Source organism: Sphingomonas sp. S-NIH.Pt3_0716, assembly GCF_003950715.1.
Taxonomy (GTDB): domain Bacteria; phylum Pseudomonadota; class Alphaproteobacteria; order Sphingomonadales; family Sphingomonadaceae; genus Sphingobium; species Sphingobium yanoikuyae_A.
The window spans coordinates 1-111,482 of record NZ_QLJK01000016.1 but is presented as its reverse complement, the minus strand read 5'-3'; the positions used below and the strand labels follow the sequence as shown (position 1 = coordinate 111,482).

Sequence of the window (111,482 nt, the reverse complement as noted above, 5' to 3'; positions counted from 1 at the left end):
GCAGGCGGGCGAGCGGCATCAGCGGCTGCCAATCCCCCTGTTCGCGACCCCGCACGATGCGGAATTGCAGCGGACCGAAGGCGGGGCCGAGCGCCGCCGGATCAAGGGTCGCCACCATCACCTGCGGACTTTGCAGTTGCACGCCGGAACCGGCCGTCAGCCGGACGCTGGCGCCGCCATCCTGCGTCGCCACCTCGATCGCATCAGTCATGGCCAATTTGGTGCCGTCCTGCGCCTGCACGGAAAAGACCAGGCGGCCATTATTGGGCAGCACGTCCGATCCGCCCAGTGTCACCGGCAGACCCGTTGCCGCGGCCGGCGTGACGCTCTTGTTGAGCAGGGTCACACGGGGACGCGCGGGGGCAATCGTGACCGGAACGGATACGGTCCGCCCATCCTCCAGTTGCACGCGGGCGCTGGCGCCTTCGGCCGGCACAGTCCCATCGCCCGCGGCCGTCAGACGCAGCCGATCGACCGAACCGTCGCGGGTCAGGCCATCGGGTTTCCAGCTACGCCCGCCAAGGTCGACGCTCGCCACCTGATCGAGCCGTTGCCCCGTCATTTCACCCCAGGCATCGCCCTGATGCACGGTCAATCCGTCCAGCTTGCTCGCCGGGGCATAAGCGCGCAGCGCCACGGAGAAAGGCTTGGCGACGCCCTGATATTTGACATCGACAGTGACAGGTCCGGCGCGCCGATCGGCCAGCGGCAGGGTCAGGTCCAGCGCGTCGTGGCCCTGCACCTTCCAGCCGATCGCCTGGGGCGCCGCATTGCCCTGGCGCAGGGTGACACTTTCAACGCAAGAAGGCGCACCGCCCGTCAAAGTCAGGCCATTGTCGCGGCCGACCACCAGCGTCGGCGCCTCGCCCTTCACCTGCCAGGCCGCATCATCGGGCCGCTGCAGGATGTAATCGGGGCCTTCGAACCGGTCGAACCCCCATTGACCATAGACATGAGCCTCGATCGATCCCCTGAAGTCAGCCGGCCAGGGACCATCGGCGCGGATCACATAGCCGCCCCGGTCGGCCCGCGCTTCCAGCGGATATTCGATCGTCTGGCCCGACGCCGCCTTCAACTGCACCGTCATGCCGCGCGCATAGCTGGTCGAATAGATGAGCGGCGCGCCCTCGACCGGCAGCACCGTGCCGGGCAATGCCGCGCAGATCGGTGCCTGTGCCCCGCTGCGCAGGCGCGGCGGGCTGTCCGCCTCGATCGAGGGCATGCCGACCACCATCACCGACTTTGGCTTGGCGAAGGACGGTGCCTTGTTCAGCATCAGCCCGATATTGTCGTCGCGGCGCAGGCTAACGGTCGGCAGATATTCGAAGCTGGGGCTGCTGAAGGCCCCGAACATCCGGGCCAGATCGCGCACCACGCCAATATAGGGGCTGTAATAGCCATAGCCCGCCTCACGCGTGGACGCGAGTTGCAGGGCAAGGTCGGTCGGCGTGCCGCTCAGCGTCTCGGCAATCGAACTGCTGTGAACATCGGCGAGGACCAGCTGATCCTTATTCTCCAGCAGGCAGGCCGCCTGAAGCTCGATCACCTTGGACAGGCAATCCTCGTTGAGCTTCATCGACAGGCTGCGGGCCAGCGCCGGGGCGACGCTGCGCAGGAATTCGGGATGGCTGTTTTCCTGTGTCCGGATCGCCGTCATGAAGGCATCCAGCCGCGAGCGATCAAGCGACGCCTGATTGAGTTCCTGCGTTGCCCGCACGAACTCGCCCGGCTTGCCGCGCACCGCGTCACTAACCGTACCCTCGCCACCGCCGGTCTCGGGCACCAGGAACAGCACCATCTGTCGCGCGCCGTCCGGCACGGTCAGGGCGAGGCGGCGATCCTTGTCCTTCTTCTTCCATGTCTCCGCGCTGTCGATCCAGTCCTTGGGCGGCGGGTTGGTCGCGCCCCGCAGGAAGGCCGACATCAGCACGAAATTGGCACCCTGTTCCTTGGGCAGGTTCGGCTCGATCAGCAGCTTGTCGCCGGCCCGCAGGCTCGGCACCTGGCTGATCGGCAAGCTGGTCGTGCCGCGGGTCACGCTGACCTTGAGGTCTGGCCCGGTCAGCTCGAACGGCGCAGGCTCGGCCGCAAGGCCCGGCGTCAGCAATGCAGCCCCCAGTGCCGTTCCGATCAACAGGCCGATCGGCTGGCGCAGGCGCGCGGTCGGGATCGGGGCGGAAGGCTGGGGCATGTCTCTCTATCCGGCTATCTATGTTTTTCGGCGACCATTGCGCCTGTCCCACAGGAATTCGGCAATTCCAAGGCGGCAGCAAATGCGGGCCATGCCACCCCCTCGCTGAACCTGCGACAACGGGCTAAGAGGGGCAAATCGCACGCAATCAGGCAGGGCCATGCAGACCGGAACGCTCAAGCTCAAGATCCAGATCCTTTGCGGGGACGAGATCGCCATGGGACCGGGCAAGGCCGATCTGCTCGATGCGATCGCGCTGCACGGCTCCATATCGGCGGCCGGGCGGGCGCTGGGCATGAGTTATCGGCGCAGCTGGCTGCTGGTCGACACGATGAACCGCTGCTGGAACGAACGGCTGGTCGAGACGGTCGCCGGCGGCGGCCGTGATCGTGGCGCGCGGGTGACGGAGGCAGGGCAGGCCGTGCTGACCGCCTATCGTGCGCTGGAGCAGGCCGCGCTCACCGTGACCGGAGGACGGGCGCAGGGCCAGCTTGACGCCCTGCTGCGGCCGATCCCCCTGCCCGCCCCTCTTTCATAGTTTCTTGCCGCAGGCTTCAGCCGGCATGGCGAAGCGTGGATCGGTGAGGAAAGTCCGATCGGTCAGGCTGTCGAGGAAAGCCGTGATCGCGATCCGTTCGGCGTCGGTCAGTTTCTGGCCATGGCGCAGGATCGCCGCATCCAGCGTTTGCGCGGACCCATCATGCCACCAGGGACCGGTCACCGCGACATTGCGGAGCGGGGGCGTGCGAAAACGCCCGGCATCACTGGTCAGCCCCGTCTTTTCCGCCAGCCCCGGATCGGTGGCCGTCGCCGGTTCCAGCCGATGATAGGCCCCGTCGCTGAAATCTCGACCCGCGTGACATGACGCACAGCCCTTGTCCGCGAACAGCCGCTCGCCCTTCCGGGCCGACATCGACAGGGCATCGGCCTGCCCCCGTCGATCGCGATCATAGGGGGTGTCGCGCGAAATCAGCGTGCGTTCGAACGCCGCCAGCGCCGCCGACACCGTCGCGAGGTCGATCCGGCCGCGACGGTCCGGAAATGCGCGTGCGAACATCCGCCGATAGCAGGCATCGGCGCCCAGCCGACGCGGGAGTTCCGCCTCCAGCCCCTTCATCCCCATTTCGACGGGATGCTCGCCCAGCAGGGGCACGGCGACCTGCGCCTCCAGGCTGGTGATCGCCGGATCCGCCATGGTGAGGCGCGGCAACCAGGCGACATTGGCCAGGCCCGGCACATTGCGCAGGCCCGGATCGCCATGAACGCCGGGCCGCGTGCGATTGCCATCGGCAAAGCCGCGATGCTGTTCATGGCACCCGGCACAGCTCAACGTGCCATTGGCCGACAGGTCGGCGTCATAGAAAAGACGGCGGCCAAGCTCGACCTTCGCCGCGCTCATTGCGTTGCCGGCCGGGACCGGGGGCGGTGCTTCGCCCAGCGGCAAGTCCCAATGCCACGGCCGCCCCGCCCCGATCAGCAGCAGCGTCGCGAGCAATAGCGGCCAGCGCGCCGGCTTCACGGCAGACGGGTCACCAGCACCGTCATCTGCGGATCGCCATTGGCCGCGAGTTGCAGGATATAGTCGCCTGGTTCCAGGCTGTAATCGACCATCTTGCGGATGCCGGTGCAATCGGGGCCATGGCCATGCGCGGTCGAGGTCGCGGCGGTGCCGTCCTTCACCACATCGACCCAGGCGCCACTGCTCAGCGCCACCCGCCATGTGCCGGGCTGATCGACGGTGAAATGGACGATGCCACCGAAGCTGACACTGCCGCCGGGCTTGGCCGGGCGAAGCGGATAGCTGATCCTGGGCGTCGGCAGCAGGGTCAGCGTCACCGCCTGCCCGGCTTTCAGCTTGTCCTTGCCGGCTCCCTTGGCATCGGCCGCCGCCTGCATCGGCTGCGGCGCGCGCCAGGATGCCATCTCCACTGGCGGATCGGCCGGCGCGGCGCAGGCTGGCATGCCCGACATTTGCGCGAAGGCCGATGCCGGCACCAAGGCCGCGCACAGGGCCGGAAACAGCAGGAACAGAGGCTGACGCACGGGCTTCCCTCCCGAAGGCAAAACTATATACGGCGGGATATAGCGAGTCGAACGACCAAGAATAGGGGGATTTTCATGCGACAGACCATGATGCGCATTTTGCTGGCCAGCGCGTGCTGCTGGACCGCGACGGCCCAAGCGCAGGGCGCGCCCGACGCGGCCGGCGACAGCGATCGCTTCTCGCTCGGCCAGATCATCGTCACCGCCCCCCGCACCAGCGGGATCGAGATTGACGGCAGCACCCTGTCCTCCGACGCCATCTACAGTTTCAACCGCACCTCGCTCGACGATGCGGTCAACCTCATGCCCGGCGTGTCCGCCGGCAACAGCGGCGGCACCCGCAACGAGCGATTGGTCTTCGTGCGTGGCTTCGACCGGTTCCAGGTGCCGCTCTCGATCGATGGCATCCGTGTCTATCTGCCCGCCGACAACCGGCTCGATTATGGCCGTTTCCTGACCACCGACATTGCCGAGGTCCAGGTGGCCAAGGGCTATGCCTCCGTGCTGGACGGACCCGGCGCCATGGGCGGCGCCATCAATCTGGTGACCAGCAAACCGACCAAAGCGCTCGACATCGATCTTCGCGGACAGGTCAGCTTCGACAATGACATGGACTATGCCGGCTATACCACGTCGGCCAAGATCGGCACCCGGCACGATCTCTGGTATGCGCAGGCCAGCTATGCCCGCAGCTTTACCGATCATTGGGACCTGCCCAATGATTTCACGCCGCGCGTGTCCACGCTCGAAGATGGCGGGGCGCGCGACTTTTCGCGGGCGGAGGACTGGCGGGTCAATGCCAAGGTCGGCTTCACCCCCAATGCCACCGACGAATATGCGCTGAGCTATACCCATCAGGAAGGATCGAAGAGCGCGCCGCTGCATATCAGCGACACGGTCACCACGGCCCGTTTCTGGGACTGGCCGTCCTGGGACATCACCAGCGTCTATTTCCTGTCGACCACGGCGCTGGGCGACCGGGCCACGCTCAAGACCCGCGCCTATTATAACCAGTTCGATTCGATGCTCCGCTCCTTCAACGACCGGACGCTGACCACGCAGAGCCGGCCCTATGCCTTTGACAGCCCCTATGAGGACAAGGCGTGGGGCGGATCGGCCCAACTCGATTTCACCGCGACCGATGCGGACACACTCCGCCTCGCCTTCCATTATCGCCATGATGAGCATGTCGAGTTCCAGACCAGCTTTTCGACGGCCGGCGTCGCCACCACGGAGCCGAAACAGACCCAGAGCGAGGCCACCTATTCCATTGCGCTGGAAAATGAGCTGGCGCTGAGCCCGACGCTTCGCTTCACCCTGGGTGGCAGCTATGACTGGCGCAACCTGGAACGAGCCGAGGAATATGGCGCCCCGCTCGGCACGTCGGGCACGCCATCGGTCATCTACAATTATCCGCGCAGGGACGCCGACACCTGGAATGCGCAGGGCCGGTTCGACTGGCAGGCGAGCGATGCGCTGTCGCTCCACGCCAGCCTGTCATCGCGTGCCCGCTTCCCGACCATCTTCGAACGGTTCAGCCAGCGCTTCAACACCGCCATCCCCAATCCCGACCTGAAGGCGGAACGGGCGACCAATGCGGAAATCGGCGGAAGCTGGAGCCAGGGATCCATCCGCCTGGAAGGCGCGCTCTTCTACAGCTGGGTGCGGGACGCCATCTTCAGCGTGCCGACGCCGGCCTATCCCTGCACCGCGTCGACCACGCCGCCCGCCGTGCCGACCACGGGCTGCGCCCTCACCAACCTCAGCCAGAGCCGCAATGTCGGCAAGGGCGAATATTATGGCATCGAACTGTCGGCGTCGGCGACGCTGCTGCCGGGGCTGGACGCGGGCATCAACTATACCGGCATCAAGCGCGACCTGACCGATCCGTCAAACGCGCGCTTCCGTCCCACCGGCGTTCCCACGCACAAGGGCTTTGCTTACATCGACTGGGCGCCTGTCGAACGGTTGCACATCGTCCCGAGCGTCGATCTGGCGTCGAACCGCTGGACATTGTTCACCGCAACCCCGGCGTCGCAACCAACCCGCTATTACCGCACCGGCGCCTATGTGAATGCCAGCCTGCGCGTCGATCTGGCGCTGACCGACCAGATCGACCTCGGCATTGGCGGGCGCAATCTGTTCGATGACTATTACACGCTGACGGATGGTTTTCCCGAACCGGGACGCACCGTCTATGCGTCGGCGCGTTTCCGCTATTGAACCGAACGCGGCCGGGCAGGGATAATGGTTTATCTTTGCCCGGCCGCAGGTTATCGTGATCCGCGGTCGCTATTCTCGCATCGCATCGCATCGGGAATGATGATGGTCGATCTGTTTCCGCCACCGCAGGATCGCAATGCCGGACACGACAGCGCCCGGTCGGCGCCACGGCATGATCCCGTCCCGCAGCATGGCGAGGATGCGGATGACCCCAGAATCTGGCCTTTCCCCCATCATCTGGCCGAAGCCGGCGTGCAGTTCCTGTCACGCTGGGCAGGCCCCGTGGCCCTTGTCGGCGCGCTGCTTCTGATCGGCTGGTGGCTGTTTCGCTGAGCGATTTGATTCGACGTCGTTTCCATCAGGCCGGCAAGGCCTCTCACCGCGCCTGATCGATTTTCCCTGCGACAGAACGAAGGGGCGGCAGGATGAAAAATGCGCGCTCAACGGATCGTCGGAAATGTGCGTCCGAATATCCCTCCGCCAATTGTAACAACCGAGCAACTATGTCCTGCTGCTACGCAACATAAATCAAAGGCAGCGGATGTCCTGGGGAAAGATCGCCACCGTCTGACGACGGGCGGGCGGACCATGACGTCACGACGCATTTAAAGGGTTGCCGATGTCCAAAATAGATCTGGCGATTGCAGGAACCCCCAGTCGCCAGCCCGCCACCGCCGCTTTCCAGCGGAACGCGCGCCTGTGGCTGAGCCTGGTTCTGCTGCTTGCAGACATGATGGCCCTGGCCGCAGGGTTCGTCATCGGCCTGCGCGTGGCCGGCATTCCGATCCTGTCGATGGAGGTCTGGCAACCGCTCGCCGGCGGGATATTGGTCTATGGCACCATCGCCTTTCACAATCAGGCCTATAACCCGCGTTGCCTGACCAGCATGACGGCCTCATGCCGCAGTGCAGTAATGGCCTTCGCCGGAACCCTGCTGATCTTCCTGCTGGTCGTCTTCTCGCTGAAGGTCACCGACAATTTCTCGCGCCTGGGCATCAGCACGGGTCTGTTCTTCAGCGGCGCGCTGATCGTGATGCAGCGGGTGCTGGTCGTCCGTGCCGTTCGCCGCCATTTCGCCGAAGGGCTGTTCGCCCAGTTGCTGATCATCGACGACGGCCTGATCCCCGACGATGTGAACGGCATGACGATCGTGGACGCACCGACGCTCGGCCTGCGCGCCGATCTTGACGATCCCTATATGCTGCATCGCCTGGGCATGCTGCTGCGCGATTTCGATCGCGTGGTCATTTCTTGCCCGCTGGAGCGCAAGGCCGACTGGGCGCAGATGCTCAAGGGCGGCAATATCCTGGGCGAGATCATCGTGCCGGAACTCGACCCGATGGCGCCGCTCGCGGTGCAGAGCCATCGCGGCGTGTCGACGCTGGTGGTCGCCCGCGGTCCGCTCAACCTTGCCAATCGCGCCAAGAAGCGGCTGCTCGACATCATCCTGACCGTGCCGGTGCTGATCGCGCTGGCGCCGCTGATGATCGCCGTAGCCGTCGCCATCCGGCTGGACTCGCCGGGCCCGGTCTTCTTCCGCCAGGAACGGATCGGCCGCGGCAACCGCCTGTTCCACATCCTCAAGTTCCGCAGCATGCGGGTGGAACAGTGCGACACCGCCGGCGCCACATCGACCCAGCGCGACGATAACCGCATCACCCGCGTCGGCCGCTTCATCCGCAGCACCAGCATCGACGAGTTGCCTCAGCTCCTCAACGTGCTGCTGGGCGAGATGAGCCTGGTTGGCCCGCGCCCCCATGCGCTGGGTTCGACCGCCGAGGACCAGCTGTTCTGGCAGGTCGACCGTCAATATTGGCATCGCCATGCGCTCAAGCCCGGCATCACCGGCCTGGCCCAGATCCGCGGCTTCCGCGGCGCGACCGAAACCCGGCGCGACATTCTGAACCGGGTCGAGGCGGATCTGGAATATCTGCACGGCTGGAGCCTGATGCGCGACATCGGCATCCTGGTCGGCACGGCACGGGTTCTGGTTCACCGCAACGCCTATTGATCCCGCCTGCTGGTGAAGCCCCAATGTTTACAGGGGCTTTGACCAGGATTGAGGATTTTCAGCATCAGAAGCCGGCTTTTGCGATGAGCTGAGCCGGCTTTCATGCCGATGTAAACTATTTGTGAACCCTAAAATCCTATATTAACGACCGTTCATAAAGTTCCCAGGATGACGGTCGTGGCTGATGAATTGGCGGCAGTTGCCGCAACGAAAACCTCCTTTTCCGATGCGGGCATCGCCGTCCGCGATCTCCCCGAAAACGGCCATGCGCTGTCGATCGCCGACCGCGCGGAAGGGCCGATTCAGTTTGTTTCGCGCTGGGCGGGCATCCTCGCCTTCTGCGCGGCAATCGGCGCGATCGCTTATCTGATCTTCTGATCGGGGCCAGTTTCCTTGCCCTCAGATTAACAGCCGGGATCGGCTGTTAACGGCTCCTTTCGTCGATGAAACGAGCCGTTGTTTTGGCGCGACAAGTCGCGTCCGGACCCGTGTGCATTACGTAAAAATACGATTAGCATGCCCCTTGTTGCTGCAATGCAATAAGGATTCATGCGTTTGGATAATGCCCATAACCCGTGTTTGCGGGCGCGCCCCTGTGCGCCCGCAGCAAATGATTTTGCATGGCCGCATGCGGCCGCCATGGCCGCTCTTGGCGGCGCAATGCTGTTCGCCGGGCTGCCCTCCACGGCGCAGGCCCAGGATGATGACAAGCGCATAGATACGCTCGGCCTGCACCTGACGGCCGGGCTCGATCTTCTCTATGACGACAATGTCTATCGCGTCGACGACCGGGTCGAAGACCCCACCGGCGACCTGATCGTCACGCCCTCGATCGAGGCGACCTATGCCCATCCGATCGGGCGGCACGACATCCAGATCCGGGCTAAGGCCGGCTATGACCAGTTCGTATCGGAGACCCAGCGCAGCAAGCTGCGACTCGATGCAGAGGCCAGGGCGACGATTCGATTCGGAGCGACCTGCGGCATCACGCCGCGCGCCAGCTATCGCCAGCAGCGGGCCGATTATGGCGACATCAACGCCGCGACCGAAAATCTCCAGCGCTTTTCGACGCTGGGGGCCGACCTGTCGTGCGAGCGGCCAGGCTTCTTCCCGGTCGCCGGCTACCAGCACGACACGACGCGCAACGCCGATGATTTCGACTATGCCGACCAGGACAGCGACAGCTTCAAGGTTGGCCTTGGCTATAACAAGCCCAGCTTCGGCACGCTCACCACTTATTATGAGCGCACGGTCAGCGACCGGCGCACGCTGGGCATCAAGAACCGCATCAACGCCTATGGCTTGCGCTTCCAGCGCTCGGTCACGCCGATCACCCAGATCGACGCCGACCTGCAATGGCTGGATGTCAGCAGCGATTCCGCTGCGGTCGGCAATTATAATGGCATGGGCTGGGATGTGCGGCTGTCGACCAGCATCATCCCGCGCGTCAAGCTGACCGCCTCCACCGCCCGCGACATCATGAATGACAGCCTGATCGCCAGCGGCTTCGCGATCCGGTCCAGCTATCGGATCGAAGGGGAGTTCGCGATCAGCGAACTGACCTCGGCCGGCCTTTATGCCGACTGGCAGAGGCGCAAGTTCCGGCAGGATGCGGCGCTGCGCCCCTTCTCGATCGAGGCGGACCGCAATCGCCAGTTCGGCGCGACGCTCAAGCGCAAGCTGACCGATCGCTTCGATCTCAGCCTCGACGCCCAGCATTACCGCCGTCGGACCGACACCGATGTCTCCAACTATAGCGGCACGCAGGTGACGCTCTCAGCCCTGCTGCGCTTTTGACCCGAAGGGATCCTGACCCATGAGAATAGCGACACGCTTCCATATCCTTGCCGCCCTCCCCCTGCTGGCGGTGCCGACCGCATTGTCGGCCCAAACCCAAACGGCACAGGCGCCTGCCGGTGCCGCGGCAGCGGCGGCGGTTGCCGCCACGCCAGCGCGGCCGGCGACGCCCGCGCCATCCGGCTATCTGCTCGGCCCGGACGATCAACTGAAGATCTCGATCTTCGGCCAGCCCGACCTCTCGACCGAAACCAGGATCAAGGCCGACGGCACGGTGCTGCTCGCGCTGGTCGGGCCGGTGGATGCGAAAGGCAAGACCACATCCCAGCTCGCGTCCGACATCGCCGCGAGTTATGCCGGTGGCGGCTATCTGACCAAACCCTCGGTCAGCGTCGAGGTCAGCGACTATGTCAGCCGCTCGGTCACGGTGCTGGGCAATGTGCCCCAGGCCGGCAATTATCCGCTCGACCGCAACTATACGGTGGCGTCGATGCTGGCCAAGGCCGGCGGCGCGACCACGGCCGGCGCCAATGCCGTCATCCTGACCCCGGCCGATGGCAGCGGCGCCGTGCGCATCTCGCTCACCGACATGAGCGCAGGCGCCGGACGGGCGCTCCAGGCCGGCGACATCCTGTTCGTGCCGCCGGCCGAGAAAGTCTATGTCTATGGCCAGGTCCAGCAACCCGGCGCCTTCTCCTATGTCGCGGGCCAGACCTTCCGCCAGGCGCTTGCCCTGGCCGGTGGTCCGACCCTCGCCGGCTCTACCCGCAGCATCAAGGTGAAGCGCGGCGGCCAGGAGGTCCAGGCCAAGCTGGATGACCCGGTCAAGCCCGAAGACGTCCTCATCATCCGGGAGAAGCTGTTTTGACCGCGATGGAACATGATTTCGGCGCCCGCTCGGCGGGCACGCTCGACTGGCTCTGGTCCCTGCCGCGCCGACTGGCCGGCGGCTCCAGCCCCTCCGCCCGTGTCATCCCCGATCAGGCTCCGTTGCTGCTGGAGGAACCGGTCGCACCGAGCTTCCACCGGACGGCCGCACCCGAACCTGCGCCCGACGACACCCCGCGACCGCTTTCGATGGGCGCGATGGCAACGCCGCTCAAGCCCATCAGCCTGCGCCGGGATTCGATCTACAGCGCGTTCAACACCGCCATGCCGGTGACCGACCGCCATGGCCTGGCCGGCCGTAACAATGAGCTGGAAAAGCTGGTCGAGGCGATCGTGGTCCAGCGCAAGCATGCGATCATCTTCGGCACGCGCGGATCGGGCAAGACCTCGCTTGCGCGCGTCTTCGGCGATCTGGCGGACGAGGCCGGCTGCGTCGCCCTTTACGGGTCCGCGAGCGGCGAGGCCGATTTCGACTCGCTGTTCCGCCCGTTCCTGACCGAACTGCCGATGAGCGGCGCGGGCCAGGAACGGGCCCGCAAGCTCGCTACCGGTCCGCTGGACGTGAACGGCCTTGCCACTTTGCTGGTCGAGGAGGTGCGCCAGCGCTCCATCCTGATCCTCGACGAATATGACCGGGTCCGCTCCGACACCGCCAAGCAGGATGTCGCAACGCTGCTCAAGCTGCTGACCGATATCCATTCGCCGGTGCAGGTGGTGCTGGTTGGCATCGCCGGGGACGTCGATGGCCTGATCGCCGCCCATCCCTCGCTCCGCCGCCATATCGCGCCGCAGCGGGTCAGCCCGATTGCGCGCCCCGAACTGGAACTGTTGCTGGCAAGCTGCGGCGAGAAGGCGGGGCTGTCGATCACGCCCGAAGCCGTCGAGGCGCTGGCCGGCGCGGCGATGGGATCGCCCTATCATGCCCGGCTGTTCGGCATGCAGGCGGCGCTTGTTACCGAGGCCGGCGGCCGCGAGCAGGTGACCGCGGGCGATGTCGAACAGGGCCTGGCCAGCGCGCTGGACGACTGGGCGGAAATGAGCAGCGCCAGCCATGGCCTGTTCACCCGCGCCCTGCGCGACAGCGCATCGGGGCGCCGGATGATCGCGCTGGCCGGTATCGTCGCATCGCAGATGTCGGCGATTTCGCTGGAGCGGCTGCTGCGCGTCGGCAGCGACATATTGGGCGAATATCCGGGCATGGAGGCCGATGCCAGCGATGCGCTGGCCCGGTTGGAGCCTGCGCTTACGCCCACGCCGGGCGGCGAATTGTGGATGTTTCAAGATACGCTGGCGCCGCAATTCCTGCTGCTGATGGCCAAGCAGCCCGCGCCGCGCACGGTCGCGCCGACGCCGGCCGAGGAAATGCGCGCCATGCTCCGAGGAGTGGACGGACTATGACGATGAACCCCCTGGACCTTGCCGCCGCCGTCAAGGCGCGCTGGCGGGTCGCCGCGATGATCGGCGGCGCCCTGTTCCTGCTGATCGCGGTCGCGGCCTTCATGCAGTCGCGCCAATATATGGCGACGACCTCGCTGATGCTGGACCTGTCGCAAACCGATCCGACCGACACGACCCAGAATCAGGGCCGGGTCGAGGTGGACTCGATCCTGGGCACCCAGACCGACATCATCCGCAGTGCCAAGGTGATCAATGCGGTCGCCAAGGAAGCGGGCTTCATCGACGCGCTGCCCGCAGACATGCCGGCCGATGCCCGCCTGCAACAGGCGGCCGCGCGCGTGCGCGCCGGTCTACTGGTGACCACCGGCCGCCAGAGCAACGTGCTGCAGATCCAGTATCTCGATCCCGATCCGCAGGTCGCCGCCCGCGTCGCCAACCTCGCCGCGCAGATCTACATGCGCGAGCAGGTGGAACTGCGTGCCTCGCCGGCGCGCACCTCGGCCAAATGGTTCAACGAGCAGACCGCCGACGTGCGCCGCCGCTATGAGGATGCGCAAAAGCGCCTGTCCGACTTCCAGCGCGCCCATGACATTATCGGCATCAACCGCATGGATCTTGAGGCCGAGAAGCTGAAGAACATGTCCTATCAGCTGACCCAGGCCCAGGCCGAAGCTGCCGCCGCGCGCGGCAAGGCCGGCGCCGGTTCGGTGTCGGACATCGAAGGGTCGCTGATCGTCCAGAATTTGCAGGAACAGGTCGCTGCCCAGTCGGCCAAGGTGCAGGAACTGGGCAAGACGCTCGGCCCCAACCACCCAACCATGGCGGCCGCGTCCGCGCAATTGTCCGAACTCCAGACCAAGCTGGTCGCCGCCCGCGCCAGCCAGGCCGGTGCCGTCAGCGCCAACAGCGTCGCCGCCAGCCGCCGCGAGGGCGATCTCAAGTCGAACATGGCCTCGCAGGAAGACCGCATGATCCGCATGTCCGACGTGCAGGACCAGTTGATGGTCATGCAGCGCGACGTCGATGCGGCCCGCCAGACCTATGACACGGTGCGCCAGCGCTTCAACGAAGCGGCGCTCAAGAGCCAGATCTCGCAGCCCAATGCCAGCCTGCTCGACGAGGCGACCGTGCCGCTGCTGCCCGCCAAGCCGAACCTGCTGCTCTGGCTGGTGGGCGGCATCGCCCTTGGCCTGGTCGGCGGCATCGCGGCGGTCGTCCTGATCGAAATCGCTCAGCCCCGCGTCCGCTCCGCCGCTGGTGTGGCCCGTGCGACCGAGGTCGAAGTCATCACCGAATTGCTGCCTGCCCCCGCGCGGGGCGGCTGGCTCCCCAAGCGACAGGAGGCCGCATGAGACTGCGTTCCACGGCTAGTGCCCATCCCCATCTGACCACCGGCGCCACGACCGGCCTCAAGCCCCGCGCCCGCGACATCAAGGATTTCGCGCAACTTGCGGTCGAACATGGCTTCCTCGCCGAGACCGACATTGGCCGGATCGAAGCCCATGGCCATGCCGCCGGCCAGCCCTTCCAGCAGGCGGCGATCGACCTTGGCCTGCTCGATCCTGAAACGGCGGGCGTCATCCTCGCCATGCAGGGCGGCTTCCCGCTACTGGCGGCCAGCGACCAGCGGGTCGATCCGCTGGTGGTCAGCGCCTTTGACCCGGCAGATGCCTATGCCGCCAAGGTCCGCACCATCCGCGCCAAGATGCGCGCGGCGGCAAAGGACAGCGACGGCGCAGCCCTGCGCCTTGCCATCCTGTCGATCGATGCGGGCGACGAGGCCGCGATCCTTGCCGCCAATCTGGCCGTCGTGATGGCGCAGATGGACGGGCAGACGATGCTGGTCGATGTCGATATCGACCGCCCCTCGCTCGATCGGCTGTTCCGCGTCGCCAACAAGGCGGGCCTGGCAGAACAATTGCTGGGCAGCGCCGCGCTGCTGCCTGCCGCACGCACGGCGGTCGATGGCCTGTGGCTGATGACCGCCGGCCGGGCATCGGGCAGCGCATCCAGCCTGGTGACCAAGGGACCGCTGGCGGACACCGCCGCCGGCTGGGGCCTGCACGACACGTCGATGCTCTTTTACCTCGCCCAGCGGCGCGGCGAGCAGACGCCGTTCGGCTCTATCCTCGCGGGCTTCGATGCCGTCACTATCATCGCCCGGCGCGGCGAGACCGCGATCGCCGACATGCGCCGCGTGATCGACGATCTGGACCGTCATAATATCAGCATCGCAGGGAGCGTGATCGCATGAGCCTGGAGCAGGCCATTCCCCGTCAGCCGCTGCAACAGCCCGTGTCCACGCCGGAGGAGATCGCCCTGGTCGGCGGCATTCCGGTGTCGACCCTGTCGCTCGACGCGCTGATCGACCGGATGCTGGGCGAGGCGCCGCTGCGCCGCGCGCTCGACCAGCGTCCGCTGCTGATCTTCGACTGCAATGGTCAGGGCCTGTCGATGAACGCCACCGACAAGGGGTTTCGCGACAATCTGGCCCAGGCAGACCTGATCCATGCCGATGGCCAGATCGTCGTCGCCGCCTCGCGCTGGGTCGGCCAGCCGCCGATCGCCGACCGGTCGAGCACCACCGACATGTTCATCGACAGCCTTGTGCCCGCAGCCAAGGCCGGTGTCAGCTACTATCTGCTCGGCGGCGAGGAGAAGGTGAACGCCGCCTGCGCCGATCGGATCGTCGAGATGGCACCGGGCCTCACCGTCGCGGGACGCCGCAACGGCTTCTGGAAGCCGGAGGAAGAGGATGCGGTGATCGACGCGATCAATGCGGCCGCGCCCGATGTGCTGTGGGTCGGCACCGGCAAGCCGCGCGAGCAGGCCTTTTGCGTGCGCAATCGCGATCGGATCAAGGCCGGCTGGATCGTCACCTGCGGCGGCCTGTTCAACTATATCACCGGCGACTATCCGCGCGCACCGATGTGGATGCAGCGCAATGGCCTGGAATGGCTGCACCGCATGGGCACCCGGCCCAAGGAACTGGCCTGGCGCTATATCACCACCAATCCCCATGCCCTGTGGCTGATCTGGAAGCACCGCCATGGCTGAGGTGCAGGCGGCTTCCGGCCGTACCCAGCGCCTGGGCACCATCTTCGGCCGCTTCGGCCTCGCCAGCTTCTCCTCGGCGATCGTCTCGGTCAGCCATCTGCTGGTCCAGCTCTTCTCGATCCACCATCTCGCCACCACCGGAATCGGCGTGCTCGCCTTCCTGCTGGTCATCATCCAGTTCGGCTACAGCCTGTCCAACGCGCTGGTGTCGACGCCCTATACGATCGCCGTCAATCAGGGCGAGGATGTCGATCGCGCGGCGCATGGCTTCTTCTTCCCGGTCAACCTGCTGCTGTCGCTCAGCCAGGGGCTGATCTGCGCCGCCATCGCCTGGACCACCGCCTCGCCACAGGCCGCGCTGGTCTTCGGCCTGGCGGGCACATTGTCGCTGGTCCGCTGGTTCGGCCGTTCCAACGCCTATGCTCATCATGCGCCGATGCAGGCCGCCCGGTCCGACATCGCCTATGCCGCGACGATCCTCATTGGCCTGCTGGTCGCGATGCGCACCGGCGCGGACCTCACCGGCATCGGCACCATGCTGGTCGCCGCCAGCCTCGCTGGCCTGCTGCCCTTTGGCAGTCCCTATCTGCGCCGCCATGTCGCCATGTCGCCGCTGGCCGCCCTGCGCGCCTACCGCCCGGTGTGGAAGGAACAGTCGGCCTGGACGCTGGTCGGCGTGCTGTCGACCGAGGCGACGTCGAACGCCCATAGCTATGCCGTGACCCTGCTGGCGGGGCCAACCGCCTTCGCGCCGATCGCCGTCGGCATGCTGTTCTTCCGCCCGGTCAATGTCTGCATCACCGCCCTCACCCAGCTGGAACGCCCGCGCATGACCCGTGCCGTCGCGCGCGGCGATCATCAGGCCGCGATCCAGTCGGAACGCATCTTCATGGGCGCCCTTGTCTTCCTGTGGCTCGGCACCTGCGTGGTCGCGGCCGGCGCGCTCTATTTCTTCCCCAGCCTGATCCTCAAGCCCACCCTCGACCATCAGCTGGTGATCACGGCCGTGGCGCTCTGCGCCCTGCTCTCGTTGGTCCAGTGCGTGCAGACGCCGATGAGCGTCATGACCCAGGCCCGCAAGGCGTTCCGTCCGCTCGCCGCCCAGAGCCTGCGCAGCTGTGGCGTCGGCATTGCCGCCGTCACGCTGCTGACCCTGCTGGTCGCGCCCGTCTTCTCGATCGCCGGCGTCGTGCTGTCGCAGCTCGTCATGATGCTCGGCATCTGGCAGCTGGACCGCAGCTGGCGCCGCGACCAGGCGGAGGGTTGAGCGATGGCAAGCACCCCCTGGCATCGTGACATTCCCGCGCCGGTCCTGACCCGGCCGGGCGTCGCCGCCATCAAGAAGACCGAAAGCGCCCGGCTGATCCTGGTCGCCCAAATCTTCTATTTCACCTTCCTGATGCTGGTCTTCATCGGCCAGCAGCCCTTCGCCTCGCGCACCCAGGATGAGCTGGTCGCCATGGCGCAGGAAAATAACGGGTCGGACCTGTTCAAGCAGGCGCTGTTCATCGGCTTTGCGATGCTACTGACAGGTGTGCAGCTGATCCGCCGCTATCCGCCACGCTATCGCTTCACGCTCTGGCCGCTGGCCATCATGCTCGCCTGGTTCTTCATCACCTGCAGCTGGGGCGTCGATCCGTTCGTATCGTTCAAGCGGGCGATGCAGCAGCTGATCGTGATCTACATCACTTTCAGCGCGCTCAGCCTGATCGGCCCCGAAAGGCTGCTCCAGGCGCTGCGCTACGCCCTGATCCTGTCCCTCATCATCTGCTGGGTCTCGCTGCCCTTGACCTCCGCGGCGGTCCATCCGCCGACCGAGAGCGACAAGGCACTGATCGGCGCCTGGCGCGGCTTCTTCTTCCACAAGAATATTGCCGGCGCGGTCATGGCGCTCACCTTCATGGTCGCGGCCAATGCCTGGGTCGATACCAAGAAATGGTATTATGCCCTCTTCTCGGTGATGGCCTTCGTCTTCGTGATCGGGACCAAGAGCAAGACCTCGCTCGCCTTGTCCTTCGCCATCCTGGGCGTCTGCGCCGTCTATCGGGCACTGAGCGATTCCACCCAGAAACGGGCAGTGCTGCTGATCATGGTCGCGCTCGGCATGGTCGGGGTGCTGTGGCTCTATGTCGCTTTCCAGCCCGTGGTGGAGCGGATCTTCGCCGATCCCACCTCCTTCACCGGCCGCGTGTCGATCTGGGAAGTCGACCTCGCCTATCTCAAGGACCATCCGTTCCTGGGCGCGGGTTTCGGCGGCTTCTGGCAGGTCGGCGATCGCAGCCCCTCGCTCGATTATCTCAACCAGGCGTTCCAGACGCTGACCGCCCATTCGCACAATGGCTATCTGGAAATCCTGGTGACCACCGGACCGCTGGGCCTCATCATGTTGCTGCTCACCTTCCTGGCGCTGCCTGCCATCTGGTTCCTGACTGGGGCGACGCCGCAGAACCGGCCGATCATGGTGCCCTGCTTCGCGATCTGGGTCTTCGTCCTCTACCAGAATCTGCTGGAAACCTCCTTCTTCGACAAGGATCGGCAGGTCTGGGTGATCTTCTTGGCGGCCATCGCCGCCGCCCACGCCACCTACAAGGCGCGCCCGCTTCCGCAGTGGCGCCGCCGCTTTCTCGCCCGCCCGGAGGCTACCCATGGCTAATGTCGTCATCTGCATCGCGACCTGCAATCGCCCTCAGGGGTTGCGTCGCACGCTTGCCTCGCTCGCGGCACTCGAAACCCGCCACCGGATCGATGTGCTGGTCGCCGACAATGACGCCAGGGAGCAGCAGGGGCTGGCCGTGGTGGAGGCGCTGGCGACATCGGGCTATCGCTGGCCGATCGAGGCGCTGCTGGTGCGCGAACGCGGCATTCCCCTGGTCCGCAATGCCTTGGTCGAGGCGGCGCTTGCCCGGCCCGGTGTCACCCATGTGGCGATGATGGACGATGACGAGGCCGCCTGTCCCGGCTGGATCGACGCGCTGGTGACGGCCGCCGATCGCTGGGACGCCGATGTCGTCGGCGGCGCGGTGCTGCGCGAGATGGACAGCCCGCTGCCCGCCTGGGCCTCGCGCCATCCGCTGCTCCAACCCAAGCGGCGCGACAAGTCCGGTCCGGTCTCGCTGGTCGACAGCACCGCCAATGTCCTGATGTCGGCCCATGCGCTGCGACGCATCGGCGCCCGTCCGTTCGACGAGCGCATGGCGCTCACCGGCGGCTCCGACAAGCAACTCTTCACCCGGATGCAGCGCGCCGGCTTCCGCTTCGCCTGGTCGGAAGAGGCGCTGGTCACGGAGTTGATCCCGGCCAGCCGCGTCACCGCCAAATGGCTGCTGATGCGCGGCTATCGCGTCGGCATGACCGACATGATCGTCGCCCGCACCCATGGCGGCGCCCTTCGTGCAGCGCTCAGCGAAAGCCCCCGTATCGCGGTCGGTTTCCTGGTCGGCGCGGTCGGCCCCCTCACCACATTGGACCGCGGCAAGCGGGTGGAGCGCCTCGGCAAGCTCTATCGCGCCGCGGGCAAAATCGCCGGCCTCACCGGCATCCATTATGAAGAATATCGAAAGGTCCATGGCGCATGACCAACATCCCCTTCTTCTCCGTCGTCATCCCGCTCTACAACCGCGCCGACGTGGTCACCGACACGATCCGGTCGGTACTGGCGCAGGACTGGACCGATTTCGAGATCGTCGTCGTCGATGATGGCTCGCATGACAATCCCGGCCCGGTGATCGAGGCGATCGGCGACCCGCGCCTGCGTTACATCCGCCAGGACAATGCCGGCGGTGGCGCGGCGCGCAATCGGGGCATTCTCGCCGCCGAGGGGCGCTACATCGCCTTCCTCGATTCCGACGACCTGTTCCTGCCCGGCAAGCTGTCGACCATGGCGGAAGCGCTGGCGGGCGACGGCGGCCGCACGGTTCTCTATTCGCGGATGAAGGTCGATCGAGGCGTCGACCGCTACTGGATCCGCCCCGACCGCGGCATTCGGGAAGATGAGGATGTCGGCGAATATCTCTTCTGCGCCAACCAGTTCATGCAGACCTCGACGATGGTCGTACCGACCCGGATGGCCCAGCAGGTGCTGTTCGACCCCGCGCTCAAGAAGGGGCAGGATCTCGACTTCTGCGTCCGGCTTCAGGGCGCCGGCGCGCGCTTCCGGATGATCGAACGGCCGCTCACCATCTGGCTGGACGCGACCGAGGTAGGCCGCACCTCCTATGTGCGCGGCTATGAAACCTCGCTCGACTGGCTCGATCGCTGCGGCCATATGCTGACCAATCGGGCGCGGCGTGGCTATCGCGCCACCGTGCTCGCCTATCATATGGCGCCGATCCGCCCGGTCGCGGCGATCCGCGACCTCGCCATCGGCCTGACCGCGGGCGGCGTGCCGCCACGGGTGATCGCGCGCCAGCTGCTGCGCTCCTACATGCCCAAGTCGCTCTATCGCTCGCTCGTCAACGGCTTCGTCCTGCGCTTCGGCAAGGCCGATGCCCTCAGTAGCGGCGCCCGTTCGTGATGGCGGCCTGGCAACCTCCGTCCGCGCTGCAGGAACAGGCGGCTTCGCCGCTCTTTTCCGTGGTCATCCCGACCTATCAGCGCCGCGACAAGGTGGTCGACGCGGTGCTGTCCGCACTCGACCAGACGATCGCGCTGATCGAGGTGATCGTCGTGATCGACGGATCGACCGACGACACCGAACAGGTGCTGGCCGGGATCGCAGATCCGCGCCTGCGCGTCATCGTCCAGCCCAATCGCGGCGCGTCGGCGGCGCGCAACACCGGGATCGCGCAGGCCCGCGGACGCTACATCGCCTTCCTCGACTGCGACGACCGTTTCCTGCCCCATCATCTGGCAGACCTGCTGCCCCTGCTGCAACAGGACGAGAATGTGGTCGCCTATGGCCAGGTGCTGGTCGATCGGGGCCAGGGCCGCAATTTCCTGAAGCCCCCGCGCGCGATCGCGACCGGCGAGACGATCGATCGCTATCTCATGTGCGATCGCGGCTTCATCCAGACCAGCAGCCTGGCGCTCAGTCGCGGCCTCGCCAACAAGGTCCGCTATCGCGAGGATGTGAAGTTCGGTGACGATACCGACTTTGCCGTGCGTCTGGCGCTGGCCGGCGGCCAGTTCCAGATGACCGCGCGGCCCGGCACGATCTGGGCCGACCGCGATGCCGAACATCGGCTGTCGGCGGTTCGTGGCAGCGTCGGCAGCCTCATCTGGCTGCGCGACCTGCGCCCGCATATCTCGGCCCGTGCCTTTTCCGCCTATATGGGCTGGCATGCCGCCAAGAGCATCTGGCCGACCAGCCGGTTTCAGGCGATGCGCTATTATGTCGGCGCCGTGCTGCGCGGCGCCTTCGGTCCTCGACTGGCCGCGACCGTGCTGATGCAGATCATCCTGCCCGACCCGGTCTATCGCCGGATTTCCGACCGATGGATCGACATGGCCCAGATGGTGGGCGGGAGGCCGCGCCTGTGAAGCGTCGCGAATTTCTGGCCGGTGGCATGGCGCTGGCGGCGACCCTGCCCGCTGGCGTGGCGGCGGCCGCCATGCCGCCCGGCCTCGCCACCCATGCCCGTGCCAAGGGCCGCTATTTCGGCGCGGCGGTCAAGTCGCGCCAGTTGCGCGAGGATGCGGGCTTCACCCAGGCGGTGGCGCAGGAATGCAATATCCTGGTGCAGGAATATGAGCTGAAGCGCGGCACGACCGAGCCCAAGCCGGGCCAATATGATTTCAGCGGTGCCGACCAGATCATCGATTTCGCCCAGAAGCATGACATGCGCGCGCGCGGTCATGCCCTGGTCTGGTATGCCGCCCAGCCCAAATGGCTGGAACCCGCACTGCAGGCCGCCAGCGATCGCGGCCGCCAGAAGCTGATGACCAGCTATATCACCACGGCCATGCCCCGCTATGCCGGCCGCATCCAGGAATGGGACGTGGTGAACGAGGCGCTGGAGCCCAATGACGGCCGCGCCGACGGGATGCGCGCCGACAGCATGTGGATGCAGGCGCTCGGCGAACATTATATCGACATCGCCTTTCACACCGCGCGGGAGACCGATCCCAAGGCGACCCTGTTCCTGACCGATTATGGCATCGAACATGACTCGCCGCGCTGCGAGCGCCGCCGGACCGCGATGCTGAAGCTGCTCGACCGGTTGAAGGCCCGCGACGTGCCAATCGACGCGATCGGCATCCAGGGTCATCTCAAACCCTATAAGGAAGGGTTCAACGAGCGCCGCTTCGCCGATTTCCTCGACCAGTTGCGCGGCTATGGCCTGAAGCTGGAGATTACCGAGTTCGACATTGCCGACATTGGCGGCCCACCCAACCCGGCCAAACGTGACAGCGAAGTTGCCAGTGTCGGCCGGGCCTTCATCGATGTCGCGCTGGACAATCCGGCGATGCAGGCCGTGCTCTGCTGGGGTCTGTCGGACCGCTATTCCTGGCTGTCCAACTACAAGGATTATAAATGGCCCGACGGCCAGTTGTCGCGCGGATTGCCGCTGGACGGTTCCCTGCGCCGCAAGCCGCTGTGGGACGCCATCGCCGCCGCCTTCGACGACGCGCCGCCGGCCGGGAGACATGCCGCATGAGAATTTCCTCGCTCACGGGCCTGCGCGGCATCGCCGCCGTTTCGGTCCTGCTCTACCATATTCCCCATGCGCCGGCCTTTCAGGCCTTCGCGATCCCGCTTTTCTCGCGCGCCTATCTGGCGGTCGATCTTTTCTTCATTCTCAGTGGCTTCGTCATTTCCTACGGCTATTATGACCGGCTCATGCACAATCTGGGGCGGTCCAGCTACATGGACTTCCTGATCAACCGCACCGCCCGCGTCTGGCCGCTGCACCTGATCGTGACGCTGGTGTTCATGGCCCGCATCCTGGTCAATGTCTCGGGAACACAGGCGATCCCGCTCGACCTGCCCAATATCCTCACCAACCTGCTGATGATCCAGAGTTGGGGATGGGGCACGCAGCCGATCGCCGGCAACAGCTGGTCGGTCAGCACCGAGGTCGCCGCCTATCTCCTTTATCCGCTGATCGCGATCATGGCCTTTTCCCGCTGGGCCTGGGCGCAACTGGCACTGTGCGTCGGCATTCTGGTGCTGGTCGCCAGTTCCGGACGCGGCGCCAGTGGCCCCCTGGATGTCAACGATTATGACACGGTGCTGACGCTGCTGCGCTGCCTTGCCGGCTTTGCCCTGGGCGTCCTGACCTATCGCATCCGCGACATGGCGCTGACCCGCAGCCTGCTTGCCGGCCCCGGCCGATTTGCCGCCATATGTGTCATCATCGCTGTCGCCTTGATGCTGCCCCTAGCCGCCGACGTGCTGGTCGTGTGCCTGATGCCGGCGCTGGTCCTCACCTGCTATTATGATGGCGCCGCCGCCCGCGCGGTGATGGCCAACCCGGTCAGCTATCATCTGGGCCTGATCAGCTACTCCATCTATCTGTGGCATCCGCTGGTCCGCGACATCATGGCCCGCGTCATGGGGATCGCCCATCGCCATGGCTTTGTCGGCCATGACTGGATCTTCATCGCCGCCATGCTGGTCGCTACCTGGTTGCTCTGCTGGGCCAGCTATCGGCTGATCGAACTGCCGGGCCACAAGATCATCAAATGGCTGCAACGCGGCGGGCGCGCCCGCCCGACCCCGGTCAAGGTTGCTGCCTGATGCCCGCCGCCCCGACCATCTGGATCGCGATCCCGACGTTCCGCCGGCCGGGCCAGTTGCGCCACCTGCTCGAAAGCCTGGCCGCCGTCGTTCCGCATGACGATGTCCAGTTGCTGGTCGCCGACAACGACCCCGTCGGGCAGGAAGGCGCGATGGTCGCGCACGAGATGCAGGATGACCCCGATTATCCTCTGCCGATCCATATCCTGCATGTGCCGGAGCCCGGCCTTTGCTCGGTCCGCAACGCGATCGTCGCCACCGCACTGGCGGCTCCGGCAATGCAGTATCTGGCGATGATCGATGATGATGAATGGCCGCAGCCCGGCTGGCTCGACGCGCTGCTGGCCTGTCGCGAGATGTGCGGCGCCGATGTGATCGGTGGCCCGGTCGACGCCCATTTCCTGCGACCTCCGCCGCGCGGGGCTCGCGAGGCGCTGGTGTTCCGTGCCGAGGAACGGCCTTCGGGAGCCACCGACATGCTGTGGGCCAGCAACAATCTGCTGCTCAGCCGCAAGGCGCTAGAGGCGCTGCCCGCCCCCTGGTTCGATCCGCGCTTCAATCGCAGCGGCGGCGAGGATCTGGATTACCTCACCCGCCTGCGCGATGCCGGCATCGGTTTCGGCTGGGCTGCAGATGCGCGCGTCAGCGAATGGGTGCCGCCCGAACGGGTCCGGCTCGGCTGGATACTGTCCCGCATGTGGCGGATCGGCTTTACCGAGACGCTGACCCGCCGGAAGCATCGGCCCGGCATCGTCGGCACCCTCACCCTGTTCGGGCGGACGTTGGCGGTGTTCGCGATGCGCACCGCCGGCCTCCTCGCCCTGTTACTGCCCGGCGCGCGACGGGTCGACATCGCCGGGCAGTGGATCAAATGCTGGGGCCGCCTCTATGCCCTGACGGGCCGGGGCAGCCGGGCCTATTATGGCGCGGAATAGACCTTGAAGCTGCGGATGGTCATGTCGCCGCTGCCATCGTCATAGGCACCCGTCGTCTTCACCGCGACATTCATCAGCGGATAGAAGCGGAAGCCCTTGAACGGGTTGACCGACTGGTAGGTTTCCTTGCCGTCGACGAACCAGGTGATGTAGTCACGCTGGATATCGACCGCGAACTTGTGGAAGTCCTGCGAATAGCCCGACAGGCCATAGGCCTGTTCGGTCTGGATGACGATGCCACGCTGGTCATAGCGGGTGCTGTTGGCGCCGACATGGATCGTCTGGCCGACATGGCGATCGAAATCCCAATAGCTCTGATAGCCAAAGCCTTCATAGACATCGATTTCCGGCGGCCAGCCACTGGTCGAGATCAGCCAGAAAGCGGGCCAGGAACCACGCCGATTGGGCATCTTCGCTTCCCACTCATATTGACCATAGCCGATCTGAGAGGCGAGGAAGTTGCGGCCATCCAGGATCGACGCGCCATAATTATAGGTTACGCCCTGATAGCTGATCGGCGTCTTGAGCACCTGGCTGTGCAGCACCAGGCCCTTGTTGCTCCAGTAGACCGGCCCTTCGATCCCCGGATAGGTGGTGGTGTCGACATAGAGGCCGGTCTCGCCATTGCCGGTCTGCGCCCGGCCATGCGACAGGGTCGTGGCCCAGCGATCCCAGCCGCCATCGACCGACCGCTTGTGCGTGTCCTTGAGCAGTTCGAACTGCAGCGTGCCCGAGGCCGCGAAGGTCCGCGCTTCGCGGAAGGTGCCGGTCGCCTTCTCGGTGGCCGCGACATAGGCCTTGGCCGTGACGGTTGCCGTCGACTGCCCCTGCAGTGCGCCCCAGGGCGCCTCTCGCAGTTTCACGCTGAACTGCTGGCCTTCTGTGGCACTGATAACCGGCACTTCCACCGTCTGTTCCAGCGGATCACCCGGCCGGAAGATGACGACGGTGTCGACCGTCTTGTAATTGGTGCCGGACGTGGCCTTCAGCGTGCCGGTGCCGTTCACCGTGGTGATCCGCGCGATCACCGTGTTGGGCGTCGCCCGATCGAGATAGACCGGGACATAGGCGGTGCTGCTGCCCGGCTTGTAGGTGGCGTTGCCGATCCAGAGCGTCGCCTTGCCCGGCAATACCGTGCCATTGGCGAAGTCGAAGTCAGCAAAGCTGTTGCTGGTGCTGCTGGTCGTCGCCGTGCTGGTCGTCGTCGCACTGCTCGCACTGCTGCTGGAGATGGTGACCGTGCCGCTATCGGCCGTGCTGGTCGATGAGTTGCTGGTCGTACTGGTTCCGCCCGACAGGATCGTGGCGGCGCCTGCCGCGAAGACAGACGTAATGATTGCTCCGGCTCCGATCATGGAGCCGGCCGATTTGCTGCGCATAATGCAACCCCCGTTTTGGTGTCCCTAAAGGGTCCGCCACGAGGGTTAACAATTGCTTCCAGACAAGCTCGCCTCGTCGCAAATCAGCCATTTTTGCGACGAGGCGAGGAACTTTTACTCGGCAGCTTCAACCAGCATTTCGGGCTCAGGCGCCATGCCACGGCCAACGCTGTCATAGATAAATCCAGCCGCTTCAGCGACTTCGGGCCGATAGATGTTACGCAGGTCGACCAGGCCATTGCCAGCCATCACGCCGCGCAGGCGCGACAGGTCGAGCGCGCGCAGCGCATCCCATTCGGTGACCAGTACGACGGCCGAGGCTCCCTGCGCCGCCGCATAGGGATCGTGGAAGAAATCGACATTCTGCAGCAGCGGCTGGGCCGCCTCGATCCCTTCGGGGTCGAAGGCACGGATCTGCGCACCGCCGTCCTGCAGTGCCTGGATGATCGACAGCGACGGCGCATCGCGCATATCGTCGGTATTGGGCTTGAAGGTCAGGCCCAGCACCGCAATCGTCTTGCCCCGCACCGATCCGTTGCACACGCCGATCACCTTGCGCGCCATGGCGCGCTTGCGGCTTTCGTTGATCGCGACGGTGGTTTCGATCAGGCGAATGGGCGCGCCGGAATCTTCCGCCGTCTTGACCAGCGCCAGCGTGTCCTTGGGGAAGCAGGAGCCACCATAGCCGGGGCCGGCATGCAGGAATTTCGAACCGATCCGGTTATCCAGGCCAATGCCGCGCGCCACCTGCTGCACATCCGCGCCGACCCGTTCGCACAGTTCGGCCATCTCGTTGATATAGGTGATCTTCATCGCCAGGAAGGCGTTGGCGGCATATTTGATCAGTTCGCTGGTGCGACGACCGGTAAACAGCAGTGGCGCCTGGTTGAGATAGAGCGGGCGATAGACCTCCTCCATCACCGGACGTGCACGCTCGTCCTCGATGCCGACGACGATGCGATCCGGACGCTTGAAATCCTCAATCGCGGCGCCCTCGCGCAGGAATTCGGGATTGGAGGCGACCGCGAACTGGGCGTCGGGATTGGTTTCGCGAATGATCCGTTCGACCTCGTCGCCGGTGCCGACCGGCACGGTCGACTTCGTAACCACAACGGTAAAGCCCTTGAGCGCCCCGGCGATCTCGCGCGCGGCATCATAGACATAGCTGAGGTCGGCATGGCCATCGCCCCGACGCGCCGGCGTACCGACCGCAATGAAGACGACATCGGCGTCTGCCACGGACGTTGCCAGATCGGTCGTGAAGCTCAACCGGCCCGCCTTGACGTTGCGCGCGATGAGATCGGCCAGGCCCGGCTCATAGATCGGCACGCCGCCTTCGCGCAACTTGGCGATCTTGCGCTCATCCTTGTCGACGCAGATGATTTCGTGGCCGAAATCCGCGAGGCAGGCGCCCGATACCAGACCAACATAACCAGATCCGGTCATCACGATCCGCATGACAATTCTCCTTGTCCAATGTGCAAGCTAATCGACAATATGCCCGCAACCGATCGCCCCGACCCGGACAGGACGCGACAGAGCGCTCCGGAAAATCCGGATGCGCGCACCTCTCGCCCTTACAAAGATCGAAGCCCCCGGCCTGCTCGGACAGTTGCCGCGTCAGTGGAACCAGCCACCTGTTGACGCGATGCAGCATAAGTCGGGTCATGACGCTGTTGCAACGCGACTTGGCGCTACGCGGGCACATGTGGACGTGGGGCGAATGGAAAATGCGCCGAACTGCCGCAGCGCGCGGGCACGATTAACCGGATCGGCGGATCAATCCTCGACAATACGCATCAATTTGCGTTCGACAGGCGCCAAGATGCCCTGCAACTCCTGCCCGCGCTTGAGCACATGACCCGCTTCACCCACCAGCGCCCACATGCCCTGACGGTTGCGCAACGCCGGCCGCTTCTCGATCCGATATTCAGGACGCTCGGCAGAACGCCGGAAAGCGGAGAAAATTGCCGCCTCACGCCCCAGGTCCATGGCATAATCGCGCCAGTGTCCGGCGGCGACCATGCGGCCATAGAGATCCATGATCCGCTGCAATTCCAGGCGATCGAACCCGACCTGCCCCTGTTGCTGGCCGTTGGGTGCTGGGAACGGCGTCACATTGGACATCAGGCCCGGCCACGCTCCTTGAACAGGGCGATGTCATCGGCAGGCAGTTCGGGCGCCTGCTTCTGCGCCAGCAACTCGGCCAGCCGTTTCTGCAACTGCTCCACTTCGCACTGCAGCAATTCCAGCTTCTGCTTTTCGGGATCAAAGCAATCGGAGCAGGGCGTGCCATAGGGCAGGAAGTCGCGCTGATAGGCGGTGACATCGACCAGCATCGCGCGTGCGGGAATGCCGACCATGGTCGCGGCCTCCGCCACATCCTTGGTCACCACCGCATTGGCGCCGACACGGGCACGGGCGCCGACACGGACCGGCCCAAGCACCTGCGCGCCCGATCCCACGATCACGCCATTTTCCAGCGTCGGATGGCGCTTTCCGGCGATTCCGTTAGCGGGATCGGTCCCGCCCAGCGTCACATTCTGATAAAGGGTAACATCATCGCCAATCTCTGCCGTCTCGCCGATCACGGTGAAGCCATGGTCGATAAAGAAGCGCTTGCCGATCTTCGCGCCGGGATGAATGTCATTGCCGGTCAGGAAGCGCGACAGATGATTGACCGCCCGCGCCAGGAAATAGAGCCGCACCCGATAGAGACGGTGCGCCACGCGATGGAAGGCCAGCGACCAGATACCCGGATAGAGCAGGATTTCCGCCCGCGATCGCGGCGCAGGGTCGCGCGACTTGACCGAATCCAGATAGGCGATGAGATTACGCAGCATCGAAACGTCCCTGAACGGACCCGCCCTGCTGGCGCGCCCCTTTTACCCTGTTGCCAGCAACATAGAGATTAAGCGGCAATTTTTCCAGAGCGCGCCCTAATTCGCCTTCCCGGCCCAAAACAGAAACTTGCTTGGCGCCTCAAGATATACCAATCATTGAGGTAGACAATTAGAACGAAGGTGTTTGGATGATCGACACATTTATCGCCCATTTTGGCGAAATACTGCCTTTCATCCTGATCGGCTTCGGCGCGCAGATTATCGATGGCGCCCTTGGCATGGCCTATGGCGTGATTTCCAGCACCCTGTTGCTGGCCATGGGCGTGCCACCCAGCCGCGCGTCCGCCAGCGTCCATGCCGCCGAAACCTTCACCACCGGCGTGTCCGCGATCAGCCATATCCTGCACCGCAATGTCGACTGGGGCCTGTTCGCCCGGCTCGTCATTCCCGGCGTGATCGGCGGCGTGGCCGGCGCCTATCTGCTCTCCAATATCGATGGCGCGATCATCAAGCCCTTCGTCCAATTCTATCTGGCAGCGATCGGCATCTACCTGATCTGGCGCGGCTTCCATTTCCCCCCGCACAGCAAGAGCCCGAAATGGGTCGCGCCGCTGGGCCTGGTCGGCGGCTTCATGGATGCGTCGGGCGGCGGGGGCTGGGGGCCGGTCGTGACCTCCAACCTGCTGATCCAGGGATCGAGCCCGCGCCACACCATCGGCACGGTCAACAGCGTCGAATTCATCCTGACCCTGTCGATCAGCCTGACCTTCCTGTTCCATCTGGGCTGGGAAAGCTTCACCACCTACACGATCGGCCTGCTGATCGGCGGCGTGGTGGCAGCCCCCTTCGGCGCCATGCTGGCCCGCCATGTCGCCCCCAAGGTGCTGTTCGTGGCCGTCGGCATCATCCTGACCCTGACCTCTGCCTTCGGCATCGCCAAATATCTTGGTTATATCGGATAATTCGCTTATATTCGGATTTCTAATTCAGGAATCCGATAAATGTCGAACTACATGCCCACGCTCAAACAGCTGCAATATCTGGTTGCGCTGAAGGAACATGGCCATTTCGGCAAGGCGGCCGACAGCTGCTATGTGACCCAGTCCACCCTGTCGGCCGGCATCCGCGAACTGGAATCCCTGATCGGCGTCACGCTGGTCGAGCGAACGCGCCGCGTCGTGCGCTTCACGGCGCTGGGCGATCGCATCGTCGAAAAGGCGCACCGCGTCCTGCGCGAGGCGGAGGAGCTTGCCGCGATCGCCGAGGCGTCGGGCAAGCCGCTGACCGGCGAATTGCGGATGAGCGTCATCCCGACGATCGCGCCCTTCCTGCTGCCGCGCCTGCTGCCCCGCCTGCGGGCCGACCGACCGGAATTGAAACTCTATCTACGCGAGGAAACGACCCAGGCGGCGATCGATTCGCTGCGCCATGGCAATGTCGACTGCGTGCTGATGGCGCTGCCCTATCCGACCGGCGAACTGGACAGCGAAATATTGTTCCAGGATCCGCTCTATGTCGCCTTCCCGCGCGACGATCCGACCAATCCGCCGGACTGGATCAAGCCGGACATGATCGACGAGAACAAGCTGCTGCTGCTGGAAGACGGGCATTGCCTGAAGGACCATGCGCTGGCGGCCTGCAATCGCCCCGACCTGCGCGCCAGCGCGACGATGATGGGCACCTCGCTCCACACGCTTATCCAGATGGTCGACAATGGCCTGGGCGTCACCATGCTGCCGGAAATGGCGCTGGCCGGCGGCATATTGGAACATACCAATATCACCGCGCGCCCGCTGCAGTCCGATCATGCCTGGCGCGACATTGCCCTGGTCTGGCGCAAGAACAGCCCGCGCGAAAAGGAATTCCATCTGCTCGCCGAGATATTGCGCGACGCGGCGGACCATCCCGCAATCCGCGCCAACGCCGCCTGATCGATCAGCGATCCCAATCCTGCGCCTTGGCCTCATCCTCGGCGCGGGGCGCGACCCAGGCGCCTGCGCCATCGGCATAATGCGCCTTCTTCCAGAAGGGCGCGCGCGATTTCAGCCAGTCGATCAGGAAGGCGCAGCTTTCCAGCGCCGCCGCGCGATGCCGTGATGCCGTGCCGACGAACACGATCCGCTCGCCCGGCAGCAGCCGACCATGGCGGTGGATGATCGACAGCCCCAGCAGCGGCCAGCGCGCCATCGCTTCCTCCGCGATCCGTTCGGCCTGGCGCTGCGTCATCGCCGGATAATGTTCCAGTTCCAGCGCCACCAGCCCATCCTCGCCACGGACGATCCCGGTGAAACTGGCCACCCCGCCGCCGCCCAGCGCTTCGAGCGCGGCAAGTTCGGCCGAAATATCGAAATCATCCGCCTGGATGGCGACCCGTTTCATCCACCCGTGACCGGCGGGAACAGCGCCAGTTCCCGCGCCGTGCCGATTGCCTGATCGAAACCGACAAACTGCTGGTCCAGCGCCGCGCGCAACCGAACGGGATCGGCCAGCGCCTCGGCATAGCCACCGCCCTGTGCCGCCAGTCGCGCCACCAATTCCGCTACAGTTTCCTCCGGCGAAGCCAGTTCGACCCGCTCCTCATCACGGCCAATGGCTTCGCGCACCCAGGCAAAATAGACGAGGGTCACAGCCGCCATGCCGGTCAGTCCATATGCTTGATGCCGACGCGCAGATAATCCCAGCCGGTAATCAGCGTCAGGATCGCGGCGGCCCACAGGGTCAGGATGCCAACGCTCTGCACGAAGGGGAATTGCGGCACGGCGCCGGCCAGGATCAGGGCGCCCAGCGCAATCAACTGGAACGTGGTTTTCCACTTGGCCAGGCGCGATACCGGGACCGACACCTGAAGGCCGGCCAGAAATTCCCGCAGACCCGACACGGCGATCTCGCGCAGCAGGATGATCATCGCGGCTGCGATATGGATGCCGGCAATGTCCCGCGTCGCTGCGAGCATCAGGATGACCGCGCCGACCATGATCTTGTCCGCGATCGGATCAAGGAATACGCCGAGCTTGGACACCGCGCCCTGCGCACGGGCGAGGTAGCCGTCGAAATAGTCGGTGATGCCCATCAGGCAGTAGAGACCGAAGGCAAGGCCATAGCCCGTGGTCCAGCGCGCGCCCATCTCGCCGGGCCACAGCAGGGCCACCAGCAAGGGCACGGTGATGATGCGCGAAAGCGTCAGCAAATTGGGCAGCGTCAGCATCAGGGCGACCTGCCACAGTCCCGCATCGGGCACAAGCGAAGGCAGCAAGAAGTGAACAGGAAATTGGACAGGCCCGCCTGCAGCGGCTAGACCGCACCCCGGTCGTCCACAGCGAAAAGCCAAACGCACTCATGCAAGCCTCACTCAGGCTCCTCAAAAAGCGCCGTTTTCTGCCGCTTTTCATCACCCAGCTTCTCGGCGCCTTCAACGATAACCTGTTCAAGAACGCCATGGTGCTGTTCGTGGTGTATCAGGTCTATAATGACGAGCGGTCCGAAACCTGGTTCAGTGCGCTGGCCACCGGCATCTTCATCATCCCCTTCTTCCTGCTGTCCGCCCTGTCGGGCCAATTGGCCGATCAGCGCGACAAGGCCGTCATCATCCGCTGGGTGAAGGCGGCCGAAATCGTCATAATGACGGTCGGCGCGACCGGCCTGGCGCTGATCTGGAGCGGGATTGCCGTCCATATCCTGGCGATCCCGCTGCTGCTCGCCGCGCTGTTCGCGATGGGCATCCATTCCACCTTCTTCGGTCCGATCAAATATGCGATCCTGCCCCAGCATCTGCATGATGACGAGGTCCTGGGCGGCACCGGCCTGGTGGAGGCCGGCACCTATATCGCGATCCTGGCCGGCACCATCCTGGCCGGCATCATCCCGATCGAGGCTGCGGCCATCGGCGTGGTGGTGACCGCCTTCATCGGCTATTTTGCCAGCCGGGCCGTGCCGCCCGCCCCGTCGCTGCTCGCCAAGCAACCGATCGACTTCCATGTCATCCGATCGTCGGTCGCGCTGGTACGGGGCACGATGCACATTCCGCGCCTCTATCTGGCGATCATGTCGATCAGCTTCTTCTGGGCCGTGGGATCGGTGCTGTTCATCCAGTTCCCGCCGCTGGTGAAGAATGTTCTGACCGCCGACAAGTCGGTCGCCAGCCTGTTCCTGGCGATCTTCTCGATCGGCATCGCGATCGGATCGATCGCGATCAACCGGCTGCTCGCCGGCCATGTCTCGGCCAAATATGCGCCCGCGTCGGTGATCGGCATGGGCTGCTGCATCATCGCCTTCCATGTGGTGTGCGACCTTTGGACGCCCGCGCCCGGCGGCCAGATGCTGCCGCTCGCCGGCTTCCTCGCCCATCCGATGGCGATCCCGCTGTCGCTCTGCCTGCTCGGCGTGGCGACCTTTGGCGGCATGTTCGTGGTGCCGCTCTACGCCTTCCTCACGACCACGGTCGAGAAGTGCGAAGCGGCGCGCACCGTGGCGGCCAATAATATCGTCAATTCCGGCGCCATGGTGGTCGGATCGCTGATCGCGATCGGCCTGACCCTGGCCGGCCTGGAGGTGGTCTATCAGCTGCTGCTGGTGGCGGCGATGTGCCTGCCCTGCGCCTGGCTGGCCTGGCGGCTGCACAAGGCCTGTGACGGCCCGACCTGCAGCGGCGAGCTTTAGAAGATGAAGCTGTAGAAAGCCGTGAAGAAGGCCGAGAAGCTCAGCACGAACAGCTTCCAGTCATTGTCGTCGGAGACGGCCACATCGCGGCGGCGACGCGCCTGCGACGACGCATCGTCCGTCAGCTGGAAAATGTGACGGGGCAGCCGCTGCCGAAAGGGGTGACGGGCGGCTTCGTTGGTGAGGACGAGGACTCGGTTTCTCATAAGGATTGGTTAACGCGATATTTACCATTAGTTCCATGGCAAATTTCGTAAAATCCGGGATGTCCCGTCGCGGGACAGACTTGACCGTATCAACAACATAATACAGCATGGCCGTGCCGATGACCGAATTGCCCAACTCCGCCCCTACCGGCACGCCTGCCCCGGCCGCTGACGAAGCGCGCCCGTTCGGCGCCGGGCCGCCCAGCGCCTTTGCCCCGCCCACCCCGTGGAAGCGGCGGCTGCAGATTTTCGGCTGGATCGTGGCGGCGGGGCTGGCCCTGCTGATGCTGATCATCGCCTGGCTGGCGGTGACGGCGCCGATGTCGCGTTCGCTCCAGCCCATTGCCCCGCCCAGCATCAGCCTGATGTCCGCCGACGGCCATCTGGTCGCGCGGCGCGGCGCCATCATCGACAAGCCGGTGGAGGTGGCCAAGCTGCCCGCCCATGTGCCCCAGGCCTTCATGGCGATCGAGGATCGTCGCTTCTACGACCATTGGGGTGTCGATCCGCGCGGCATCGCCCGCGCCATGTGGCACAATATCTGGTCCGATGGATCGTCGCAGGGCGGCAGCACCATCACCCAGCAGCTGGCCAAGGGCGTATTCCTGTCCAGCGACCGGACCATGGGCCGCAAGGCGCGCGAAGCGCTGATCGCCTTCTGGCTGGAGGCCTGGCTGACCAAGGACCAGATCCTCGAACGCTACCTCTCGAACGTCTATTTCGGCGACAATGTCTATGGCCTGCGCGCCGCCTCGCTGCATTATTTCGATCGCCAGCCCGAACGGCTGACCATATCCCAGGCCGCGATGCTGGCCGGCCTGCTGAAGGCGCCATCGCGTCTCGCGCCGACCAGCAACCTGAAGGGCGCGCGTGCCCGCGCTGCGCTAGTGACGCAGGCGATGGTCGAGGCCGGCTATATCAGCAAGGCCCAGCGCGATCAGCTTGCCCCGGCCCGCCTTGATGTGCGCGAGTCGCCGGATGCCACCAGCGGCACCTATTTTGCCGACTGGGTGCTGCCGGAAGCACGCGACCGGGCTGGCGCCGTCTATGGCGCGCAGGAGGTGAAGACGACGCTCGACTGGCGCATCCAGCGCCTCGCCGAAGCCGCGATCCGGCGCGCGCCGCTGGGCGGGGCACAGGTGGCGCTGGTGGCGATGAAGCCGGACGGCAGCGTCGTCGCCATGATCGGCGGCAAGAATTACGAGAAGAGCAGCTTCAACCGCGCCGTGCAGGCGAAACGCCAGCCCGGCTCCACCTTCAAGCTGTTCGTCTATCTCGCCGCGTTCCGCGCGGGCATGACGCCCGACGACATGATCGAGGATACGCCGATCACCACCGGCACCTATCGCCCGGCCAATCATGGCGGCAAATATCGCGGCCGCATCACGTTGCGTCAGGCCTTTGCCGCGTCGAGCAATGTGGCAGCGGTGCGCCTGACCCAGAAGGTCGGCGTCGACAATGTCATCAAGGTTGCCCGCGATCTGGGCGTTACCGCGCCGCTGACCGAGGATCTCAGCCTCGCGCTCGGCACGTCGGAAATCCCGCTGGTGGAACTGGCCGAGGCCTATGCGTCGGTGGCAGCCGGCGCCTATCCGGTGCTGGCCCATGGCCTGCCCCCCGAGGAACAGGGCTGGTTCGACCGACTGATGAAGCGCCAGCGTCATTTCAGCGACGATCAGCTCGAAATGATCCGCGACCTCCTGTCGTCCGCCGCCAATCGCGGTACCGGCAGCGCAGCGGCGCTGCGCACCAGCACCTTCGGCAAGACCGGCACGACCCAGGATAGTCGCGACGCGATTTTCGTCGGCTATGCCGGCGGCCTGGTGACGGCGGTATGGATCGGCAATGATGACAATGCCCCGCTGCCCGGCGGCGCGGCCGGCGGCGGTGTGCCAGCACGTATTTGGCGCAATTTCATGGCCGGCGCCATCAACGAGCCGGTCGAGAAGGTGCCCGAGGAAGAGCAGGATCCCGACCTGGTCAACGCCATCGCCAATGTCAGCGTCGAAACCGGCATCGGCAATGTCGGCGTCGGCATGGATCAGGGCGGAATGACCGTCACGATCGACGGCAACCAGCTTCGCCTTCCGTCCGACCAGCCCTTGCCGCCGCCGCCGCAGGGCGTGCCCCCACCGCGGATCGCGCCGACCCAGCCACAGGAAAATGAACCGCCGCAGCCATGACGGCGATTTCGATAGCCCGCATTTCATGGCTCCGCGCCCGCGCGAACAGGCCGTAAAATTGCGTATATTATGCAATCATACCTGGTCTTAACCTACTGACAAATCTCCATTTCCCCTGCCCGTCTGATCGATGATATAGTGCGATTCCCTTCCACTTCAGAGGTCACACGATGAATGGAGCATATGGCCGGGAAGACCATTCGACGCAGAAGGCGCTCGCGGCCCGCTGGACCATAGCGGCCGAGGCCATGGAAGCCCTGGCCGGCGCGCGGTCCCTGGATGCGGTGGTCGCCGTCCTGCGTGCCTTCGCCCGCCGCGCCGTCGGCGCAGACGGTATTGCGGTCGTGCTGCGCGACGGCGACAAATGCCATTATATCGCCGAGGACGCCAAGGCGCCTTTATGGGCCGGGCAACGATTCCCGGCGGAAACCTGTGTGTCCGGCTGGGCGATGCTGAACCAGGAAACCGCGGTCATCGCCGACATATTCGACGATGTCCGGGTGCCGGTCGATGCCTATAGCCAGACCTTCGTCCGCAGCATGATCATGGTGCCGATCGGCCGGGTCGACCCGATCGCCGCCGTGGGCGCCTATTGGTCCGAACCGGCGATGCCGACCGACAATGAGATTTCGCTGCTCGAAGCGCTGGCACGGGCCGCGTCCACCGCACTCGAAAATGGCCGGCTCTTCAGCGCACTCGAATCCCTGAACGATCATCTAGACCAGCGCGTGCGCGAACGCACGAGCGAACTGGAAAGCGCGCAGGACAAGCTGCGGCAAATCCAGAAGATGGACGTGCTGGGCCAGTTGACCGGGCATGTCGCGCATGACTTCAACAATCTGCTGACGCCGATCATCGGCGGGCTGGACCAGATCATCGCCGGCGGCCGATCCCCCGAAGCGGTAGCGCGCACCGCCAATATCGCGATGCAGGCGGCGGAAACCGCGCAGACGCTGGTCAAGCGGCTGCTGGCCTTCGGCCGTCGCCAACCGTTGCAGCCGACATCGGTCAATCTTTCCGAGACGCTGGAGAATATGCAGACCTTGCTGGTCAGCACGGTCGGCCCGCAGATCATTCTCCATGTCGATGCCGCGCCGGATGTGCCGCCGGTACGCGCCGATCGACATCAGTTGGAACTGGCCATCCTCAACCTGGTGGTCAACGCGCGCGACGCCATGCCGAACGGCGGCCAGGTCATCATTTCCGCCGAACGGTGCAAGAGCCGCCTCCCCGTGCCGCTGATCCCCGGCCAATTCGTCTGCCTGCGCATCACCGACACCGGCATCGGCATGACCCCGGCGGTCAAGGCGTCCGCAACCGAGCCCTTCTTCACGACCAAGCCGGTCGGCCATGGCACCGGCCTTGGGCTATCGATGGCCCATGGCCTGGCCGGCCAGTTGGGCGGCGCGCTGGAAATCGTCAGCGAAGTGGGCCAGGGCACGGAAATCCAGCTCTGGCTGCCGATCGAGAAGCAGAAGCCGGTGGCTGTCGTGGCGGATGGCGATGGCGGCGAGATCGCAGCAACGCAAGGCAAGGTGCTGCTGATCGACGACAATGCCCTGGTCCGCCATGGCACGCGGGAAATGCTGACCGACCTAGGCTATGACGTGGTCGACATCGACAATGCCGAACTGGGGCTCAGCATGATCGCCGCCGATTTCCGGCCCGACATTGTCGTCACCGACCATATCATGCCCGGCATGACCGGCGCCGAACTGGCGCTGCGGCTGCGCGTCGACCATCCCGAGATCGCGCTACTCATCATATCGGGCTATGAAGGCGTCGACCTGATCGCGCCGGATATCCCTCGCCTTTCCAAGCCCTTCCGCCGCCAGCATCTTCAGGCCAGCATCGCGGCCGCGCAGGCGCAGACCGTGGGGCGTGCCTAGAGCGCCTGCCCGGCCGCCCAGCCGCTGGCCCAGGCCCATTGGAAATTATAGCCGCCAAGCCAGCCGGTGACGTCGACCGCCTCGCCAATGGCGTAGAGCCCCGGCACCTTGGCGGCTTCCATCGTCCGCGACGACAGGCCGGCGGTGGCGATGCCGCCGACCGTGACCTCCGCCTTGGCATAGCCTTCGGTGCCGGAGGGGATGAAGGACCAACCCGCCAGCCGCTCGCCAATCTGGCGCAGGGTCTTGTCGGGCAGATTGCCAAGGTCACCCTGCGTGCCGATCCGTTCGAGCAGGGCATCGGCCATGCGCTCGGGGAAGCGCTCGACCAGCACGCGCCGCAAGCCGGTGCGCGGGCGGTTGCGCTTTTCGGCCAGCAACCAGTCCACGCCGAGATCGGGCAGGAAATTGACGTGGATCGGCGTGCGATGTTCCCAATAGGAGGAAATCTGCAGCATCGCCGGGCCGGAGAGGCCGCGATGGGTGAACAGCGCCGCCTCGCGAAACCGGGTCTTGTTCCAGCGCACCTCCACCTCGGCCGATACACCGGAGAGCGACTGGAACAGGGCGTCGTCCGGCCCCAGGGTGAAGGGCACCAGTGCCGGCCGGGGCTGCACCACCTTGAGGTCGAACTGGCGCGCAATCTCATAGGCGAAGCCGGTAGCGCCCAATTTCGGGATGGACGGGCCACCGGTCGCCAGCACCAAAGACGGCGCCGACACGATGCGATCGCCCAGCTTGACGCGAAACAGGCCATCGCCATGGCTGATATCCGTCACCGGTTGGCCCAGCGCCATGGTCACGCCGCCGGCAGCGCACTCCTTTGCTAGCATGGCCACGACCTGCTTTGCCGATCCGTCGCAGAAAAGCTGGCCCAGCGTCTTTTCATGCCAGGCAATGCCATAGCGACCGATCAGGGTAAGGAAATCCTGCGGCGTGTAGCGGCCCAGCGCCGATTTGGCGAAATGCGGATTGGCCGACAGATAGCGGTCGGCAGCGGTATGGATATTGGTGAAATTGCAGCGGCCGCCGCCGGAGATCAGGATTTTCTTGCCCGGCGTATCGGCATGGTCGGCCAGCAACACCCGGCGGCCGCGCTGGCCGGCGGTCGCTGCGCACATCATGCCGGCGGCGCCGGCGCCCAGGATTATCGCGTCATAATCGCCCATCACCGCCCCCGCTTCATCCGCACGATCGCCTCGTCCAGCGCGGAAAGGAAGCGGGATCGATCGGCCTTGGAGAAAGGCGGCGGGCCCCCGACTGGATCGCCCACGGCGCCGGCGCGCAAGTCCGCCATGATCGCCCGCACAGCAATCGCGCTGCCGATCGAGGCGCTGGTGAAGGGCTTGCCATTGGGCGCGATCACCCCCGCCCCGGCCTTGAGGCAGCGGTCGGCAAGCAGAATGTCGGCGGTGATGCAGAGCGTATCGGCACCGGCGCGTTCGGCGATCCAGTCGTCGGCGGCGTCGAACCCGTCGCTCACCACCACGCGGTCGATCAACTCATGCGCCGGAATGCGGATCGGGCTGTTGCTGACGATGGTGACCGGCACGCCATGGCGGAAGGCAACCTTGTAGATTTCCTCCTTCACCGGGCAGGCGTCGGCATCGACCAATATGTGCATCGCCGCGCTGTCCTTTCGTTCCGGCCGTTCGCGGCGGCGATAGGCTGACAGGGACCAACGCGCAATGGGCCGGGGAAACACCCCGGCCCATCCGTAGTTAGCGCCCGACGATTTCGAGCAGATGCGGCGGGTAGCGCTCGCCCTCCACCGGGATGGCATCGGCCGCCGCGCGGATCCGAGTCAGGTCGGCATCACTCAGTTCGACCGTGGCCGCGCCCAGATTTTCCTCCAGCCGATGGAGCTTGGTGGTGCCGGGGATGGGCACAATCCAAGGCTTCTGCGCCAGCAGCCAGGCGATCGCGATCTGCGCCGGGGTCGCCCCCTTCTCGGCCGCGATGCCCTTGAGCAGATCGACCAGCGCCAGGTTCTTCTCCCGCGCCTCGGCGGCAAAGCGCGGCAGGCTGTTGCGGAAATCGCCTTCGGCCAGCGCCGTATCCTTGCTGATCGCGCCGGTCAGAAAGCCCTTGCCGAGCGGGCTGTAGGGCACGAAGCCGATGCCCAGTTCCTCGCAGGTTTCAAGGATGCCGTTGGTTTCCGGGCCACGGGTCCAGAGCGAATATTCATTCTGGAGTGCGGCGACCGACTGCACCGCATGGGCGCGGCGGACCGTTGCAGCTGACGGCTCGGACAGGCCGAAATGCCTGACCTTGCCCTCGGCGATCAGGTCCTTGACGGCTCCCGCCACATCCTCGATCGGCACGGCCGGATCGACGCGATGCTGGTAGAAAAGATCGATCACCTCGACACCCAGCCGCTTGAGCGAGGCGTCCGCCACCGCGCGGATATTGTCCGGCCGGCTGTTGAGCGCGCCAAGACCGGCGCCGATGTCGAAGCCGAACTTGGTGGCGATCACCACCTGGTCGCGCACCGGCGCCAGCGCGGCGCCGACCATTTCCTCGTTGGTATAGGGGCCATAGACCTCCGCCGTGTCGAAGAAGGTGACACCGAAGTCGACAGCCGCCCGGATCAATCTGATCCCTTCATCCTGGCTGACGGCGGTGCCATAGCCGAAATTGAGGCCCATGCAGCCAAGGCCAATGGCCGAAACCTCCAGCCCGCTCTTGCCCAAAAGTCGCTTTTCCATAGCGGTCACTCCGATTTGATGTCCGAACGGAAGATAGGCTGTCGCCAAGCGGCGGATTAGATCATAAAAGCGGCAAGACTTTATATCCGGAGTTCATGAATGCGGCGCGAAGAGCTGGTCGACCTCAACGCCTTCCTGATGGTCGCCGACACCGGCAATTTCACCCGAGCGGCCGCGCTGCTCGGCACGTCGCAGTCCGCGCTCAGCCATACCATCAGGCGGCTGGAAACGCGCCTGGGCGTCCGCCTGCTCACCCGCACCACCCGCAGCGTCTCCCTGACCGAGGCCGGCGATCGCCTGTCCGCGACGCTGCGCCCGGCGCTCGACAGCATCGCGACCGAACTCGCTTCGCTCGGCGACCTGCGCGAACGGCCGGCCGGCACCATCCGCATCACCGCCGCCGAACATGCCAGCAACACGGTCGTCTGGCCAGCATTGCAACGGCTGTTACCGCGCTATCCCGACATCCATGTCGAATTGAGCATCGATTCCGGCTTTGTCGATATCGTCAAGGAGCGGTTCGATGCCGGCGTGCGGCTGGGCGAGGCGATCGCCAAGGATATGGTCGCCGTGCGCATCGGCCCGGACCTGCGCATGATCGTGGTCGGCGCGCCCGCCTATTTCGCCAGCCGCCCGGTGCCGCGCACGCCGCAGGATCTGGCCGCTCATGACTGCATCAATCTGCGCCTGCGCAGCGCCGGCGGCCTTTACGCCTGGGAACTGGAAAAGGACGGCCATGAAATCCGGGTGCGGGTGGAGGGGCAACTGGCGTTCAACAGCATCGAGATGATCCGCCGCGCCGCCCTCGCCGGCTTCGGCCTCGCCTTCGTGATGGAGGATCAGGTGCGCGCGGATATCGACGAAGGCCGGCTGATCCCGGTGCTGGAGGACTGGTGCCCGCCCTTTGCCGGCTATCATCTCTATTATCCCAGCCGCCGCCAGCCGGCCGCTGCGTTCAGCATATTGGTGGACGCGCTGCGCTATCGCGGCCCCTAGGCCATTTTGCCGCCTTCTCCCGCAGGCATAACTGTCCTACATGGAGGGATAATGAGCGCATCCCTCTACAATAACGACATTCTTCGCCTCGCGGCGAGCATCCCGCACCACCAGCGGCTGGCCGATCCGCAGGCCAGCGTGGAGAAGCGGTCACCGACCTGCGGCTCGCGCATCACGGCCGATGTCCGCATGGCCGACGGCAAGCTCGCCGAAATGGGCCTGGACGTGAAGGCCTGCGCCCTGGGCCAGGCCTCCGCCGCGCTGATGGCGGCCCAGGCGATCGGCCTGACCGCTGACGAACTGGCAGAGGCACGCGACAAGCTGGCCGCCTATCTGTCTGGCGAGAGCGAGGATCTCGATTTCTGGCCCGGCCTTGCAGTGCTGGCGCCGGCTCGCGGCTATCCTGCGCGCCATCCCTCGATCCGGCTCGGTTTCGAAGCGATCGCCGAAGCCGCGCGGATGGCGGACGCCTGATGCCGGTTGCCGAAACCGCCATGTCGGCCACCGACGTCCTCCTGTCCGAAGGCGTGATCCTGCTCGGCGTCGCCGTCGCCTTCGTCCTGCTGTTCCGCCGCTTCGGCCTGGGTGCGGTGCTGGGCTATCTGGTCGCCGGCGCGCTCGTCGGCCCGCAAGGGCTGGGCTTGGTCGGCGGCGCGGAATCGAAGCTCGCCATTGCCGAAATCGGCATCGTCCTGCTGCTCTTCCTCGTCGGCCTCGAACTCCATCCCGCGCGCCTGTGGCGACTGAAGCGCGACATCTTCGCGCTTGGCCTGGCGCAGGTCGTGCTGTGCGGCCTCGCCCTCATCGCGATCATCTTCTATTCGACCGGTTTCACCGGGGGCGCGGCGATCGCACTCGGCTTGCCGCTCGCCCTCTCCTCGACCGCGCAGGTGCTGCCCAGCCTCAAGAGCAGCGGCCGCATCAACTCGCCCTTTGGCGAGAAGGTCTTCTCGATCCTGCTGTTCCAGGATCTCTCGATCGTTCCGCTGATTACCATCGTTGCCGCCCTGTCCCGCAATCCGGCCGACGCGGGCGGCCCGCCCGGATGGGTGCTGGCCGGCTATACCGTCGCCGCGATCGCCGGGCTGGTGCTGGCCGGCCGCTTCATCCTGCGACCGTTGCTCAATCTGGTCGGTCGGCAGGGCGAGCGCGAACTGTTCGTTGCGGTCGGCCTGTTCACCGTGCTGGCCGCCGCATCGGTGATGCACAGCTTGCACCTCTCGACCGCGCTTGGCGCCTTCGTCGCGGGCGTGATGCTGGCCGACTCGCCCTATCGCCACGAGATCGAGTCCGACGTGGAGCCGTTCCGCTCGATACTACTCGGCCTCTTCTTCCTGGCCGTCGGCATGGTGCTGGACCTGCGCGCCGTCGCCGCCAATCCCCTGTTCGTTATCAGCATGGCGGCGATGCTGGTGGCCGCCAAGACCGCGATCATCGCCCTGCTCGCCCGGCTGTTCGGCATGGCCTGGCAACAGGCATTGAGCGCCGGCCTGCTGCTCTCCCAGGGCGGTGAATTTGGCTTCGTCCTCTTCGCCCAGGCGCAAAATGCCTATCTGATCGCGCCGCAGGCGGCGAGCCTGTTCAGCGCGATAGTCACCTTCTCCATGGCGACCACGCCCTTCCTGATGCTGTTTGCTCGCCGCTTCGAATTCGCCCAGCCCAAGGATCGCGACGACCTGCCGGGGCCGGAGGATGCGCCGCGCGGCAGCGCCATCATCGTGGGCTATGGCCGGTTCGGCCAGACCGTGGCCCAGATGCTGATGGGCCACGGCTTCGGCGTGGTGCTGATCGACAAGAAGCCCGCCCAGATCGAGGTGTCGAGCCGCTTCGACATGAAGGTCTATTATGGGGACGGCACGCGGATCGACCTGCTCCGCCGCGCCGGTGCCGACGAAGCCCGGCTGATCGCCTTCTGCATCGACGATCCTTCGCTGGATGGCCGTGTGCTGCAGCCCATTGCCGAGGCCTTCCCCCAGGCCGCGCTGATGGCGCGCGTGTTCGATCGTCGCCAGATCCTGGCGATGCAGGATATCGAACTGGCCGGCGTGGTACGGGAAGTGTTCGAATCGGCCATCTGCATGGGCGTCCAGGCGATGCAGACGCTGGGTGTGCCGCCCGAAGAGGTCGAGGAAGTCGAGCGCCAATATCGCGAGAATGACGGCCAGCGGCTCGCCCTGCAGATCGAGCATGGCAATCTGCTGGCGGCCAAGGATCTGATGTACCGCCCCGGCCGGGGCATGCGCCTGCGCGCGCGCGGAGATGGAGAAGAAGCATGATCGCCATTCTGGCCGCCCTGTCGGCAGCGCTTGCCATTGCTGCCGGTGCCTTTGGCGCCCATGGCGCCGCCAGCCCGCAGGCGGCGGAGTGGCTGCGCACCGGGGGCCTCTATCAGCTGATCCATGCCGTCGCCGTCCTGACGATCATGGGCATCACGCGCGGCGGCGCCCTGTTGCTGCTCATCGGCGCAGCGATCTTTGCCGTCAGCCTCTATGCCATGGCACTGGGCTGCCCGCGCTGGCTGGGCGCAGTGACGCCGATCGGCGGCGCGATGATGATCGGCGGCTGGCTCTGGGCGGCCATTGCCTATTGGCAGCGCGGCTGAGCCAGCCACTTGCCGCCGCAGGTGGACACGCCTAGATAATCGCCATGGCAGATCATTCGCACCATCATCATCAGGAACCCACCGGCAAGAAGCTGGCCGACGCGGCGCAGGCTACGCTGGAGGCGAAGGATGAGCAGTGGACGCCGATGCGCGCCGCCATCTTCGACGCACTGGCGGCCGAAGAAAAGCCGGCATCGGCCTATGATATCGCCGACACTGTGTCCAAGGCGCGCGGCAAGCGGGTCGCGCCCAACAGCGTCTACCGCATCCTCGACCTGTTCGTGGCGAACAATATCGCGATGCGGGTGGAAAGCGCGAACGCCTATATCGCCAACGCGCATCCCGGTTGCCATCATGACTGCATCTTCCTGGTCTGCGACAATTGCGGCCAGGTGACGCATATCGACAATGATCCCATCACCGGATCGCTGCGGTCGGTGGCGGAAAAGGCCGGCTTTGCGCCGGTGCGTCCGGTGATCGAAGTGCGCGGCACCTGCAGCGCCTGCCACTGACGGGCGGTTCATGACCATCACCGAATGGGTCGCAGCGGCGCTCGGCCTGGTCAATGTCGTGCTGGTGGCACGCCGTTCGCTGTGGAACTATCCGTTCGGCATCGCCATGGTCGCGCTCTATTTCTTCGTCTTTTTCGAGGCGAAGCTCTACAGCGACGCGCTGCTGCAAATCTTCTTCCTGGTGATCAACGCCTATGGCTGGTGGAACTGGGTGCAGAGCGAGAAGGTCGCCGACGGCGGCATTGCGGTCGCGCGCCTCGGCACACCGGCCCGCCTTGCCTGGATCGCGGGCACTGCGCTGGCCAGCCTGGCCTGGGGCATGGGCATGGCCCGCTTCACCGATGCCGCCGCGCCCTTCGCCGACGCCATGATCGCCGGCATGAGCGTCGCCGCACAGATATTGCAGTCGCAGCGCAAGATCGAAAGCTGGGTTCTGTGGGTGGCGGTCGATGCCCTTGCCACCGGCCTGTTCTGGAGCCGCGGCCTGATCGCGACGTCGATCCTCTACGCCATCTTCTTCTTCATCGCACTATGGGGCCTGATCGCCTGGCGCCGCACGATGGGCCGGGCGCCGGCATGACCCGCGGCTTCCTGCTCGGCAAGTTCATGCCGCCTCATGCCGGCCATCAGATGTTGATCGACAGCGCGCGGGCGATGGTGGACGAACTCACCATCCTGGTCTGCTGGCTGCCGGGCGATCCGATCCCCGGTCCACTGCGGCTGCAGTGGATGCGCGACCTGGCGCCGGGGTGCCGGGTGATCGGCCATGACGCCGTCGTGCCGCAGGCGCCTGAAGACTCCACCGACTTCTGGCCGATCTGGCGGGCCATCGTGGCCCAGGCCCACCCCGAGCCGATTGACCTGCTGTTCGCAGGCGAAGCCTATGGGCTGCGGCTGGCGCAGGAAGTCGGCGGGCGCTTCGTGCCGCTGGGTGCCCGGATCCTGGGCGCGGACCAGGACGGACTGGGCGGCCTGTCCGCCAGCGCCGTGCGTGCCGATCCCTGGAGCCAGTGGCGCTGGATCGCGCCGCCGGTCCGCGCGCATTTCACCCGGACGATCGTGCTGCATGGCGTCGAAAGCACCGGCAAGTCGGTGCTGGCCGAACGCCTCGCCCGGCATTTCGACACGATCTGGGTGCCCGAATATGGCCGCGCCCAGGCCGAAGTTCACAGTGTCGATATGGACGAGGCCGACCTGCTGCTGATCGGCGCGGCCCAGTCCGCGACGATCACCGCCGGCCAGCGACTGGCCAACCGTCGCCTGTTCGCTGACACCGACGCGCTGATGACGGCGGCCTGGGCCGAGATGATGATCGGCCATGCGCCCGACGCGCTGCTCGCCTACCCGAAGGCCGACCTCTATCTGCTGCTGGAACCCGATGTCGCCTGGATCGACGATGGCACGCGTATCTATGGCGACGATCCGGTGCGGGCGCGATTTGCCGATATCAGCCGGAACGTGCTGATCGACAGCGGCGTTACCTGGGCTTCGGTCGGCGGGGATTGGGACAGTCGTTTCACCCGCGCCGTTTCCCTGATTGAAGATTTGGCGCCCCCCTGCATGACGTCAGGGTTCGACTTGGCGCAGGAAAGCGAGTAGGCAGTTCCCCATGTCCAATCCGTCCACGCCGTTGCTCGACACCGTCAAGATCCCCGCCGACCTGCGCAAGCTGCAGCCCGACCAGCTCCGCCAGCTAGCCGATGAGCTGCGCGCCGAAACCATCGCCGCCGTCGGCGTGACCGGGGGCCATCTGGGGTCGGGCCTGGGTGTCGTGGAACTGACCACCGCCATCCATTATGTGTTCGACACGCCCAACGACAAGCTGGTCTGGGACGTGGGCCATCAATGCTATCCGCACAAGATATTGACCGGCCGGCGCGATCGCATCCGCACCCTGCGCCAGGGCGGCGGCCTCAGCGGCTTCACCAAGCGCGCCGAATCCGAATATGACCCGTTCGGCGCGGCGCACAGCTCTACCTCGATCAGCGCAGCGCTCGGCTTTGCCGTCGCCAACAAGATGCAGGACAAGCCGGGCAAGGGCATCGCCGTGATCGGCGATGGCGCCATGTCGGCTGGCATGGCCTATGAGGCGATGAACAACGCACGCGAGGCCGGCAACCGTCTGGTCGTTATCCTCAACGACAATGACATGTCGATAGCCCCTCCCGTCGGTGGCCTGTCCGCCTATCTCGCCCGACTGGTGTCGAGCCGCGAGTTTCTGGGCCTGCGCGACATGGCCAAGAAGCTGGCGCGCAAGCTGCCCCGCCCGCTACACAAGGCGGCCAAGAAGACCGACGAGTTCGCCCGCGGCATGGCGACCGGCGGCACCCTGTTCGAGGAACTGGGATTCTATTATGTCGGCCCGATCGACGGCCATAATCTCGAACATCTGATCCCGGTGCTGGAAAATGTCCGCGATGCGGCCGAAGGGCCGTGCCTGATCCATGTCGTGACCCAGAAGGGCAAGGGCTATGGCCCGGCCGAAGCGGCCGCCGACAAATATCATGGCGTGCAGAAATTCGACGTCATCACCGGCACCCAGGCCAAGGCCCCTCCGGGTCCGCCCAGCTACACCAATGTCTTCGCCCAGGCGCTGATCGCCGAAGCGCAGCGCGACCCGCGCGTCTGCGCGATCACCGCCGCCATGCCGTCGGGCACAGGGCTCGACAAGTTCGAGCTGGCCTTCCCCGACCGGACCTTCGACGTCGGCATCGCCGAACAGCATGCCGTGACCTTCGCGGCGGGCCTCGCGGCGCAAGGGATGCGGCCCTTCTGCGCCATCTATTCGACCTTCCTGCAGCGCGCCTATGACCAGGTGGTGCATGATGTCGCCATCCAGAACCTGCCCGTGCGCTTCGCCATCGACCGCGCCGGTCTGGTCGGTGCCGACGGCTCCACCCATGCCGGCAGCTTCGACGTCACCTATCTCGCCAGCCTGCCCAATTTCGTCGTGATGGCTGCAGCCGACGAGGCGGAACTGACGCACATGGTCCATACTTGCGCCGTGCATGACAGCGGGCCGATCGCGGTGCGCTATCCGCGCGGCAACGGCACCGGCGTCGCCATGCCGAAAGTTCCCGAAGCGCTGGAGATCGGCAAGGGCCGCGTCGTGCGCGAAGGGCGCCAGGTCGCGATCCTGTCGCTCGGCACCCGGCTGGAGGAAGCGATGAAGGCCGCCGACACGCTGGAGGCCAAGGGCCTGTCGGCATCCGTCGTCGACCTGCGCTTCGCCAAGCCGCTGGACGAAGCGCTAATCCGCCGGATGCTGACCACCCATGAGGTGGCGGTGACGATCGAGGAAGGATCGATCGGCGGTCTGGGCGCCCATGTCCTCACCCTGGCGAGCGACCTTGGGCTGACCGACAATGGCCTCAAGATCCGCACCATGCGCCTGCCCGACATCTTCCAGGACCAGGACAAGCCCGAACAGCAATATGCCGACGCGCGGCTGGATGCCGATGCGATCGTCGACACGGTGCTGACGGCGCTGCGCCACAACAGCGCCGGCGTGGAGGAAGCGCGGGCCTGAAGGTCCGCGCTGGACCTCCTCACCCAACTGCCCTAGCCTGCCTTCCGCTGGACCATGTCCGGGAGAAGGCGGTTGGGCAGAGCATTGCCGGGTCGACATCATCGCTGGCTGCTGCTCCTGCCGCTGCTCGCCGCCTGTTCGCAGAAACCGGCGGTGGAGCCGCCGCCGCGCGCCAATGATCCCGTGCCGGCGACCAGCGCATCTTCCATCATCAGCGTCCCGGTGGAGATCGACCGCGCCCGGATTGCCCTGGCGATCGAGCGGGCCATGCCGCGACAGCTGTGGCGCATCGACCGGCCAGGCACGCGCTGCGTCCAGCCCAAGCGGGTCAAATTGTTCGGCAAGCAGATCAAGGTGACGCCGCCGATCGACTGCCACATCATCGGTGAAGTCACGCGCGGACCGATCCGCCTGCGCGGCAATGGCCGCGACCTGATCGCTGACATCCCGATCCATGCGCAGGTCAGCGCCCGCGATGTCGGCGGGCTGCTGAAAGGCGAGACCGCCACCGGCGACGCCATGGCCCATGCCCGACTTCAGCTCGGCATCGATGACCAGTGGCGCCCCCACGGCACGCTGAAGCTCAGCTATGACTGGAGCCAGACGCCCGGCATCGATTTCCTCGGCCAGCGCATCACCTTCGCCGACAAGGTCGACCGCAAGATCGCGCCGGTCCTGCGCGACCTCGAACGGCAATTGCCGCGCGAACTGGCCAAGGTCGACCTGCGCGGCAAGATCGAGCGGCTGTGGCGTTCGGCCTTCACCACCCTGTCACTCAACGACCATGATCCGCCGGTATGGATGCGCATCACGCCGCAACGCTTCCTGTTCGACGGCTATAGCAACAGCGGCGCGCAACTGCGTTTCCGGCTGGGGATCGAGGCGCTGACCGAAACCGTGGTCGGCGACCGGCCGGTCGATCCGCAGCCGACCGGACTGCCATCGCCCGCGCGCGCACCAATCAATGACGCGCTACATTTCTTCCTGCCGGTGCGGGCCGATTATGCGCAACTGGAGCCGGTCATCCTGCGCGCCCTGCACAAGCGCGCCGCGCGCCCGTTCGACCTGCCCAAGCTCGGCCCGATCACCGCGCGCTTCGACGGGCTGACCGCCTATGGCACGACGGGCAACCGCATTGCCGTGGGCGTCACGCTCGCGGCGCGTCCGGCAAGCGGCAAGCTGGGCGATACCCATGGCACCGTCTGGCTGACCGCCCGCCCGGTCAACCAGCCCAATTCGGCGCTGGTCCATTTCGAGGATCTGCAGGTGACCGGCACCAGCGATGGGATTGGCGGCGATATCTTGATCGCGCTGGCGGGAAGCCCCGCCTTTTCCGCCGCCATCGCTGGCGCGCTCAGCCAGAATTTCACCCATGATCTGGAGGATTTGAAGGGCAAGATCCGGCGCGCCATCGGCGACCGCAAAACCGCGCATTTCCGCATCCGCACCAATTTGGACAGCACGGAAATCGGCCAGATCAGCGCCCATGGTCAGGGCTTGTATCTGCCCGTGCGGGCGACCGGCCGGGCCTCGATCCGCTACGCTGGCGGGCCGCTATAGAGCAACCATATAGTTGCATATCCCTGCCATGAGGCGCATATAGGCAATCAGGAGGTTGCCTATCATGACCGACAGCATCATCAAGACGATCGACATCGCCGCGCCGGTAGAACGGGTATGGGACGCCCTGACCGACCATGCGCAATTCGGCACCTGGTTCCGCGTGGCGCTCGACCAGCCCTTTGCCATCGGCCAGCCCTCGACCGGGCACATGACCTATCCGGGCTATGAGGCGTATCGCTGGGAAGCGCGGGTCGTGGCGATCGAGCCGATGACCCGTCTTGCCTATGAATGGCCTGCGACCGGCGGCGACAAGGCGCTGATGGAGAGCGGCGTGCCGGTGCCCGAATGGACGCTGGTGGAATTCGTGCTGGAGCCGATCGACGGCGGCACCCGCCTGACCGTCACCGAAAGCGGGTTCGATGCGGTGCCCGAACCGCGCCGCACCAATGTCATGCGCGACAATGACGGCGGCTGGGCGGAACAGGTGAAGAATATCCGCGACCATGTCACCGGCTGAGATTTTCGCCGCACTGGGCGATCCCACGCGCCTCGGCCTCATCGCGCGGTTGGGCGACGGCAATGGGCGCTCGATCGTGCAACTGGGCGAAGGCCTGCCGATCAGCCGTCAGGCGGTGACCAAGCATCTGGATGTGCTGCACGGCGCCGGGCTGGTGCGCAGGCGCAAGCAGGGACGGGAAGTGCATTTCGCGCTGCGCCGGGAGGCGGTCGCGGCGGCGCAGGATTGGCTCGGCCGGGTCGGCGCGCAATGGGATGGCACGCTCGCCCGGCTCAAGGCCCTTGCGGAAGGGGGCGATCAGGCGCCCCCTTCCCCATAGATTATTGCTGCGGCGGGGTCGTCTGCGTGCCGGTGGCGGCGCGGGCGTCCTGGCCGTCGCCTTCGGGCGCAGCGATGATGTCGCGGGTGGTGGCGCCCTTGTCGACCACTTCGGTGCCCGGATCGCCCGCCTGCGAGCGGATGCCGGCGGCGGCCGTGCCGCGGCCGGCCGAATTCAGCGCCGCGCTTTCCGATGCGCTACGCGGGGCCGGACCGCCGAACAGCGCTTCCTGCGCGGCGCGGCTCGAATCGACCGTAGCGGCAGCCGGGGTGCCCGGCGCGGGCGGGACCAGCGCGAAATCGGGCGGCACGACCAGCGGCGCCTGGCGCGTCACAGCGAACTCGTCGGGACGGCCACGATTGAGCAGGCCGTTACCACCGCCGCCGCACGCCGACAGGGTTGCAACAAGGCCGGCGGCGAGGATCAGTTTACGCATTACTTCAGGGTCTCCGTCTTTGCGCCCTTCTCGCGCAGCAGCAGCGCCCGCGCAAGCAGGATCAGCACGCCGAACGTGATGGCCGCGTCGGCCAGGTTGAAAATCAGGAAGGGCCGCCATTCGCCGAAATGCAGGTCGGCATAGTCGACGACATAGCCCAGCCGCATCCGGTCGACGATATTGCCGATCGCGCCACCCAGCACCAGGCCGAGCGCCGCGACGTCCGACCGCGCCTTTTCACGCCACATCCACACGCCCACGAAGCCGGCGATCAACATGGTCATGCCAACCAGCATCCAGCGCATCGTATCATTGTCGGCATGGAAGAAGCCCATCGAGACGCCGCGATTTTCCAGCCAGCGCAGGCGGAAGAAGGGCAATATCTCGATCCCCGCATCCGCCCGGCTCTGCAGCGCAAGCGGATAGGTGACGGTATATTTGACCAGTTGGTCGAGCGCGAGGGTGACGATCGCGACCGTCAGCCCCAGCGGGCGATGGTTGATGGCACTCATGCCTTCAACACCTCGTCACAGCGGTGGCACAGCGTGCCATCTTCCTCGACCTCGGGCAGCAGGCGCCAGCAGCGGCCGCACTTGTGCCACTCGCTGGGCTTGACGATGATGCCGTCGCCCACGCCCATCTCGATCCGGGCGACGATGGCGATTTCGGCGAAGTTCACACCGTCGCTGGGCAGCATTTCGCCCATGGTGACATCGGCCTCCAGGCTGGAGCGGATCACCTTCTCGCGGCGGAAGGGTTCGATCGCCTCGTTGACCTGCTCGCGCTGGTCGCGCAGCTCCGCCCATTTGTCGTTCAGATGGCTGTCGATCCAGCGATGGTCGACCTCCGGCCATTCCAGGAAATGGACGCTATCCTCGTCACTTGGGAAGCGGCTCTGCCATACTTCCTCAGCAGTGAAGGGGATGATCGGCGCGACATAGCGGACCAGCGCGTGGAACAAAGTATCGAGCAAGGTGCGATAGGCGCGACGCTTGGGGTCCGACTTCGCATCGCAATAGAGGCAGTCCTTGCGGATATCGAAGAAGAAGGCCGACAGGTCGCTGTTCGCGAAGTCGAAGATGGCGCGGGTGTAGCGGGAAAATTCCAGCCAGTTCTCGCTCTTCGCCGCCTTGTCGACCACCGCGCGCAGCTCCGCGTCGAGCTGGGCCAGGCGGTGGAGCATGTAGCGCTCCAGCTCCGGCATCTCGGCGTAGGACACCGCCTCGCTCTCATCATAGTCGGACAGGGCGCCGAGCATGTAGCGGAAGGTGTTGCGCAGCTTGCGATAGGCGTCGGACGAACCGGCCAGCACTTCCTTGCCGATGCGGACGTCATCGAAATAGTCGGTGCTGGCGACCCAGACGCGCAGGATATCGGCGCCGCTTTCGGCCATGATCTTGAGCGGATCAACGACATTGCCCAGGCTCTTGGACATTTTCTTGCCCGAGCCGTCGAGCGCGAAGCCATGGGTCAGCACCGCCTTGTAGGGGGCCTGGCCACGGGTGCCGCAGCTTTCCAGCAGCGAGGACTGGAACCAGCCGCGATGCTGGTCGGAGCCTTCGATATAGAGGTCGGCGCGCGCGCCTTCACCATAGCGGCCCTCGACCACGAAACTGTGGGTCGAGCCGCTGTCGAACCAGACGTCGAGAATGTCGTTTACGACCTCATAGTCATTGAGGTCATAATCGGGGCCGAGCAGCGCCTGATGATCGGCACCGAACCAGGCGTCGGCACCAGCGCCCCTGAACGCCTCGATGATGCGCGCATTGACCGAATTATCAACGAGATAGTCGCCAGTCTTGCGATGAACATAGAGCGCGATCGGCACGCCCCAGGCGCGCTGGCGGCTGATCACCCAGTCGGGGCGCCCCTCCACCATCGAACGGATGCGGTTGGTCGACCGCTCGGGCACCCAGCGCGTATGCTCGATCGCGTCGAGCGCGATCTCGCGCAGGGTCGGGCCGTTGCCGGTGACGATCGGGGTCGGCATCACGCCGCCATCGACATCGGCCACCACGCCTTCCTGCGGCTTGTCCATCGGGATGAACCATTGCGGGGTGCAGCGGAAGATGATCTTCGCCTTGGAGCGCCAGCTATGCGGATAGCTGTGCTTGAAGTCGTCCGACGCGGCGAGCAGCGCGCCCGCTTCGCGCAGGTCGGTGCAGATCGGGCCATCCTTGCCGACGAACTTGGGGTTGATGACCGAGCCCTGCCCGCCCAGCCACAGCCAGTCGGCGCGATATTTGCCGTCCCCCTCGACCGCGAAGACGGGGTTCAGGCCGTTCGCCTTGCACAGGGCAAAATCGTCCTCGCCATGGTCGGGCGCCATATGGACAAGGCCGGTACCCGCATCGGTCGTGACGAAATCGCCCGCAAGGAACGGACGCGGCTTGGCGAAGAAGCCGCCAAGCGCGTGCATCGGGTGACGCGCGACGGCGCCGGCGAGGTCGGAGCCTTTGCCAGCCCAAAGGGGTGCGAACATATCGTCCGGCACAAAGGCAGTTTTGCCACGGAAGTCGTCGAAAAGTGCTGCGGCGATGACAACCGTGCCTTCCCAGACCGTTTCTAGATTTTCGGGCGATGCCGGTTGGGTGACATCTACGAGACGCTGCTGCCGCCCCTTGTGCGCAACATACTCAACCTCCGGCCCATAAGCCAAAGCCTGGTTCACCGGGATCGTCCAGGGCGTGGTTGTCCAGATCACCGCATGGGCGCCGACCAGTTCGGGCGCGTTCGGCGCTTCGACGATCTCGAACGCCACGTCGATCTGGGTCGAGGTGATGTCCTCATATTCCACCTCCGCCTCGGCCAGCGCGGTCTTTTCGACCGGGGACCACATGACGGGCTTGGCGCCGCGATAAAGCTGGCCGCTTTCCGCAAACTTCAGCAGTTCGCCGACGATCGTCGCCTCGGCATCGAACTTCATGGTCAGATAGGGATCGGCCCAGTCGCCCATCACGCCCAGGCGCTTGAACTGCTCCTTCTGCACGTCCACCCATTTGTCGGCATAGGCGCGGCACTGGGCGCGGAATTCGGCGGCGGGCACCTCGTCCTTGTTCATCTTCTTCTTGCGATATTCCTCCTCGATCTTCCATTCGATCGGAAGGCCGTGGCAGTCCCAGCCGGGCACATAGGGCGCATCCTTGCCCAGCAGCGACTGGCTGCGGACGATGATGTCCTTCAAGACCTTGTTCATCGCATGGCCCATATGGATGTCGCCATTGGCGTAGGGCGGGCCATCATGCAGGATGAAGCGTTCGCGGCCGGCGCGCTTCTCGCGCAGCTTGCCGTACAGGTCCATCGCCGCCCAGCGCGCGGCAATCGCCGGTTCCTTCTGCGCGAGGCCGGCCTTCATCGGAAAGTCGGTGACGGGAAGGAAGACGGTGCTTTTGTAATCGGGCTGGTCGGTCATCGAATGTCCGTGCAAGTTTATGAATACGTTCGCCCTGAGCGAAGTCGAAGGGCCGGCCCGAGGGAAGCGAGGGCTCTAACCGGGCCTCGGCTCCGCTCGGCCGCGTGTCTCGACTTCGCTCGACACGAACGGGAAAAGTGGAAGCGTCGCCCTACGCGAGGTAAGGCGTTCCCGCAAGGATTTGCCGTGCGTCGTCGCAGTCGCGTGCGATCTGTGCGATCAGCGGGTCGAGGCCGTCATATTTCGCCTCCGGCCGGAGATAGTGGATCAACTGCACTTCGATGCTCTGGTCATAGAGGCTTTCGGCGAAATCGAAGAAATGCGGCTCCAGCAGCAGCTTGGGCGGATCGAAGGTCGGGCGGACGCCCAGGTTGGCGGCGCCGTCCAGCACCCGGCCATCGGCCAGCAGCCCGCGCACGGCATAGATGCCGAAGGCCGGGCGCAGATAAGGGCCAAGGTCGATATTGGCGGTCGGGAAGCCGATGGTGCGGCCGAGCTTGTCGCCATGCTGGACCATGCCCTGGATCGTGAAGGGACGCGTCAACAGGCGGGTGGCGGTGGCGCAATCGCCCGCCTGCAATGCGGCGCGGATGCGGCTGGAGCTGATCACCCCCTCCCCGTCCGTGACCGGTGCGACCGCTTCGGCCGGCAGGCCCAGTTCGGCGAAGCTGGCGATCGTGCCGCTGCGGCCCTTGCCGAAAGTAAAATCCTCACCCGTGACGACGGCGGCGACGCCCAGTTGCTCCACCAGCAGGCGGACATAGCCGGCCGGGTCGAGCGCGGCGAGTTCGCGGGTGAAGTCGAACACCAGCATCGCGTCGGCACCGGCAGCCGCGAACAGCGCCTGGCGCTGGTCCAGCGTGGTCAAGCGAAAGGGCGGCGTATCGGGCTGGAACAGACGCATGGGATGGGGATCGAAGGTGGCGACGATCGCCGGCCGCCCCTCCGCCCGCGCACGCGCGATCGCGCGGCCGACCACCGCCTGATGGCCGGCATGAAAGCCGTCGAAATTGCCAAGCGCCATGACGCCGCCGCGCAGATGCGCAGGGATCGGGGCATTGCTGGTAAGCCGCTCCATGGCCGGGGCTATAGGGTGACACACAGGGCGTGGCAATTGGCGATCACCACCTCCCGTTCGGGCTGAGCGAAGTCGAAGCCTTGCACTGAGCGGAGCGAAGTGCACCTCAACGCCAAACTTAACTGGAGGGGGGCGTCTCGCTGCGCTCGACGGGCCCCTTCGACTTCGCTCAGGGCGAACGGAAGGAAAGTTTATGGCTTCCGCCCGAACGTCACGAAGCTGTAGGCCGGGCGCCCGTCCTGCGCGGGATGATCCGCGCGCGCCGTCTCGCGCCAGTCCGCCTGATCGGGATAGGCGATATGGGCGTCGCCTTCGGCGTCGACATGCACCTCGGTCAGTTCGATCCGGTCGGCCCGGTCGAGGAACAGGCGATAGATTTCCGCGCCGCCGATCACCATCAGCACCGGTGCGTCGGCCAGCGCGATCGCCGCGTCGACATCATGGGCGACCTCCGCCCCCTCGCCCATCCATTCCAGATCGCGGGTCAGCACGATATGGCGACGGCCAGGCAGCAGGCCGGGCAGGCTGTCGAACGTCTTGCGCCCCATCAGCATCGGATGGCCGGCGGTCAGCGCCTTGAAATGCCTGAGGTCGGCCGGCAGCCGCCAGGGCAGGTCGCCCTCCCGGCCAATCACGCCATTGTCGGCGCGGGCCAGGATCAGGACGATGTCCGGCTGCTCGCTCATGATCGCGCTTCCTCCGCCAAAAAACCTCGTCATTCCCGCGCAGGCGGGAATCCATCACCGAACCAAGCCAATAGGGCGAACGCGCGAGATGGATCCCCGCCTTCGCGGGGATGACGACGTGAATAGATTAAAGCGACAACCGCGTCACATGCCCCATCTTGCGGCCCGGACGTGCCTCATGCTTGCCATAGAGGTGGAGATGATTTTCCGGGTCGGACAGGATCGCCAGCCATTCCGCAGCATCGTCGCCGATCAGGTTGCGCATCTCGACCTGCCGGGCGGCCAGGCCCGTATCGCCGAGCGGCAGGCCACAGATCGCGCGGACATGGTTCTCGAACTGGCTGGTGAGCGCCCCCTCGGTGGTCCAGTGACCGCTATTATGGACGCGGGGCGCCATTTCGTTGAACACAGGGCCGTCGGCGCTGGCGAAGAATTCCAGCGTCAGCACGCCGACATAGTCGAGCGCATCGGCAACCTGCTTGGCGAGCGCGCGGGCGGCGGGCAACTGCCCCTCGATCAGCGAGCCGGCCGGCACGGTCGAAGTGGCGAGGATGCCGTCGACATGGACGTTGGCGGCCGAATCCCAGAAGCGCACCGCGCCGTCGGCGCCACGCACCAGGATCACCGAATATTCCTGATCGAAGGTCACGAAGCCTTCGAGGATCGCGGGCTGGCGGCCAATCGCGTTCCAGGCGCCGACCGCATCGCCCGGCTCGTTGATCCGGGCTTGGCCCTTGCCGTCATAGCCCATGCGGTTGGTCTTGAGGATCGCGCGGCTGCCGATCGTCTCGATCGCGGTTTCCAGATCGTCCAGGCTGTCGACCGGCGCGAAGGGCGCGGTCAGGCCGCCCAGATCGGCGACGAAGCGCTTTTCGGCCAGACGATCCTGCGCGACGCGCAGCGCACCGGCGCCGGGACGGACCAGCCCATGGCTCGCCAGCACCTCGACCGCCAACGGATCGATATTCTCGAACTCATAGGTGACGACATCCACGCCCTCGGCAAAGGCGGCGAGCGCGGCGGCATCCTCATAGGCGCCCTGGGTCCAGCTCGGCGAGACATCGGCGGCGGGGCCGCTTTCCTCGGGCGCGTAGATGTGGGTGCGATAGCCAAGCTGGGCCGCGGCCATGGCGATCATCCGGCCAAGCTGGCCGCCGCCAAGGATGCCGATGGTGGCGCCGGGGGCAATGGTCGTCATGATCGGGATCAGTCCTCGACGGTTTCGGCGACGGCGTCGGTCTGGCGCGCGCGCCAGGCGTCCAGCCGCTCAGCCAGAGCATCGTCATGCGTCGCCAGGATCGACGCGGCGAGCAGGCCGGCATTGATCGCGCCGGGCTTGCCGATCGCCAGCGTACCGACCGGGATGCCGCCGGGCATCTGAACAATGGACAGCAGCGAATCCATGCCTTTCAGCGCCTTGGATTCCACCGGCACGCCCAGCACCGGCAGGCGGGTCATCGACGCGGCCATGCCCGGCAGATGGGCGGCCCCGCCGGCACCGGCGATGATGACCTTGAGGCCGCGGCCGGCGGCACTGGTGGCATAATCATAGAGGCGCTGCGGGGTGCGATGGGCGGACACGACCTTGCACTCATGGGCGACGCCCAGCGCTTCCAGCGTCTCGGCGGCATGACGCATCGTCTCCCAGTCGGAGCGCGAGCCCATGATGATGCCGACTTTCACTGCCCCGCTCATAATTTGCTTCCCCTGATGGGGCGGCCCGCCGGCCTGCCCGGAAAGCAAAGCCCCTTAGCGGCCGGGCCGCCAAGGGGCAATTGTTATGGACATTAAAATTCCGTTCGGGCTGAGTCCTTCGACTGCCTGCTTGCAGCAGGCGCTCAGGATAAACTTCACCAAAGGTGAAGTCGAAGCCCGGCACTGAACGAAGTGAAGTGGCTTCGCCAAGCTCAGCCAGTCCTTCGACTTCGCTCAGGACGAACGGCGCCCTTACCGTTCCGACAGATAATAGCGATCGGTCGCGGTCAGATCGTCGGCCAGTTCATAGACGATCGGCTGGCCGGTCGGGATTTCCAGTTCGGTGATCTCGTCATCGGGGATGTTCGACAGATGCTTAACCAGCGCGCGCAGCGAATTGCCATGGGCGGAGATGACGACGCGCTTGCCAGCCTTCAGGTCGGGCGCGATGACCGATTCCCAATAGGGCAGCACGCGGGCGATCGTATCCTTCAGGCTCTCGGTCGAGGGGATGGCGATACCGTCATAGCGACGGTCCTTCGACAGGTCGAACTCGCTGCCGGCTTCCAGCACCGGCGGCGGAATGTCGAAGCTGCGGCGCCAGATCTTCACCTGCGCATCGCCATGCTTGGCCGCGGTCTCGGCCTTGTTGAGGCCGGTCAGGCCGCCATAATGGCGTTCATTCAGGCGCCAGTCCTTCTCGACCGGCAGCCACAGCCGCCCCATTTCCTCCAGCACCAGGTTCAACGTCTTGATCGCGCGGGTCTGGAGCGAGGTGAAGCACTGGTCGAAATCCAGCCCCTTTTCCTTAAGCAGGCGGCCGGCGGCGCGCGCCTCTTCCGCGCCCTTTTCCGTCACGTCGACATCCCACCAGCCGGTGAAGCGGTTTTCCAGATTCCAGGTCGACTGACCATGGCGGATGAGGACGAGCGTGGGCATCGGGCGTGTCTCCTGCACGATAGGGGCGAAAGATGCGCCTGCCATAGCGGGCAAAATTATGGGCGCAAGCTTGTCGCGGGTCAGGACAAGCCCACATTGCAGTCAAACCGGCGATGCGATAGCTCGGGACGACCAACGGAAAAGGAACGGCGATTTGGCATTTGTGAAGGGCGCGTGGCGCATCCTGGTCGCGATCAAGGACGGACTGGTGCTCCTGTTCCTCCTGCTCTTCTTCGGGCTGCTTTATGCCGCCCTGTCCTTCTCGCCCAAGCCGGCCAAGCCGATCGGCAGCGGCGCGCTGCTGCTGGACCTTGACGGCAGCATCGTCGAACAGCCGGCCGAGGTCAGCGCCACCGCCATCCTGTCGGGCTCGGGCGACCAGGCGAAGGAATATCGCCTGTCCGACATATTGACCGCGCTCGACGCCGCCCGCACCGATGACAAGGTGAAGGCGGTCGTGCTCGACCTCGACGATTTCACCGGCGGCGGTCAGGTCGCCATCGCCCGCGTCGGCAAGGCGCTGGACGCGGTGCGCGCCGCCAAGAAGCCGGTCTTTGCCTTCGCCACCCTCTATAGCGACGACAGTTACCAGCTCGCCGCCCATGCCAGCGAAGCCTGGGTCGACCCGATGGGCGGCGTCGCCATCGCCGGGCGCGGCGGCTCCGGCCTCTATTACAAGGGGCTGATCGACAAGCTGGGCGTCAACACCCATGTCTATCGCGTCGGCACCTACAAGAGCTTCGTCGAACCCTATATCCGCGCCGACCAGTCGCCCGCGGCCAAGCAGGCCAATCAGGAACTGGCCGGCGCGCTGTGGCAGAACTGGCAGGATGACGTGACTAGGGCGCGGCCCAAGGCCAAGGTCGCGGCCTATGCCGCCGATCCCGCCGCCGCCGCCAGCGCTGCCGGCGGCGACATGGCCAAGGCTGCGTTGACCGCCGGGCTGGTCGATCATCTGGGCGATCAGGAAGCCTTTGAAGAGCGCGTCGCCAAGGTTGCAGGCGATCCGTCCGACAAGGACGAGACCGATTATGCCGCGATCGACTATGCCGCCTATGTGAAGGCCAGGAAGCCGGCCAATGACGGGCAGATCGGCGTGTTGACCGTGGCCGGCGACATTGTCGATGGCGAGGCCGGCCCCGGCACGGCGGCGGGCGACACGATTTCCGACCTGTTGCTCAAGGCGCTGGACGAGAAGGACTTGAAGGCCCTGGTCGTGCGCGTCGATTCGCCGGGCGGATCGGTGCAGGCGTCGGAGAAGATCCGCCGCGCCATCATGGAGGCCAAGTCCGGCGGCCTGCCGATCGTCGTGTCGATGGGCAATGTCGCGGCAAGCGGCGGCTATTGGGTCTCGACCCCGGCCGACATCGTCTTTGCCGAACCCGACACCATCACCGGATCGATCGGCGTGTTCGGCATCATCCCGAGTTTCGAGGGCACGCTGGCCAAGATGGGCATCACCACCGACGGCGTGCGCACCACGCCCTTGTCGGGCCAGCCCGACATTGCCGGCGGCACCACCCCGCAATTCGACCAGATCATGCAGATGGGGGTCGAGGATATCTATCGCCGGTTCGTCGGCCTGGTCGCACAGGCCCGGCACAAGACGCCGGCGCAGATCGACACCATCGCCCAGGGCCGCGTCTGGGACGGCGGCACCGCCCGCCAGATCGGCCTCATTGACCGGTTCGGCGATCTCAATGACGCGATCGCCGAGGCCGCACGCCGCGCCAAGATCGATCCGGCCAAGGCCAAGCCCTACTGGATAGAGAAGCAGCCGGACAAGTTCGCCGAGTTCATCCAGTCGATCGCCGACCGCGAAAAGGATGATGCCGGCGCGCCGCGCGACCTGATCGGCCGCGAGGCGAAGCTGCAGCAGCGCTGGGCGCTGCAGGCCGTCGCCGATGTGCGCGGACTGGTGAGCGGCGCGGGCGTGCGCGCCGACTGCCTGGAATGCCGCGGCTATGGCGCCCCCAGGCCTGCAAACCAGGCGGATGCGCGCGGGTGGCTGGCGTTACTGGGGGCAGCCTGGCACTGACGCCAGGCCGTCACTTTCGCCCGAACAATTTCTCGATATCGCCATGGCCGAGCTTCACCAAGCTCGCCCCATGTGCGAATCAATAACGGCGGGCACATAAGGGGTCAAGTCGCCTGCTAAATACGTCATGCGTGAAAATGACGAATCACCCTGCCCCACTCTCCGCCCCGACATCATGGACCTCTTCGAGCATCCACCGGAGCCGTTGGGCCATCTGAGCTTCACGATCGACGCGATGGGCATCCCTTTGCTGATCGCGACCGTCCCTTCGGAGGATCGCGCCGACCTGGGTCTGGACCGTCCCCTCCCCATGTATCCGCAACCCGATCCCAGCCCATCGGCGGTCCTCCACCGTGTCGCGGCGAGGATGTTGAAGAGCATGAACCTGCGCCGTGCGCCGGACGATCAACTCACGGATGATGACAAAGTTTTTCCCGATTTCGCCAACCCGGAACTACTGAAGAGCGTCAACGATTTCCGCGAGGCGATGGAAGCGATCTTCTAACCCAGCGCAAACTGGAGGCGGTTGAAAAATCCTGGCCGATCGATTTTATTTGCCGTCTGCGTAATGATCGGAGGCGCGGATGGAAGACCACCTGAAGGCCGCTGCGTTGGCGGCCGATATGTCAGACGACGAACTGATGACGACCTGGGCTACGGTCACCGACCGTGCGAGCCTCACCAACGAGCAGCAGGCTGTTATGGATGAAATGATCATCCGAGGGCTGATGTCCGATGAAACGTGATCGTGACCGCGACAGCCATCAGTCCGACACCGTCTTGGCGATCGAAGCCCTCGTTCTCGCTGCCCTAATGATCGTCAGCCTGGTTAGCGGGATCGCCAGCCTGATCGACTGATACCCCATCCGGGTGATTTTGCTGCACCGCAATATCTGCTACACGATTCGAGCGACCCGAAGGTTTTGTCTTCACGACCTTCCACTGGCCCCGTCAGCGATGGCGGGGCCTTTTCGTTCAATCAGGACGCTCGGTGCCATCTGGATTGCGGCCGGTCATCATATACCACTGCTCCATCGTCGATGGGGCGCCAATCAGCGCCTCGATACCATGGCAAACGTATAATGCCGCTTCGGACTCATCGTGCGCGTCTAGGACGGCCAGACATTTTTCGAGAACCTTGCGGACTTCAGCCAGTTCATCGCAAAGGACGCGTTCGGGGAAACGCTCCATGATATGGCTCCATATCGGATCATTTTATCGACCGCGCAGGCTCTCCACATGGAATATCACCCCCAAAATGGTGGTGATTTTACTTGACCTAAGTGAAACACGAGCATCGACGTTGCGCTTCAAGAACTGAAATCCTGCCTCGCTTTAGCCAGGCAATTCGCAAACCTTGATTGCCGATTTATCTATTCGACACACAGCCGCGTTAACGATAACCCGAACCTACTTTGTTAAATGTCGCGCAATAGCAGGTAGTTAACTCAAGGGCAGGTGATCGATGAAACAGCGATTTGTGTGGGCATTGTCGGGATTCATGATCAGTGCGAGCGTTTCAGCAAGCGCGGCACCAGGCACGCAACTGGTGATGGGCGAGATGAAAGTTGCTCAGCACGCGATGAATTCCGTGACCCTGCTAAACGGCTGCGGCTTGGAGAACGACCCGGAAGTCGCTGCTGTAACGAAGCAGGTAGAGGCGTTCCTTCGCGCACATACTAACTTCCAAGGTCAATCAGCATATAACGACTATAAGGCATCGGCGGTGCTGGATATCAGCGCGAAGATGGGTCAAGCTGGTGGCAAGGCGAAAGTTTGCCCTGCCGTGAAGGAAAATAAAGCAAGGGGTGTGGCGGCGATCCAGGGTGACCTGAAGATGCTGACCACCACCCACGCCAATTCACATAAGGCGAAGTGATGCGCTCAGTTATCGCATTTGTCCTCGAAGTCGCGGCGCTTCCAATCACGATGGTTGGATATGGCCTGATAGCTTTGGGCGGGCTTGCCGTTTTTGTCGGCCTGTTCAGCCTGCTTTTTGCCCCCTTCTTTGTCTCATTGCTGATCTGGGTTGGCGGCTTGATTGCCTGCGGCATCGGAGCGGGAGCAGTCTTTGGGGTCGGCTCGGTCACCTCGAAGATCGAATATGGTCATCTCTACCCGAAGAAAAAGCGCAAATAGGGCAGCCGCCCATCAACAATGGTGGGCGGCAGTCTCACGTATCAAGACATATACAGCGCCGCTTCGGCCGCCCGACGCTTCACCAGGCCAGGCAGCACCTTGCCGCCTCCCTTGTTCCAGCGCGCGAATTCTCTAGCTGCACCAGCATAGTCGCCCGCCAGGTGCTTTTTCAGCAGCGTCGAGGATCGAAGGGCGGCTTCGCCGACGTTGAACGCGAAACTCACCATCGCATCGAACTGCCCCTGGTTCATCCGTCCGCCCAGACGATTGACCGCACCTTCGAAGCGCTGAAGGTCGGTCGCGAGAAGTTGCTGGGATCGTTCGCGGGTGATCGTGAGGCCTGGTTTCACGTCAGGGCCAGTGTGACCCACGCCGATCGTGAGGATGCCTGCCGGACAGAGATAGGCTTGAAGGCGTTCGCCTTCGAATCGAGTGATAAGCGCCCGACCAGCGGGCGACGTTTTCAGGAGTTCATTCTAATATTTATGACGCAGGCGTAGCGATTGCTTTACCAGAGCGCGGTATGTCGTCGGGATGCGACACTCTCCTATGATCGTTGTCGGCGCGCTCGCTGCCGGATTGGTTGGCGGGACGATGCTCCCGCGCGTCGGCCAAGCCCCTGTCGAAGCGGAAGTGCCTGACGAAAGCTGGACGCCTCGCAACACTATCCCTCACGATAGCCCGATGACGGCGGATGAACTCGATCAGCAGCAACCGTCTTCGTCATCCGGTGGCGTCGCCCCTCCAACCAATCCCGCACCACCAGCCGAAACCGACGGTTCGACCTGGTCATATAGAAACTGCAAGGAAGCCCGCGCGGCAGGTGCTGCCCCGATCTATCGTGGCCAACCAGGATTTGGGGATCATATGGACGGAGACGGCGACGGCATCGCATGCGAGCCGTATCACCCGCGATAAGGCGATGGTTCGCTACCGACCAGATGCGCGCGCCTGGTCATCGTGATCGTGTTGATGCTGATTGACCCTATCGCTCGCTCCGCTAGGCTGCGGACGATCCCGGCCACAAACACCCCTGATATTCCCCCCGAATATGGTGGGCCGGGATCAACCCACTTGGGGACCAAATTCAGACGGTCTGTAAGCGACCAGAAGTTGCCATCAGATGGGCAGTCGCTAATCAGCCATTGCGGACATATTCAATCATTGTGATAATGGCACCGCAATTATTTGGGCGGCGCGATCAGGAGGCCTCGTTGGCACAAGAAAGCTATTTCGACCGGACACCTGAGCAAAACTATTCGCTATTTTTGAACGCACTGGCTGGGATCGAAGACGATGCCGAGATCGAAGGTTACTCGCAGGAAGGTATTCGCCTCCTGCGCGAAGCTCTTGAGGAATTTCGGTCAGAGTATCGCATCCGGCATCACAATTAGCGGGCCGGAGAGCAGACCGGGCGCAAACGACCATTTTTAGTTGTTCCCCATTGCCCCGCCACTATCCGCTTGCGGACATTCGAGATGGCAGCCAAGTTCACCAAATGAGCGAATAGCTAGAGCATCAGTCAGTGAAAACGCCGGAGTGACACCTTGAACTATTTTGGCATCGCGATGTCAGCAGTTTGCACCATTGGCGTAATTTGGAGTCTCGCCACTGACACGGTGCCCGCTCGCTGGCCAATGCCATCCATTAGGCGGCAAGACAATCCAGGAATGTATTGGTTTTTCGTAACCGGTTACGGATTAGGCAGTATCTGCGGAATCGTCATTGCCGTCAGCAACGTCTGATGGGAATTATGTGAATGTATGACACCGCAAATATGAGGCGTAACGCTGACTGCTTACGAACCGATTTGCGCTGCAAGCAGACAGTCCCTTTACCACCCATCCCGGCTATTCGCGCGGGATGTCGTGGCCATATCGGAACAGATGGTAATAGCGGATGGAGAACCACCCGATCGCCATGGCTGTGCTGATGCAAGCTAGGATCGGCGCAATCTGCCCGGCATAGACGGCGAGCGTGGTAAAGATAGTGCCGACGCCCGCTGCTGCATCGACAGCAGTGCGACCATCGATCACAGCAGGAGGCCCATCACGCTGAAAATCGTCAGCGCAGCTTCCACCACGCCAGGATCAACAGCGCACCCGACCGCCAGCAGGAGGACAGAAGCCGCAGCAGCGAGCTTCTTTTTGTGCGCGCCGACGACCCCGGCAATTTTTCTAAGCGTTTCCATCGCCTATTTAGGCAATCGAGCGGCGTTCCTCCTTCAAAGCGGTGGCTTGAAAGGAGGATTGTTGGTGGTCTGGTTGTATTGGAACCAGGTCCGCCCTGCATCCTGCGCGCCCTTCGCGGTTTCAGAATCGATCTTGCTTTGGCGATATGCGAGTGCGGCAGTTTCAGCGGCCACCAGGTCAGATGCAGTCCTACCCATGTCGAGCAAAAGGGACGGCCCAGCCAGCAATTGGTCCATTGCCTGGCCGTCGCGCCCATAAACATTTGCGCCGTCCATCGACCGGAAACTATCCCAGCTTGGCGATTTCCCGTCCCCTTGGGCCGTGACGATCTGACCGAATGACTGTGGCAAAGCCGATGCCTCCCCTTGCGCAGCCTCGATCTGTTCAGGACGCCAAATCGGAGTGGTGTAATCGAGGTTGTCGAGCGCGTTGACCAACATGCCTTCGTTGATACGGCCCACAATGCGCTTCTGCTGCGCGGTGATCAGCCAGTTGACCACTGCCTCAGCCTTCGGCGACGCGGCACGGAGAGCGTCATTGAACCCGAGCTTCTCCGCGACGTGCAGGGCTGACATCCAATAGCCAGCCATAAAATCGTGCTGCCAGACGCCGTAGGTGCCATCGTAAAGGCAGGGACCGAACCTCGCGGTCGCCGCGTAGATCGCATCGTTGGGGCCGTTCAATGTGGTGGGCGGGTTCAGATAACCCGGCGTCGAGGCGTAATAGTTGTCGTAGAACGTCTCAAAATCGAAGACGACCCAATCCAGCACCTCTGCCCGCGAGTAGAGGCGTTGCGAATTCCGCGAGGCCGTTTTCCACATCAAAGCCGCATGGATGAACTTCCAGGCCGGACCACGCTGCGCAGGGTTGCCAGCCTCGCCCCAGGGCGACGCGAGAATATTGTTCATATACAGCCGAATCTGGTCGCTGAACTTGTGGCCGAGCATCGCGAATTCGGGCGACTGAAACAGCAGCGAGCCCCAATGCGGAAACTGATGGCCATGTGCGTCATCGATCATGTTCGTCCCGAAGACCGGCTTGGACGACGACACACCTGCAAACGGAACCTGGACCCGCAGCGGGTTGTGGCCGCTGGCCCATTCATACAATCGGCCACCCTGCACATAATATGCTTGATCTGCGGGCGTGCTTCCTTCGCCCCCGCCATAATAGTGGTTGCGCATCGTGACGTTGCGGCGCGCGTTGCCTTTGAACAGGGGGGTCAATCGGCCATTCTCGAAGCAATGATAGGGATCGCTCGCGTATCCGGTGAGATAGTCGAGCGCGATTTCCTTCATGTCCCGATTGTCATGCGGGCGCTTCACGGTGACATCGCGAGCGTATCGGGCGACCGGTTCGGCCATGGCCTGGCGATCGTCACGCGTGCCGCCTGGGCCGGTGATGGGCGAACGCCCCGCTTGATTGAACGGCGTATATTTCAGCCACACCCCAGCGTTTGGCGTGATGGAAATTTGATCGGTGCCGACCTTCCAGGGATTGAGTGAATTCGCACCCGCCTGGATCATTTCGTTGTAGGTGCTGCTCTCCCACGGCATCCAGCGATAGTTCGCGAAGCCGTTCGACTGCCCATCGTTGCCCGCCGACCCTTCATAGACGCGGAGATCAAACCCGTTGACGCTGTAGCCGGTCTGCGACGCAAAGGGCACCGCAAGATCATAGGTGGGGACATTGCGCCAGACGAACTCCTGCGAATAGGCCACGGGATCGTGCGAACGCCAGATGACACCAGACCGCACGGTGCCCTTCGGATACCAACGGTTATCAGCCGTGATCATCGCCACGCCGCGACCGTCATACTGCCCTTCCCAAATCGCAGGCGTGGCAGTCGTGTTAAGAGGCTGGCCGTTGAGCTGCTCGATCCGGGCCAACAAGGTGCCCATAGCGTCATAGATCATCCATTTGTGCGGGACCATGTAGCTGTCTTTGTTCGTCGGATCGCCGAACGGATTAGCGGGCATGGTCGCGCTGTCCCAATCGTAGCCGAACTGGAACTGGACATAATTGCCCATCCGAATGCCTTCACAATAATAGCTGATGCCGCCGATGGTCGGCACCGCCCCCTGCGGGAGAACTTCCATCCAGGAAGGCTGTGATCCGAACAGTGTCACATCTTCAAACCGGCAATTCTGCGCGGCTGGCTTGGTCATGATCAATTCGTTCGGATGCGCGACGCCAACGCCGCTGGACCAATCTTCCAGGACCGCCTTGTAGGCGCGACCAGCGGGAATTTGCATCGGCCCCACAACCACGGTCAGATCGGTGGTCTGCGGACCACTAGCCGTATTAGCAGTATAGGTCACATGCCGTTCGGGCACAGCAGCGGTGTAACCAGACGCGTCAACAACCAGCGCCTCAAGATCGGATGCTTGGATCGGCCCGGAAACTACAGCTTCATAGGTCGAAGCGACGCCAGGACGGTCAAAGTCGATCGTCACATACTCAACCTCCAAACCATCGACCGAATCGTTGGTATTGCTCGCCGTGGCGTTGACCTCGAACGGCACGGTGTTCGAAATGCGCGGCTTAACATTGGCGGGTTTCGCCGCGCCAACCTGAACCCCATCGAGATAGAATTTAACGGTCCCGCCGACGCCACCGACATTGTCGATATACTCGACTTCATAAAGCTGCATGACCCCATCCCCGCGATGGCGACGAGGGTCTTCGTCGCTAATAATATATTCTTCCGAGCCGCCGCGCCCGAGGGTCACGACCATGTTCTGACCCGACCAGTGCGGACGAAGCTGAATTTGCCCGAAACCATACTGATAGAGGGCAGCCAAAATCGGATAGTTGTCGCCGGTGATGGCTGCTTTGATACCGATTTTGATACGCGGCGGCGTTTCGCTAGTCGCTTCATCAGCAACCTGACCAAACTCCAACCCAAGCGGCTGGGATTGCAGATATGCATGACGATTGAGGATCAGATGTCCATTTTGGAAATCGGTCGTCCCGTCACCGTAAATTTTCTTGTCCAGCACCGCACTGGATGACACGGCGTTACCCGCAACCGGATATGGCGAACCGCTCGCACCCGTCAGCCATTGCGACGCCACGGGGGTCGAGGTTTCCGCCTTGCGCTCGATCTTCACGGGGAAATCATTCGGGATGCTGATCGTGAATTCAGCCGTCGAGCCGCCGAGATAGATGCCGAGCGGGAAAATCGTTCCTGGAGCGCCGTAAATGGTGCCCGATCCACTGAGATCGATCGGTTCGGTCGGCACTTCGGGCTGGGGCGCGGGCGCATTCGTTGCCCCGAGGATCAGCGACAGACCAGTCAGTGAGGTCGTCGCATACAAGGCAACGCGCGCGTTGGAATTCGCGAACGGGATGGTGACCGACGCTTGCTGCGTCAGTTCAACACCAGGATCATTGGTGACCACTGGCACCATGACGTAGACGCCCGTTTGGCCTGCCAACTGCCCCGCAGCTTCGCTGAGATTGACGATCTCAAGATGTCCCACGCCTTCGGGGCCGGTCGGACCCACAGGGCCTGCGGGACCAGGAGGGCCAGCGGGGCCGGTCGATGCATCCACGAGTGGCTGGACCAAATCGAGGACGTTGTTGACTTGGCGGGAAAGCTGGTAGTTCTCGGGCTGGACAGGGATCAACGCGTAAGGAAGATCGGTCGCGGTTTCACCGGGATAGGGATCGACGAGCGTCATAGCCATTGCCCCGTCGATGGATGCGACGGGATAGTTGAGGCCTGCGATGTTGAGCAAAACACCGGCGTATCCAGTGGCCCAACTCGTTCCGGCCCCTGCTACTGTTTTCGATCCGTGGGTGACGCTGATTGAACCACCCTGTTCATAAGAGAATTCCATCTCCTATTTATCGATCAGTAGCCGAAGGCCATCCAATCGAAGCCGTCCAATCTCTGCTGATTGCCGGTGGCGGCCTGACAATAGAAGCTCGCCCCGGTGAGCGACCGCGTTGCAGTTGTCTGAATCCAAAGGTCGCGGTAATTGTTTGCCGTCGCGATATAGGGCGTCGCGGTCAGGCTCATCAGCGCCGTCGTGAAGGGCGTCGGGAACGTCACCGGAATAATCTGCTCGTCATTGATCGCCATGCGGACCTGGCCCCACATGATGATCAAACCGCCAGGCAAAACCTGGTAGCCACCGAACGCATTCTGTAGCGACTGCCGGTTGATGAACTCGAAATCGATCGTGCCCGCCTTGAGCTTATCGACTTCAACGTTCGTCATTTTCACGCCATCGCCGTCGGCATAGAAAACCTGACGAGGTGCGACGCCTGGGGTGTAAATCCTGAAGGCGTCGGTCATGAACGCGGTGTCCACAACCCCGTTTTGGTTGGCCACACCAAACCCGCCTAACACTCTGGTTCCATCGGCAAGTGTGGATTGCACCTTGACTGTGTATTGAGCGTTTAGGTTGTCTAACGCGTCTGTGGCGGTGCTGGCCTCTATTTCAATTGCAGCTATGCGATCCCCATAGGTGGATTCGATCGTCTGGATGGCGCTTGCTCGCGCTTCGGTCTCATCTGCGACAGCCTCTTCCACCGTGCGTATGGCGGCCGAACGATCAGCGACTTCATCATCGATGCGAACCCCAAGCGCATCAACCCGCCTGGCCATCGCGCCATCTTTGTCGATGGTCAGTTGTCGCGAATCCAATATCTCGCCCGATAGGTCTTCCGACAAAGTGGACATCCGACCAGACATCTCGTCCAAATCTCTCGCAACCGCATCGACGGCGGTCGTGCGCGCGATCCTTTCTTCATTGATCGACGCGTTCACATCTTCGCCGAAATTCGCGATCTGCGCGGTGATGCTTTCAGCCAGAGCTTCATCGGCGTCCGCAATGGTCCGGTTGATTTCCAGGAAACCGGATTCGATCCGATCTTCGCTGTTCTCGACGCGAGTGGTCAACTGTGTGACCTGCTCTGCTACCAGCGCGCCATCGTCTTCAATGCGTGTGGCCAGGGATTGGATTGCGATCAGGTTCTGCTCGTGCAATGCCACGGTCGCCTTCGCCTGCACCGCTGCCCCCTGGATATGGAGCGCTGACAGACGCTCGATCGGCTCTTGCAGCAAGGGGCGCACCAGTTCTGGCAGCTTGCGCCGCACATTTTCGACATTGTCCGTTGCGCCATCCGCCTTGTCATTAGCCTGATCGGCCTTCTGACCAGCGGCTTCGGCCTTCGCCGCAGCATCAGCGGCAGCAGCGCGCGCCTCTTCGTCAGTGATATCCAGGAGCAGCGGGGAAATCTGATCGTCGCTATGGACGGTCCAACTGCGATCGTGACCGACTTTCACGCGATACGCGGGTGGCGCCGACGCAAGCTGGCTGTAGGTTTCCACGAGCGGTTCGGCGGTGCGGTCGCCCCGCAATTCTCCTGCGGTGCCCTCGCCATAAAAATCACCGGCGATCCACCGGCCAGACTGATCGGGCAGCAGGTAACCACCAGCCTGACGCATGGCTTCGCGGACCTGGTCACCAACGCTGACCTGGCTATCGACATAGAGAGACCAGGCCTGTGTGAAGGGTGCGAAGGTCGAGGCATCGATTTCATCGGCAGTGACGCGGGTGGACAGGAGGTGGCGGACGATCTCGCCGACCGTCAGAAGAGGCGATCCATTAACCGTGGCGCCGATGACATCAGCGGTGATCAGGCCGGACGGTTGACCACCAAGGCGATAAAGACCCTGCGCGGGGCAATGCGCCCACTGGCCGGGCTGAAGGTCGAGACCGATCAGCGCGCCATAGCTATCCACCGTGGCGGATGGCCCCGAAGCGACCGGCCAGGCGTTTTCATAGACACCCTGCACACCACCGGTCGGCCCATAGGCGTGATACTGGTAGACCCAATAATTCTCGCTGATCAGGACGCCGCTGATGTTCTTGGCCTCGCCAGAACACCACGGTTTCAGCGAACCCTTTATTTCGGGATCGCCATTCAGGGCGCCTTCGCCGGTATAGCTTGCGGATAGGAGGTCTTTTGCGAGCTTGGCATCGGGACCGGCCAGCCCCAGGGTGCATTCCAGGCCGTTTCGCGCCAGCGCGCCGCACGATCCGGCGAACACCTGTTCGTATTCCGAGAAATCGGCACCATCTTCGCCGATCCACATTTCCACGGGGCGGCCATCGAACGAGAGACCGGCCCAAGCCTGGTTGTCGAAATCGCTTGAGACCAAGAAGACGACATCGCCATGGCTGACGGTCGCGGGTTGGAGTTCACCGCTGGAGAAAATGGAGATGGAGCGTTCACCCCAATCCCGAATGCATGGGGTCCAGGCGTGACCGTCCAGCACGGTTCCGGCCGCCGAGGCGCCGAGGCTGGACATACGGAGGGTGGTTATCGACCCGGTCTTGGGGTCGCGAGCTTCGATCTGAACTAGGAGGTTTCGCACCTCATATTTAGCAGAATGCTATGCTACGGAAGGTGGATGACCATCACCTTGACCCTTCAGATAGCATCCACCTTTTTCGGTCTCTGCTCCGCAGCGCTGTGGGGGTATTCTGGTTATAGCGCGCTGTCATATGACCAGTTCAAACGCAGAGAAGAGCGCCGAGCAAAGCGGGAAAATAGGCAACCAAACCTTGGCGCTGCGGTGTATCAAGGGAAGGTTCTGGGGAGCGGGCGTTCAGAATTTCTAAATGCCATCGGCGCGCTGTTCGCTGCGCTTGCCGTCTTGTCGGGTGCCGCCCTGGCCTGGACGCAACCGGCATGCCCCTGCCCAGCAGAGCAGAGTTCGTCCGCAACTGGATAACTCAGGGCGCGAGCGCCCGCACCGTGAGTTCCAGATTGTGCGTGTTCCAGGCTGGATGGCGAACGGGGATGCTCTGCTGCACATGGCCGAAGACGACGGTCGTCTGATGCCTCGTCACATCTTCCAGGAAGGGGGCGAACAGGATCGGCGTCGTGATCCCGACGCGGGATAAGAATGGCGCCCATTCGGCGTGGTAGGCATCCGACGACACCCATGACATCGCGGCTTTGGTCTGCTGCACGGTCGGATAAACGTCGAACGCCGACCAGTTCGGCCCGGTGTATGATGGCGAGGAATCCACCCAGGTCGTCTCAGCATCACGGTCGATCGCATCGTGCGCGACAGCCTTCCCAATGACCAGGCGCTGCGCTTCGATATAACCGTCCAGGTGACCAGGCGCGCCAATGTCGATCCGGACGAACCGGCTAACCATCGCCGAGGGTGCGCGAATGATCGTCTTGGCCCCTGCCCCATCGACCTTCGTGCCAGACCATGCGGGGACGGCGCTGCTGTCGAATGATGGAGCGGAAACCGTGGCGGCGGCAGTCGCGGCGACGCGGACCCGAACGGTATCAAAAGACCGTAAGTTCGAACCGATCAGCGCCACCGTGTCGAACGGCGCATCGACCTGGACAACCATAGAGGCGGTTTCACCATCGACGCGCCACACCAGGCCAGGCGGATTTTTCGAGAGGTTCGATACAGGACGGTTCGCCGCAGCGTCACCGGACACCACGGTGAAGCCCAAAGGGGCGACAAGGATCGCGGTCATCCGCGCACCACCAGGGTCGTCCGCCCAGCCAGGCGCGTGACCCGCGCTTCGATCACCCGAAAGACACGGTCGGCGACATCATAGCCAGGCAGCGCCACGCGAAACAGCGGCGGATGACCGGCGAAATCATTGAGGTCGATCACTCCTTCGATCCCGATCTCGAACCCTTGGGTGACGCGCCCAGCATCCGCGAGAATTTTCGTCGCCAGCGCCTGGGCCGCAGCCTCGCCCAGGTTAGTTTCGACGATGATCTCCCGCGCCGATGGCTCAAGCCCTTGAAGCGGAAGGTCTTCACGAATTTCGTATCGATATTCATTGCGAACAAAGCTACCGCGATTGGTGATTTCCATAGCGATATTTAGACGGTTCGGGTCGTCGCCTGACCGTTGGTGTATGACGATCCGAGCGCGTTCACGAAGGCATTACCCAGCCCGCCCCTAGCGACCAGTTCACGGAGAAGAGCGTTCTGTTCGGCCGACAGCGCATTCGCTTTCGCCTGTTCGGCAAGCTGCTGATCACGCTGCTGCGCGGCGGCTGCGTTCTGCTCGACCAATCGCTGCTGGGCGGCTGCGGCTGCGTCCTGGGATGCCATCACGCGATCTTCGGTCGCGCTGATCGCGGCGGCATTGTCCGATTTGAGCATCGACAGGATCGACTGGAACTGGCCGGTCGAGCTACCATACGCCGAGCCAGCGAGGCCGAAAATCTCATTGGCGAGCGACGCGAAAGCATCATTGTCGATGCTCTGGCCGCTCGCGAGATCGGCCTGGTAACCAGCATATTCGTCCAGGCTGCTGTTCAGACGCTGGAGGACCGTCTTACCGCTGCCCTCGCCGTTCAGCGTCTTCTGAAGGGCGCGCAGAGACGATGTCTGGTCCGCGATGATCTTGTCGAGTTGGATGGTGCGGTAGCGCTCCACATTCGACAGGTCTTCAGCCGTGGCACCATATGATTTCATCTGGCTGATCAGCTTGTCGAGGCCCGAATTGACGTTGTCGATGGCGGCACCAAGCGGATCGTCATAGGCCGCCAGTTCCTTCATCATCGTTTCGTATTGGGTAGCGACGCTAAGGACCGTTTCGAAATTCGTTTCGGTCGAATTCTTCAGCGCACGATCTGCGAAGCTAGACAGTCCAGACAAGACACCTTGCTGGATCGCCAGCATCGCCGCGTATGCGACAGCGGATTCGGCATCATCACCGAAATCCGTCACGTCCGAATATTTGCCCTTCAGTTTTCCGGTTCTACCGGTCGAACTGACGCGCCAGTCGCCCTTGTATTGACCGATGGAGACACGCGGGTCGCCACTGATAACTGCGCCAAGCGCGTCGGCGATTTCCTGAACGCTACTGCCTACAGCCCCGCCTGCGGTGCTGGCATTATCGCGATAGCTGGCTTTGTTGCCATCCACTGACCCTGCGCCCAGCCCACCATTCACCAGGTCGTCGCGTTCGCTTGCTCACGCGCTCTTCTTCTCCAGACGCCCCCTGCCCCGCACCTGGTAGCCCTCCATCACGCGACCCCACGTACCCGTGAACGAGCCACGGACGCCAACGATCGGCCTACCCTTCGCGGGAGTTTTGAGCACGAGGCCAGCTGTTCGCGGCGTTTGCAGTTTTCCCGCGAATCTGCCGACATCCGCGCCGCCCTGCATCTTGCCGAGGGTTTCACCAAGCGCCTGACCGACTTCGCCATTGATGCCAAAAGCCTTACCGATTGAGCCTTGCAGGTCGTCGAGCATGGACTTGGCGCCATCCTGGAAACCCTTGCTGACATCCTTGCCCAGGAGCTTGGAGATACCGCCCAGGGGACCGGCATTGTCGAGGTCGCCCGATGCTGCGGCGGCCATGCGGTCCATCGCGCGGCCGAATTTTCCGATGGCCTTACCGAAGCTGCCACCGAATTCATCCGCCAGCGAATGAATGGTATCCGTGAATTCATAGACCCATTCGTTCTCGATCCCGGCGCGCGCCTTATCCATGCCCGCCAGGACGCTGGCTTGCACTCCCTTGCTAATTCCGGCCTTGTCGGCGCCAGCCAGGAAATCAGCGCGATCCTTCTCGATACCGACCAGGCGTTGGGCGCGATCATACTGCGGCGAATATCCGGCCGCGATGTCCTTCGCCTTCGCAATTGCAGCCGCCTGCCCCTCCAACGCGGCCTGGGTGCGGAGTGCAGTTTCAAGACGCTTCTCTTCAGTTTTCCAGGTGTCGCTGGCGAGGTCAGCCAGGGTGGCACCCGAGTTCAGCGCATCGATCCGCAGCTTGACCAGCGCGTCCTGCACCGATGCTTCCTGTTCGGTCAGGCCGACTTTCCGGCCAGCCATGATCAGGTTCGAATTCTCGATTTGACGCGCCTGATCCGCCATCGACGTGATGGATTTCCCGAGCGCGATTTCGCGCAGCTTCGATGCGATCTTGCCATCGGCGGCCAGCAGCGCGGCCTTGTCCTGGGCGGACAGCTTGTCACCATAGATACGCTGGAGATCGAGCAGCTTGGTGTGCTTTTCCGCTTCCTGCGGCAGCATCTTCGACAAGGTTACGCTATCGTCCAGGGTCTTCCAGAAAGCCTGGATGTTTTTCTGACGCTCTGCTTCGGCCTTCGCGGCATCAGCGGCGGCTTTCGCGGCATCCTTGTCCACGGCGCCGGTCGGCGTGACGCCAGGTGTTTCATTGGCGAAATCGTCAATCTTGGCGGTCTTGCCACGGCCGAGCATGCGGTCGAGAGCGCCCTGGGCGCCCTTCTGATCCGCCGCGACAGCAGCAGCGCGATCGACAATGCTGCCCATCTGCTTGGCGGAATTCGCGAAGCTCACGGTGAAGGCCGAGCCTATGTCGCCGAGGGCCGTCAGGTCACCGGATAGCAGACGCCCGACGATGCTGCCCAAGCTGGAGAACAGCTTTTTGACATCCTGGAACGCGGTCGCGAACAAGTCGGGGATCGCGCCTGCCACGAATTTCACCGACCGCAGGAGCGCGATGAACGACAGGCCCATGTCAGATACGGTCGCGGTGCTGGCGCCGGTCAACCAGGTGAACGCCTTGCCCAACCATTCACGGATACCACCGCCGACCCATTGAATGACGCTGGCGATCCCGCGAAACACGGCGCCAACCGTGTTACCAGCTACCGTGACCCACTGCCCCAGCATATTGAAACCAACGGTCAGCAGGTCGAGTAGGCCCAGGCTTTCCTTCCCGCCCCCCGTCATCGCGGTGAACATCGAGCCAAAACCACTTGCCGCTTCGGCGGCGAAATTGATGATCCCGCCCAGGACTGACCCAACCCCAGACAGCAGCGGGGTAATCGCGGCGATACCGCTGGAAATCCCATCCAGGATTTTGGTCATGCCTGACGCGAAACCACCCTCGCCAATCTTTGCGAAAAGCAGAAATATCTGGTCGCCTAGTGCGGCCATCGCGCCGCCGATGGTCTGCGCCTGGCGGTCCATCCCGCCTGCAAATTGGGTGTTACCAATGCCGATCAGATACTTCTGAATATCCGCAGCGTTGTTGCCAACCTGCGTGGTAACCCCCTGGAAAGTGAACGAAACTTTGTCACCCTCTTGTTTGGACTTAATGCCAAATTCTTTCAATCTCTCGAATTCTGAAGTGCTGGCATCGGCGACGGCTTCGACCATCTGCTCCAGCGATTTGCCCATGGCTGCGGCGGTATTGCCATACGAGGTCATCGCTTCTTCTGATGGCTTCAGGCCAAGCGCGGAGAGCTTCACGAAACCATTGACGGCTTCGTCCAATGTGAAGGGCGTCCGTTGGGCGAAGTCTGCCAGCGCATTGAATGCCAGGCCCGCCTGCTCGGTGTCGCCGATGATGGTGGTCAGGCTCGCGCGATACGCCTGCACCTGGGCAGTCGCGGACGTGACGGCAGTGCCAATCGCAACAATTGCGGCGCCTACAGCAGCGACGCCACCCGCGACAGCCAGGCCACCCAGTCCAGCGAACGACGCGCCAAGATTTCCGATCGAACCGGCTGCGCCAGTCGCGATGCCTTGCAAGCGACCGAGCATCCCGCCCAGCCCGGCTGCGTTGCTATTGGCGGCCTGGAGACGCTGGGCAAGCTGCTGGGCCGACGATCCGGTTTGGATCATCGTGCCATTCACACCAGACAGGCCGGAATTTAGGCCGTTGGCCTGGGCAACTATGGAATTCAGGGCAGCATTGACACGCTGGGCGCCAGCCTGGGCCGACTTGCTGTCAATGATGATATCGATCTGTGGGGAAGCTACAGGCTGGCTCATGCCGTATTTAGCAGAGCCAGCCCAATCGCCTTACTTGACCTTCGCCCTAGTTGCACGGTCAGCGAGGGCGGTGCGTTCATGGCCGTCGAGGGACATGACTATCGTGGAAAGCGCTGCGGCCTCATTATCGGTGAGACCGTAGTGCCGAGCATATTCCAAGATTTTCGTGATGGGGATCGCACCCAATCCCCCCATCACCATCGGCCGTTCAGTATGCAGGCGTCGAAACGCCTGCCAGTAGAAATCGGCGTATTGAGGGACTTCCTTATGGTTTTCGAGAAACCATCGCTGCGCCCGCTGCACCCTCTTTTCATTTGATGAAAGCAAGTCCTCGCCCATCACGATGCAATTCGTTGATGCGCGATAGTCGAGAACTTCGATCAGTTTTTTTCGATTTCCTCGACGGTGACAGCCTGGAAATTCAGCACATTGCTCGCGAACTGGAACACCTTTTCGGTAGCGTAATGATTTGCCAGGAAATAGGCGACAGCCTTCTCCTTAGAAAATGCGACCTGTTCGCGCTTTGCGTTCAGAACATCTTTCCAGTCGGTGATCGCAAGTTCAACAAGGAGCATCGCGTTCTGCTTGCGCTGCTCTTCTTCGGAAAGCTGGCCCACCGTGGCAACATTGTCGCCCTGCGCCAGACGCTGAGAGCGCAGCTTTGTGTGGGGTGCATCGCCCGCAATCAGCGAAACCAGGAAGCGACCATGAAGGTTGCCCGCTTCGTCGTAAACATCGAACCAGCGGCCCTTTTCAGCAATCTTGTTGTCGTAACGGATAGGGATGTAGAATTCAGACATAATAAAACCTCGCAAAAAATGTTGCGAGGTATTTATCTTAACGTGTCGAGAGGGTGACCGAAGCCACCCCCTCTACTCGAAGCGGGCGAGGTTAAGCCGTCCGAGCAATACGAATATCGCCATCCGCGTGGATTTTCGCAGTGAACGTCACGGAGACGGTCACGCTCGCACCATCCACCGACTCTTCCGGCCAGCTTGCCTGGCAGGCGGGCATCGTGATGGTGTAGCCATTGGCACCCTCGCCGATCTGGACCGTGATCGAAGTCGCGGCGTCATTGATGAACACGCGCTCCGGGTTGAAATCTTCACGATAGAATTCCATGTCGAGCGTGACGGTGCGGACGCCGCTGGTGCCAATGCCGATGGTGCTGATCGGACCAAGGGCTTCCTTGGCCTGGCGGTCATGGCTGACGGTCAGAGTCAGGGTGCGAACATCGATGTTCGGCAGCAGGGCAACCGATGCGACGATGTCCGTCGAGGCCAGCGGGAAGCTGCCATCATCTTCGACCAGTGTGATGTCGGCGGGCAATTCGAACTCGACCGGGTCGATGTAATTCATGCCGATCAGGTTGGTGGTGACGCCGACGATTTCGTTAGCGTTGGCGGTGAACGACACGTCCGAGGCCTGGAAACCAGTGTAGGCGTGATATTCGGTGACACCAGCTTCGCCGGTCGATTTCAGGATCGTGAACGACTTGTCCGTGGCACCAGCCTTCAGGACATTTCCGGCCCATTCACCGGAAAGGGCGCTCGACAGCAGAAGGTCGGTGGTCGGGGCACGCTTCAACTCGAAATCGAACGAACCGCCGCCCTGGCCACCCGTGGTGCGGACACCGCCGCTCTGACGATTGACGTGCTGGGCCTCGCTGGTAACGGTGGTCTTTTCGAAGGTCGGACCAGAGCCAGGGATATGGGCGATCTTGTATGCGATGCCCGTCGCCGGAGTAACGCCTTCGACCGTCTCTCCGATGAGGTAATAACTGATATTGCTTGCGTCAAAAGACATCTGTCTTGTAGCTCCAAATAGAATGAATTCGGAGCAGTTCGCTCCAGAGATATTTATCCGGAGCGGTGATTTGATCGTTCAGTTAGGGGCGAATGATTGCCCACCAAAGCGCGCTGACCTTGATCGAGAACCAGTTTCCTTCAGCGAGGACCGATCGTTGGAAGCCATCGAAACCAAGACGGTTTTCGCCAACGGTCCAGGCCCATCCACGGAAGATCGCTTCGCACTGGTCGGCAAGTTCCTGGGCACGATCGTCGCCCTGCGAGACTGGCACGAAGACGGACATCTCAACACGGCCGATCATCCGGTGAAGAGGATTAGCGCCGGTAGTGTGCGGGCGGCTGTCACCCGGACGGATCGCCAACCGTATCCATGGCTTGTCTAGCGGTGGCTGGACGGCGCGCTGATTGTCGCTGACGATCGTAACGCCAGCGGGCGCACGATCGTGGAAGCGAGCGCGGAGGACAAGGTTCAACAGCTTCATCGCAGGTATTTATCTTGCGGTCAGAACCGCGTGTGCCGATCCACCGCCGCTTCGATGAAGCCAGCGGGAGCCTGCTGCGAGTGGCCATCATTCAAGCGCGAGATGTATGGCACCGAGTTTTGAATGTGCTGCTGCTCGCCGATGAGATCGAGTTGCCAACCCTGCCTGGCTTGCCCTGTGTCCACAGGCGTTTCGCGCACCACGTCAGCAAAAATGTCGGCGGCGATCTTGTCGCGGACATCACGGGCCGTCTGTTCCGCATCGGCGATGATGCCGGGAATTTTCCGGAACAGGTCCGACGTATCGATCCTGATTTTCATCGAGTCTCTACCGTCGCGCGATAGATGATTTCATTGCCGTCTGGCGCCACGACATTCACCTCGATCACGCGCCATGACATCGCTTTCAAAGCGATGATATCGCCGACCTTAAATTCCGTCCTGCTGCGCGCGGTCGTTGCCTGGCTCCAAATGCCATCGGCGTTCTGCTGGCGCATCACGCCTATCACGACATCCGCGTTTATGATGTCTACACTGTCTGAATTGTATGAATTGGTGATCGGGTCGTATTCACCAGGCTGCTCGCGGCTGATAGTCGCCTGGCCACCGTATTTTCGCAGCATCCGCCCCACGGTCTCACGCGCACGATCATAAAGCGCGACGCTCACAGGCAGACCTTCACCGACTGGAAACCCGTCACAACCTTGGGCTTCAGCAGCGGCGCCAGGATGCGCGAGATCGTCGGAAAACGGTCAGCAATCACGCCCTCGCTGTATTGAACCTCCACGACGCCATCGACCTTCTCGCGGACGACCTGGGGCGTGACGATCTCGACCAGACTTTCGGAAAGGGCGACCAGGGCGAGTTCATACACGGCGCGATCATGGCGGGGATCGTCCTGAACATCATCGGGCAGGTCGTAGGTGTCGGTGATGTAATCCTGGGCGCGGATAAGGGCGGCCGATCGTGCGGCCTCCGTGGCGTCTGCCCAAGCGGTGTTGGCGCGGTCGGCGTGATAGATATTGGCGGCTTCGATCGTCATGGACATATTTAGCCGGACACGAAAAAGCCGCCCCGATCGCTCGGGACGGCTCTTCATGGCTTGGCCTTGAATTAGGCTGCGTGACGGATCGCGCGGAAGCCGATCATTTCCAGCGGAACCTTACGGCCCCACGAAGCGGCATCGCCGAGAACCGACGTTCCAGTGGCGGGGGTGATCGCCGGGGCGACCGCACCCAGATAATCGAAGCCCTGCACATGGACGACGGGCGAAATGCGCGAGTGCAGGATGTCACCGCCACCGCCGTTCGCGCCATTCGCAACGCGTTCGATTTCGGTCGGGATCGCAACGGTGCCATAGCCGAGCGCCAGAGCGCCAGAGCGCGCCAGGATCGAGGTATCGTCACCGAACACATTCGAGACGATCAGCTTCTTGCCCGCCCAGGTGTCAAAGTCAGCCTTGGTGTCCGACTTGGCGACAAAGGCGCTTTCGTTCGCGGCAATCATCTTCGCCTTGCGGAGAGGCGAGACGATCAGGGTGTCGAACTGATCAGCATAGACGCCAGCAGTGGCGGCAGCGAGCGCGACCTGAGCCAGCGAAAATTCGTCGTCAACAGCGCCGAAAGTCAGGTCAGCATCAGCAGCCAGCGCGCCCTTCAGCGACAGAGCCGCGATCTTCGACACGATACCATTCCAATAGGCGGCGATGCCTGCACTGATGCCGCCCTGGACATTGAACTGCGTCACCATGCGGGTCAGGTCGGCGGTTGCCCAGGAATAGTTGAGGTCGTGACGCAGGACGGTGAATTCGTCGGCGGTCATCTTGCCGACATCACCGGCGACGGTCAGGTCATCCGTGCTGACATTGACCTTATCGGTCGAAAGCGGATTGAGATACGGGATCGAAGCCTTGCGCGGACCACCGCTGGCGACAGCATCGACTTCAGGGCCGCGAGCGGCCAGGCCAGAGGTGATAAGCTCGTGCTTTTCAGCCATCAGTGCATTGATGGTCTGGCCCAGGATTTTTTCATTCGGAACAAGATCAGAAATCTTGGTATTCGTGATAGCCATTTAAATAATTCGCTCCAACAAAGGGGTGAAACGGCCCGAATAGTTGGAGGGCCGTGAGGCTAATCCGCCTCACGGTTATTTATGCTTTCACGTATTTTGCCGTGGATTACGGCTTGAGGTGCGGCATACCCCACTGATCAGCCAATGAATTAGCTGATGCGGGATTTGCGGTTGCGTAGTTGGCCCACGCGGTCATCTCGACAGCAGTGGTGGGAGCCTTTGACCATTCACTGGACTTCGCCGTCGAGCCGGTCGCACCAGCACCGCCATTCGCGGGAGCAGCGACGTAATTCTTGCCTGCATCACTGCCGAGATAGGAAGTGATATGATCGGCGAGCGGGACATCACCCACCATCGCCTGCCCATCCTTCACGACAGCGCCCGCCTTCATAAGGGCGCTAACGGCCTCCGACGCCCAAGGGAAAACACCCGCCTCGCCCAGCTTCGTGGAGATGGCGTTGTCGATCAGCATGGTGGCGAGCGTCTTGTCGCGCGTGTCGATGGTGTCCTGGAGTTTCTTCAGCTTCGCATCGTAGCTACGGCGAACGTCCTCTACGCTGTTGGACTTTTCGGCCGCATCATGTTCGGCCTGTTCGGCAGCATCCTTGGCCGCCTGCGCTTCATCCTTGAGCGCTTTGTTCACCGAATGGAGTTCGGAAACCTTATCTTTCAGACCCTTGGTGGCCTTATCAACAGCGGCATCGATTGCCGCCTGCATTTCGTCGTCAGTCATTGATCCTTTCTCTTCCTAGATTTGAATGGACTGCCCCCTGGGGGCGTATGCGACTTGCCTAGCTCGTCGCCGTCCGTATTTATCTAGGAAGAAGGATCAGGCGTCTTCGGCGAGATCGTCCAGGTCGATGTCGCCTTCGTAATCGGGACGCATAACAATGGCTTCGACAGCGGACATGACCGTGCCGCGCGCGATCCAATGCTCGTCGATTGGCACATCCAGCAGCGCCATTTCGATATCATGAATGTCGGCGGCCATCAGCTTCGCCCCCTTCGCCGCGACGATCTCAAAAGCATCAGGCATCAAGCAATTCCTCGATCAGCGCGATGATCGCCGGATCGACCAGGTCGGTGCGTCCCATCATGTATGCGCTGAAATTCTCTGCGAACCATTCGTAAGCATTCTCCATGGCGTATTTACTCAACTGGCGAGACATGTCCGCCGACCGCTTCATGACGACCAACCGTCTTTCGAGCGGAGGATCACCATGGGTGCGGCGAGGACCAGCCTTGCTACGCATCTGATGAACGTGATGCGCAAATTCATGGTATAGCACGGCCCGCGCCTGGTCGGCGATATCTTCGTAATAATCGACCGAGTTGAACGGTCGGGCCTGCGGATTGTCGCCAGGCTTCCAGGTCGAGACGCTGCGCTTGGCGGTCTTTCGCTGATCCTGGCGCGCTTTGTAATGCTTCTTCGAGAGGGCGTTGTATTCTTTGATCAGCACCTTCTGTTCGTCGATCACCGCGAAGACACGCGGATCACTGCCGTCCTTCGGTAGGGTCCGATACTCTTCTTTCAGCACGTTCAACTTCCGTCCAAGTTCGGCGATCCGATCACCCATTTCCGCGATATTCTTGGCGGCAGCTTCGGCCAATGCTGCGGAGGATCGACCACCGATTTCCGCCGCATACGCGTTGAAGAAAGTCGGGTTGATGTTCATCAGGCCGTCGCCCATCGACGCGATCGACGATGCCGTGGAGGTCTTGAAAGCACGAAGGCGCGGGATGCGGAAAGCATCAGCCAGGGCGTCCAACTCCGGGGTCATCGCCGCGATCATGCTGACCGCTTCGTCAGAGAATGCGGCCGAGAATTTCGCCTTGCCGAAATCATCGGTTTTCACGCCGCGAAATTCCGGTCGCGGATCGTAGCGGAAATCACCAGCATTGTCGGCTAGCGCTTCGGACATGCGCTTCTGGACGATTGCGCGCTTCTCGACCTGGATATCACGAGTGGCAATCGGCGTGGGGCGGCGAAAGCGCGCCGGTGCCGCAGGAGGGGTCGGAACGTCATTCTCGCCCATCCCGTCCATGGCGCGGAGTTCGGCCAGAGACTTATATTCGCCATTGGTCCGAAACAGGTCACGGAAGCTGACCCGCCCCTCTCGGAACATCCGCGCACGTTCAGCACCAAAAACCTGTTCCTGGCGCGCCTGCCCCTGGCGGCCGATCCATTCCTCAAAGTTGCTCTTCCCGGCGACTTGGCCATCCATGCTGGCGCGCTTTTCGGCCGTGACTTCATCGCGGTCGATGCCCATTTCCTTGAAGGATTTGGTCACCGGGATCAGAACGCTGCGGCATCGCGGATGAGCGGGCGTCTTGGGATGATCGGAATCCACCGGCCAGGACTGACCATCACGGGACTGGCAGACCGGCGACGTGCGGCTGTCGAGCGTGGAAAGCCACTGCACCTGTTTGATGATATGACTGTTGGCCTTGTAGACTTCCCCGCGCGCATTTGAGGCCACGGTCGCGCTGGCGGTCAGCACCATGGTCTGTGCGCTATGACGGCTCTTTTGTAGGATGCCGTCCGTGAATTGGGCGTCCTTCGATCCACGGATGCGCCGGACGATCTGGTCGGTAGTTTCACCGCCGACCAGACCCAGGCGGATCGCCTGTTCGACACGTCTCTGTCGCGCGGCAGACATTGCATCCGTCCACGACGATAGGAGATGACCGTCGATCGGCGAGCGCTCGACCAATTGGCGCAGATATTGGGCGGTCGGAAGATTGAGATCGCTGATGCCAGTCGCGCTGGAAAGGCCGGTTGAAGCCCATTCGGCTTCATATTCGGCGAGATCGGCGAGGTCGGCCTTCAGACCCTTTCCGACTTTCGAATAGACCGTGTCATTGATGCTGCGGATTTCCACCAGCAGGCCGTTCAGGCGCTTGGTGGTGGAGGGACCAAGGTCGAAGCCACGTTCGTCGATCAGTGCCATCCGCTTCGCGATCGTCTCGACCAGGTCTGCGTCGGCACTGTTCAGCAGGCGGACGATCTTGGTCGCTAGGCCTTTGCTGTATTTTTCAGAATGAAGCGCGTGCCGGATAGCCTCGTCGCGCAGGATCGTGTTGGCGGACATGCCAATATTTATTGAAAGGGAGAGGCTGGCGAGCGCTCAAACCGGCCAGCCCCTCCCCGTCAGATTGCCATGGCGTCCGTGGGCGGACGATCGGCGACATCCTGTTCGATACGATCCCGTTCATCCTCGAAAGAGAGGGAGTCCGGGACAATCTCACCCTGCTTCAGGGTGGCGAAAAATGTTTCGGCCGACATGCGGCCAGCCTGAACGACCGACAGGAGAGCGGTGATGTCCTGCGCGCTCATTGGAATAGGCAGATAGTCGGTATTGAGGCGGTAGGAGATCGCCGGGAGACTGATCCATTCGAGCGCTCGATTGACCTGGCGTTCGATATGGGCGCTGACCCGGTTGGCCAGGGCGGCGAGGCTGGAATTTTCCGAGGCCCGACGGATCGCATGGGTTTCGGCCGCTTCAGCAGCAGCCTTCTCCGTCGCGAGGGCGCGGGCGCCGACCTGGGCCATTTGGCTGGCGATGTCCTGGCACTGATCACGAAGTGCATCGACACCGGCGCCGGAATGCTCGCTGATCCCGACCTTTGCCTGCGGATCGTCCAAGACCCAGACCTGATCGGCGCGGACGACAAACTGCGGCTGAACAACGTTCCCGCTGTCATCCTTGGCGGAATAGCCGGTCACGAAACGGATCGGGTGACCAATGCAACGCAGAACGTTCGAGAGGTCAGCGCTGGCGAGGTAATGCGACAGATTGAGGATCACGAGATCGTCGAGCGGAGCCTTCGGCGGCTCAACGCAACCGGCCTTCGTGGAGACGATCGCAAAGGGGATTTCGGACAGAGTGGCGCCGCCCTTGGTCGGGGTGATCGTTGCGTCAGCGATCCATTGGCCGCCCTCTGACTTACGGTGCATGATGACCTGGTAAACGCCATCGGCGACGACAAGCTCGCGCACGGTGTTTTCATCATCCAGCAATCGGACGCGCACCAGGGCGAAACGGTTATTGATGATCCCCTGTTCGACTTCCAGGACGCTTTCGGCGCGATACACGCTCAAGAAAGGACGCTGGCCAGCCTGAATGGCAGTGGCGGCGCTTAGACCGGCCTTCGACGGCGGCGTATCGACCAGGAGGCCGGTGAAATTCGTGATCAGCGTTTCGGCGAGAAGCTCGCGCGCCAGGTCTTCCAATCCATATCGGGGCGTGATCGTCGCGAGAATGTCGGCAACACTATCGTCGGCAACGATCGACGCGTCTTTACGGAAAACCAGACCGATATGGTTTTCCAGGGTTCGCTGGGTGGCAGGATAGAAGACCACGCGGGACTGATACGTTGAATATTCGCGGTCATCCTGGCCTTCATAGACCCGTGGCAGATATGCGGTTTTGGCGGCGCGAATGGCGTCCTGGCCAGCGACCGCGTCACGGTTACGCTTCCAGCGAGTAAGGTGGCAGGCAATCTCAGGCGATGGCGATGCGATGTCATTATCGAGCATCGCATATTTAGCTGATCCACTTCACCAGCGCTGTCGCAAGGCCTCCCGTCCCCGCAACGGTGATCATAGCCAGGAAGACGGGGCGGTAAGCCACCAGGAGCGCACTCTTAGGACACCCTGCTTCCAGGAATTTCTGAACCTGCTGGGTCGTAGGATCGGGTCGGGATCGTCGCTGCATACACTTCTTCGTCGAAAACGAAATGAAGTGCAGCGAGAGTTTTGCTCATCCCTTCGGGTATGGGATCACATATTTTGAATCGACGCAAGGGGGGTGCATTTGGATAGGCACAGCTTTCAAAGCCCACCGGGAATAAGCCAATATTTTTATTAGATAATATCAACCAGTTAAGCTGGTTGACGTTCGACAAGCCGAGTCCTCGAATCGTCGAAAAGAGCGAAAATCAGTCGATCATGTCCAGGAAGAGGTCGTCCAACATGAACCAGTCCATGATCCCCGCCTTGCACATCACCAGAATCCGCCCAACTTCACGCTCGAACCGCCCCTCGACGGCGCCGGAGCTTCAGCGAGTTCAGATATCGCCCAGACCAAAGCGTCGAGCCTATCCGGCGAACCGGACTTGCGGCGGTCAAAGCTGGAGTGGAATGCAAACATCTGCCGCTCCAGCGTCGCGAATTCGCCGACATGATGGACCCGGCCCTCTGCATATAGCGCCGACACTGGCTCCGCGCGTATCACCTTGCCACGACTGGCATGGACCAGCTTGACCGGCAGGTTGCGACCAGCGTGGCGGATAGTCTCTGTGACCATCTCACCGCCCTGATTTTTCTCCGCGACGATCATGTGGGCGCCATAGTCGTGATACGCCTGCGCCACTGCTGCGGCCCACTCCTTGGGTGAACCTTTCAGCGAGTGATCCGCCAGGACGTAGAAATGGCCGTCAGCCCCCTCCCCGACTACGACAATCCCGGTTTCGTCCGAACCTTCATGAGAGGAAACCGCCGGATCGACCGCGACGATGATCCTGCGGAGATCATAGGGGGCAGCAGTGACACGGTGCTGGTTGACGTTCGAGGGGCGAAAGAGTGAATATTCCCGCTCGTCTCGCCAATACCCCTCGACGAAACGCTGGATATCGGCGTCAGAGCCGTCACGCAGACCCTCCAGGTAGGATGCGGGAACATGGGTGGCATCCGTGGCCAGATTGACCTGCAACGAGGTCCAATCATCCAGGTCGTTCAGGGGGAGATTTCGAGCCGGATTGATCCCCTCGATCCAGCAACGATAGGTGAAATGCGTCTTGAGGTCCGGGTTGCAATCCACGAACATCAATGGGCGCATCGTCCTCCCACTGGAGGTCTGCGCCATGCCGGACAGGCGGGTCTTGATCGTGGTGAAATCGCTGTAGTCGAACTGCGTGGCTTCATTCAGCCAGATGGTTTCGTATTCGGCACCGAGGATGCGATCCCGGTTGTTTTCATCGTAGCCGTTGAAGGAGATCACGGCGCCGTTGGCGAACTCGACCGTCATGTCGGTCTTGTTGATCGTGACGTTCGCGCGATTCTTCAGGAAGCCAGGATATGCGAGATCGAAATACTTCGGCAGAGTGACATTGAAGAGCGTGTCGCGGATTTCAACGGCATGACGGCGGAAGATACCATGGCGCGATCCGGGCGCGTTCATTGCCCGCTTGGCGATGATGTCGATAATGCCGAATGATTTACCGCTTCGGCCGCCGCCGTAATACAGAATATTGGTCGCCCTGGTGCTTTTGACCAGGTCGAACATTTGTTGCTGGGCCGGATTAGGCTGAAATTGATACTGAACTTTTGAAGTGGTCACCTATGATTTATCATCACGGTGACGATCAGCGGCCGAACGATGCTCCAGCCATTCGCAAGCGTTTCAGGAGGTCTCGCCCTTTGTCCGGCCACGATCCGACCAGGTGGAGCAGGAGATGAAATTCATCGCCGGACATGGCTCCTTTCGCGCGGTTCGCGGCAGGACTGGCGAGGCACAAATTCGAGAGGGAATGGTCGCCTCCACGGTCCAGGGGCGTGATGTGATCGACATGAAGATCGGCGATGTCGAGAAGCTCGCCGGTGTAGCTGCAATGCGGTGGCTGGGCGCGGAGCCATGTTTCCAACTCATCGGTGCTGGGCCTGGGTAGGTCGGGCGCTCGACGGCCCATGGATGACCGTAGGTTTGACGCTCTATAGCGGTAGGGGTTGGCCTTGGCGGCGAGGGTAGCGGGAGATGGTGTTTTCTTGCGGCTCACTGGCTATTTAGAGCTAGCAGTTTCCCAAGGTGGGAAAACAGTTTGCTTCCCACCCTGGGAAATGGTAGATAATCGGCATGCGGATCATAGCCCGAAAGAACATCGTCGAATATGCAGCCAAGCATCCCACGACGCGTCCGGCCTTGATCCACTGGCTGTCTATCGCCGAGCCTGCCGAATGGTCCTGCACCAACGATGTTATCGCGGACTTCAGCAAGGCGAAGGCGATAAACGGCGAGCGTGTCCGCTTCGAAATATCGGGTGGTGACTATCGACTAATCGTCGCCTTCCAGTTTCGACGGAAGATCGCTTTCGTTAAATTCATCGGCACTCACGCCGAATATGACCGGATTGATGCGGCAACAGTCGATCAGTTCTGAGTGGAGGAAGAAATGGATATCAAACCGATCCGCAGCGATGCGGACCACCGCGCTGCGGTCGATGAAATCCGCGCGCTTTGGGATGCAGCACCGGACAGCCCAGAGGAAGATCGCCTGGACATTCTGGCGACCCTGGTGGACGAATATGAACGCAAGCGCTGGCCCATCGACAAGCTCGATCCTGTCGAGGCTATCGAGGCAGCTATGCAATCGGAAGGCCATACGCGCGCTGATCTCGCCGCCCTGGTTGGCCAGAACCGCGCCACTGAAATCCTCTCGCGCAAGAGGGCGCTGACATTGCCCATGATACGGGCGATTTCAGCCGCCTGGCACGTCCCTACAGAGGTTCTGGTGCGCGAATATCAGCTTGCCAATTGAGGCTCTGAGAGAGGCTTAAAGCGGCCCTGAGAGGGCATTGTGGGGCGGCTATTATGGCCGCCCTTTTTATGCAGACGATCGAGCGATCAAACTACTGACAGCCGCTGCGGTCCACTGTTTTCCGCGCGGAGTGGTGACACCGTGGTGGTCGAGATATGACGCGATCTGGCGCAGGCTCGTATGGCCTGCCGCCTTGGCTTCCTCGACATAATGCATGACTTTTGCGGCTCGCTCATCAGCCGCCCTGGAGCGGTTCTTAGCGGACAATGCAGCGCCTTTCTGCGCGGGGATGACGTTACCCCTATCGCCGCCCAGCTTGACCCCACGGGCCTTCGCAGCCGCCAGGGCGGCCTTTGTTCGACGCGATATCTGTTCAGCTTCCCATTCGGCGATTATCGCCATGATCCCGATCATCATTTTGTCCGCGAATGGCATATCCGCGAATATGATCTTCACGGGGGATTTCTGAAGGGTCAGCAGGAAGACGGCATCGCGAGAAAGTCGGTCCAGCTTTGCGACCACCAGGGTGGCGCCGGTCAGTTCACAATGACGAAGGGCTTTCGCGAGTTCTTCTCGCTCGACATTCCTGCCAGACTCGATCTCCGTGAATTCGGCGGATAGCTCCCACGCCCCGCCATTGAGATAGTCGGCCACCGCTTTTTGCTGTGCTTCCAGGCCCAGGCCCGATCGCCCCTGTTTTTGCGTCGATACGCGATAATATGCGCAGAACTTTCCTTCAGCCATTCTTGTATTTTTACCTTCATCGTTCGATGATGTTATTTATACAGAATGCGCGACCAGGTGTCGATTTGATTTGATCGCCGGATCGTCAGCAGAAAGTGTCAGCGTCGCCAGGCATGACATATGAGATCGCGGCAATGTCGATTTGCTGTCTCTCCCCAAACTCCGCCCTATTTCGCTGGGCAATGTTCGCATTAATCGCTTTGATCAACAGTTCATCCCGGCGCGGATCACCAGTGCTGAACTCGCCACCGGCTGCGATATTCATGCGCATGTCCGCCAGCGTTCTCTGACCCACAGCCTGGGCCTGCTTGATACGATTATCCAGGTCAACGTCGGCCTGGCACCAGTTCCACACGGTCGAAGACGATGGCATCCGTGGATCGGTCGTGATGCTCGTCATTGTCTCCCCGCCCATCAGGCGCTCGACCATCTCGTCAACCATCTCGACCGTGCGGATCGAGGATGATCCCGGCTTCAACGACGCGATCTGTCGCAGGCGGGCGCCCAGGTCTTGGATCGCCGTCTTCCCCATGCTCGCGAGCTTGATTGGGTTATCGCCATGCACTTCGAGGACGGTCAGGGCGCCGGTCAGAGGGGCTTTGGGAGTATCGTCTTCCATATGTGTATTTAGGTCCGAACCGGCCCTATTGCTGCCAAATCTGGCCAAGGAGAACTTTTCCGAAACGATCTTTGTTCATGTTTTGGACTCCTGTATTAGGACAGAATGAATCGGGACGACCACCGCAGATATGAACGCAACCAGGCTGACGATCTGCACAAGGTCGTCGCCGGAGGCTTTGCCATTCGTATCGGCTGTAAGCGGTGCAAAACGGAGCGGATAATCGAGGCCAAGCCGTTGCTCGCGTTGTTCGTCGCTCGCCGTTGGGAAACCAATCTGATCGCAGCCTCGAACCGGCTGCGCTGCCGGTCGTGCGGGGCGAAATGGGGATGGATGGAGGCACACATCGGCGGCGCCGACAGCCCATCGATCGGCCCGACAACCGACGAAGAATATAAGCGACTTCTCGCCAGGCTGCGCCGGTGACAATCTAGCACGATGCTGCTACCTACCCGGCGCGACCCGCCCTGGAGACGTTCCAGGAGCATTATGGCTCCGATCATCAACGATGGTCGGGGCCATTTTTGTTTCCGACATCACAAACAGCTAAACCACATCAAACAAATCACTCAAGTTAGACACTACAAACGGATCAGGTGGTTCGCGCATTTTAGACTATCCATCTTTATGATATCATTCACCTTTTCCACGCATCCCGTTTCGATTATTCACCCGCGCCATGACAGACGAATCACAAATGGTATACAGACCAAGACTGACCGCTAAGACCTGCCTGGTTTTTGATGCGATCACTCGTCGAGCGCAGACGGGTGGCGCGCCTGTGCTGTGGTTGATCGACGAGTTCGGTGGTGACTATTCTCGATCGGAAATCAACAACGCGATCACTGCACTGCTGAAGGCCCGCGTGATCCGCAGGTCGAGGGAAGAGCCTTATCGATATTCCCCGCAGGAAACGATGGGCATGACCAGCGCAGAGCGACAGTGGGTCCGCGAAGCTCAACTCGCGCTGCGCGAGATGACAGGCGCTGATGAATACCAGTCGGCGGCGAACCCCGAAGTGGCGCGACATGTCGCGCGCCAGGAGGCGAGGCGGAAATTGAAAACGTCGGCGGGCGGAAAGGCCAAATAGACCAGCCAGGACCGAACGGATCGTCTCACCGGCGCCCGCTGCGCTCGATCGTATCACCCCACCCTCCTTTTCGACGATATTAAAGATTCGTGGATTTACAGTCGGTTGAAGGCTATTCTCGCCACACAACAACCGAAAATTTCCATGAATATCCCCGTTTTGAATTTCTCTGCAGGGCCGCTGCGTATCGGCACCGGGTCAGACTTCTCTCGCACGATCTTCAGCATGCCGTTCATCCCGTCAGGCGATTGGATGGGCGTTCACGTCGAGAGTTCAGAGGATCGCGGGCGGATATGCTATCGCATCCACCACGATCGATGGACGTTCGACCAGACCCTTCTGCGCGATCCCAGGCGGACACGTCGCGTCATCGGCCCTGGCCTGGTCGGGAGGGTCACATCGGCCTGCGCATGGCTGACCGAGATGGATCAATTCCACCATGACGGCAATCGTGCCCCCGACGATTGGACCACCGGCATCGCGCATGAACACTGGAGCCGGTTTCGCGGGGATCACGGTGACTGCGCCGTCGCTCGCGTGGCCTGCCGATCAACCGAAGATTTCCACCGGATGCGAGAGATCGCCCGCGACCTGGACGGCCGCGCGACCGTCTACCGCTTCAAGAACGCCGTCGAGATCATCGGGACCGTGGAGGACGTGGCCCTGGTGAAATTCGCAGCATGATCGGCTCCGCGCGCCTTCAGAAGCCCGACATAGGCGCCCCTTGGGCAAGAGTTAGCCCTCCGGGCAAGAGTTGGGCAAGAGTTTGAACCAACTCTTGCCCGAATAATCCCTTGATTTTATTATGCTTTTTACCATTTGGGCAAGAGTTTAAGAGTTTTTCTAAAATGGTATATAGAAATAATAAAATATTTTCAAGAAAAAGTGACATTTCCACCTATAGGAATTCATCAAAACTCTTAAACTCTTGCCCGAGAGGGGTCTTCTGTAGCTGTAAACCGCAGAACTCCGCCATTTTTTGAGGGCAAGAGTCGGGCAAGAGTTTGAACCAACTCTTGCCCGAACCATGATATCTTGCCCGATTGGGCATAACTCTTGCCCGAACCAGGCGGAACTTTTGCCCGATCATGGCAATTGTCGAATTTCGAAATTAAATATCGACATAATAAATCGAACATTGGTATAAATAAGAATGTCCCGTGTCGCAGCGTGGCGTCAACATTCTCGCCATGTCGTTACACGGATACTCCGCCGACGATAAAGAATATTTGACCGTCCAGAGACTGCGACCTCTGGGCGGTCATTCTTTATCTGGAGTATATCGACTATGAACATGAATACCGTGGCGGTGCGGCCCACCGTCTCTTCTAACGACGATCTGTTCGCTTCACTGCACAATCGCGAGGCCATGCTGGACGCTGGCTTCTCCATCCTTCCCCTCACGGACACCCGGAAAAATCCTGCCGGAAAGTGGATGCACTGGCAGACCCGCCGCCCCACGATGGACGATGTCATCGCGTGGATGTCCGGCGATGATGGTGTGCCATATTCGGCCCAGAACACCGGCATCGTCACCGGCGCCATTTCCGGGATTGTCGTCCTCGACCTGGACAACCCCCAGGCGATCCGTTTCGCCGCGAGGATGGGCCTCCCCCGCACCCCGATGGCCTCGACACCGCGCGGTCGCCACGTCTTTTTCCGCCACCCTGGTCAGCACACCCCCAACGCGGTCGATATCTTCTCGAACCGTCGAGAAGCCCGTCGCTTCGCCCCCGAGGGTTTCGACATCCGTGGCGACGGCGGTTTCGTCGTCGGCGCTGGCAGCTACTATATCCCCACCCAGGATGAACTCGAAGACGGCAAGGTCGAAGGACCATATCAGTGGATCGTCCGCCCTGAAGATGCGCCGCTCGCCGACCTCCCCGCCTGGGTGCTGGCGGTCTATAACTACCGCCATGTCGATCCGGACGCACCGATCATGAAGCCGATGATCGCCGCGAAGCCGAAGGAAAACCTCTCCCCTGCCGACGAGAAGCGCAACGCAGCCTACGTCGCTGCGATCGTGAAGCGCGTGGAAGACGAGATCATCTTCGCCCTGGATGGCACACAGAACGACACGATCCTGACGTGCGCGAAGTCGCTGGGCCGCCTGGTCGGTGGCGACCTTATGACCCGCTGGGAAGCAGAAGCCATTCTGGACGCTGCCGCCTCGATCGGCGGTCATCCGCGCCACCGCGCCAAGCCGACCATCAAGAATGGCCTCGACTATGGCCTGCGTGATCCCCTCTATGGCCCGCCCGACGATCCCGATAAGCCGGTGAAGCGCCGTATCAACCTTGCCGCAGCCATGAAGGCCGCGAAGAAGGGAGGTGCGCGTAAGTGAGCAACATTACCCCCATCACCGCCGCCCAGACCGGCCAGTCTGAAGCCGACCGCCTCCAGGCCAGCCTTGACCTGATCAACAGCAAGATTGCCGACCTTGCGGCTGACGTTTCCCCTGAAGCGCTCGACACTGAGAAGGTGCTGCTCGCCCGTGCCGAACATGTTCGCAAGGCTTTGAAGGACGCCCGTCGCCGCGAGCGCGATGACATCGATGATATCGACCCCGACGATGCCAGTGCCGCGATCGAAGAGGTAAAGGCCCAGATGCGCGCATGGCTGCTCGAATATGACGCCCATTTCGTCGCCGCCCAGAATCATTACGCCCTGTTCAACCGCAGGACGCAGACCTGGGAGCATATCACTCCCGCCGCCCTGCCCTCCTATTTCCCGCTCTTGAAGGAGCGTCATGCGCCGACCCTCTTCGCGGAGGTCATGCAGGAGGACGGCCGGAATTTCCTCAGTGAGACATACAGCTTCCGGAAGGTCGATCCCACGGTTCTGAATAAACTCCGGTTCAACTTCCTCCAGCCTCAATCGGGCCAGCATCATTGGATTTTCGACACACTGATCCGCAGCCTGTGCGGCGGGAAGCAGGAGAACATCGACCATTTGGAGCGCTTGATCTTGGCGAAATACCATCGACCGGAACAGACCAACCTCCCGGCCGTAGTCTTCATGGACAGGGAGGGTGGAACCGGCAAAGGCCTGCTGGGTATGGTCCTCGCTAAGATTTTCGGCGACGGGCTGGTCCGCGCCAACGTGCCGATGTCAGAAGTCACCGGCAACTTCACATCGTTCATCACCGGCTCCGCTGTTGTGATGATCAATGAAGCCCTCGCTGAGAAAACGGACTTCGACAAGCTCAAGGCGATCATCGGATCGGCCCGGATCGTGTCTAACGCGAAATTCAAGGCGCCGTATGAAGTCGATAACACCCCGCTTTATTTCATCAGCGGCAACAGCGGCACCCGCGTCGTCCACATCACCGGCACCGCGCAAGATCGTCGCTGGTCGGTGATCCGTGCGACGCTCGAATTCACGTCTTGGCTCGCGTTGGACCTTGAGACGCACATGGATTTGCGGATGACCACCAAAGAGGCCGATTTGTGGGCGCGCGACAATCTCGACGATATCCTCCATGACGCAGATGAAATCGCGAAGTGGTTGGGATCGCTGATCGCCCGCCATGGTCGGGTCAGCACGGTCGCGCCGCTGCGTGGGGAGGATTACCAGCACGTGCTGGCCAATACCCGGCCGCCGCACGAGCGTGTTTTCGCGAAGGTGTTTGGCGAGGATTTCCAGGCGATCAAGAAATCGACTCTCCATGCATTCTACCTTCACGCTGCCACGTCAGAAAACCACATCCGGAAGCTGGGCCGGACTGGGTTCTATGACGAGGCCGCGACGTGGGTTCGTAAAAACCGCCCTGACATCGAAGAGGCGACCGTGAAGGTCGGCGGATCGACCATGACCGTGTTCCGCGTCCAGGGCCACCAGGGAGGACCGGATGAAGACCAGTATGTCATCCATGACTTCGCCACAAAGCGCCCGACCTGGCTGATCGAACTCGACTGATGAAAAAACGCTCCAGGGAAATGTCGAACCCTGGAGCGTTGAAATAGTTTGAAGGAGTAGGACGCGAGGCGAGCGACAATGGAGAAACACAGCCTCGCGTCCCAATGTATTTATCATACCACCCCTCCAATGATGCGCCTATAAAAAACGCGAAAAAACGGCCTTATTCGGCCTATTTCGGAACTGATGTCTAAGTAAGAGTGAGAAACACACTTGGAGCTATTATGTCCGACTACCAGATGCGCGCTATCTTGCGCCGCCACTACCCCAACCTCGACGCCGAGACTTACGCAGAAATTCAACGCCTTCGATGGATCATCCTGGGCGCCGATGAAGCCGCCAGCCTTCAGATGGAAGAAGCCTTCCTCTAAAAATATCGCCAAATTTCTTGATCTACAGTATTATCATGATGGGGACGGTCATAGTGACGAACCCAACAAAATGGAGCAACATGCACGCACTACACTTGAACGAATATTTCAGTGAAACGGTTTATCTCACCGATGAAGACCTCCTGGACATCGACGACAGCCCGACCGATCTCGACCTTTTCTTCGGCCCGCACCTGCTCTTTCATCTCGCCGATGGTGGCGCGATCCTTCAACATCGCCGCCCTGCCGTAACCGATTTCATCGCCGCCAGTGACGCTCGCGCAGAAGCCCAGAACGAATGGGAAGCTGCGAAGCAGGCCTTGAGCGAGACGGTCGCCACCCACATTGTGGCCCACTACGCGGGAGGTGCCGCAGCATGAGTGCCGCAGCAACCGCAACCGCAACCCAAGCAGCCATGGCCGCCTATTCCGCATCGTTCCGCGCCGCCCAGACCGCGATGAGCGTCGCCCCCGCCGCCATGGGCGTCGCCCCTGTTGCCACAGGTATCGCCCCGGTCGCTGGGACCATCCACTCTACGGACATCATGGAACTGGTCCGCCTGGAGACAGAAGTCGAACAAGCGCGCTTCGACCGCCTGTCCGCATCACCGATGGCGCATCCCATCATCCCGCCGATCGCGGCCGACATCGCTGCTCGCCGTGCATGGGCGGATGATATGAACCTCCCTAACGAACTGAAATTCAGCCGCCACCTCCCATTCCTGGTTTTCGAGACGCTGGAGGGTTCCGCGCTTTATCGTCTGCGCTGGGGTGCCCCATCGTGACCGTCATCGACCTCCCCCTGCACCGTTTCACCGGCCGGGTGAACATTTCTCCGGCCGGTCAAACCGGACGATCTGTGCATGTGATTGTCCGTGTCGATCGCACCGACATTCTTAACGCTGATGATGTTTCCGAATGGCTCCAGGAAAACGTCCTGGGCGGCGGTGAAGCGGAGATCGTGCGATCGGGAAAAGTGGTGCGTTTCCGTTTTCAGGACGATGCGGACGCGGCGCTGTTCAAAATGCGCTGGTGCTGACGATGACCGACATCGATAGTGACATGACCCTCCTGGCTAACGATCCCGGCGAACGACGGTCGTTCGAGGCCGCCATCGCGCGGATGAATGCCGGGCATGGGGTGGAGGTCGATCCGGAGACGCTGGAGCCGATCATTTTTCATCGCGGGATGCTGCTCGAAGCGTCGGACGGATAACCGGAAGGCGCGAGTGGCACGGTTGTTGACGCGAGCGAATGCGGTCGAGCCTGGATCATCGAATTGGACGATCCAGACGCACCGGTGATTTATGCGCTGAAGGAGTTGTGCGAAATCACTGCAACAGAGGCAGCGCCAAGCCCGCAGCCTTCGGACCATACATCACAGTTGGCACGATGAAGATCATCGCGCGCAGGACCATACGCGTGATCACAATGATGGGGCGCCACTTCTCCGGAATAAGCGCAAACTTTTGCACGTCGCATTCCCAGGGAGTCATTTACAGCCTCCCCACTCACAAGCGCGAACTGAAGCCGGTGAATTGATAGCACCAAAAACAAACCCGGTGAAAAACTCGACGCAAACTCGTCCACTCAGATTGACGAACCGGAAGAATTGTCCTTTTTTATTGACAATAAATCTCGGACTCGCTAGAGGCACAATAACAGACGACATAAAGACTCCTTCATAGCGCGCAGCTTTTCCCGAACAGACGCACGAAGCGAGAATTATATACTATCATTGATCATGATGGAAGCAGGCCTGAGCGAAATTTTCGCTTGGGCCATTTTTTTTGGCCCCGCCGCGCGCTCGCGGAAAAAATCTATGCGCCCAACACGTTGATAAAATGCGATTTTCTTCCCGCGTATACCTCTTTCGATTTTATGTGTTGACGCTGGAATTGAAAGAGGTATACACACACCCAAGATAGCAAAATTGCGTCACCTTCATATTCTTGTTGCGCGATCGATTCGGAACAGCTAGAGGCGTTTTCGACAGCGCAATTGTGCGCATTCAGAGATGAGAAAGCGCCACCTATGAGCAGCAGCCCTTCCGGCTAACCAGCCCTCCCCATCACGGCCCCTAAAAACCTGCACGGCAGGCGACAGGCGGACTCTGTCTTTTTGACTTCAACCAACTCGCCGGACGGTCTGGCGGGAAGGAGCAAACTCGATTTACGGAAATGAACTATGGCGACTTATGCATACGGCACGGACGCAACCAAAGCGCTGAAAGGCGCGCTCGAATTGGCCCCCTGGAACAAGAGCATTCGAGGCTGGGTGGACTGGGACTATAATGACCGTGGCTGGTGCCACTATTCCTTTACACCCGGACGCAACGCACTTCGCGAAAGCGCCGCGAAAATCGGATGCGTGGTTCAGCGAAGTGGCGCAAATATGCACATCTACTCCGCCGCCGATTTGGAAAGTGCCAAAGAACAAATTTCTAAACACATTCTCGCGGACCCGGTCGGTGCGGGAATGACGATCTTCATTCACAATCCGAGCCGCCAACTTGTTCGTCGCGTCCTTGAGATGCCCCCGTCAGAGGCAGGGATTAGCATCGGACGTAATGACACTATCGCAACCGCGTGCTTCGCAACGATTCCTGCGTGGCTCAATGACGGCCAACGGAAATCCATCAAAGTCAAAATGGCGCATCGCGGGCGGAACTATCGCTGCCACATTCTCGATGCTTGTTTTGACTACGTCACCGTCAAGGAAGCGGAAGCAGCCACGGCCGATATGGCGCACGCGGCTTAACTAACGCCTTTCGGGTCGCACCGAACCTTTCACCGAAATCGCTGAAATCCACATTCCGGACGCGCGGGGCGTTCCGACCAACGGGGGAGCTATATCTGATGAATTCTGACCTTGTTACCTATAACGACGTTCTCGATATCACCGTCCACCTGGTCCAGATGAAGGCCCTGGTGACCGACAGCGTCATCAATGGCGCCAGGGTCATCGCGACGACGGAATATACGCTGATCCATCACCGCTGCTTCGTCATTTCGGCAGCGCGTGACGACGAGCATCTGGCGATTTCCGGTGACATGATGGCATTCGCCGCGTGGGTGATGCTGTTGCCATTCGAATTGAAGCCCGACCACCTGATCCCGGAGGAATGGGAGGAAGCAATCCGCTTCCCCACCGGCTTCCTGGCGCTGCGGCCGACCACCATCACATCCTGGCACTTCCCCGCGCCGCACTTCGACCAAGTTTATCGCGATGGCGCCCTCAATCGCGCGGTAAGTTGGCTGCTGGGTGACGACCGTTTCGCCCACGGTCGAGACTACCTGTGGGCCGACGATATGACCTGGCTCGCTCTGACATCCGACTGCGCCGACCTTTTGTGGTCAAATTAAGAGCGCGCACAATCGACCAAAGCATGCCCCCACGATCACGACCATCGTGGGGGCATATCGTCATTCCGCTTCGAGCTTCATGCGGCCGATCAGCGCCTGCACTTTCGGATCATCAGAATGATCGTCGCCAGGCTTCGCGAGATTGACATCAAAGCTGTAGGCAGGCCGTCGCCCACGCCCCGGATAGATGATCGACACGCGGGCACCGCGCTTATAGCGGACGAAGACGCGGCGATCCTCCTGGCACTCGATTTTCTCGATTACGGAATTCAACCCGGCTGCAACCTTCAACCGTGCCACCCGGCGCACATCGAGATCGTCATCATAAAGCTGCTCGCGGATTTCATTCAGCCGCGACAGATGTTCTGCCGCAGAAGCCTGCCCCGATGCCCGATCCTTCTGAACCTGAAGCTCGTCGATTTCCGCCTGGACCGCCTTCGCGGTTCGCTCCGCTTCAAGCGCCATCTTCATACCCATGTCGCTCGCACTTTCCGCGAAGGCATTGAACAGCGTTTCAGCGCGGGAAAACGCCGCAGCGTAATCCCGACGCTTGTCCGCGATCATGACGGTCAGGCGCCCGACCTCGTCCACCCTGGAGAACGAAGCATCGTCCAGGGCGAGATGCAGCGCGCTATCGAGCAGCGCCCTTTCGAAGCCCACATAGGCGATCGACGTTCTGTTGACGCAGTCGCCGCGCCGATTGGCGACACGGCAATATAGATACCCCTGATCCTGCTTGAGGGGCGCAGTCTCCTTGCCGTCTCGAATTACCGTCGCGCCTTTCAACCGGCTACGCACATACTCCATCGCACCGCCACACACCCCGCATCGCGTCAGCGCGGATGCCAAATTGGCGACAGCCACTGACCGCCCGCCACCCTTCATGATTTTGCGATCGTCGGCGCCGAGATTGACCCGCTCGAAGACATCCGGCTCGATGATGCGCGGGAAGTATCCCCGGATCGGCTCGCCAGCGGGGACAGGCTTTCCGTCGCTGTCCTCCATCATCATCTGATAGTCGCCGATAACCGCCAGGTTCGCCATGATACGAGAAACCTGCTTCCGCTCCCAACATCGCGGCGTTCGGTTGGCGTAGCGCGCCCACGGCTGCACCTTGGCCTCGTTCAGGCGCCGAGAAATCCGGAGTGATCCGTCGCCCTGGTCGGCCCATTCGAAAATCTGTCGGACCACCTGCGCGCGATCCTCAATCACGACCCACTTCCGGTTCGCGTCCAACTGAAGCCAGGCAGGTCCATTCGACGTGGCAACCTTCCCGGACGCTGCATCTGCGCGCCGCCTGGCCCACTTATCCTTGCCGAAATCCGATTTGGTCTGGCTTTCCTCGTTCGCCGTTTTGGCTTTGACGAGAAGCTCGATAACCGAGACGAATTCGATCGGCTCGTTGGCCTTATATATACGGCCGCCGTCCCAGCATCCGACCGTCACGCCATTCTTGTTGAGGACGCGCATGAGATCGTATGTCTCATTGTAGTCGAGACGCGACAGTCGGCTGAGTCGTTCGACAACCAGCACCTTCCCCGCATGGATGCCATGGCGAGCCGCCGCTTCAAAATCACCGAACGCTGCTCCGGCATCCCGATGCTTTCCCGCAAATGCACTCTTGCCTTCATCAACCAGGATGGTCTCGACATCCCAACCGTTCGCCTCGCACATTTCCAGGCAGCGCTCTTTCTGCCGGTCAAGCGAGACACCTTCACGCTGTTCGAGCGTCGAGAATCGAATGTAGATGATAGCCTTCTGCATATGGTCGCCCTTTAGTGGCGGCCAAACAGCTTGGCCACCGCACTTAGGTCGAGCTTCACCCAGGTGGGCCGGCCATGGTTGCATTGGCCCGAGCGCGGGGTCACTTCCATTTCGCGCAGCAGAGCGTTCATTTCCGCGACGCTGAGGATACGGCCCGCGCGGACCGAGCCGTGGCAGGCCATGGTCGCGGCGACCAGATCGAGCCGCTCCTTGAGCGACAGCGCGCTGTCATAGGCGGCAAGATCGTCGGCTAGGTCGGAGACCAGCCCCTGCACATCGCCCTGCCCCAGCATCGCCGGAGTGGCGCGCACCAGCATGGCGGAGGGACCGAAGCGCTCCAGTTCCAGGCCAAATTCCTTGAGTTCGGCGACCCGCGCCTCCAGTCGGTCGCAGGCTGGCTCGTCCAGTTCGACCACCTCGGGCAGCAGCAGCGCCTGCGACGCAACGCCCTGCCCCTCCATCGCCCGGCGCATCCGTTCCAGGGTCAGCCGCTCATGCGCGGCATGCTGATCGACGATGACCAGGCCATCCTCGGCCTCGGCGACGATATAGGTGCGGGCTACCTGACCGCGGGCGACGCCCAGCGGGAAGCTGTGCCCTTCGGGGGCGGGCGCGGCGGCGGGTTCGGCCCGCGCCTGGGGCGGCGGGGTCAGGAAACTCGGCCGCCGATCCCCGACGCCCTGATAGCCGGCGGGCGAGGATGGCGCGAACTGGCTGTAGCTGGGCGGCGCATAGGGCGTGGCCGCCGCCTCGAAGATCGGCATGGCGCCGATCGGTGTGGGCGACAGCGGTTCGGGCCTCCAGGCGTTGAGCGCGGCCGGATCGGCATGCTGCACGGCGCGAAAGCCCTCCGCGTCGAGCGCGCGGCGCAGGCCCGAGACGATCATGCCGCGAATCAGCGCCGGGTCGCGGAAACGCACCTCGGTCTTGGCGGGGTGGACATTGACGTCCACCTCCAGCGGCGGGACGTCGAGGAACAGGGCGACGACCGGATGGCGATCGCGCGCCAGCATGTCGGCATAGGCACCGCGCAGCGCGCCGATCAGCAGTCGGTCACGGACCGGGCGGCCATTGACGAACAGATATTGATGATCGCCAACGCCGCGATTGTAGGTCGGCAGCGAGGCAACGCCGGAAAGTTGCACCCCGTCCCGCTCCAGGCTGACGATCACATGATTGTCAGCCAGCTGCCGGTCGGTGAGCGCGGCGACCCGCTCTTCCCGTGCCTCGCCCGCCTGCACGCCCAGCACGCGGCGGCCATCATGCTCGACCGAGAAGGCGACCGACGGATGGGCCATGGCCAGGCGACGCATGACGTCGAGGCAGGCAGCATATTCCGACTTGGCCGAGCGCAGGAATTTGCGCCGCGCAGGCACCCTGGCGAAGAGCTGGTCGACGGTGACGCGGGTGCCGGGCGGCAGTGCGGCGGGCCCTTCGGCCACCAGCACGCCATTGTCGACGGTGCGGTTCCAACCATCCGCGCCGCGCGGCCGGCTGTCGATCGACAGGCGCGCAACCGAGGCGATCGAGGGCAGCGCCTCGCCCCGGAAACCCAGCGTCGCGACATTCTCGATCGCGTCGTCGGGCATCTTGGAGGTGGCATGGCGCTCCAGCGCCAGGGCCATGTCCTGCGAATCCATACCACAGCCGTCATCGCTGACCTCGATCCGGTCGAGCCCGCCGCTCGACAGGCGCACGGCGATGCGCGTCGCGCCGGCATCCAGCGCGTTTTCGACGATTTCCTTGAGCGCGCTGGCGGGTCTTTCGACCACTTCGCCTGCGGCAATGCGATTGACCAGATGTTCGGGCAGACGGCGTATTGACATTGATTAGTGACTAGCCCAAGCGAGCGCTTTCCGCGAGCCGCGACCCCAAAAATATTCCAGCATAGATTTGGGCGGGACGGAGCGCGGACACGAACACTGCCGTCCCGGCGCAACCGGGCGAAACAGGATGAAGCATGTCGATCTTCTCGCGCCTCTTCAAATTTTCCTCCCAGGACATGGCCATCGACCTGGGTACCGCCAACACCGTGGTCTATGTCCGTGGCCGCGGCATCGTCCTCAATGAACCTTCCGTGGTCGCGGTCGAGACGCTGAACGGCGTCAAGCGCGTCAAGGCGGTCGGCGACGATGCCAAGCTGATGATGGGCAAGACCCCGGATTCGATCGAGGCGATCCGCCCGCTGCGCGACGGCGTCATCGCCGACATCGACGTGGCCGAGCAGATGATCAAGCATTTCATCAACAAGGTGCATGGCGGCAAGCACAGCCCCTGGCGCGCGCCCGAAATCGTGATCTGCGTGCCGTCGGGTTCGACCAGCGTCGAGCGCCGCGCCATACGCGACGCCGCCAGCAATGCCGGTGCCAGCCAGGTGTTCCTGATCGAGGAACCGATGGCCGCCGCGATCGGCGCCGACATGCCGGTGACCGAACCGATCGGCTCGATGGTCGTCGACATTGGCGGTGGCACCACCGAAGTCGCCGTGCTGTCGCTGCGCGGCCTCGCCTACACCACCTCGGTCCGCGTCGGCGGCGACAAGATGGACGAGGCGATCGTCAGCTTCGTGCGTCGCCACCATAATCTGCTGATCGGCGAAGCCACCGCAGAACGCATCAAGAAGCAGTTCGGCGTCGCCCAGCCGCCCGAAGACGGCGTCGGCGAGACGATCCACATCAAGGGTCGCGACCTCGTCAACGGCGTACCCAAGGAAATCAGCATCAACCAGGGCCAGATCGCCGACGCACTGGCCGAGCCGATCAGCACGATCGTCGAAGGCGTGCGCATCGCCCTGGAAAACACCGCGCCCGAACTGGCGGCCGACATTGTCGATCAGGGCATCGTCCTGACCGGCGGCGGCGCGCTGCTCAAGGGGCTGGACGATGAACTGCGCGACGAGACCGGCCTGCCGGTCACCATCGCGGAAGATCCGCTGACCTGCGTCGCGATCGGCACCGGCCGCGCGATGGAGGATCCGATCTTCCGGGGCGTGTTGCAGACTGCCTGATCCGGGGGACATAGACGATGGCGCGGCCACCCAGCCGACGCCCCGGTCATAACCGGAAGGCGCAATATAGCCTCTTCGCCAGCTATGTGGTGGCAATGGCCGGGGCAGCGATCGCGCTGCTGCTGATCGTTGTGGCCATCTTCGATCCGACCGGCTTTGCCGCGATCCGGACAGGGACGGCGGAAATCACCCGCCCCCTGTCCACCGGCATGAAGCGGACGGTGAGCGGCGTCAGTTCGATCGACGAGGTTCTGGCCGCCTATTGGCGCGCCGGTTCCCAGAATGTCGGCTTGCGCCGTCAAGTCGAGGCCGATCGCAACCGGATCATCGAGGCAAAGGGCATCGCGCAGGAAAATGCGCGGCTCAAGAAGCTGCTGAAGCTGGTCGATGTCGACAGCAGCGCGCTGTTGTCGGCGCGCCTCATCAGCTCGTCCGCCAGCAGCGCGCGTCGCTTCGCCCGGCTCAATGCCGGCAGCTGGCAGGGCGTGCGTCCGGGCATGCCGGTCCGCGCGGCCGAAGGGCTGATCGGCCGCGTCCACACGACTACGCCCAACACCGCCGAAGTGCTGCTGCTGACCGACACGAGCAATATCGTGCCGGTGCGCCGCGCCAACGACAATGTCCCCGCCATCTCCACCGGCGGCGGCGACGGATCCCTGGAGATCCGCGCGCTGGCGGCCGGTCGCAACCCGTTCAAGCCGGGCGATCTGCTGGTGACGTCGGGCATTGGCGGCATCTTCCAGCCCAATATCCCGGTCGCCGTGGTCGTCCGCGTCCAGGGCGAGATCGCCTATGGCGTGCCGCTCGCCAACCCGACCAAGGTCGATGCCGTGGTGGTGGAGCGCGCCTTCGAGCAGATCGTGACCCGCCCCGATCCGGGCGTGGCCGCGACCAGCGACCCCAATGGCCTGGCCGCCGGGAACGCCGCGACGCCATGATCGATCGCAATCTGCCGCCGGTTCCCCGCCTGGGCCGCCATCCGTCGCGCTGGCGCCTGGCGGGAACGCCGGTGGTGACCGTGATGCTGGGGTCGATGCTGACGATCCTGCCCGTCATCGCCCAGTCGCCGGCGATGCCGCCCTTCGGCCTGCTGGTCCTGCTGGCCTGGCGGTTGCTGCGCCCGGAATTGTGGCGCGCCTGGGTCGGCCTGCCGCTTGGCCTGTTCGACGACATGATGAGCGGCCAGCCGATCGGTTCGGCCATGTTCCTGTGGACCGTGATGCTGATCGGCATCGACGCGATCGAGCATCGGCTCGTCTGGCGCAGCTATCGTCAGGACTGGTTAATCGCGACCATGGCGATTATCTTCTGCCTGGCCGGCGGCGTCTTCTTCGCGCGAATTACCGGCGGAGGTCCTGTGAAACTGTTGCTGGTCGCGCCCCAAATGCTCTGGACGATATTGCTCTTTCCCTTCGTCGTCCGGCAATGCGCCCGGATCGACCGCTGGCGCGTGATGGCATGAAATTCCCGACGCCCAAGCGCAAGATCGTCACCGAAGCCACCCAGAGTTTCACCTTCAGCCGCCGGGCCATGGTGGTCGGCGGGCTGCAGGGCGCGATCGGCGCATTGCTGGTCGGCCGCATGGGCTGGATCAGCATTGCCGAGAACGAGAAATATCAGCTCCTGTCGGAAAGCAATCGCGTCAACCTGACGCTGATCCCGCCCCGGCGCGGCTGGATCGTCGATCGCAACGGCCGGCCGCTGGCCAATAACCGCACCGATTTCCGCGTCGACCTGATCCCGCAGCGGATCGTCGATGCCGAGGCGACGGTGGGCCATCTGGCGCAACTCCTCTCGCTCCAGCCCGACGATGTCGACCGGATCAAGGAGGAACTGGACAAGTCGGCCGGTTTCCGCCCGGTTCAGGTCGCCGACAAGCTGACCTATGACCAGTTCGCCGCCGTTTCCGTCCGCCTGACCGACCTGCCCGGCGTCGCGCCGAGCCAGGGCTTTTCCCGCCATTATCCCGCCGGCGCCACGGTCGGCCATCTGCTCGGCTATGTCGGCGCGGCGACCGCGGAAGACTATAAGAAGCGCAAGGATCCACTGCTCATCACGCCGGGCTTCAAGGTCGGCAAGGACGGGCTGGAGCGCGCCTATGACGAGCATCTAACCGGCAAGCCCGGCGCCAAGCGGGTGGAAGTCACCGCGCGCGGCAAGATCGTGCGGGAACTGACCACCCGCCCGGACACGCCCGGCAACCCGATCAAGCTGACGATCGACGCGGGCCTGCAGGAATATGCCGGCCGGCGCCTCGCCACCCAGAGCGGCGCGGTGGTGGTGATCGACTGCCATAATGGCGACGTGCTCGCCTGCGCATCGATGCCCAGCTTCGACCCCAACAGCTTTTCCGACGGCATCAGCCATCTGGAATGGGAAATGCTGTCGAAGGACGACCATGTCCCGCTGCGCAACAAGGTGCTGCAGGGCCTCTACCCGCCCGGATCGACGGTCAAGCCGATGGTGGCGCTGGCGCTGCTCGAGGCGGGCGTATCGCCGGCCGAGACGGTCAGTTGCGGCGGCGCGATCCGCGTCGGCAACACTTTGTTCCACTGCCACAAGAAGCGCGGCCACGGCCCGCTCAACATGCGCGGCGCGATCGCCCAGAGCTGCGACATCTATTTCTACCAGATGGCCCAGCGGATCGGCATGGACCGCATCGCCAGCATGGCCCGGCGCGTCGGCATGGGCCAGCGCTTCGACCTGCCCTTCCCCAGCCAGAGCTATGGCACAGTCCCAGACCCGGCGTGGAAGCTCAAGAAGTATAACCAGAAATGGCAGGTGTACGACACCGTCAACGCGACCATTGGCCAGGGCTATATGCTGATCAACCCGCTGCAGATGGCGGTGATGGCGGCGCGCCTGGCGACCGGACGGCAGTTGATGCCCAATTTCCTGCATGGTGCGGCCCGGCCCGAACCGGCACTGGTCGGCGTGCCCGAGGAGCATCTCGTGACAATCCGCGACGCGATGAGCGCGGTGGTCAATGGCGGCGGCACCGGCGGCGCGGCGCGCATGAGCATCCCTAACGTGCTGATCGCCGGCAAGACCGGCACCGCGCAGGTGCGTCGCATCACCATGGCGGAGCGCGCGGGCGGCGTGCGCGGCAATGCCGGCCTGCCCTTCAAGCTGCGCGACCACGCCCTGTTCCAGGGCTTCGCACCGTTCGACAATCCTCGCTATGCCATCGCCTGCATCATCGAACATGGTGGCCACACCATCCGCAACGAGGATGCGCCGATGATCGCCAGCGATACCATGTCCTATCTGTTCGATCCGCAGAAGGCGATGGAGAAGCTGGTCACGCTGGAAAAGGGCTGGGGCGGCACCCCGGCCGAACGCCAGGCCCGGCAGATGGCCGCTTTCCGCCTGGCCAAGGCGATCGAGAAGGGACAGGCGCCGCCGCCGGCCGCCGCAGCCAATGGCAGCGAGGCCGCAAATGCGACCGCGCCAACCGCCAGCACGCCCGCCGCCAGCCCGCCACCACCAGCGACGCGCCCGGCGGACGCCGATGATGGCGACGACCTGCCCGCGCCCCCAGGCCCTGGAAACCCGTAATGAGCATCATACCCCAGTCCGTCACCGAATTTCCCTGGCGCGTGCTGGGCCTGCTTGCCGCCATTGCCCTGTTCGGGACGCTGGTGCTCTACAGCGCCGCGGGCGGCAGCATCACCCCCTGGGCAATCAACCAGGGGGTGCGCTTCGTCATCTTCGCCGTCATGGCGCTGGTGCTGAGCCGCATCCCGCTGGAGCTGTTCGCCCGCTTTGCCTTCCCCGCCTATGGCGCGGTGCTGATTTCGCTGGTGCTGGTGGAACTGATCGGCGGCGTCGCCGGCGGCAGCCAGCGCTGGATCAACCTGGGCTTCATGCAGTTGCAACCGTCGGAATTCATGAAGCCGATCATCGTGCTGGCGGTCGCCCGCTTCTATGCGATGCTGCCAGTGGGGGAAATCCGCCGCTGGAACGCCATCTGGCCCGCGCTGGTACTGATCGGCGTTCCCTGGGCACTGGTGCTGGTACAGCCGGATCTGGGCACTGCCACGATGATCCTGGCGGGCGGCATCACCGTCATGTTCCTGGCCGGCCTGCCGCTGCGCCTGTTCATCGGCTCCGGCCTCACCGTCGCCGCGATCATCCCGATCGCCTTCAGCTTCCTGCATGACTATCAGAAGAAGCGCGTCCTGATCTTCATGGACCCGGAAAGCGATCCGCTGGGCGCGGGCTATCATATTAGCCAGTCGAAGATCGCGATCGGCTCCGGCGGCATCTGGGGCAAGGGCTTCCTCCAGGGCACGCAGAGCCATCTCCAATATCTGCCCGAAGGCCATACCGACTTCGTCTTCGCCACCATGGCGGAGGAATGGGGCATGGCCGGCGGCGTGTTCCTGATCGGCGCCTTCATGCTGCTGTTCCGCTGGGGCATCCGCGTGTCGTTGCGCACGCCCGACAAGTTCGCGCGCCTGGTCGCGGCAGGCCTCACCACCACCATCTTCTTCTACATGGCGATCAACCTGATGATGGTCATGGGCCTTGCCCCCGTGGTCGGCATCCCCCTGCCCTTCATGTCCTATGGCGGTTCGTCGATGCTGACCGTCATGCTGTGCGTGGGCATCATCATGTCGATCGACCGCTCGACCAAGCGCACCACGCGCATCGGCAACTGGGCCTGAGCGGTCGATCGAGAAAAAATTGTGCGATAACGCAATTTACTGTTTGCAGAATCAAATGTGCCTGCTAACAGCCCGCCCACACCGAAGCGATCAGCCACCAAGACTGACCGGCAAGGGAATGGACGCATAGCTCAGTTGGTAGAGCAGCTGACTCTTAATCAGCGGGTCCTTGGTTCGAGCCCAAGTGCGTCCACCAAATCCTGCATCGGCCTGATGCAGGTTCGATCCCCCAGCGGATCGCTTATAGGCCAGTGTGGACGCATAGCTCAGTTGGTAGAGCAGCTGACTCTTAATCAGCGGGTCCTTGGTTCGAGCCCAAGTGCGTCCACCAAAACTTCATAGCAAATACAGCGATTTACCAAACATGGGGCCAACTTCAAAAGCTGCTTGCGATTTGCTTTCTAGCGTATTTCCAGCCTCCACACTGTGTTGCAGTGTATCGTTTCACGCATAGATTGTGACGCGAGGGGGATCGTTGAATGAAGCTGACCGACTATCTTGCAATATACGGCGCAGTGCTATCGACAATGGTGTTCCTTTGGAACGCAAGGCAAGCGTCTCCGAGAGTCAAAGTTCGACTGACCTTTGCTGTGGAAACGGTTGAGGGCAAAACAACAGGTGGCTTAGGGATTTCGATCCAGAACCCGTCAGCAAGTGCTGCCCACATCACAAATGTTTCATTCGTTTATCCGTGGCGCAGAACCACGCTTTGGGAACGCATAAAACACATGGTCCGGTATAGACGTTTGCCTATCCGGATCGGCTGGTGCCATAGCTCACTATCTAATTTTGGATTGGAGGATCGATGCCCAGTTACAATCGAGCCAGCGAAATCTCATTGGATATTCGTTCCAGACGACAAGGTTGAAGAGCTACTTGCACAGGCTCGGCAGCGAATGATCGTCGTTCAGATGCAGGACGAACTATGGCGGAATAAATATTCCACAGCGTTCGCTTATTCAGCAAAGAAGTCCGACTGAACATCTCCCCGACTTGCGATCCCATTTGCCTCCATGTCCCGTCAGCTTCCCATGCACGGAGAGCAGCAACGACCGCCACCATATCGCGCCGATCCAGCGCCCCGCTCTCAATGCCAGGCAGCACCTCCTACTCAACCCAAGCGTCAAACGACCCGAACAGGACGGTGAAAGGCGACGACCGCAGATCCGCCATTGGGCGCTTTTGCGGCTATTTGGCGCCGGTATCTCCAAGTCGGCTGGCCAACCCCATCGACACGAAAAAGCCGCTGGAAACCGGATGATCCGGCCTCCAGCGGCTCGCCCCGAATGGCTCTTCGGCTTTTATCAGAATTTGAAGCGGACGCCCGCCGTGAAGGCCCGGCCGATGAAGTCGTAGACCGCGATATTGGTGGGCAGGTTCACCCCCGGCACGGTGCCCGGAATGATCGGCGGCTGCTTGTCGAACAGGTTGTTGACGTTGGCGAACAGCTCGAAATTGCCATTCCCCTGGGGCACGGTGAAGCGCATGGCCAGGTCGGTATACCAGACCGCCTTCACCTTATCGTCGACAAACTCGATCGGCACCGGCCCGCCGGGAATATCCAGCCGCATCTTGTGAATATATTGTTCGGACAGGGTGATGCCGAACGGCCCGTTGCTGTAATCGATCGAGAAATTGCCGCGCCAGCGCGGGAAGCCGGCCGGGTTGCTGCCGACCACGCTGACGCCCGCATAATGGGCGATCGGCGCGCCCGCATATTGCTGGGCATCGAACTTGTCGAGATAGTTCATGTAGAGGCGCAGGCTGAGCGCCCCGTCGCCCAGCGCCGTGCGATAGCTGGCGTCGAAATCGATGCCGGCGGTCTTCAGGAAGGCGATGTTGGCCGGCACGATATGCACCAGCGAGGGCAGGCTGGTCGGCGTCGCCCGATCGATCAGGCCGCATTCGGCCACGCCCGATCCGCCCGCATTATAGCAGTTGGTGATGATCTGCTGCGACGAAAGCGTGTCGATCAGGCCGGTGACCTTGATCTTGTAATAGTCGACCGACAGCGAGAAGCCGGGGAAGAAGGATGGCGTCAGCACGCCGCCGATCGTCAGCGTCTTGGCCTTTTCCGGCTTCAGATTGGCGTTGCCGCTGGTGACCGTGTTCACATTCTGGTTGAGGCCGGTGCCATAGCTGCCATCGGCGGTCTGCAGATCATTGACGATGCCGATGCCACTCTGCGCCCCCGAATAAAGTTCGAACAGGTTGGGCGCACGGATGTCACGCGACAGGGTGGCACGCAGCAGCAGGTCATCGACCGGCTTCCAGGTTGCGCCAACCTTCCAGGTCTCGACCGTACCCGACGTCGAATAGTCGGTGATGCGGCCCGCGCCGTTGATGCTCAGTTCCCGGAAGAAGGGCTTGTCCTTCAGGATCGGCACCGCCAGTTCGGCATAGGCTTCCTTGACGTTCAGGCTGCCATGCGCCGTGCCCACATTGGTCAGCCAGTAGAAGTTGGTGGTGGCCGGCACCCCGCGCAGGCCGGCGAAATAGGCGCTGCGCTCGGCCGCCGTGTCGAGCAGCGAGGGATCGGCATTGCTGGTGAGGTTCAGCGTCTGCTTGCGATATTCCGCGCCGACCGCGAAGTCGACCGGCCCGGCCGGCAGGTCGAACAGGCTGCCACTGAGGTTCACCGCAAAGCTGTCCTGCCGGATGCTCGCGCGGTAGCGCGATGTGCCGGTGGCATAGGCATAGCCTTCCGGTGTCGACTTGGACGGATCGCCATGCAGCACGTCGATCGGCTTGCAGCCCGCATATTGGCTGGCATAGGTCGGATCGAGCAGCACCCGGCAGGTGATCTGGCCGGTGCTGGGATCGACCACCGCGTCGGCCGCCGCATAGAGCTTCTTGCTGTCATAAAGGCCGGAATTGGCCAGGATGTGCTTGGAGTCGCCATGCGAGTAGGTGGCGCTCCAGTCCAGCCCGCCCAGCTTGCCGGTGAAGCCGGCATTGACCATCCAGTAATCGGTCCGCTCCTTGGCGATGGCGGTCGGCTGGCCGGCATCATATTGGCCGACCGTGTAGCTGTCCGTCGCGGACGTCAGCGCCGAATTCAGCGCGGACGACAGATAGGGATTGCCCTTGTAGATGGTGACGCCCTGCGACGCGGGAACCAGCGCATTCACCTGGGTCGAATATTCCAGGTCCGAGCGTGACCAGCTACCCTGGACGAAGGCGTTGATATCGTCGGTCAGGTCATAGCTCAGACGACCGAACGCCTGATAGGTGGTCAGCGGGATGACCGCCGCGCCGGTGGTCGGGATCTGGTAACCGTCGCCGCCCGACTGGAAGCCGGTGGTGCCGACCGCCGTGCCGGTGTTGAACGGGCGGGTCGTGCCGTCATTATTGATGACCTGCCCGACATAGGGATTGCCCGCCACGCTGGAGGCGGTGATGCGGCCATTGGGCGCCAGCGCCGAAATCAGGATGTTCGACCCGATCGTATAGGGGTTGCGCGCCCCGCCGGGCGCACAGACCGACGCCGGCTCGCTCGCCAGCTTGGTGCAGCCCACGA

General features: G+C 62.9%; 117 protein-coding genes and 2 tRNA genes (1 of these 119 running past the window's edge). 66 read left to right on the top strand and 53 right to left on the bottom strand.

Annotation, left to right across the window (positions count from 1 at the left end; genetic code table 11):
* On the bottom strand, positions 1-2,191 hold the 5' portion of the coding sequence (locus tag BRX37_RS14585) for a hypothetical protein (protein ID WP_125987850.1). The gene continues 251 nt to the left of window position 1, outside the view; the window shows 2,191 of its 2,442 coding nt (coding positions 1-2,191); it begins with the start codon at positions 2,189-2,191; its stop codon lies off the left edge, out of view.
* Between the two features lie 160 nt (positions 2,192-2,351).
* Between BRX37_RS14585 and BRX37_RS14580 the strand changes: the two genes are divergently transcribed.
* Positions 2,352-2,729, top strand: a complete 378-nt coding sequence (locus tag BRX37_RS14580; RefSeq protein ID WP_125987848.1) for a winged helix-turn-helix domain-containing protein — start codon at positions 2,352-2,354, stop codon at positions 2,727-2,729.
* Here the strand turns inward: BRX37_RS14580 and BRX37_RS14575 are convergent.
* Entirely contained in the window at positions 2,724-3,710 is a 987-nt protein-coding gene (locus tag BRX37_RS14575) for a cytochrome-c peroxidase (RefSeq protein ID WP_125987846.1), read from the bottom strand. The genes BRX37_RS14580 and BRX37_RS14575 overlap by 6 nt on opposite strands.
* The gene (locus tag BRX37_RS14570; RefSeq protein WP_125987844.1) at positions 3,707-4,234 is read right to left on the bottom strand and encodes a hypothetical protein; all 528 of its coding nucleotides are present in this window, start codon (positions 4,232-4,234) and stop codon (positions 3,707-3,709) included. The genes BRX37_RS14575 and BRX37_RS14570 overlap by 4 nt, the downstream gene beginning before the upstream one ends.
* 75 nt (positions 4,235-4,309) lie before the next feature.
* Here BRX37_RS14570 and BRX37_RS14565 point away from each other — a divergent pair, with 75 nt between their 5' ends.
* The 18 genes from BRX37_RS14565 (at position 4,310) to BRX37_RS14480 (ending at position 24,221) form a co-directional block, all read left to right on the top strand.
* A complete protein-coding gene (locus tag BRX37_RS14565; RefSeq protein ID WP_125987842.1) occupies positions 4,310-6,457 on the top strand; it encodes a TonB-dependent receptor plug domain-containing protein in 2,148 nt (715 codons plus the stop codon).
* A 96-nt stretch (positions 6,458-6,553) separates the two neighbouring features.
* On the top strand, positions 6,554-6,790 hold the full coding sequence (locus tag BRX37_RS14560) for a hypothetical protein (RefSeq protein ID WP_318276690.1): 237 nt from the start codon (positions 6,554-6,556) through the stop codon (positions 6,788-6,790).
* A gap of 286 nt (positions 6,791-7,076) precedes the next feature.
* A complete protein-coding gene (locus BRX37_RS14555) occupies positions 7,077-8,468 on the top strand; it encodes a sugar transferase (RefSeq protein WP_004212431.1) in 1,392 nt (463 codons plus the stop codon).
* 168 nt (positions 8,469-8,636) lie between these two features.
* Positions 8,637-8,846, top strand: a complete 210-nt coding sequence (locus BRX37_RS14550; protein ID WP_010339081.1) for a hypothetical protein — start codon at positions 8,637-8,639, stop codon at positions 8,844-8,846.
* A gap of 261 nt (positions 8,847-9,107) precedes the next feature.
* Positions 9,108-10,265 carry a hypothetical protein gene (locus BRX37_RS14545; protein WP_037506992.1) on the top strand — a complete coding sequence of 386 codons (1,158 nt, stop codon included), beginning with the start codon at positions 9,108-9,110 and terminating at the stop codon, positions 10,263-10,265.
* A gap of 19 nt (positions 10,266-10,284) precedes the next feature.
* Complete coding sequence (locus tag BRX37_RS14540) at positions 10,285-11,133, top strand: polysaccharide biosynthesis/export family protein (RefSeq protein WP_125987840.1); 849 nt, start codon at positions 10,285-10,287, stop codon at positions 11,131-11,133.
* Positions 11,134-11,138: 5 nt separating this feature from the next.
* Complete coding sequence (locus BRX37_RS14535; protein WP_125987878.1) at positions 11,139-12,551, top strand: AAA family ATPase; 1,413 nt, start codon at positions 11,139-11,141, stop codon at positions 12,549-12,551.
* Positions 12,548-13,903: a GNVR domain-containing protein gene (locus tag BRX37_RS14530; RefSeq protein WP_125987838.1), complete on the top strand. Its 1,356-nt coding sequence runs from the start codon at positions 12,548-12,550 to the stop codon at positions 13,901-13,903. The genes BRX37_RS14535 and BRX37_RS14530 overlap by 4 nt, the downstream gene beginning before the upstream one ends.
* The gene (locus tag BRX37_RS14525; RefSeq protein WP_125987836.1) at positions 13,900-14,805 is read left to right on the top strand and encodes a P-loop NTPase family protein; all 906 of its coding nucleotides are present in this window, start codon (positions 13,900-13,902) and stop codon (positions 14,803-14,805) included. The genes BRX37_RS14530 and BRX37_RS14525 overlap by 4 nt, the downstream gene beginning before the upstream one ends.
* Positions 14,802-15,608, top strand: a complete 807-nt coding sequence (locus tag BRX37_RS14520; protein ID WP_037506998.1) for a WecB/TagA/CpsF family glycosyltransferase — start codon at positions 14,802-14,804, stop codon at positions 15,606-15,608. The genes BRX37_RS14525 and BRX37_RS14520 overlap by 4 nt, the downstream gene beginning before the upstream one ends.
* Positions 15,601-16,875 (top strand): polysaccharide biosynthesis protein, encoded by a 1,275-nt coding sequence (locus BRX37_RS14515; protein WP_125987833.1) that lies wholly within the window; start codon positions 15,601-15,603, stop codon positions 16,873-16,875. Before BRX37_RS14520 ends, BRX37_RS14515 begins: the two co-directional genes overlap by 8 nt.
* Positions 16,876-16,878: 3 nt before the next feature.
* Positions 16,879-18,261, top strand: a complete 1,383-nt coding sequence (locus BRX37_RS14510) for an O-antigen ligase family protein (protein WP_048936566.1) — start codon at positions 16,879-16,881, stop codon at positions 18,259-18,261.
* Entirely contained in the window at positions 18,254-19,183 is a 930-nt protein-coding gene (locus tag BRX37_RS14505) for a glycosyltransferase family 2 protein (RefSeq protein ID WP_125987831.1), read from the top strand. Before BRX37_RS14510 ends, BRX37_RS14505 begins: the two co-directional genes overlap by 8 nt.
* Positions 19,180-20,121, top strand: a complete 942-nt coding sequence (locus BRX37_RS14500) for a glycosyltransferase family 2 protein (RefSeq protein ID WP_037507003.1) — start codon at positions 19,180-19,182, stop codon at positions 20,119-20,121. Before BRX37_RS14505 ends, BRX37_RS14500 begins: the two co-directional genes overlap by 4 nt.
* Positions 20,121-21,086, top strand: a complete 966-nt coding sequence (locus tag BRX37_RS14495) for a glycosyltransferase family 2 protein (RefSeq protein ID WP_004212417.1) — start codon at positions 20,121-20,123, stop codon at positions 21,084-21,086. Before BRX37_RS14500 ends, BRX37_RS14495 begins: the two co-directional genes overlap by 1 nt.
* A complete protein-coding gene (locus tag BRX37_RS14490; protein ID WP_097382946.1) occupies positions 21,083-22,204 on the top strand; it encodes an endo-1,4-beta-xylanase in 1,122 nt (373 codons plus the stop codon). Before BRX37_RS14495 ends, BRX37_RS14490 begins: the two co-directional genes overlap by 4 nt.
* Positions 22,201-23,286, top strand: coding sequence for an acyltransferase family protein (locus BRX37_RS14485; RefSeq protein WP_125987829.1), 1,086 nt, complete (start codon positions 22,201-22,203; stop codon positions 23,284-23,286). Before BRX37_RS14490 ends, BRX37_RS14485 begins: the two co-directional genes overlap by 4 nt.
* Complete coding sequence (locus BRX37_RS14480; protein ID WP_125987827.1) at positions 23,286-24,221, top strand: glycosyltransferase family 2 protein; 936 nt, start codon at positions 23,286-23,288, stop codon at positions 24,219-24,221. Before BRX37_RS14485 ends, BRX37_RS14480 begins: the two co-directional genes overlap by 1 nt.
* On the opposite strand, the gene BRX37_RS14475 is transcribed toward BRX37_RS14480, so the two are convergent.
* The 4 genes from BRX37_RS14475 to epsC all read right to left on the bottom strand — a co-directional run bounded on the left by BRX37_RS14475 (position 24,206) and on the right by epsC (position 28,443).
* A complete protein-coding gene (locus BRX37_RS14475; RefSeq protein WP_486056636.1) occupies positions 24,206-25,600 on the bottom strand; it encodes a family 16 glycosylhydrolase in 1,395 nt (464 codons plus the stop codon). The genes BRX37_RS14480 and BRX37_RS14475 overlap by 16 nt on opposite strands.
* Before the next feature lie 114 nt (positions 25,601-25,714).
* On the bottom strand, positions 25,715-27,058 hold the full coding sequence (locus tag BRX37_RS14465; RefSeq protein WP_004212408.1) for a UDP-glucose dehydrogenase family protein: 1,344 nt from the start codon (positions 27,056-27,058) through the stop codon (positions 25,715-25,717).
* A gap of 321 nt (positions 27,059-27,379) precedes the next feature.
* Positions 27,380-27,727 carry a DUF2794 domain-containing protein gene (locus tag BRX37_RS14460; RefSeq protein ID WP_004212406.1) on the bottom strand — a complete coding sequence of 116 codons (348 nt, stop codon included), beginning with the start codon at positions 27,725-27,727 and terminating at the stop codon, positions 27,380-27,382.
* The gene (gene epsC / locus BRX37_RS14455) at positions 27,727-28,443 is read right to left on the bottom strand and encodes a serine O-acetyltransferase EpsC (RefSeq protein ID WP_125987826.1); all 717 of its coding nucleotides are present in this window, start codon (positions 28,441-28,443) and stop codon (positions 27,727-27,729) included. Before epsC ends, BRX37_RS14460 begins: the two co-directional genes overlap by 1 nt.
* A 188-nt stretch (positions 28,444-28,631) precedes the next feature.
* Between epsC and BRX37_RS14450 the strand changes: the two genes are divergently transcribed.
* Entirely contained in the window at positions 28,632-29,405 is a 774-nt protein-coding gene (locus BRX37_RS14450) for a sulfite exporter TauE/SafE family protein (RefSeq protein WP_004212403.1), read from the top strand.
* Positions 29,406-29,444: 39 nt separating this feature from the next.
* Complete coding sequence (locus tag BRX37_RS14445; protein WP_004212401.1) at positions 29,445-30,374, top strand: hydrogen peroxide-inducible genes activator; 930 nt, start codon at positions 29,445-29,447, stop codon at positions 30,372-30,374.
* Positions 30,375-30,378: 4 nt separating this feature from the next.
* Here BRX37_RS14445 and BRX37_RS14440 read toward each other — a convergent pair whose 3' ends face one another.
* From BRX37_RS14440 to pgsA, 3 genes are read right to left on the bottom strand one after another with little or no spacing between them, the layout of a single operon-like run.
* Positions 30,379-30,822: a molybdenum cofactor biosynthesis protein MoaE gene (locus BRX37_RS14440; protein WP_125987824.1), complete on the bottom strand. Its 444-nt coding sequence runs from the start codon at positions 30,820-30,822 to the stop codon at positions 30,379-30,381.
* The gene (moaD, locus tag BRX37_RS14435; RefSeq protein WP_097382939.1) at positions 30,819-31,079 is read right to left on the bottom strand and encodes a molybdopterin converting factor subunit 1; all 261 of its coding nucleotides are present in this window, start codon (positions 31,077-31,079) and stop codon (positions 30,819-30,821) included. The genes BRX37_RS14440 and moaD overlap by 4 nt, the downstream gene beginning before the upstream one ends.
* Positions 31,080-31,084: 5 nt before the next feature.
* Positions 31,085-31,648, bottom strand: a complete 564-nt coding sequence (gene pgsA, locus BRX37_RS14430) for a CDP-diacylglycerol--glycerol-3-phosphate 3-phosphatidyltransferase (RefSeq protein ID WP_004212395.1) — start codon at positions 31,646-31,648, stop codon at positions 31,085-31,087.
* 131 nt (positions 31,649-31,779) lie between these two features.
* Between pgsA and BRX37_RS14425 the strand changes: the two genes are divergently transcribed.
* Positions 31,780-33,099 carry an MFS transporter gene (locus BRX37_RS14425; RefSeq protein ID WP_010339062.1) on the top strand — a complete coding sequence of 440 codons (1,320 nt, stop codon included), beginning with the start codon at positions 31,780-31,782 and terminating at the stop codon, positions 33,097-33,099.
* Here BRX37_RS14425 and BRX37_RS14420 read toward each other — a convergent pair.
* Complete coding sequence (locus tag BRX37_RS14420; RefSeq protein WP_004212393.1) at positions 33,096-33,305, bottom strand: hypothetical protein; 210 nt, start codon at positions 33,303-33,305, stop codon at positions 33,096-33,098. The genes BRX37_RS14425 and BRX37_RS14420 overlap by 4 nt on opposite strands.
* A gap of 107 nt (positions 33,306-33,412) precedes the next feature.
* Here BRX37_RS14420 and BRX37_RS14415 point away from each other — a divergent pair, with 107 nt between their 5' ends.
* Complete coding sequence (locus BRX37_RS14415; RefSeq protein WP_125987822.1) at positions 33,413-35,488, top strand: transglycosylase domain-containing protein; 2,076 nt, start codon at positions 33,413-33,415, stop codon at positions 35,486-35,488.
* Positions 35,489-35,658: 170 nt separating this feature from the next.
* Complete coding sequence (locus BRX37_RS14410; protein ID WP_125987820.1) at positions 35,659-37,377, top strand: ATP-binding protein; 1,719 nt, start codon at positions 35,659-35,661, stop codon at positions 37,375-37,377.
* On the opposite strand, the gene BRX37_RS14405 is transcribed toward BRX37_RS14410, so the two are convergent.
* The 3 genes from BRX37_RS14405 to BRX37_RS14395 all read right to left on the bottom strand — a co-directional run bounded on the left by BRX37_RS14405 (position 37,374) and on the right by BRX37_RS14395 (position 40,085).
* Positions 37,374-38,546 carry a BaiN/RdsA family NAD(P)/FAD-dependent oxidoreductase gene (locus tag BRX37_RS14405; protein ID WP_125987818.1) on the bottom strand — a complete coding sequence of 391 codons (1,173 nt, stop codon included), beginning with the start codon at positions 38,544-38,546 and terminating at the stop codon, positions 37,374-37,376. The two genes, BRX37_RS14410 and BRX37_RS14405, sit on opposite strands and share 4 nt — an antisense overlap.
* Positions 38,546-39,001, bottom strand: a complete 456-nt coding sequence (locus BRX37_RS14400; protein WP_010339058.1) for a YaiI/YqxD family protein — start codon at positions 38,999-39,001, stop codon at positions 38,546-38,548. The genes BRX37_RS14405 and BRX37_RS14400 overlap by 1 nt, the downstream gene beginning before the upstream one ends.
* Positions 39,002-39,098: 97 nt before the next feature.
* Positions 39,099-40,085, bottom strand: a complete 987-nt coding sequence (locus BRX37_RS14395) for an aldo/keto reductase (RefSeq protein ID WP_125987817.1) — start codon at positions 40,083-40,085, stop codon at positions 39,099-39,101.
* A 99-nt stretch (positions 40,086-40,184) separates the two neighbouring features.
* Between BRX37_RS14395 and BRX37_RS14390 the strand changes: the two genes are divergently transcribed.
* The 11 genes from BRX37_RS14390 (at position 40,185) to BRX37_RS14340 (ending at position 50,123) form a co-directional block, all read left to right on the top strand.
* Entirely contained in the window at positions 40,185-41,081 is an 897-nt protein-coding gene (locus tag BRX37_RS14390) for a LysR family transcriptional regulator (RefSeq protein WP_004212385.1), read from the top strand.
* Positions 41,082-41,132: 51 nt separating this feature from the next.
* Positions 41,133-41,555, top strand: a complete 423-nt coding sequence (locus BRX37_RS14385; RefSeq protein WP_125987815.1) for an iron-sulfur cluster assembly scaffold protein — start codon at positions 41,133-41,135, stop codon at positions 41,553-41,555.
* Positions 41,555-43,357 carry a cation:proton antiporter domain-containing protein gene (locus BRX37_RS14380; protein ID WP_125987813.1) on the top strand — a complete coding sequence of 601 codons (1,803 nt, stop codon included), beginning with the start codon at positions 41,555-41,557 and terminating at the stop codon, positions 43,355-43,357. The genes BRX37_RS14385 and BRX37_RS14380 overlap by 1 nt, the downstream gene beginning before the upstream one ends.
* Positions 43,354-43,683 carry a DUF423 domain-containing protein gene (locus tag BRX37_RS14375; protein ID WP_125987811.1) on the top strand — a complete coding sequence of 110 codons (330 nt, stop codon included), beginning with the start codon at positions 43,354-43,356 and terminating at the stop codon, positions 43,681-43,683. Before BRX37_RS14380 ends, BRX37_RS14375 begins: the two co-directional genes overlap by 4 nt.
* A gap of 44 nt (positions 43,684-43,727) precedes the next feature.
* Positions 43,728-44,195, top strand: coding sequence for a Fur family transcriptional regulator (locus BRX37_RS14370; RefSeq protein ID WP_004212378.1), 468 nt, complete (start codon positions 43,728-43,730; stop codon positions 44,193-44,195).
* Between the two features lie 10 nt (positions 44,196-44,205).
* Entirely contained in the window at positions 44,206-44,775 is a 570-nt protein-coding gene (gene pnuC / locus BRX37_RS14365) for a nicotinamide riboside transporter PnuC (protein ID WP_125987809.1), read from the top strand.
* Positions 44,727-45,794, top strand: coding sequence for an AAA family ATPase (locus BRX37_RS14360; RefSeq protein WP_318276689.1), 1,068 nt, complete (start codon positions 44,727-44,729; stop codon positions 45,792-45,794). The genes pnuC and BRX37_RS14360 overlap by 49 nt, the downstream gene beginning before the upstream one ends.
* A gap of 10 nt (positions 45,795-45,804) precedes the next feature.
* Complete coding sequence (gene dxs / locus BRX37_RS14355; RefSeq protein ID WP_125987805.1) at positions 45,805-47,724, top strand: 1-deoxy-D-xylulose-5-phosphate synthase; 1,920 nt, start codon at positions 45,805-45,807, stop codon at positions 47,722-47,724.
* Positions 47,725-47,808: 84 nt separating this feature from the next.
* Positions 47,809-49,284, top strand: a complete 1,476-nt coding sequence (locus tag BRX37_RS14350) for a DUF4403 family protein (protein ID WP_125987876.1) — start codon at positions 47,809-47,811, stop codon at positions 49,282-49,284.
* Positions 49,285-49,348: 64 nt separating this feature from the next.
* Complete coding sequence (locus BRX37_RS14345) at positions 49,349-49,804, top strand: SRPBCC family protein (RefSeq protein ID WP_125987803.1); 456 nt, start codon at positions 49,349-49,351, stop codon at positions 49,802-49,804.
* Positions 49,791-50,123 carry an ArsR/SmtB family transcription factor gene (locus BRX37_RS14340; protein WP_125987801.1) on the top strand — a complete coding sequence of 111 codons (333 nt, stop codon included), beginning with the start codon at positions 49,791-49,793 and terminating at the stop codon, positions 50,121-50,123. Before BRX37_RS14345 ends, BRX37_RS14340 begins: the two co-directional genes overlap by 14 nt.
* A gap of 1 nt (position 50,124) precedes the next feature.
* Here BRX37_RS14340 and BRX37_RS14335 read toward each other — a convergent pair whose 3' ends face one another.
* From BRX37_RS14335 to gpmA, 8 genes are all read right to left on the bottom strand, one after another.
* The gene (locus BRX37_RS14335) at positions 50,125-50,559 is read right to left on the bottom strand and encodes a DUF3035 domain-containing protein (protein WP_004212371.1); all 435 of its coding nucleotides are present in this window, start codon (positions 50,557-50,559) and stop codon (positions 50,125-50,127) included.
* Complete coding sequence (lspA, locus tag BRX37_RS14330; protein WP_004212370.1) at positions 50,559-51,071, bottom strand: signal peptidase II; 513 nt, start codon at positions 51,069-51,071, stop codon at positions 50,559-50,561. The genes BRX37_RS14335 and lspA overlap by 1 nt, the downstream gene beginning before the upstream one ends.
* The gene (gene ileS / locus BRX37_RS14325; RefSeq protein ID WP_125987799.1) at positions 51,068-53,971 is read right to left on the bottom strand and encodes an isoleucine--tRNA ligase; all 2,904 of its coding nucleotides are present in this window, start codon (positions 53,969-53,971) and stop codon (positions 51,068-51,070) included. The genes lspA and ileS overlap by 4 nt, the downstream gene beginning before the upstream one ends.
* 151 nt (positions 53,972-54,122) lie before the next feature.
* Positions 54,123-55,049, bottom strand: a complete 927-nt coding sequence (locus BRX37_RS14320; protein WP_125987797.1) for a bifunctional riboflavin kinase/FAD synthetase — start codon at positions 55,047-55,049, stop codon at positions 54,123-54,125.
* A 191-nt stretch (positions 55,050-55,240) separates the two neighbouring features.
* Positions 55,241-55,735 (bottom strand): dihydrofolate reductase, encoded by a 495-nt coding sequence (locus tag BRX37_RS14315; protein ID WP_125987795.1) that lies wholly within the window; start codon positions 55,733-55,735, stop codon positions 55,241-55,243.
* A gap of 127 nt (positions 55,736-55,862) precedes the next feature.
* Positions 55,863-56,933 carry a 5-(carboxyamino)imidazole ribonucleotide synthase gene (locus BRX37_RS14305; protein WP_125987791.1) on the bottom strand — a complete coding sequence of 357 codons (1,071 nt, stop codon included), beginning with the start codon at positions 56,931-56,933 and terminating at the stop codon, positions 55,863-55,865.
* Positions 56,934-56,941: 8 nt separating this feature from the next.
* Entirely contained in the window at positions 56,942-57,430 is a 489-nt protein-coding gene (gene purE / locus BRX37_RS14300) for a 5-(carboxyamino)imidazole ribonucleotide mutase (RefSeq protein WP_125987789.1), read from the bottom strand.
* A 252-nt stretch (positions 57,431-57,682) separates the two neighbouring features.
* The gene (gpmA, locus tag BRX37_RS14295) at positions 57,683-58,369 is read right to left on the bottom strand and encodes a 2,3-diphosphoglycerate-dependent phosphoglycerate mutase (RefSeq protein WP_125987787.1); all 687 of its coding nucleotides are present in this window, start codon (positions 58,367-58,369) and stop codon (positions 57,683-57,685) included.
* 154 nt (positions 58,370-58,523) lie between these two features.
* Here gpmA and sppA point away from each other — a divergent pair, with 154 nt between their 5' ends.
* The 4 genes from sppA to BRX37_RS27310 all read left to right on the top strand — a co-directional run bounded on the left by sppA (position 58,524) and on the right by BRX37_RS27310 (position 61,265).
* Entirely contained in the window at positions 58,524-60,407 is a 1,884-nt protein-coding gene (gene sppA / locus BRX37_RS14290) for a signal peptide peptidase SppA (protein WP_125987785.1), read from the top strand.
* A gap of 175 nt (positions 60,408-60,582) precedes the next feature.
* Positions 60,583-60,912 (top strand): hypothetical protein, encoded by a 330-nt coding sequence (locus tag BRX37_RS14285; RefSeq protein ID WP_125987783.1) that lies wholly within the window; start codon positions 60,583-60,585, stop codon positions 60,910-60,912.
* A 79-nt stretch (positions 60,913-60,991) separates the two neighbouring features.
* Positions 60,992-61,153, top strand: a complete 162-nt coding sequence (locus BRX37_RS26755) for a hypothetical protein (RefSeq protein WP_164522466.1) — start codon at positions 60,992-60,994, stop codon at positions 61,151-61,153.
* Positions 61,143-61,265 carry a hypothetical protein gene (locus tag BRX37_RS27310; RefSeq protein WP_318276687.1) on the top strand — a complete coding sequence of 41 codons (123 nt, stop codon included), beginning with the start codon at positions 61,143-61,145 and terminating at the stop codon, positions 61,263-61,265. The genes BRX37_RS26755 and BRX37_RS27310 overlap by 11 nt, the downstream gene beginning before the upstream one ends.
* Before the next feature lie 117 nt (positions 61,266-61,382).
* On the opposite strand, the gene BRX37_RS14280 is transcribed toward BRX37_RS27310, so the two are convergent.
* Complete coding sequence (locus BRX37_RS14280; RefSeq protein ID WP_125987781.1) at positions 61,383-61,598, bottom strand: hypothetical protein; 216 nt, start codon at positions 61,596-61,598, stop codon at positions 61,383-61,385.
* Positions 61,599-61,872: 274 nt separating this feature from the next.
* On the opposite strand from BRX37_RS14280, the gene BRX37_RS14275 reads away from it, so the two are divergent.
* A complete protein-coding gene (locus BRX37_RS14275) occupies positions 61,873-62,286 on the top strand; it encodes a hypothetical protein (protein WP_125987779.1) in 414 nt (137 codons plus the stop codon).
* On the top strand, positions 62,286-62,546 hold the full coding sequence (locus BRX37_RS14270; protein ID WP_125987777.1) for a hypothetical protein: 261 nt from the start codon (positions 62,286-62,288) through the stop codon (positions 62,544-62,546). Before BRX37_RS14275 ends, BRX37_RS14270 begins: the two co-directional genes overlap by 1 nt.
* A 41-nt stretch (positions 62,547-62,587) precedes the next feature.
* Here the strand turns inward: BRX37_RS14270 and BRX37_RS14265 are convergent, their stop codons facing one another.
* On the bottom strand, positions 62,588-62,983 hold the full coding sequence (locus BRX37_RS14265) for a lysozyme (protein ID WP_125987775.1): 396 nt from the start codon (positions 62,981-62,983) through the stop codon (positions 62,588-62,590).
* A 97-nt stretch (positions 62,984-63,080) separates the two neighbouring features.
* Between BRX37_RS14265 and BRX37_RS27305 the strand changes: the two genes are divergently transcribed.
* Both BRX37_RS27305 and BRX37_RS14255 read left to right on the top strand, forming a co-directional pair.
* Positions 63,081-63,464 (top strand): excalibur calcium-binding domain-containing protein, encoded by a 384-nt coding sequence (locus BRX37_RS27305; RefSeq protein ID WP_318276686.1) that lies wholly within the window; start codon positions 63,081-63,083, stop codon positions 63,462-63,464.
* Positions 63,465-63,718: 254 nt separating this feature from the next.
* The gene (locus BRX37_RS14255) at positions 63,719-63,940 is read left to right on the top strand and encodes a hypothetical protein (protein WP_125987773.1); all 222 of its coding nucleotides are present in this window, start codon (positions 63,719-63,721) and stop codon (positions 63,938-63,940) included.
* A 456-nt stretch (positions 63,941-64,396) separates the two neighbouring features.
* On the opposite strand, the gene BRX37_RS14250 is transcribed toward BRX37_RS14255, so the two are convergent.
* Genes BRX37_RS14250 through BRX37_RS14240 form a run of 4 tightly spaced genes read right to left on the bottom strand, consistent with a single transcriptional unit; the run spans position 64,397 to position 71,066 of the window.
* Positions 64,397-64,582, bottom strand: a complete 186-nt coding sequence (locus BRX37_RS14250; protein WP_125987771.1) for a hypothetical protein — start codon at positions 64,580-64,582, stop codon at positions 64,397-64,399.
* The gene (locus tag BRX37_RS26750) at positions 64,579-64,737 is read right to left on the bottom strand and encodes a hypothetical protein (RefSeq protein WP_159366393.1); all 159 of its coding nucleotides are present in this window, start codon (positions 64,735-64,737) and stop codon (positions 64,579-64,581) included. Before BRX37_RS26750 ends, BRX37_RS14250 begins: the two co-directional genes overlap by 4 nt.
* Positions 64,738-64,770: 33 nt before the next feature.
* Entirely contained in the window at positions 64,771-68,583 is a 3,813-nt protein-coding gene (locus tag BRX37_RS14245) for a hypothetical protein (protein ID WP_125987769.1), read from the bottom strand.
* Positions 68,584-68,597: 14 nt separating this feature from the next.
* Positions 68,598-71,066: a gp53-like domain-containing protein gene (locus tag BRX37_RS14240; protein ID WP_125987767.1), complete on the bottom strand. Its 2,469-nt coding sequence runs from the start codon at positions 71,064-71,066 to the stop codon at positions 68,598-68,600.
* 102 nt (positions 71,067-71,168) lie between these two features.
* On the opposite strand from BRX37_RS14240, the gene BRX37_RS14235 reads away from it, so the two are divergent.
* The gene (locus BRX37_RS14235; protein ID WP_125987765.1) at positions 71,169-71,492 is read left to right on the top strand and encodes a hypothetical protein; all 324 of its coding nucleotides are present in this window, start codon (positions 71,169-71,171) and stop codon (positions 71,490-71,492) included.
* 1 nt (position 71,493) lies between these two features.
* Here the strand turns inward: BRX37_RS14235 and BRX37_RS14230 are convergent, their stop codons facing one another.
* The 18 genes from BRX37_RS14230 to BRX37_RS27625 all read right to left on the bottom strand — a co-directional run bounded on the left by BRX37_RS14230 (position 71,494) and on the right by BRX37_RS27625 (position 87,433).
* Complete coding sequence (locus tag BRX37_RS14230) at positions 71,494-72,264, bottom strand: hypothetical protein (protein WP_125987763.1); 771 nt, start codon at positions 72,262-72,264, stop codon at positions 71,494-71,496.
* Entirely contained in the window at positions 72,261-72,614 is a 354-nt protein-coding gene (locus BRX37_RS14225) for a hypothetical protein (RefSeq protein WP_125987761.1), read from the bottom strand. Before BRX37_RS14225 ends, BRX37_RS14230 begins: the two co-directional genes overlap by 4 nt.
* An 8-nt stretch (positions 72,615-72,622) precedes the next feature.
* Entirely contained in the window at positions 72,623-73,702 is a 1,080-nt protein-coding gene (locus tag BRX37_RS14220; protein ID WP_125987759.1) for a hypothetical protein, read from the bottom strand.
* 21 nt (positions 73,703-73,723) lie between these two features.
* A complete protein-coding gene (locus BRX37_RS14215; RefSeq protein WP_125987757.1) occupies positions 73,724-76,522 on the bottom strand; it encodes a tape measure protein in 2,799 nt (932 codons plus the stop codon).
* Positions 76,523-76,552: 30 nt separating this feature from the next.
* Positions 76,553-76,861 (bottom strand): phage tail assembly chaperone, encoded by a 309-nt coding sequence (locus tag BRX37_RS14210; RefSeq protein ID WP_425304270.1) that lies wholly within the window; start codon positions 76,859-76,861, stop codon positions 76,553-76,555.
* Positions 76,862-76,902: 41 nt separating this feature from the next.
* Entirely contained in the window at positions 76,903-77,322 is a 420-nt protein-coding gene (locus tag BRX37_RS14205) for a hypothetical protein (RefSeq protein ID WP_125987753.1), read from the bottom strand.
* Between the two features lie 91 nt (positions 77,323-77,413).
* Complete coding sequence (locus BRX37_RS14200; protein ID WP_125987751.1) at positions 77,414-78,328, bottom strand: phage tail tube protein; 915 nt, start codon at positions 78,326-78,328, stop codon at positions 77,414-77,416.
* An 82-nt stretch (positions 78,329-78,410) separates the two neighbouring features.
* Positions 78,411-78,812: a phage tail terminator-like protein gene (locus BRX37_RS14195; RefSeq protein ID WP_125987749.1), complete on the bottom strand. Its 402-nt coding sequence runs from the start codon at positions 78,810-78,812 to the stop codon at positions 78,411-78,413.
* A gap of 20 nt (positions 78,813-78,832) precedes the next feature.
* Complete coding sequence (locus BRX37_RS27085; protein WP_201450287.1) at positions 78,833-79,132, bottom strand: hypothetical protein; 300 nt, start codon at positions 79,130-79,132, stop codon at positions 78,833-78,835.
* Positions 79,129-79,479, bottom strand: a complete 351-nt coding sequence (locus BRX37_RS14185; protein ID WP_125987747.1) for a hypothetical protein — start codon at positions 79,477-79,479, stop codon at positions 79,129-79,131. Before BRX37_RS14185 ends, BRX37_RS27085 begins: the two co-directional genes overlap by 4 nt.
* Positions 79,476-79,853, bottom strand: coding sequence for a hypothetical protein (locus tag BRX37_RS14180; protein ID WP_125987745.1), 378 nt, complete (start codon positions 79,851-79,853; stop codon positions 79,476-79,478). The genes BRX37_RS14185 and BRX37_RS14180 overlap by 4 nt, the downstream gene beginning before the upstream one ends.
* A 71-nt stretch (positions 79,854-79,924) precedes the next feature.
* The gene (locus tag BRX37_RS14175) at positions 79,925-80,806 is read right to left on the bottom strand and encodes a hypothetical protein (RefSeq protein WP_164522465.1); all 882 of its coding nucleotides are present in this window, start codon (positions 80,804-80,806) and stop codon (positions 79,925-79,927) included.
* 181 nt (positions 80,807-80,987) lie between these two features.
* Positions 80,988-81,614, bottom strand: a complete 627-nt coding sequence (locus BRX37_RS14170; RefSeq protein WP_125987740.1) for a hypothetical protein — start codon at positions 81,612-81,614, stop codon at positions 80,988-80,990.
* A gap of 96 nt (positions 81,615-81,710) precedes the next feature.
* A complete protein-coding gene (locus BRX37_RS14165; RefSeq protein WP_125987738.1) occupies positions 81,711-81,920 on the bottom strand; it encodes a hypothetical protein in 210 nt (69 codons plus the stop codon).
* Positions 81,910-83,973, bottom strand: a complete 2,064-nt coding sequence (locus BRX37_RS14160) for a minor capsid protein (RefSeq protein ID WP_125987736.1) — start codon at positions 83,971-83,973, stop codon at positions 81,910-81,912. The genes BRX37_RS14165 and BRX37_RS14160 overlap by 11 nt, the downstream gene beginning before the upstream one ends.
* 59 nt (positions 83,974-84,032) lie before the next feature.
* Positions 84,033-85,421, bottom strand: a complete 1,389-nt coding sequence (locus BRX37_RS14155) for a DUF4055 domain-containing protein (RefSeq protein WP_125987734.1) — start codon at positions 85,419-85,421, stop codon at positions 84,033-84,035.
* A 466-nt stretch (positions 85,422-85,887) separates the two neighbouring features.
* Positions 85,888-87,168, bottom strand: a complete 1,281-nt coding sequence (locus BRX37_RS14150) for a phage terminase large subunit (protein WP_125987732.1) — start codon at positions 87,166-87,168, stop codon at positions 85,888-85,890.
* Between the two features lie 79 nt (positions 87,169-87,247).
* Entirely contained in the window at positions 87,248-87,433 is a 186-nt protein-coding gene (locus BRX37_RS27625) for a hypothetical protein (RefSeq protein WP_425304271.1), read from the bottom strand.
* Positions 87,434-87,735: 302 nt separating this feature from the next.
* On the opposite strand from BRX37_RS27625, the gene BRX37_RS14140 reads away from it, so the two are divergent.
* On the top strand, positions 87,736-88,038 hold the full coding sequence (locus BRX37_RS14140; RefSeq protein ID WP_125987728.1) for a type II toxin-antitoxin system HigB family toxin: 303 nt from the start codon (positions 87,736-87,738) through the stop codon (positions 88,036-88,038).
* Between the two features lie 12 nt (positions 88,039-88,050).
* On the top strand, positions 88,051-88,416 hold the full coding sequence (locus BRX37_RS14135; RefSeq protein WP_125987725.1) for a helix-turn-helix domain-containing protein: 366 nt from the start codon (positions 88,051-88,053) through the stop codon (positions 88,414-88,416).
* A gap of 66 nt (positions 88,417-88,482) precedes the next feature.
* On the opposite strand, the gene BRX37_RS14130 is transcribed toward BRX37_RS14135, so the two are convergent.
* Both BRX37_RS14130 and BRX37_RS14125 read right to left on the bottom strand, forming a co-directional pair.
* Entirely contained in the window at positions 88,483-89,160 is a 678-nt protein-coding gene (locus BRX37_RS14130) for a recombinase family protein (protein WP_125987723.1), read from the bottom strand.
* An 85-nt stretch (positions 89,161-89,245) separates the two neighbouring features.
* Entirely contained in the window at positions 89,246-89,779 is a 534-nt protein-coding gene (locus BRX37_RS14125; protein ID WP_125987721.1) for a terminase small subunit-like protein, read from the bottom strand.
* A gap of 105 nt (positions 89,780-89,884) precedes the next feature.
* Here BRX37_RS14125 and BRX37_RS14120 point away from each other — a divergent pair, with 105 nt between their 5' ends.
* From BRX37_RS14120 to BRX37_RS14110, 3 genes are all read left to right on the top strand, one after another.
* Positions 89,885-90,205, top strand: coding sequence for a hypothetical protein (locus tag BRX37_RS14120; protein ID WP_125987719.1), 321 nt, complete (start codon positions 89,885-89,887; stop codon positions 90,203-90,205).
* 253 nt (positions 90,206-90,458) lie between these two features.
* A complete protein-coding gene (locus BRX37_RS14115) occupies positions 90,459-90,869 on the top strand; it encodes a hypothetical protein (protein WP_125987717.1) in 411 nt (136 codons plus the stop codon).
* 105 nt (positions 90,870-90,974) lie between these two features.
* Positions 90,975-91,553 carry a hypothetical protein gene (locus BRX37_RS14110; protein ID WP_125987715.1) on the top strand — a complete coding sequence of 193 codons (579 nt, stop codon included), beginning with the start codon at positions 90,975-90,977 and terminating at the stop codon, positions 91,551-91,553.
* 16 nt (positions 91,554-91,569) lie between these two features.
* Here the strand turns inward: BRX37_RS14110 and BRX37_RS14105 are convergent, their stop codons facing one another.
* Positions 91,570-91,767 (bottom strand): hypothetical protein, encoded by a 198-nt coding sequence (locus tag BRX37_RS14105; protein WP_125987713.1) that lies wholly within the window; start codon positions 91,765-91,767, stop codon positions 91,570-91,572.
* A 390-nt stretch (positions 91,768-92,157) separates the two neighbouring features.
* Here BRX37_RS14105 and BRX37_RS14100 point away from each other — a divergent pair, with 390 nt between their 5' ends.
* From BRX37_RS14100 to BRX37_RS26740, 7 genes are all read left to right on the top strand, one after another.
* Complete coding sequence (locus BRX37_RS14100; RefSeq protein ID WP_125987711.1) at positions 92,158-93,213, top strand: bifunctional DNA primase/polymerase; 1,056 nt, start codon at positions 92,158-92,160, stop codon at positions 93,211-93,213.
* Positions 93,210-94,787 (top strand): primase-helicase family protein, encoded by a 1,578-nt coding sequence (locus tag BRX37_RS14095; RefSeq protein ID WP_125987709.1) that lies wholly within the window; start codon positions 93,210-93,212, stop codon positions 94,785-94,787. Before BRX37_RS14100 ends, BRX37_RS14095 begins: the two co-directional genes overlap by 4 nt.
* Positions 94,788-95,011: 224 nt before the next feature.
* Positions 95,012-95,158, top strand: a complete 147-nt coding sequence (locus BRX37_RS26745) for a hypothetical protein (RefSeq protein WP_159366408.1) — start codon at positions 95,012-95,014, stop codon at positions 95,156-95,158.
* 35 nt (positions 95,159-95,193) lie between these two features.
* Positions 95,194-95,538: a hypothetical protein gene (locus BRX37_RS14090; protein ID WP_164522463.1), complete on the top strand. Its 345-nt coding sequence runs from the start codon at positions 95,194-95,196 to the stop codon at positions 95,536-95,538.
* Positions 95,535-95,942, top strand: coding sequence for a hypothetical protein (locus BRX37_RS14085; protein ID WP_125987705.1), 408 nt, complete (start codon positions 95,535-95,537; stop codon positions 95,940-95,942). Before BRX37_RS14090 ends, BRX37_RS14085 begins: the two co-directional genes overlap by 4 nt.
* On the top strand, positions 95,939-96,196 hold the full coding sequence (locus tag BRX37_RS14080; RefSeq protein ID WP_125987703.1) for a hypothetical protein: 258 nt from the start codon (positions 95,939-95,941) through the stop codon (positions 96,194-96,196). Before BRX37_RS14085 ends, BRX37_RS14080 begins: the two co-directional genes overlap by 4 nt.
* A gap of 2 nt (positions 96,197-96,198) precedes the next feature.
* Positions 96,199-96,372 carry a hypothetical protein gene (locus BRX37_RS26740; protein WP_159366411.1) on the top strand — a complete coding sequence of 58 codons (174 nt, stop codon included), beginning with the start codon at positions 96,199-96,201 and terminating at the stop codon, positions 96,370-96,372.
* A 115-nt stretch (positions 96,373-96,487) separates the two neighbouring features.
* On the opposite strand, the gene BRX37_RS26735 is transcribed toward BRX37_RS26740, so the two are convergent.
* A complete protein-coding gene (locus tag BRX37_RS26735) occupies positions 96,488-96,652 on the bottom strand; it encodes a hypothetical protein (RefSeq protein ID WP_159366412.1) in 165 nt (54 codons plus the stop codon).
* Between the two features lie 691 nt (positions 96,653-97,343).
* On the opposite strand from BRX37_RS26735, the gene BRX37_RS14075 reads away from it, so the two are divergent.
* Together BRX37_RS14075 and BRX37_RS14070 are read left to right on the top strand one after the other, a co-directional pair.
* Positions 97,344-97,916 carry a hypothetical protein gene (locus BRX37_RS14075; protein WP_125987701.1) on the top strand — a complete coding sequence of 191 codons (573 nt, stop codon included), beginning with the start codon at positions 97,344-97,346 and terminating at the stop codon, positions 97,914-97,916.
* A 98-nt stretch (positions 97,917-98,014) separates the two neighbouring features.
* Positions 98,015-98,521, top strand: coding sequence for a hypothetical protein (locus BRX37_RS14070; RefSeq protein WP_125987699.1), 507 nt, complete (start codon positions 98,015-98,017; stop codon positions 98,519-98,521).
* A 60-nt stretch (positions 98,522-98,581) separates the two neighbouring features.
* Here the strand turns inward: BRX37_RS14070 and BRX37_RS14065 are convergent, their stop codons facing one another.
* Entirely contained in the window at positions 98,582-100,285 is a 1,704-nt protein-coding gene (locus BRX37_RS14065; RefSeq protein WP_159366413.1) for a recombinase family protein, read from the bottom strand.
* An 11-nt stretch (positions 100,286-100,296) separates the two neighbouring features.
* Entirely contained in the window at positions 100,297-102,111 is a 1,815-nt protein-coding gene (mutL, locus tag BRX37_RS14060; protein WP_125987696.1) for a DNA mismatch repair endonuclease MutL, read from the bottom strand.
* A gap of 134 nt (positions 102,112-102,245) precedes the next feature.
* Here mutL and BRX37_RS14055 point away from each other — a divergent pair, with 134 nt between their 5' ends.
* The 8 genes from BRX37_RS14055 to BRX37_RS14020 all read left to right on the top strand — a co-directional run bounded on the left by BRX37_RS14055 (position 102,246) and on the right by BRX37_RS14020 (position 108,942).
* Positions 102,246-103,292 (top strand): rod shape-determining protein, encoded by a 1,047-nt coding sequence (locus BRX37_RS14055; protein ID WP_004212359.1) that lies wholly within the window; start codon positions 102,246-102,248, stop codon positions 103,290-103,292.
* 17 nt (positions 103,293-103,309) lie between these two features.
* Complete coding sequence (gene mreC / locus BRX37_RS14050) at positions 103,310-104,230, top strand: rod shape-determining protein MreC (protein WP_004212358.1); 921 nt, start codon at positions 103,310-103,312, stop codon at positions 104,228-104,230.
* Positions 104,227-104,754, top strand: coding sequence for a rod shape-determining protein MreD (gene mreD, locus BRX37_RS14045; RefSeq protein WP_017499256.1), 528 nt, complete (start codon positions 104,227-104,229; stop codon positions 104,752-104,754). The genes mreC and mreD overlap by 4 nt, the downstream gene beginning before the upstream one ends.
* Entirely contained in the window at positions 104,751-106,850 is a 2,100-nt protein-coding gene (mrdA, locus tag BRX37_RS14040; protein ID WP_125987694.1) for a penicillin-binding protein 2, read from the top strand. Before mreD ends, mrdA begins: the two co-directional genes overlap by 4 nt.
* Entirely contained in the window at positions 106,850-107,962 is a 1,113-nt protein-coding gene (rodA, locus tag BRX37_RS14035) for a rod shape-determining protein RodA (RefSeq protein WP_125987692.1), read from the top strand. Before mrdA ends, rodA begins: the two co-directional genes overlap by 1 nt.
* A gap of 120 nt (positions 107,963-108,082) precedes the next feature.
* Positions 108,083-108,158, top strand: a tRNA-Lys gene (locus tag BRX37_RS14030).
* Positions 108,159-108,217: 59 nt separating this feature from the next.
* Positions 108,218-108,293: transfer RNA gene (locus BRX37_RS14025), tRNA-Lys, on the top strand.
* A 148-nt stretch (positions 108,294-108,441) separates the two neighbouring features.
* Positions 108,442-108,942 (top strand): hypothetical protein, encoded by a 501-nt coding sequence (locus BRX37_RS14020; protein ID WP_125987690.1) that lies wholly within the window; start codon positions 108,442-108,444, stop codon positions 108,940-108,942.
* A 324-nt stretch (positions 108,943-109,266) separates the two neighbouring features.
* On the opposite strand, the gene BRX37_RS14015 is transcribed toward BRX37_RS14020, so the two are convergent.
* Positions 109,267-111,482: TonB-dependent receptor domain-containing protein (locus BRX37_RS14015; RefSeq protein ID WP_125987688.1), on the bottom strand; the 2,216-nt coding region annotated here is incomplete at its 5' end.

What these genes read in the sequence shown, in the direction of transcription:
- BRX37_RS14580 (WP_125987848.1), top strand. Translation starts at nt 2,352, where the DNA reads ATGCAGACCGGAACGCTCAAGCTCAAGATCCAGATCCTTTGCGGGGAC.
- BRX37_RS14565 (WP_125987842.1), top strand. Translation starts at nt 4,310, where the DNA reads ATGCGACAGACCATGATGCGCATTTTGCTGGCCAGCGCGTGCTGCTGG.
- BRX37_RS14560 (WP_318276690.1), top strand. Translation starts at nt 6,554, where the DNA reads ATGATGATGGTCGATCTGTTTCCGCCACCGCAGGATCGCAATGCCGGA.
- BRX37_RS14555 (WP_004212431.1), top strand. Translation starts at nt 7,077, where the DNA reads ATGTCCAAAATAGATCTGGCGATTGCAGGAACCCCCAGTCGCCAGCCC.
- BRX37_RS14550 (WP_010339081.1), top strand. Translation starts at nt 8,637, where the DNA reads ATGACGGTCGTGGCTGATGAATTGGCGGCAGTTGCCGCAACGAAAACC.
- BRX37_RS14545 (WP_037506992.1), top strand. Translation starts at nt 9,108, where the DNA reads ATGGCCGCTCTTGGCGGCGCAATGCTGTTCGCCGGGCTGCCCTCCACG.
- BRX37_RS14540 (WP_125987840.1), top strand. Translation starts at nt 10,285, where the DNA reads ATGAGAATAGCGACACGCTTCCATATCCTTGCCGCCCTCCCCCTGCTG.
- BRX37_RS14535 (WP_125987878.1), top strand. Translation starts at nt 11,139, where the DNA reads ATGGAACATGATTTCGGCGCCCGCTCGGCGGGCACGCTCGACTGGCTC.
- BRX37_RS14530 (WP_125987838.1), top strand. Translation starts at nt 12,548, where the DNA reads ATGACGATGAACCCCCTGGACCTTGCCGCCGCCGTCAAGGCGCGCTGG.
- BRX37_RS14525 (WP_125987836.1), top strand. Translation starts at nt 13,900, where the DNA reads ATGAGACTGCGTTCCACGGCTAGTGCCCATCCCCATCTGACCACCGGC.
- BRX37_RS14520 (WP_037506998.1), top strand. Translation starts at nt 14,802, where the DNA reads ATGAGCCTGGAGCAGGCCATTCCCCGTCAGCCGCTGCAACAGCCCGTG.
- BRX37_RS14515 (WP_125987833.1), top strand. Translation starts at nt 15,601, where the DNA reads ATGGCTGAGGTGCAGGCGGCTTCCGGCCGTACCCAGCGCCTGGGCACC.
- BRX37_RS14510 (WP_048936566.1), top strand. Translation starts at nt 16,879, where the DNA reads ATGGCAAGCACCCCCTGGCATCGTGACATTCCCGCGCCGGTCCTGACC.
- BRX37_RS14505 (WP_125987831.1), top strand. Translation starts at nt 18,254, where the DNA reads ATGGCTAATGTCGTCATCTGCATCGCGACCTGCAATCGCCCTCAGGGG.
- BRX37_RS14500 (WP_037507003.1), top strand. Translation starts at nt 19,180, where the DNA reads ATGACCAACATCCCCTTCTTCTCCGTCGTCATCCCGCTCTACAACCGC.
- BRX37_RS14495 (WP_004212417.1), top strand. Translation starts at nt 20,121, where the DNA reads ATGGCGGCCTGGCAACCTCCGTCCGCGCTGCAGGAACAGGCGGCTTCG.
- BRX37_RS14485 (WP_125987829.1), top strand. Translation starts at nt 22,201, where the DNA reads ATGAGAATTTCCTCGCTCACGGGCCTGCGCGGCATCGCCGCCGTTTCG.
- BRX37_RS14480 (WP_125987827.1), top strand. Translation starts at nt 23,286, where the DNA reads ATGCCCGCCGCCCCGACCATCTGGATCGCGATCCCGACGTTCCGCCGG.
- BRX37_RS14475 (WP_486056636.1), bottom strand. Translation starts at nt 25,600, where the DNA reads ATGCGCAGCAAATCGGCCGGCTCCATGATCGGAGCCGGAGCAATCATT.
- BRX37_RS14465 (WP_004212408.1), bottom strand. Translation starts at nt 27,058, where the DNA reads ATGCGGATCGTGATGACCGGATCTGGTTATGTTGGTCTGGTATCGGGC.
- BRX37_RS14460 (WP_004212406.1), bottom strand. Translation starts at nt 27,727, where the DNA reads ATGTCCAATGTGACGCCGTTCCCAGCACCCAACGGCCAGCAACAGGGG.
- epsC (WP_125987826.1), bottom strand. Translation starts at nt 28,443, where the DNA reads ATGCTGCGTAATCTCATCGCCTATCTGGATTCGGTCAAGTCGCGCGAC.
- BRX37_RS14450 (WP_004212403.1), top strand. Translation starts at nt 28,632, where the DNA reads ATGATCGACACATTTATCGCCCATTTTGGCGAAATACTGCCTTTCATC.
- BRX37_RS14445 (WP_004212401.1), top strand. Translation starts at nt 29,445, where the DNA reads ATGTCGAACTACATGCCCACGCTCAAACAGCTGCAATATCTGGTTGCG.
- BRX37_RS14440 (WP_125987824.1), bottom strand. Translation starts at nt 30,822, where the DNA reads ATGAAACGGGTCGCCATCCAGGCGGATGATTTCGATATTTCGGCCGAA.
- moaD (WP_097382939.1), bottom strand. Translation starts at nt 31,079, where the DNA reads ATGGCGGCTGTGACCCTCGTCTATTTTGCCTGGGTGCGCGAAGCCATT.
- pgsA (WP_004212395.1), bottom strand. Translation starts at nt 31,648, where the DNA reads ATGCTGACGCTGCCCAATTTGCTGACGCTTTCGCGCATCATCACCGTG.
- BRX37_RS14425 (WP_010339062.1), top strand. Translation starts at nt 31,780, where the DNA reads ATGCAAGCCTCACTCAGGCTCCTCAAAAAGCGCCGTTTTCTGCCGCTT.
- BRX37_RS14420 (WP_004212393.1), bottom strand. Translation starts at nt 33,305, where the DNA reads ATGAGAAACCGAGTCCTCGTCCTCACCAACGAAGCCGCCCGTCACCCC.
- BRX37_RS14415 (WP_125987822.1), top strand. Translation starts at nt 33,413, where the DNA reads ATGGCCGTGCCGATGACCGAATTGCCCAACTCCGCCCCTACCGGCACG.
- BRX37_RS14410 (WP_125987820.1), top strand. Translation starts at nt 35,659, where the DNA reads ATGAATGGAGCATATGGCCGGGAAGACCATTCGACGCAGAAGGCGCTC.
- BRX37_RS14405 (WP_125987818.1), bottom strand. Translation starts at nt 38,546, where the DNA reads ATGGGCGATTATGACGCGATAATCCTGGGCGCCGGCGCCGCCGGCATG.
- BRX37_RS14400 (WP_010339058.1), bottom strand. Translation starts at nt 39,001, where the DNA reads ATGCACATATTGGTCGATGCCGACGCCTGCCCGGTGAAGGAGGAAATC.
- BRX37_RS14395 (WP_125987817.1), bottom strand. Translation starts at nt 40,085, where the DNA reads ATGGAAAAGCGACTTTTGGGCAAGAGCGGGCTGGAGGTTTCGGCCATT.
- BRX37_RS14390 (WP_004212385.1), top strand. Translation starts at nt 40,185, where the DNA reads ATGCGGCGCGAAGAGCTGGTCGACCTCAACGCCTTCCTGATGGTCGCC.
- BRX37_RS14385 (WP_125987815.1), top strand. Translation starts at nt 41,133, where the DNA reads ATGAGCGCATCCCTCTACAATAACGACATTCTTCGCCTCGCGGCGAGC.
- BRX37_RS14380 (WP_125987813.1), top strand. Translation starts at nt 41,555, where the DNA reads ATGCCGGTTGCCGAAACCGCCATGTCGGCCACCGACGTCCTCCTGTCC.
- BRX37_RS14375 (WP_125987811.1), top strand. Translation starts at nt 43,354, where the DNA reads ATGATCGCCATTCTGGCCGCCCTGTCGGCAGCGCTTGCCATTGCTGCC.
- BRX37_RS14370 (WP_004212378.1), top strand. Translation starts at nt 43,728, where the DNA reads ATGGCAGATCATTCGCACCATCATCATCAGGAACCCACCGGCAAGAAG.
- pnuC (WP_125987809.1), top strand. Translation starts at nt 44,206, where the DNA reads ATGACCATCACCGAATGGGTCGCAGCGGCGCTCGGCCTGGTCAATGTC.
- BRX37_RS14360 (WP_318276689.1), top strand. Translation starts at nt 44,727, where the DNA reads ATGGGGCCTGATCGCCTGGCGCCGCACGATGGGCCGGGCGCCGGCATG.
- dxs (WP_125987805.1), top strand. Translation starts at nt 45,805, where the DNA reads ATGTCCAATCCGTCCACGCCGTTGCTCGACACCGTCAAGATCCCCGCC.
- BRX37_RS14345 (WP_125987803.1), top strand. Translation starts at nt 49,349, where the DNA reads ATGACCGACAGCATCATCAAGACGATCGACATCGCCGCGCCGGTAGAA.
- BRX37_RS14340 (WP_125987801.1), top strand. Translation starts at nt 49,791, where the DNA reads ATGTCACCGGCTGAGATTTTCGCCGCACTGGGCGATCCCACGCGCCTC.
- BRX37_RS14335 (WP_004212371.1), bottom strand. Translation starts at nt 50,559, where the DNA reads ATGCGTAAACTGATCCTCGCCGCCGGCCTTGTTGCAACCCTGTCGGCG.
- lspA (WP_004212370.1), bottom strand. Translation starts at nt 51,071, where the DNA reads ATGAGTGCCATCAACCATCGCCCGCTGGGGCTGACGGTCGCGATCGTC.
- ileS (WP_125987799.1), bottom strand. Translation starts at nt 53,971, where the DNA reads ATGACCGACCAGCCCGATTACAAAAGCACCGTCTTCCTTCCCGTCACC.
- BRX37_RS14320 (WP_125987797.1), bottom strand. Translation starts at nt 55,049, where the DNA reads ATGGAGCGGCTTACCAGCAATGCCCCGATCCCTGCGCATCTGCGCGGC.
- BRX37_RS14315 (WP_125987795.1), bottom strand. Translation starts at nt 55,735, where the DNA reads ATGAGCGAGCAGCCGGACATCGTCCTGATCCTGGCCCGCGCCGACAAT.
- BRX37_RS14305 (WP_125987791.1), bottom strand. Translation starts at nt 56,933, where the DNA reads ATGACGACCATTGCCCCCGGCGCCACCATCGGCATCCTTGGCGGCGGC.
- purE (WP_125987789.1), bottom strand. Translation starts at nt 57,430, where the DNA reads ATGAGCGGGGCAGTGAAAGTCGGCATCATCATGGGCTCGCGCTCCGAC.
- gpmA (WP_125987787.1), bottom strand. Translation starts at nt 58,369, where the DNA reads ATGCCCACGCTCGTCCTCATCCGCCATGGTCAGTCGACCTGGAATCTG.
- BRX37_RS14285 (WP_125987783.1), top strand. Translation starts at nt 60,583, where the DNA reads ATGGACCTCTTCGAGCATCCACCGGAGCCGTTGGGCCATCTGAGCTTC.
- BRX37_RS26755 (WP_164522466.1), top strand. Translation starts at nt 60,992, where the DNA reads ATGGAAGACCACCTGAAGGCCGCTGCGTTGGCGGCCGATATGTCAGAC.
- BRX37_RS27310 (WP_318276687.1), top strand. Translation starts at nt 61,143, where the DNA reads ATGAAACGTGATCGTGACCGCGACAGCCATCAGTCCGACACCGTCTTG.
- BRX37_RS14280 (WP_125987781.1), bottom strand. Translation starts at nt 61,598, where the DNA reads ATGGAGCGTTTCCCCGAACGCGTCCTTTGCGATGAACTGGCTGAAGTC.
- BRX37_RS14275 (WP_125987779.1), top strand. Translation starts at nt 61,873, where the DNA reads ATGAAACAGCGATTTGTGTGGGCATTGTCGGGATTCATGATCAGTGCG.
- BRX37_RS14270 (WP_125987777.1), top strand. Translation starts at nt 62,286, where the DNA reads ATGCGCTCAGTTATCGCATTTGTCCTCGAAGTCGCGGCGCTTCCAATC.
- BRX37_RS27305 (WP_318276686.1), top strand. Translation starts at nt 63,081, where the DNA reads ATGCGACACTCTCCTATGATCGTTGTCGGCGCGCTCGCTGCCGGATTG.
- BRX37_RS14255 (WP_125987773.1), top strand. Translation starts at nt 63,719, where the DNA reads ATGGCACCGCAATTATTTGGGCGGCGCGATCAGGAGGCCTCGTTGGCA.
- BRX37_RS26750 (WP_159366393.1), bottom strand. Translation starts at nt 64,737, where the DNA reads ATGGAAACGCTTAGAAAAATTGCCGGGGTCGTCGGCGCGCACAAAAAG.
- BRX37_RS14245 (WP_125987769.1), bottom strand. Translation starts at nt 68,583, where the DNA reads ATGGAATTCTCTTATGAACAGGGTGGTTCAATCAGCGTCACCCACGGA.
- BRX37_RS14240 (WP_125987767.1), bottom strand. Translation starts at nt 71,066, where the DNA reads ATGTCCAGCCTCGGCGCCTCGGCGGCCGGAACCGTGCTGGACGGTCAC.
- BRX37_RS14235 (WP_125987765.1), top strand. Translation starts at nt 71,169, where the DNA reads ATGACCATCACCTTGACCCTTCAGATAGCATCCACCTTTTTCGGTCTC.
- BRX37_RS14230 (WP_125987763.1), bottom strand. Translation starts at nt 72,264, where the DNA reads ATGACCGCGATCCTTGTCGCCCCTTTGGGCTTCACCGTGGTGTCCGGT.
- BRX37_RS14225 (WP_125987761.1), bottom strand. Translation starts at nt 72,614, where the DNA reads ATGGAAATCACCAATCGCGGTAGCTTTGTTCGCAATGAATATCGATAC.
- BRX37_RS14215 (WP_125987757.1), bottom strand. Translation starts at nt 76,522, where the DNA reads ATGAGCCAGCCTGTAGCTTCCCCACAGATCGATATCATCATTGACAGC.
- BRX37_RS14210 (WP_425304270.1), bottom strand. Translation starts at nt 76,861, where the DNA reads ATGGGCGAGGACTTGCTTTCATCAAATGAAAAGAGGGTGCAGCGGGCG.
- BRX37_RS14205 (WP_125987753.1), bottom strand. Translation starts at nt 77,322, where the DNA reads ATGTCTGAATTCTACATCCCTATCCGTTACGACAACAAGATTGCTGAA.
- BRX37_RS14200 (WP_125987751.1), bottom strand. Translation starts at nt 78,328, where the DNA reads ATGTCTTTTGACGCAAGCAATATCAGTTATTACCTCATCGGAGAGACG.
- BRX37_RS14195 (WP_125987749.1), bottom strand. Translation starts at nt 78,812, where the DNA reads ATGAAGCTGTTGAACCTTGTCCTCCGCGCTCGCTTCCACGATCGTGCG.
- BRX37_RS27085 (WP_201450287.1), bottom strand. Translation starts at nt 79,132, where the DNA reads ATGAAAATCAGGATCGATACGTCGGACCTGTTCCGGAAAATTCCCGGC.
- BRX37_RS14180 (WP_125987745.1), bottom strand. Translation starts at nt 79,853, where the DNA reads ATGACGATCGAAGCCGCCAATATCTATCACGCCGACCGCGCCAACACC.
- BRX37_RS14175 (WP_164522465.1), bottom strand. Translation starts at nt 80,806, where the DNA reads ATGGCTGAAAAGCACGAGCTTATCACCTCTGGCCTGGCCGCTCGCGGC.
- BRX37_RS14170 (WP_125987740.1), bottom strand. Translation starts at nt 81,614, where the DNA reads ATGACTGACGACGAAATGCAGGCGGCAATCGATGCCGCTGTTGATAAG.
- BRX37_RS14160 (WP_125987736.1), bottom strand. Translation starts at nt 83,973, where the DNA reads ATGTCCGCCAACACGATCCTGCGCGACGAGGCTATCCGGCACGCGCTT.
- BRX37_RS14155 (WP_125987734.1), bottom strand. Translation starts at nt 85,421, where the DNA reads ATGCTCGATAATGACATCGCATCGCCATCGCCTGAGATTGCCTGCCAC.
- BRX37_RS14150 (WP_125987732.1), bottom strand. Translation starts at nt 87,168, where the DNA reads ATGTTCGACCTGGTCAAAAGCACCAGGGCGACCAATATTCTGTATTAC.
- BRX37_RS14140 (WP_125987728.1), top strand. Translation starts at nt 87,736, where the DNA reads ATGCGGATCATAGCCCGAAAGAACATCGTCGAATATGCAGCCAAGCAT.
- BRX37_RS14135 (WP_125987725.1), top strand. Translation starts at nt 88,051, where the DNA reads ATGGATATCAAACCGATCCGCAGCGATGCGGACCACCGCGCTGCGGTC.
- BRX37_RS14130 (WP_125987723.1), bottom strand. Translation starts at nt 89,160, where the DNA reads ATGGCTGAAGGAAAGTTCTGCGCATATTATCGCGTATCGACGCAAAAA.
- BRX37_RS14125 (WP_125987721.1), bottom strand. Translation starts at nt 89,779, where the DNA reads ATGGAAGACGATACTCCCAAAGCCCCTCTGACCGGCGCCCTGACCGTC.
- BRX37_RS14120 (WP_125987719.1), top strand. Translation starts at nt 89,885, where the DNA reads ATGAATCGGGACGACCACCGCAGATATGAACGCAACCAGGCTGACGAT.
- BRX37_RS14115 (WP_125987717.1), top strand. Translation starts at nt 90,459, where the DNA reads ATGACAGACGAATCACAAATGGTATACAGACCAAGACTGACCGCTAAG.
- BRX37_RS14100 (WP_125987711.1), top strand. Translation starts at nt 92,158, where the DNA reads ATGAACATGAATACCGTGGCGGTGCGGCCCACCGTCTCTTCTAACGAC.
- BRX37_RS26745 (WP_159366408.1), top strand. Translation starts at nt 95,012, where the DNA reads ATGTCCGACTACCAGATGCGCGCTATCTTGCGCCGCCACTACCCCAAC.
- BRX37_RS14090 (WP_164522463.1), top strand. Translation starts at nt 95,194, where the DNA reads ATGATGGGGACGGTCATAGTGACGAACCCAACAAAATGGAGCAACATG.
- BRX37_RS14085 (WP_125987705.1), top strand. Translation starts at nt 95,535, where the DNA reads ATGAGTGCCGCAGCAACCGCAACCGCAACCCAAGCAGCCATGGCCGCC.
- BRX37_RS26740 (WP_159366411.1), top strand. Translation starts at nt 96,199, where the DNA reads ATGACCGACATCGATAGTGACATGACCCTCCTGGCTAACGATCCCGGC.
- BRX37_RS26735 (WP_159366412.1), bottom strand. Translation starts at nt 96,652, where the DNA reads ATGACTCCCTGGGAATGCGACGTGCAAAAGTTTGCGCTTATTCCGGAG.
- BRX37_RS14075 (WP_125987701.1), top strand. Translation starts at nt 97,344, where the DNA reads ATGGCGACTTATGCATACGGCACGGACGCAACCAAAGCGCTGAAAGGC.
- BRX37_RS14070 (WP_125987699.1), top strand. Translation starts at nt 98,015, where the DNA reads ATGAATTCTGACCTTGTTACCTATAACGACGTTCTCGATATCACCGTC.
- BRX37_RS14065 (WP_159366413.1), bottom strand. Translation starts at nt 100,285, where the DNA reads ATGCAGAAGGCTATCATCTACATTCGATTCTCGACGCTCGAACAGCGT.
- mutL (WP_125987696.1), bottom strand. Translation starts at nt 102,111, where the DNA reads ATGTCAATACGCCGTCTGCCCGAACATCTGGTCAATCGCATTGCCGCA.
- BRX37_RS14055 (WP_004212359.1), top strand. Translation starts at nt 102,246, where the DNA reads ATGTCGATCTTCTCGCGCCTCTTCAAATTTTCCTCCCAGGACATGGCC.
- mreC (WP_004212358.1), top strand. Translation starts at nt 103,310, where the DNA reads ATGGCGCGGCCACCCAGCCGACGCCCCGGTCATAACCGGAAGGCGCAA.
- mreD (WP_017499256.1), top strand. Translation starts at nt 104,227, where the DNA reads ATGATCGATCGCAATCTGCCGCCGGTTCCCCGCCTGGGCCGCCATCCG.
- mrdA (WP_125987694.1), top strand. Translation starts at nt 104,751, where the DNA reads ATGAAATTCCCGACGCCCAAGCGCAAGATCGTCACCGAAGCCACCCAG.
- rodA (WP_125987692.1), top strand. Translation starts at nt 106,850, where the DNA reads ATGAGCATCATACCCCAGTCCGTCACCGAATTTCCCTGGCGCGTGCTG.
- BRX37_RS14020 (WP_125987690.1), top strand. Translation starts at nt 108,442, where the DNA reads ATGAAGCTGACCGACTATCTTGCAATATACGGCGCAGTGCTATCGACA.